The organism is Stenotrophomonas sp. G106K1 (assembly GCF_037969685.1).
Taxonomy (GTDB): domain Bacteria; phylum Pseudomonadota; class Gammaproteobacteria; order Xanthomonadales; family Xanthomonadaceae; genus Stenotrophomonas; species Stenotrophomonas lactitubi.
Map to the genome: position 1 here is coordinate 1 of NZ_JBBPFR010000018.1, position 82,098 is coordinate 82,098.

At 67.6% G+C, this 82,098-nt stretch carries 65 protein-coding genes; 24 read left to right on the top strand and 41 right to left on the bottom strand.

All coding sequences use genetic code 11. The features are described 5' to 3' along the window. Positions 1 to 24: 24 nt before the first annotated feature. Positions 25 to 1,974, bottom strand: a complete 1,950-nt coding sequence (locus tag WKB25_RS15270) for a M56 family metallopeptidase (RefSeq protein ID WP_340571608.1) — start codon at positions 1,972 to 1,974, stop codon at positions 25 to 27. 3 nt (positions 1,975 to 1,977) lie between these two features. Beyond that, entirely contained in the window at positions 1,978 to 2,364 is a 387-nt protein-coding gene (locus tag WKB25_RS15275; RefSeq protein WP_025876036.1) for a BlaI/MecI/CopY family transcriptional regulator, read from the bottom strand. A gap of 229 nt (positions 2,365 to 2,593) precedes the next feature. On the opposite strand from WKB25_RS15275, the gene WKB25_RS15280 reads away from it, so the two are divergent. Then, positions 2,594 to 3,679 carry a serine hydrolase domain-containing protein gene (locus tag WKB25_RS15280; RefSeq protein WP_340571678.1) on the top strand — a complete coding sequence of 362 codons (1,086 nt, stop codon included), beginning with the start codon at positions 2,594 to 2,596 and terminating at the stop codon, positions 3,677 to 3,679. 39 nt (positions 3,680 to 3,718) lie between these two features. Here the strand turns inward: WKB25_RS15280 and WKB25_RS15285 are convergent, their stop codons facing one another. The 3 genes from WKB25_RS15285 to WKB25_RS15295 form a co-directional block, all read right to left on the bottom strand. After that, positions 3,719 to 4,525, bottom strand: a complete 807-nt coding sequence (locus WKB25_RS15285) for a hypothetical protein (protein ID WP_340571611.1) — start codon at positions 4,523 to 4,525, stop codon at positions 3,719 to 3,721. Between the two features lie 3 nt (positions 4,526 to 4,528). After that, on the bottom strand, positions 4,529 to 5,950 hold the full coding sequence (locus WKB25_RS15290; RefSeq protein ID WP_340571613.1) for an XVIPCD domain-containing protein: 1,422 nt from the start codon (positions 5,948 to 5,950) through the stop codon (positions 4,529 to 4,531). A gap of 123 nt (positions 5,951 to 6,073) precedes the next feature. Continuing rightward, positions 6,074 to 7,201, bottom strand: a complete 1,128-nt coding sequence (locus WKB25_RS15295; RefSeq protein ID WP_340571615.1) for an SDR family oxidoreductase — start codon at positions 7,199 to 7,201, stop codon at positions 6,074 to 6,076. Between the two features lie 217 nt (positions 7,202 to 7,418). Here WKB25_RS15295 and WKB25_RS15300 point away from each other — a divergent pair, with 217 nt between their 5' ends. After that, positions 7,419 to 7,727: a hypothetical protein gene (locus WKB25_RS15300; protein ID WP_340571616.1), complete on the top strand. Its 309-nt coding sequence runs from the start codon at positions 7,419 to 7,421 to the stop codon at positions 7,725 to 7,727. Here WKB25_RS15300 and WKB25_RS15305 read toward each other — a convergent pair. Then, positions 7,715 to 8,776 (bottom strand): DNA topoisomerase IB, encoded by a 1,062-nt coding sequence (locus tag WKB25_RS15305; protein WP_340571617.1) that lies wholly within the window; start codon positions 8,774 to 8,776, stop codon positions 7,715 to 7,717. The two genes, WKB25_RS15300 and WKB25_RS15305, sit on opposite strands and share 13 nt — an antisense overlap. Before the next feature lie 116 nt (positions 8,777 to 8,892). On the opposite strand from WKB25_RS15305, the gene WKB25_RS15310 reads away from it, so the two are divergent. The 3 genes from WKB25_RS15310 (at position 8,893) to WKB25_RS15320 (ending at position 15,568) form a co-directional block, all read left to right on the top strand. Next, positions 8,893 to 9,282 (top strand): I78 family peptidase inhibitor, encoded by a 390-nt coding sequence (locus WKB25_RS15310; RefSeq protein WP_100554325.1) that lies wholly within the window; start codon positions 8,893 to 8,895, stop codon positions 9,280 to 9,282. Between the two features lie 357 nt (positions 9,283 to 9,639). Beyond that, positions 9,640 to 14,094 (top strand): glutamate synthase large subunit, encoded by a 4,455-nt coding sequence (gene gltB, locus WKB25_RS15315; RefSeq protein ID WP_340571622.1) that lies wholly within the window; start codon positions 9,640 to 9,642, stop codon positions 14,092 to 14,094. A gap of 28 nt (positions 14,095 to 14,122) precedes the next feature. Then, positions 14,123 to 15,568, top strand: coding sequence for an FAD-dependent oxidoreductase (locus WKB25_RS15320; protein ID WP_099819476.1), 1,446 nt, complete (start codon positions 14,123 to 14,125; stop codon positions 15,566 to 15,568). Here the strand turns inward: WKB25_RS15320 and WKB25_RS15325 are convergent. Continuing rightward, positions 15,554 to 17,992, bottom strand: a complete 2,439-nt coding sequence (locus tag WKB25_RS15325; protein ID WP_340571626.1) for a response regulator — start codon at positions 17,990 to 17,992, stop codon at positions 15,554 to 15,556. The two genes, WKB25_RS15320 and WKB25_RS15325, sit on opposite strands and share 15 nt — an antisense overlap. Before the next feature lie 148 nt (positions 17,993 to 18,140). Here WKB25_RS15325 and WKB25_RS15330 point away from each other — a divergent pair, with 148 nt between their 5' ends. After that, a complete protein-coding gene (locus WKB25_RS15330) occupies positions 18,141 to 19,010 on the top strand; it encodes a methylglyoxal synthase (RefSeq protein ID WP_340571629.1) in 870 nt (289 codons plus the stop codon). Between the two features lie 448 nt (positions 19,011 to 19,458). On the opposite strand, the gene WKB25_RS15335 is transcribed toward WKB25_RS15330, so the two are convergent. The 3 genes from WKB25_RS15335 to ttcA are packed head-to-tail and all read right to left on the bottom strand — an operon-like array spanning position 19,459 to position 22,136. Further along, positions 19,459 to 20,238: a SprT family zinc-dependent metalloprotease gene (locus WKB25_RS15335; protein ID WP_340571631.1), complete on the bottom strand. Its 780-nt coding sequence runs from the start codon at positions 20,236 to 20,238 to the stop codon at positions 19,459 to 19,461. Positions 20,239 to 20,297: 59 nt separating this feature from the next. Then, positions 20,298 to 21,203: a recombination-associated protein RdgC gene (locus WKB25_RS15340; RefSeq protein ID WP_340571632.1), complete on the bottom strand. Its 906-nt coding sequence runs from the start codon at positions 21,201 to 21,203 to the stop codon at positions 20,298 to 20,300. A 36-nt stretch (positions 21,204 to 21,239) separates the two neighbouring features. Further along, complete coding sequence (ttcA, locus tag WKB25_RS15345) at positions 21,240 to 22,136, bottom strand: tRNA 2-thiocytidine(32) synthetase TtcA (RefSeq protein WP_340571633.1); 897 nt, start codon at positions 22,134 to 22,136, stop codon at positions 21,240 to 21,242. 90 nt (positions 22,137 to 22,226) lie between these two features. On the opposite strand from ttcA, the gene WKB25_RS15350 reads away from it, so the two are divergent. Next, a complete protein-coding gene (locus tag WKB25_RS15350; RefSeq protein WP_032978412.1) occupies positions 22,227 to 22,430 on the top strand; it encodes a YdcH family protein in 204 nt (67 codons plus the stop codon). A gap of 214 nt (positions 22,431 to 22,644) precedes the next feature. Here WKB25_RS15350 and WKB25_RS15355 read toward each other — a convergent pair whose 3' ends face one another. From WKB25_RS15355 to WKB25_RS15380, 6 genes are all read right to left on the bottom strand, one after another. Further along, on the bottom strand, positions 22,645 to 23,001 hold the full coding sequence (locus WKB25_RS15355) for a hypothetical protein (RefSeq protein WP_340571634.1): 357 nt from the start codon (positions 22,999 to 23,001) through the stop codon (positions 22,645 to 22,647). Continuing rightward, positions 22,998 to 25,634, bottom strand: coding sequence for a glycerol-3-phosphate 1-O-acyltransferase PlsB (plsB, locus tag WKB25_RS15360; RefSeq protein ID WP_340571635.1), 2,637 nt, complete (start codon positions 25,632 to 25,634; stop codon positions 22,998 to 23,000). Before plsB ends, WKB25_RS15355 begins: the two co-directional genes overlap by 4 nt. Beyond that, the gene (locus tag WKB25_RS15365; protein WP_340571636.1) at positions 25,634 to 26,587 is read right to left on the bottom strand and encodes a hypothetical protein; all 954 of its coding nucleotides are present in this window, start codon (positions 26,585 to 26,587) and stop codon (positions 25,634 to 25,636) included. The genes plsB and WKB25_RS15365 overlap by 1 nt, the downstream gene beginning before the upstream one ends. Before the next feature lie 316 nt (positions 26,588 to 26,903). Beyond that, positions 26,904 to 27,728 carry a serine protease gene (locus WKB25_RS15370; RefSeq protein WP_340571638.1) on the bottom strand — a complete coding sequence of 275 codons (825 nt, stop codon included), beginning with the start codon at positions 27,726 to 27,728 and terminating at the stop codon, positions 26,904 to 26,906. A gap of 219 nt (positions 27,729 to 27,947) precedes the next feature. Next, positions 27,948 to 28,673 (bottom strand): orotidine-5'-phosphate decarboxylase, encoded by a 726-nt coding sequence (pyrF, locus tag WKB25_RS15375; protein WP_340571639.1) that lies wholly within the window; start codon positions 28,671 to 28,673, stop codon positions 27,948 to 27,950. Continuing rightward, positions 28,670 to 29,590, bottom strand: coding sequence for a 5'-nucleotidase, lipoprotein e(P4) family (locus WKB25_RS15380; RefSeq protein WP_340571640.1), 921 nt, complete (start codon positions 29,588 to 29,590; stop codon positions 28,670 to 28,672). The genes pyrF and WKB25_RS15380 overlap by 4 nt, the downstream gene beginning before the upstream one ends. 100 nt (positions 29,591 to 29,690) lie before the next feature. On the opposite strand from WKB25_RS15380, the gene WKB25_RS15385 reads away from it, so the two are divergent. Beyond that, positions 29,691 to 30,344 (top strand): DUF480 domain-containing protein, encoded by a 654-nt coding sequence (locus WKB25_RS15385; protein ID WP_100554314.1) that lies wholly within the window; start codon positions 29,691 to 29,693, stop codon positions 30,342 to 30,344. 73 nt (positions 30,345 to 30,417) lie between these two features. Here the strand turns inward: WKB25_RS15385 and WKB25_RS15390 are convergent, their stop codons facing one another. Then, positions 30,418 to 30,942, bottom strand: coding sequence for a GNAT family N-acetyltransferase (locus WKB25_RS15390; RefSeq protein ID WP_340571641.1), 525 nt, complete (start codon positions 30,940 to 30,942; stop codon positions 30,418 to 30,420). Positions 30,943 to 31,206: 264 nt separating this feature from the next. Then, positions 31,207 to 33,183, bottom strand: a complete 1,977-nt coding sequence (locus WKB25_RS15395; protein ID WP_340571642.1) for a UvrD-helicase domain-containing protein — start codon at positions 33,181 to 33,183, stop codon at positions 31,207 to 31,209. Between the two features lie 102 nt (positions 33,184 to 33,285). On the opposite strand from WKB25_RS15395, the gene WKB25_RS15400 reads away from it, so the two are divergent. Further along, a complete protein-coding gene (locus tag WKB25_RS15400) occupies positions 33,286 to 33,906 on the top strand; it encodes a thymidine kinase (protein WP_099819678.1) in 621 nt (206 codons plus the stop codon). Between the two features lie 98 nt (positions 33,907 to 34,004). After that, the gene (locus WKB25_RS15405) at positions 34,005 to 34,709 is read left to right on the top strand and encodes a sel1 repeat family protein (protein ID WP_340571643.1); all 705 of its coding nucleotides are present in this window, start codon (positions 34,005 to 34,007) and stop codon (positions 34,707 to 34,709) included. A gap of 37 nt (positions 34,710 to 34,746) precedes the next feature. Here WKB25_RS15405 and WKB25_RS15410 read toward each other — a convergent pair whose 3' ends face one another. From WKB25_RS15410 to WKB25_RS15435, 6 genes are all read right to left on the bottom strand, one after another. Further along, complete coding sequence (locus WKB25_RS15410; RefSeq protein ID WP_340571644.1) at positions 34,747 to 36,351, bottom strand: glucan biosynthesis protein D; 1,605 nt, start codon at positions 36,349 to 36,351, stop codon at positions 34,747 to 34,749. Positions 36,352 to 36,399: 48 nt separating this feature from the next. Then, positions 36,400 to 38,865, bottom strand: a complete 2,466-nt coding sequence (locus WKB25_RS15415; RefSeq protein ID WP_340571646.1) for a serine/threonine-protein kinase — start codon at positions 38,863 to 38,865, stop codon at positions 36,400 to 36,402. Between the two features lie 18 nt (positions 38,866 to 38,883). Beyond that, positions 38,884 to 39,450, bottom strand: coding sequence for an ECF-type sigma factor (locus WKB25_RS15420; protein WP_099819461.1), 567 nt, complete (start codon positions 39,448 to 39,450; stop codon positions 38,884 to 38,886). Between the two features lie 69 nt (positions 39,451 to 39,519). Then, positions 39,520 to 40,332 carry a bifunctional DNA-formamidopyrimidine glycosylase/DNA-(apurinic or apyrimidinic site) lyase gene (gene mutM / locus WKB25_RS15425; RefSeq protein WP_340571647.1) on the bottom strand — a complete coding sequence of 271 codons (813 nt, stop codon included), beginning with the start codon at positions 40,330 to 40,332 and terminating at the stop codon, positions 39,520 to 39,522. Positions 40,333 to 40,351: 19 nt separating this feature from the next. After that, positions 40,352 to 40,687 (bottom strand): EF-hand domain-containing protein, encoded by a 336-nt coding sequence (locus WKB25_RS15430; protein ID WP_180164696.1) that lies wholly within the window; start codon positions 40,685 to 40,687, stop codon positions 40,352 to 40,354. Beyond that, positions 40,684 to 41,886: a fatty acid desaturase gene (locus WKB25_RS15435; protein ID WP_340571648.1), complete on the bottom strand. Its 1,203-nt coding sequence runs from the start codon at positions 41,884 to 41,886 to the stop codon at positions 40,684 to 40,686. Before WKB25_RS15435 ends, WKB25_RS15430 begins: the two co-directional genes overlap by 4 nt. Positions 41,887 to 42,101: 215 nt before the next feature. On the opposite strand from WKB25_RS15435, the gene WKB25_RS15440 reads away from it, so the two are divergent. Beyond that, on the top strand, positions 42,102 to 42,860 hold the full coding sequence (locus tag WKB25_RS15440; RefSeq protein WP_238379500.1) for an ATP-binding cassette domain-containing protein: 759 nt from the start codon (positions 42,102 to 42,104) through the stop codon (positions 42,858 to 42,860). A 46-nt stretch (positions 42,861 to 42,906) separates the two neighbouring features. Here WKB25_RS15440 and WKB25_RS15445 read toward each other — a convergent pair whose 3' ends face one another. Beyond that, complete coding sequence (locus tag WKB25_RS15445) at positions 42,907 to 44,106, bottom strand: DUF4785 domain-containing protein (protein ID WP_340571649.1); 1,200 nt, start codon at positions 44,104 to 44,106, stop codon at positions 42,907 to 42,909. Positions 44,107 to 44,117: 11 nt separating this feature from the next. After that, complete coding sequence (locus WKB25_RS15450; RefSeq protein WP_340571651.1) at positions 44,118 to 45,002, bottom strand: hypothetical protein; 885 nt, start codon at positions 45,000 to 45,002, stop codon at positions 44,118 to 44,120. A gap of 233 nt (positions 45,003 to 45,235) precedes the next feature. Between WKB25_RS15450 and WKB25_RS15455 the strand changes: the two genes are divergently transcribed. Continuing rightward, complete coding sequence (locus tag WKB25_RS15455; protein WP_340571652.1) at positions 45,236 to 46,075, top strand: phosphatase PAP2 family protein; 840 nt, start codon at positions 45,236 to 45,238, stop codon at positions 46,073 to 46,075. A 90-nt stretch (positions 46,076 to 46,165) separates the two neighbouring features. Here the strand turns inward: WKB25_RS15455 and WKB25_RS15460 are convergent, their stop codons facing one another. Next, positions 46,166 to 48,436, bottom strand: coding sequence for a TonB-dependent receptor (locus WKB25_RS15460; protein WP_100554305.1), 2,271 nt, complete (start codon positions 48,434 to 48,436; stop codon positions 46,166 to 46,168). Positions 48,437 to 48,595: 159 nt separating this feature from the next. On the opposite strand from WKB25_RS15460, the gene WKB25_RS15465 reads away from it, so the two are divergent. Next, the gene (locus WKB25_RS15465) at positions 48,596 to 49,600 is read left to right on the top strand and encodes a TIGR00266 family protein (RefSeq protein WP_340571653.1); all 1,005 of its coding nucleotides are present in this window, start codon (positions 48,596 to 48,598) and stop codon (positions 49,598 to 49,600) included. Positions 49,601 to 49,811: 211 nt separating this feature from the next. Then, positions 49,812 to 50,804 carry a patatin-like phospholipase family protein gene (locus tag WKB25_RS15470; protein WP_100554303.1) on the top strand — a complete coding sequence of 331 codons (993 nt, stop codon included), beginning with the start codon at positions 49,812 to 49,814 and terminating at the stop codon, positions 50,802 to 50,804. Between the two features lie 27 nt (positions 50,805 to 50,831). Here the strand turns inward: WKB25_RS15470 and WKB25_RS15475 are convergent, their stop codons facing one another. Both WKB25_RS15475 and WKB25_RS15480 read right to left on the bottom strand, forming a co-directional pair. Then, a complete protein-coding gene (locus WKB25_RS15475; RefSeq protein WP_340571654.1) occupies positions 50,832 to 52,835 on the bottom strand; it encodes a hypothetical protein in 2,004 nt (667 codons plus the stop codon). A 103-nt stretch (positions 52,836 to 52,938) separates the two neighbouring features. Further along, the gene (locus tag WKB25_RS15480) at positions 52,939 to 53,421 is read right to left on the bottom strand and encodes an Lrp/AsnC family transcriptional regulator (protein WP_025875473.1); all 483 of its coding nucleotides are present in this window, start codon (positions 53,419 to 53,421) and stop codon (positions 52,939 to 52,941) included. A gap of 125 nt (positions 53,422 to 53,546) precedes the next feature. Between WKB25_RS15480 and phhA the strand changes: the two genes are divergently transcribed. Together phhA and WKB25_RS15490 are read left to right on the top strand one after the other, a co-directional pair. After that, a complete protein-coding gene (phhA, locus tag WKB25_RS15485) occupies positions 53,547 to 54,440 on the top strand; it encodes a phenylalanine 4-monooxygenase (protein ID WP_340571655.1) in 894 nt (297 codons plus the stop codon). Between the two features lie 91 nt (positions 54,441 to 54,531). Beyond that, a complete protein-coding gene (locus WKB25_RS15490) occupies positions 54,532 to 55,182 on the top strand; it encodes a DUF4375 domain-containing protein (protein WP_340571656.1) in 651 nt (216 codons plus the stop codon). Positions 55,183 to 55,262: 80 nt separating this feature from the next. Here the strand turns inward: WKB25_RS15490 and WKB25_RS15495 are convergent, their stop codons facing one another. From WKB25_RS15495 to WKB25_RS15535, 9 genes are all read right to left on the bottom strand, one after another. Continuing rightward, the gene (locus WKB25_RS15495; protein WP_340571657.1) at positions 55,263 to 56,360 is read right to left on the bottom strand and encodes a GDSL-type esterase/lipase family protein; all 1,098 of its coding nucleotides are present in this window, start codon (positions 56,358 to 56,360) and stop codon (positions 55,263 to 55,265) included. Between the two features lie 92 nt (positions 56,361 to 56,452). Beyond that, entirely contained in the window at positions 56,453 to 57,208 is a 756-nt protein-coding gene (gene kduD / locus WKB25_RS15500) for a 2-dehydro-3-deoxy-D-gluconate 5-dehydrogenase KduD (protein ID WP_340571658.1), read from the bottom strand. A 52-nt stretch (positions 57,209 to 57,260) separates the two neighbouring features. After that, positions 57,261 to 58,109, bottom strand: a complete 849-nt coding sequence (gene kduI, locus WKB25_RS15505; RefSeq protein ID WP_340571659.1) for a 5-dehydro-4-deoxy-D-glucuronate isomerase — start codon at positions 58,107 to 58,109, stop codon at positions 57,261 to 57,263. Positions 58,110 to 58,339: 230 nt separating this feature from the next. Continuing rightward, on the bottom strand, positions 58,340 to 59,398 hold the full coding sequence (locus WKB25_RS15510) for a LacI family DNA-binding transcriptional regulator (protein WP_093820319.1): 1,059 nt from the start codon (positions 59,396 to 59,398) through the stop codon (positions 58,340 to 58,342). 38 nt (positions 59,399 to 59,436) lie between these two features. Further along, complete coding sequence (locus WKB25_RS15515) at positions 59,437 to 61,026, bottom strand: family 43 glycosylhydrolase (RefSeq protein ID WP_340571660.1); 1,590 nt, start codon at positions 61,024 to 61,026, stop codon at positions 59,437 to 59,439. A 17-nt stretch (positions 61,027 to 61,043) separates the two neighbouring features. Continuing rightward, positions 61,044 to 62,327: a TRAP transporter large permease gene (locus WKB25_RS15520; protein WP_340571661.1), complete on the bottom strand. Its 1,284-nt coding sequence runs from the start codon at positions 62,325 to 62,327 to the stop codon at positions 61,044 to 61,046. Between the two features lie 3 nt (positions 62,328 to 62,330). Next, positions 62,331 to 62,861, bottom strand: a complete 531-nt coding sequence (locus tag WKB25_RS15525; RefSeq protein WP_340571663.1) for a TRAP transporter small permease — start codon at positions 62,859 to 62,861, stop codon at positions 62,331 to 62,333. A gap of 10 nt (positions 62,862 to 62,871) precedes the next feature. Beyond that, on the bottom strand, positions 62,872 to 63,876 hold the full coding sequence (locus WKB25_RS15530; RefSeq protein WP_340571664.1) for a TRAP transporter substrate-binding protein: 1,005 nt from the start codon (positions 63,874 to 63,876) through the stop codon (positions 62,872 to 62,874). A 39-nt stretch (positions 63,877 to 63,915) separates the two neighbouring features. Beyond that, the gene (locus WKB25_RS15535) at positions 63,916 to 64,725 is read right to left on the bottom strand and encodes a 2-keto-4-pentenoate hydratase (protein WP_340571679.1); all 810 of its coding nucleotides are present in this window, start codon (positions 64,723 to 64,725) and stop codon (positions 63,916 to 63,918) included. A gap of 175 nt (positions 64,726 to 64,900) precedes the next feature. On the opposite strand from WKB25_RS15535, the gene WKB25_RS15540 reads away from it, so the two are divergent. Genes WKB25_RS15540 through WKB25_RS15550 form a run of 3 tightly spaced genes read left to right on the top strand, consistent with a single transcriptional unit; the run spans position 64,901 to position 68,142 of the window. After that, positions 64,901 to 65,884: an alpha/beta hydrolase gene (locus WKB25_RS15540; protein WP_340571665.1), complete on the top strand. Its 984-nt coding sequence runs from the start codon at positions 64,901 to 64,903 to the stop codon at positions 65,882 to 65,884. Beyond that, a complete protein-coding gene (locus WKB25_RS15545; protein WP_340571666.1) occupies positions 65,881 to 67,503 on the top strand; it encodes a carboxylesterase family protein in 1,623 nt (540 codons plus the stop codon). Before WKB25_RS15540 ends, WKB25_RS15545 begins: the two co-directional genes overlap by 4 nt. Before the next feature lie 51 nt (positions 67,504 to 67,554). After that, positions 67,555 to 68,142: a cysteine dioxygenase family protein gene (locus WKB25_RS15550; RefSeq protein ID WP_340571668.1), complete on the top strand. Its 588-nt coding sequence runs from the start codon at positions 67,555 to 67,557 to the stop codon at positions 68,140 to 68,142. 13 nt (positions 68,143 to 68,155) lie between these two features. Here the strand turns inward: WKB25_RS15550 and WKB25_RS15555 are convergent, their stop codons facing one another. Both WKB25_RS15555 and WKB25_RS15560 read right to left on the bottom strand, forming a co-directional pair. After that, positions 68,156 to 71,959 carry a LamG-like jellyroll fold domain-containing protein gene (locus WKB25_RS15555; protein WP_340571670.1) on the bottom strand — a complete coding sequence of 1,268 codons (3,804 nt, stop codon included), beginning with the start codon at positions 71,957 to 71,959 and terminating at the stop codon, positions 68,156 to 68,158. A 136-nt stretch (positions 71,960 to 72,095) separates the two neighbouring features. After that, on the bottom strand, positions 72,096 to 74,858 hold the full coding sequence (locus WKB25_RS15560) for a TonB-dependent receptor (protein WP_340571671.1): 2,763 nt from the start codon (positions 74,856 to 74,858) through the stop codon (positions 72,096 to 72,098). 285 nt (positions 74,859 to 75,143) lie between these two features. On the opposite strand from WKB25_RS15560, the gene WKB25_RS15565 reads away from it, so the two are divergent. Beyond that, positions 75,144 to 76,163 carry a sugar kinase gene (locus WKB25_RS15565; RefSeq protein ID WP_340571672.1) on the top strand — a complete coding sequence of 340 codons (1,020 nt, stop codon included), beginning with the start codon at positions 75,144 to 75,146 and terminating at the stop codon, positions 76,161 to 76,163. Next, positions 76,150 to 76,788, top strand: a complete 639-nt coding sequence (eda, locus tag WKB25_RS15570) for a bifunctional 4-hydroxy-2-oxoglutarate aldolase/2-dehydro-3-deoxy-phosphogluconate aldolase (RefSeq protein WP_340571673.1) — start codon at positions 76,150 to 76,152, stop codon at positions 76,786 to 76,788. Before WKB25_RS15565 ends, eda begins: the two co-directional genes overlap by 14 nt. Before the next feature lie 51 nt (positions 76,789 to 76,839). On the opposite strand, the gene WKB25_RS15575 is transcribed toward eda, so the two are convergent. Beyond that, positions 76,840 to 78,690 (bottom strand): sigma-54-dependent Fis family transcriptional regulator, encoded by a 1,851-nt coding sequence (locus WKB25_RS15575; RefSeq protein WP_340571674.1) that lies wholly within the window; start codon positions 78,688 to 78,690, stop codon positions 76,840 to 76,842. A gap of 222 nt (positions 78,691 to 78,912) precedes the next feature. On the opposite strand from WKB25_RS15575, the gene adh reads away from it, so the two are divergent. The 3 genes from adh to WKB25_RS15590 all read left to right on the top strand — a co-directional run bounded on the left by adh (position 78,913) and on the right by WKB25_RS15590 (position 82,039). After that, a complete protein-coding gene (gene adh / locus WKB25_RS15580; RefSeq protein WP_100461717.1) occupies positions 78,913 to 80,442 on the top strand; it encodes an aldehyde dehydrogenase in 1,530 nt (509 codons plus the stop codon). Between the two features lie 74 nt (positions 80,443 to 80,516). Further along, on the top strand, positions 80,517 to 81,545 hold the full coding sequence (adhP, locus tag WKB25_RS15585; RefSeq protein WP_340571675.1) for an alcohol dehydrogenase AdhP: 1,029 nt from the start codon (positions 80,517 to 80,519) through the stop codon (positions 81,543 to 81,545). Between the two features lie 104 nt (positions 81,546 to 81,649). Continuing rightward, positions 81,650 to 82,039: a hypothetical protein gene (locus WKB25_RS15590; protein WP_340571677.1), complete on the top strand. Its 390-nt coding sequence runs from the start codon at positions 81,650 to 81,652 to the stop codon at positions 82,037 to 82,039. Positions 82,040 to 82,098: the final 59 nt, after the last annotated feature.

The window sequence follows — 82,098 nt, forward strand, 5'->3', positions numbered from 1 at the left end:
CGCCCACCGCCCGGCACTACCGGGTTACAGCTGCTCGGCCTTGCCACTGGCCAGCGCACGCGCGATTACCTGCTCTGCCTGCTTCGCGGCCTGCGCCTGCAGGCGTGCCTGGCGTTCGCCCAGTGCCGCCTGTTTGCTGCCCAGTGCCGCCTGCTGACTTCCCAGCGCGGCCTGCTGGCTGGCGAGACGGCTCATCTCGCGGCTGCGCTCGGACTGCAGCGCCTGGTTGCGGGCAACCTGTGACGCGCGCTGTGCTTCAGCCGCCGCCTGCCGCGCAATCGCCGCATCATCCACCGCGCCACGGGTAGCCCGTGCCGCTTCGGCTGCCGCTTCACGGTTGATGTCGCGATCGTTGAGCGCACTGCGCGCAGCGCGTGCGGCGGCCAGGGCGATCTCACGCGCCTCTTCGCCCTGCAGCCTGCCCAGCTCGCCCTGCTCGCGGCCGAGCTGGCCCTGCTGGCGACCCAACGCACTCTGCTGGCGGCCAAGTTCACTCTGCTGGCGGCCCAGATCGGCGGCGCCGGCGTAGGCACGCTGCAATGACTGGATCAGCATCGGATCACGTACCACGTAGCGCTTGTCACCCTGGCGGAACCACAGCGCCGGGCCGTCGCCAATCCGGCTGCGCGCCTGCATCACATCGTCCATGCCGGCATTGGCGAATGCTTGGCCATGATCGACCAGCACGAAGGCCTGCTGCGGCGGCGTGCCGAGATCGAGCTGGCCGTGGGTGACGATGGTCACTGCCGCGTCCACATCCACGTTGAGGTCAGCAGTCTCCTCAGGGCCGGCCGGCTCGGCAGGTTCCTCCACCTCGGCCTCGGCGGGGTCTGCCGCCTCGGCCCAGTCGGTCGGCTCTGCAGGTACCGCCGCGGCAGGCGGCGCTGCGGGAGCGGCTGGTGCTGCGGGCGGAGGCGGCGCAGGCACAGCGCGCGGCGGTGCCGGCGGCGCGGGCGGGACCGGCGCGGCCACCAGGCGCATCGGCGCCACACCTACCGCCAACACCACCAGGGTCAAGCAAACGGCCAGCAGGCGCGGGCACGCCTGGTGCGACTGCAGCGAGAGCAGGCGGCGCTTGAGACTGGTGGTGCTGGGCGCCGCGCTGGCCACGCCGAGGTGTGGCTGCGGTGCCACACCCAGCTGCAGCAACAGCCGGCCATAGGCGTGGCGGCTGGCACCATGCTGGCCGACCACGGCCGCATCCACCGCCTCCTCGCGGGCCTGGGCGTATTCGCGCACGGCCAGGCGCAGCAGCGGATGGAAGAAGAACAGGTGCTGGGCCAGGGCAGGCAGCAGCCCCCATTGCAGGTCACGACGCTGCAGGTGCTGCAGCTCGTGGGTCAGCGCCAGGTCCAGCGCATCGCCCTGCAGCGCGTTCATCCCCGCCGGAAGCAGCAGCACCGGACGGAACGGCCCGACCAGCTGCGGCGCGTCAACCTGGTCGCTCATCCACAGGCGTGGCGCGCGGCGCAGACCGTGCGCGTCCGCGGCCAGCTGCAGCGCCTGCACCAGTGCCTGGTCCTCGCACGGATACGACGCCGCCAGCAGCGCGCGGCAACGGCGCCATTCGCCGAAGGTGCGCAGGGCCATCAGCAGCACGCCGGACGCCCACAGCGCGGCCAGTGCAACGGCCCACCAAACCACCGGCGCGCTGCCGGTATCGCCCATCGGCACGTTCGCAAGCAGGTGCGCGGCGGCCTCCGGTGCCATCGGATACACCGCATCCGAGGCAAGATCCACAGTCGTCATGGCTACCGCATCGGGTGCGGGCAACCAGGCCAGCTGCAGCGGTTGGCTCCAGAACAGGCCGACCACGGCCTGCAGCGATACCAGCCACCACAAGCGGCAACGGGTGGCCGCCGACAGTGTCGGCAGCGCGCGGCACAGCACGTAGACCAGCGCCACCAGCAGCACGGTCTGCAGGCTGGTCCAGCCCAGCCGCTCCAGCATCGGAATCAACATCGAGGTATCCATGGCTCAGTCCTCCTGGCGACGCGATTGCAGTTCGGCCACCAGCGCTTCCAGTTCGGCCAGTTCGTTGTCGCTGACCTTCTGCCGCTGCGACAGGTACGCCACGAACGGCGAGACCGAGCCCTGCAGGGTGTTGTCGACGAACTGCGCAACGGCGCCCTGCAGCACGCTCTCCGGGCCACGGGTGGGCTGGTAGCGGTAGACACCCTGCTGCTGCCGGCGCTGCAGGTAACCCTTGGCGCGCAGGCGCTCCATCATCGTCAACACGGTGGACCGGGCCAGTCCGCGCGGTTCGCCATAGCCGCTGGCGACCTCCCCGACGCTGGCCGGTGCCTGCTCGTCCACATACTGCAGCAGGGCCAGTTCCTGGTCCCCGATGGTCTTGCCACGCATGACAACACTCCCTTGACTACACGTGTCGCTACTGTTGCCATGGCGACACCTGTAGTCAACCCCCCGGAAGTCATGGGCCGACGAACGGTAGGGCGCGCAGCCGGCTTAAACCTTTTCCGCCGGGCGCGCATCCGACCCATGGCCTGTCGCCTGCGGCAGTCGTCATCGCCGCCGATCTTTCTGCCCTCCGGGAACCCGCATGCTCCGCCAGACGCTACCAACCCTGCTCATGATCATCAGCCTGCTGCCCTTCGCCGCTGTTTCCGCCAACCAGGACCAGGCCAACGACCAGACCCGTCGTTTCATCCGCCAGACCATGCAGGAACAGCGCATCCCCGGCCTGCAGATCGCCGTGGTCAAGGATGGCCAGGTGGTGCAGTCGGAAACCTACGGCCTGGCCAACGTCGAGAACGGCGTGGTCGCTACCCGCAGCACGCGGTTCCCGCTCAACTCTGCCAGCAAATCCTTCACCGGCGTCGCTTTGGCGCAGCTGGCACAGGATGGGCGGGTGGATCTGAACGCGCCCGCCTCGCGCTATCTCGACGACCTGCCCGCGAGCTGGCAGGCGGTGCGCGTGCGCCAGCTGCTCGCCCACACCTCCGGCCTGCCCGACATCCTCGATGCAGACGGACTGCTGGGCGGTGGTTCTGAACAGGACGCATGGCAGGCAGTCCGCGCGCTGCCGGCAGAGGCCGTAGCGGGCGAGCGCTTCCAGTACAACCAGACCAACTACGTGCTGCTGGCGCGGATCATCGCGCGGCAATCCGGCATGCCCTACGAACGCTTTCTGGCAACACGCCAGTTCTCCACCGCGCGCATGCCGCGCACCACGTTCGGCGACAGCTACGACCTGATCCCGGACGCAGCGACGATGTACAGCTACCTGCCACGCGCCACCGATGCCAAGGATGCGACGCCACGGCTGTCGCACTGGTTCTACGACATGCCGCCCAGCCTGTGGGCCGGGGGCGGCATCCTCACCACGGCCGATGACACCGCGCGCTGGTTGGTTGCATTGCAGGAGGGTCGCCTGCTGGAACAACGCGCGGTGCAGCAGATGTGGACGGCCGAGCGCCTCAACGATGGCAGCGCCGGCGACTGGGCCGCCGGCTGGCCGGTGTTCAACACCGCGCCCGACCTGCAGGTGGGTGGCATGGGCGGCGCGCGCTCGGCTTTCATCGTCTATCCCGAGCGCGACCTCGCTGTTGTCGTGCTGACCAACCTGGTCGGCGCCAACCCGCAGCAGTTCATCCCGCGTATTGCCGGTTTCTATTCGCGCGCAGATGCACAAGCCACAGCCACAAAGCAGCACTGATGCCGATCAACGGAAGAATCCGGCTACGAGCCGGACTGCCTAGCGCCCCGACACGAATGGATCACCCTTGCAGGGCAGGAGCTGGCTGTCGTCGCATGGCCACAGATCCGCCGCAAGTGTCTGCCTTACCGTGAAATGGTCGTTGTCCCAGACGAGGAAGCCACCATGGACGAAGTTGCCATGGTCGAACGTGCGTGCATCCTTGGCGAGAGGTCGTTCCGGATCCGCCTCTGCAATCCAGCGCACTACCGGCACCTTGTCCAGTTGCTGGATGAGTGCAAACAGATCGCCTGCCCCGCCATGGGTGTACGCGGCCATCGCCGCAGCATCCGGCATGCTTTTCTGCGCCAGGAGCGTAGCCGTTACATCGCGTGGTGCCATGTCACCCTCCGCAACAAGAGCGCGCATGCCAGTGGTCGTCACCGGGCAGTTCTTCAACTGCACCAGATAGCCGGTGATACCCCCCCTGCCCGCAAACGAACGTATCCAGTAGTGATACCGGGGCCCGCTGCTGTCGGTGACCATGAAGTCTTCGCGGCCATCGCGACCTGGGATGCGGATGACCTGTGCGTTGGTCGGATCGCCCACGTTGCACTCGAGATCTTCCAGTATCCGTTTGGCCTCGGCTGGCATCGCGGCATATGTTCCACCCGCATGGGCGCTGCCAGCGGCGTCCGGCAACGTGGGCAGGCCACGGTCAACATGCGCCGGTTGCGCGATAGCAGGGGCTACCGACCCCACTGATCCGGACATCAAGGGTATTTCGTTGTCCTGTGCCGGCACACAGGCACTACAACCCAACAGAAGTACCAAGGCCACATACGCCTTCAATCGTGGATCAAACATGGCTTAGCGCCCTCCCATTGCCGTAGCCTCGGTCTGCAAAGGCGCGCTCTGGGCGGTCGACTGCGCGGCCAGCTGAACCGACTGTTGCTGGAGGCGCTGCAGACTGGTATCGACCGAGGTTTCTCGCACCTCCGCCGCGTTGACGCCAACGCGAATCGCGGCGAGGTCGCCGGGAGTTCCCTGCACCAGAAACAGCGTCTCGCCAGCGGTACGACTGCCGGTAGCGTTGCTGGCCACCACCTGGTCCACGCGAGTCAAGCCAGCAGCCTTGGCCTCATGCAGCATGACCAGACTGTACTGATCCGCTTGCTCTGCATAATGCCCTCCCATGCCCTGCAGGCGCTCGCTGATCTGCTGCTGCAAGGGATGGTCGCGATGCCGAGGCAGGCGCGGATCGTCACCCCGATCGACTCGAACGTCATGTCCCAGTTCCTGCCCACGGCCGGGTGCCACCGAAGTCAGTACGTACTGCCACCTATTCTGCCCAGGGGTGCCGCGCACGGTCGATACGAAGTCATCGTATTCTCCGCCACCAATGGTCTGGCAACCCGCAGAATCCGTGTTCGCACGACTTCCCCGGTGAATCTTGAACGTGTCATTGAGATCCTGAACCCCTTGGGTATCGCGGGCATCGAACCAGCCGTCCCCATTGCTGTCGCGCTCGACACGAGCAGCACCGGCTGTGATCGCCGCCTGCGAAGGACGCAATGCAAACTCATCGGGATGGCCATGGCGCGGATGCGTGGTCGCTCGCATCTCGGTGGTGCCCTCGGCCAGCCGGCCAAGGTCCTTCACCCGATCACCATTGACATCCTCACCCTCGGTTTTGGTCCGCGACGCCACATTCTCGAAGCCGGGACTACGAGGTGTCGTCTTGGCATGGCCGTCGTACTGCGCCGTCGGCTCAGTGGTGGCCTGGTTGAATTCACGCGCATGCCGGCTGCCTTCAGCATCCTTCCACAGCACCACGATGCGATCATCATAGACCCCACGCCCACGTGCTTCAGTGGTGCGGTTCTCGTCGCGCAGACCGAGGATGACCCGATCCTGTGTTGTCATCGCATCGCGCGCGGGAGCGTCACCACGCAGTGCAATGATGCTGCCGTAGACATCATACTGCTGTGCCTGGCTCATCCCTGCCGTTTCAGACGCAGCCGGCATGCGTGGCGGCCGCGCGGCTTCGCGCAGTCGATCAAGCATTGGATTCACCACAGCGGCATCCGCAGCGACAACGCCGCCAGCCCGACGCAGCGCCTCCAGTTCAGGCGCAGCACGAGCCGATATGTAGCGGTCCAACGACTCTTGAACAACTGGATCCTGGCCGCTGCGAAGGCGCTCGAGCCGGGCAGCAGCTTCTCGCGCATCGCGTTGCTGTAACAGGGTCACCACTTCGTTGGCGGCGGCATTGATATCCATCTCGGGCATGACTCAGTCCTTGAACAGCGCATTTGATGTGCAGCCTACTTCAGTACGCCAAGCACATTGTTGACGGAGCGCACACGACCCGTCGGGCGCTGTTGATCCAAGCCGGAGGCGTCGCTCTCTCCCTCAACCCCGCGGCCCACCCATCACCGGCAGGATCACCCCGCTGATGTAGCTGGCACACGCCGGTGAGGCCAGGAACACATACGCTGGCGACAGCTCTTCCGGCTGTGCCGGCCGGCCCATGTCGCTGTCCTTGCCGAACTCGGCGACCTCCTTTGCCTGCTTGTCGGCGGGATTCAACGGAGTCCACACCGGGCCCGGCGCCACGCAGTTGACGCGGATGCCGCGCGGCAGCAGCTGGCTGGCCAACGCCTTGGTGAACGCATGGATGGCGCCCTTGGTGGCCGAGTAATCGATCAGTGCCTTGCTGCCGAACAGGCCGGTTTCCGAACCGGTGTTGATGATGCTGGCGCCCTCGCCCAGGTGCGGCAGCACCGCGCGCGCCATCTGGATGTAGCCGCCGATGTTGGTCTGCAGCGTTTCCTGCAGGTGCGCGTCTTCCAGGTCTTCCAGACGCTCGCAATGCAGCTGGAACGCCGCGTTGTTGACCAGGATATCGATACCGCCGAAGGCCTTGGCCACCTGTTTCACGGCCTTTTCGCAGAACCGCGGGTCGCGCACGTCACCGGCGATCACCACGCAGCGGCCGCCCTCCTTCTCCACGTGCTGGCGGGTCAGCTCGGCGTCCTCGGCTTCGTCCAGATGCAGCACGGCAACATCGGCGCCTTCGCGGGCGAACAGCACCGCCACCGCGCGGCCGATGCCGGAATCGCCACCGGTGATGATCGCGCGCATCCCCTGCAGCTTGCCGCTGCCGACGTAGTCCGGTGCCAGGAAGCGCGGCGCCAGTTCCAGTGCGTGCTCATGGCCGGGCTTGGCCAGATGCTGCGCCGGCATCGTCTCTGGCTGTTGGCGCGGTCCAGCCTGGGTGGCGGACTTCTTGGTCGCCTTTTTCGTTGCCTTCTTCGCCGCGCGTACGTCCTTCGCTTTTTCTTGGTCCTGCAGGCGTCGTTGCCGCGCTGCGACACGTGCCGCGCGGGGATCGGAAGCGGCGGCCTTGCGGGTGGCGGTCTTCACCACGCGCGGGCGCTCGGACGTGGTGGCTTCGGCGGCGGCTGGGGCGGCCTGGGTGCCTTTGCGTACCTTCGGCGATGCCTTGCGGCGGGCGGGGGTCTTCCTGGTGGTGGCCATGCAGGTCTCCTCGGGGGGGATTGGGGTTGCCGGCCAGCGGCCGGCACTACCGGGGCGCGTGCGCCGCAGTACCGGGGGCGGCGTGCGCCGCTCGTGCAGTGTCTCCACGCAGGCTGTTGGCGGCAGTGAGCGCACCGTGTCCATCGCGTGCACGGCATTCATTCCGCCACCACGCGTGTCGTCGCACCCTGCAGGCCACAACACGAGGAACGTCCCCATGAAACATGCCATTGCCACCGTCGCCGTCTGCTTCGCTCTCGCCGCCTGCAGCAGCAGCCCCGTCGCCCAGATCCAGCCGATCGACGGGGTGATTTCCGGCCAGTGCCATTCGGACATGGTGCGCGGTGCGGTCGGCCTGGCGGCATCGGACGCCACCGTCGAGCGCGCCCGCGTCGACAGCGACAGCCTGCACGTGCAGGTGCTGCGTCACGACGGTCCGCGCGTGCCGCCGGCCAGCGAAGGCGGTGAGCGCCTGACCATCGAAAAGGGCCGCACCAACAACATCACCGCGATCTACTGCGGCTGAGTTGCCTTGCGGCTGAGCCGCCGGGCCCGGCGCAGGACCTTCAGTGTCGCCTGTTCCCACTGGCGCGGGCCGCGCAGGCCCGCCAGTGCGGTCAGCTCTCCGCGTTCCCAGCCGGCAAACACGCAGGGATCGATGTAGGCCTTGCGGCACACCGCAGGGGTGTTGCCCAGCCGCGCGGCCACCTGGCACACCACCTCGCGTTGCGCCTTGGCCAGGGCGCGCTGGCTGGGCGGTTCGGGCAGCTCGGTGGCGGCAAAGGCCTGCACTGCCGCCATCGTACCGCCCCAGGTGCGGAAGTCCTTGGCGGTGAAATCCTCGCCCATCACCTCGCGCAGGTAGTCGTTCACCGCGCCCGAATCCACCGGCTGCACCTCGCCCGCGTCGTCTCGATACTGGAACAGGGCCTGCCCCGGCAGCTGCTGCACGCCGCGCACCAGCGCGCCCAGCCGACGGTCGCCCACCGTCACCTCATGCAGCTGGCCGGACTTGCCGCGGAAGCGCATGCGCACCCGCCCCCCCCGAAGCAGGTCCAGGTGACGGTTGCGCAGCGTTGTCAGGCCGTACGACTTGTTCTCCTGCGCATAGGTCTCGTTGCCCACGCGCACCAGCGTGTCTGCCAGCAGCGCCACCACCACCGCAAGCACCTTCTCACGGGGAAAGCCACTGCGCTTGAGGTCGCGCCCCAGGCGCCGTCGCAGCGCAGGCAACGCTTCCCCGAAGGCGATGATGCGGTCGAACTTGCCTGCATCACGCACCGCCGCCCAGTCGGCGTGGTAGCGGTACTGCTTGCGCCCGCGCGCGTCGCGGCCGGTGGCCTGCAGATGGCCGTTTGCATGGGCGCAGATCCACACCGCGGTATAGGCCGGGGGCACGGCCAGCGAGCGGATGCGCTGCAGCGTGGTGGCATCGCGTATGGCATGACCGTCGGCATCGCGATAGGAGAAGCCTTTGCCGGCGCGGACACGGCTGAAACCGGGCTGTGTGTCATCGACGTAGCGCAAGCCGGCGGCGCGCGCGGCCTGGCGTTCGGGTGTAGGGGTGGCGGGCATGCCGTCAGTCTGCCGATCGGCGCGGCGTGGCCACGTCAATAACGCAAGACAAACACGTGAGGGCAGGTTCGCCGCTATGCTCGGCCTTTCACCGTCCCTTCCCTTCCGGAGTCATGATGTCGTTCCCGATCCGCGCCCGTTCCCTCTCCGCCCTGCTGCTGCCGGCCGTGCTGGCCCTGACCGCCTGCCAGGCGCCGTCGCTGGATGAGCAGGACTCGGCCACCGCCCACGCACAGCAGGCCGCCGAAGCTGCCAAGGCGCCGGCCGATGAAGCCGGCAAGGCCACCGAAGCACCGCCGGTTGGCAACTGCGACGCCAGCCAGGTGCAGAGCCTGGTCGGCCAGGCCTATACCGAAGCACTGGGCAAGCAGGCCCAGGAAGATGCAGCGGCCAAGCAGATCCGCGTCCTGCATCCCAATGACGTCACCACGATGGAGTTCGTGGGCGACCGCCTGAACATCGAGGTGGACGCAAAGGACGTGGTCAGCGGCGTCCGCTGCGGCTGACCCATCCCGCGCCGGCATGCGTTTGCCGGCGCTTTGGTTGCGCCTGCAACCGTGTATTGCGGCGTTGCAGCAACCTGTGATCTAGTCGAGGCATCCGGTGGCCTCACGATGCGCTCCAGGAAGAGCACGGCGTGTGCGTCAGGGTGAGTGTGAAGACCCTTGGCGTGCGGCCAGACAAGGCGCGCGCCGCAGCGCAGGCGAGTGCCTGCGCAAGGTGAGCAACGCCGTATGGGCGTGCGCCAAGCGGCTTCCCGACGGGCCGCGCCATGCGCGGCACACTCCACCATGACGTACAGGGCGTGCTCTACAGGGCGGGCAGGAGTGTCCCCGTTCATTTCAATCTGCATCGAGGTAGAGATGGCCCCCCGCAACCGCCAAGGGCTTTACGACCCGCGCTCCGAGCGCGATGCCTGTGGATTTGGCATGGTCGCCCAGCTCGACGACCAGCCTTCGCGCCTGCTGGTCGATACCGCCATCGCTGCGCTTTCGCGCATGACCCACCGTGGTGGTGTCGCCGCCGACGGCCTCACCGGTGATGGCTGCGGCCTGTTGCTGCGCCGCCCCGATGCCTTCCTGAAACTGCTGGCCAGCGAAGCGGGCATCGCCGTCGGCGCGCGCTTCACTGCCGGCCTGGTGTTCCTGCCACACGATGCCGACGCCGCACAGGCCTGCCGCGCACAGCTGCAGCAGCAGATCGAGGCGGTCGGCTGCAAGGTTGCCGGCTGGCGCGAGGTACCGACCGACGACAGCGTCTGTGGGCAACTGGCGCGCGATACCCTGCCGCGCATCGAACAGGTGTTCGTCGATGCCGGCGTCGGCCAGGATGACGCCGGCTTCGGCCTGGCCCTGTTCCTGGCCCGTCGCCGCAGCGAACAGCTGTTGCGCACGCATGCCGACTACTACGTCACCACGCTCAGCCCCAACGCCATCAGCTACAAGGGCATGGTGCTGCCGGACAAGCTCAGCCGTTTCTTCCCGGACCTGCAGCGTCGCGAACTGGCCTCCAGCGCCATCGTGTTCCACCAGCGCTTCTCCACCAATACGCTGCCGCGCTGGCCGCTGGCGCACCCGTTCCGGATGCTCGCCCACAACGGCGAGATCAACACCATCGAAGGCAACCGGCGCTGGGCGCAGGCGCGCAGCAAGGTGTGGAAGACGCCCCGTTTCGACATCGGCGAATTCGACCCGGTCATCTCCATGCACGGCTCGGATTCGCAGAGCCTGGACAACATGCTGGAACTGATGGTGTCCGCTGGCATGGAACTGATCCAGGCACTGCGTATCCTGGTGCCGCCGGCCACCCAGTCGCTGGAATTCAAGGACCCGGACCTGGCTGCGTTCTACGAATTCCACGGCCTCAACAGTGAACCGTGGGACGGCCCGGCCGGCATCGTCGCCTGCGACAGCCGCTACGCCGTGTGCACCCTCGACCGCAACGGCCTGCGCCCGGCGCGCTGGATGCTGACTGCCGATCGCCACTTCCTGGTCGCTTCCGAAGCAGGCGTCTGGGAAGTACCGACCGAGCGCGTGGTGCGCAAGGGCAAGCTCGGTCCGGGCGAGATGATCGCCATCGACCTCAAGCGCGGCGACCTGCTCGATTCGGAAGCCATCGACCGCATCAACCGCGGCCGTGCACCGTACAAGCAGTGGCTGCAGCAGGGCGTCACCTACCTGCAGACCGAACTGATCGACCCCTCGCTGGTGGAAGAGCCGTTCGACGAAAGCACCCTGCGCAGTTACCACAAGCTGTACCAGCTCAGCAGCGAGGAAGTGGAGCAGGTGCTGCGGCCGCTGGCCGAGACCGAACAGGAAGCCACCGGCTCGATGGGTGATGACACGCCGATGGCCGTGCTCAGCCAGCGCAGCCGTCCGCTGTACGACTACTTCCGCCAGGCATTCGCGCAGGTCACCAACCCGCCGATCGATCCGCTGCGCGAAGACTGCGCGATGTCCCTGTCCACCCAGCTCGGCAAGGAGACCAACATCTTCCATGCCGGCCCGGAGACGGTGAACCACGTCATCCTCAATTCGCCGGTGCTGAGCCAGCGCAAGCTGCGCCAGCTGCTGAAGATGGACCAGTACGTGCAGGCCAACCGCCTGCTCGACCTGTCCTACAGCGAAGCGGAAGGCCTGCGTGCGGGCATCGAACGCATCTGCGCCGAAGCCGAACAGGCTGCGCGCGACGGCATGGTGATGCTGCTGCTGTCCGACCGCTACCCGGTGGCCGGGCGGCCGATGGTGCATGCCCTGCTGGCCACCAGTGCGGTCCACCACCACCTGTCACGGCTGGGCCTGCGCTGCGACGTCAACCTGATCGTCGAGACCGGCACCGCGCGCGACGCGCACCACATGGCCTGCCTGCTCGGCTTCGGTGCCACGGCGGTGTACCCGTACCTGGCCTACCAGACCCTGTTCGACCTGGGTCGTCGCGGCATCCTCAAGCTCAGCAAGGGCGGCGAGCAGTCGCAGATCGGCCGCCGCTACCGCAAGGGAATCTACAAGGGCCTGTCGAAGATCATCTCGAAGATGGGCATCTGCACCGTGGCCAGCTATCGCGGTGCGCAGCTGTTCGAGATCATCGGCCTGGAGCCGGAGGTCGTCGACCTGTGCTTCCCCGATACCGCCTCGCGCATCGGTGGCGCCGGTTTCGCGCGGCTGGATGCCGATGCGCGTGAACTGTGCGCGCAGGCCTGGGATGCGCAGCAGGGCGTGGATGTCGGCGGCCTGCTGAAGTACGTGCACGGCGGCGAGTACCACATGTACAACCCGGACGTGGTGACCACCCTGCAGCGCGCGGCGCGCAGCGGTGACCCGCGTGCGTGGCAGCAGTACTGCGATGCCGTGCATGCACGCCCGCCCTCGGCGTTGCGCGACCTGCTGCAGCTGGTGCCGGCGGCGACGCCGACGCCATTGGACGACGTCGAACCGGCCAGCGAGCTGTTCCCCCGCTTCGATACCGCAGCGATCAGCCTCGGTGCGCTCTCGCCCGAGGCACATGAGGCGTTGGCGATCGCGATGAATCGCCTCGGTGGCCGCAGCAATTCCGGCGAAGGTGGCGAAGACCCGGCGCGCTATGGCACCGACAAGCGCAGCAAGATCAAGCAGGTGGCCTCCGGCCGCTTCGGCGTCACCGCCGAATACCTGGTCAATGCCGAAGTGCTGCAGATCAAGGTCGCGCAGGGCGCCAAGCCCGGCGAAGGCGGCCAGCTGCCCGGGCACAAGGTCAATGAACTGATCGCCCGACTGCGCTATGCCAAGCCCGGCATCGGCCTGATCTCGCCGCCGCCGCACCACGACATCTACTCCATCGAAGACCTGGCGCAGCTGATCTACGACCTCAAGCAGGTCAACCCGACCGCACTGGTGTCGGTGAAGCTGGTCAGCCATGCCGGTGTAGGCACGATCGCTGCCGGCGTGGTCAAGGCCGGTGCCGACCTCATCACCATTTCCGGCCACGACGGCGGTACCGGTGCGTCGCCGGTCAGTTCGATCCGCTATGCCGGCGTGCCGTGGGAACTGGGCATCGCCGAGGCGCACCAGGCGCTGGTGGCCAACGACCTGCGCGGGCGCACCCTGCTGCAGACCGACGGCGGCCTGAAGACCGGCCTGGACGTGGTCAAGGCGGCGCTGCTGGGCGCGGACAGCTTCGGCTTCGGCACCGCACCGATGATCGTGCTGGGCTGCAAGTACCTGCGCATCTGCCACCTCAACAACTGCGCCACCGGCGTGGCCACCCAGGACGAGCGCCTGCGCGAGAACCACTTCACCGGCCAACCCGAGCGCGTGGAGAACTTCTTCCGCCTGCTGGCCGAGGAAGTCCGCGGCTGGCTGTCGGTGCTGGGCGCACGCTCGCTGCAGGAGATCGTCGGCCGTACCGACCTGCTGCGCCAGCTTGAGGTCTCGCCACGCGAGGACGTGCGCGTGGATCTGTCGCGGCTGCTGGCCGACGCCAGCTACCCGGGCAGCCACTGCGCCGCACAGCGCCTGTACGAATCGCCGGACAGCCTGGCCACGCAGATGGATGGCCTGCTGGCCGAAGCCATCGAGCACAAGCGTGGCGGCGAACACCGCTTCCTGATCCACAACACCGACCGCAGCATCGGCACCCGCCTGGCCGGCGCCGTGGCGCGCGCGCACGGCAACCAGGGCATGGCCGAATCGCCGCTGGAACTTCGCTTCCGTGGCAGCGCCGGGCAGAGCTTCGGTGCCTTCAACGTCGGCGGCCTGCACCTGGAAGTGGAAGGTGAAGCCAACGACTACGTCGGCAAGGGCATGGCCGGTGGCCGCCTGGTGGTGCGTCCGCCGCGTGGCGCACGCTTCGAAGCACGCAGCACCGCGATCATCGGCAACACCTGCCTGTACGGTGCAACCGGTGGCGAGCTGTTCGCCGCCGGCCGCGCCGGTGAACGTTTCGCCGTGCGCAACTCCGGCGCACTGGCGGTGGTGGAAGGCGCAGGCGATCACTGCTGCGAATACATGACCGACGGCGTGGTGCTGGTGCTGGGCAAGGTCGGCCTCAACTTCGGTGCCGGCTTCACCGGTGGCCTGGCCTACGTGCTGGACGTGGACCGCGATTTCGTCGACCGCTACAACCACGAGCTGATCGACATCCACCGCGTGTCCGCCGAAGGTTTCGAGAACTACCGCCAGCATCTGCACCGTCTGATCGGCCGTCATCGCGAGCTGACCGGCAGCATCTGGGCGCAGCAGATCATGGACGAATTCCGCGATTACATCGGCAAGTTCTGGCTGGTCAAACCCAAGGCCGCCAGCATCGAGTCGCTGACCGAAACCCTGCGCCGCGCCGCGTGAGCGCGCGCACCGCACTGCCGAGACGATCATGAGCCGCAAGCACGCCTTCCAGTTCCTCGACCTGCCCCGCACCATGCCGCAGCGCATCCCGGTCGAACTGCGCACCTCCGGCGACTGGGGCGAGCTGTACGGAAAGTTCGGCAAGGAAGATGCGCAGTACCAGGCCGGCCGTTGCCTGGACTGCGGCAACCCCTACTGCAGCTGGAAGTGCCCGGTGCACAACGCCATCCCGCAATGGCTGCAGCTGGTGCAGGAGAACCGCATCCATGAAGCGGCCACGCTGTGCCACAGCACCAACCCGCTGCCGGAAGTGTGCGGCCGGGTGTGCCCGCAGGACCGTCTGTGCGAAGGCAGCTGCACGCTGGAGGAGTTTGGCGCGGTCACCATCGGCGCGGTGGAGAAGTACATCGTCGACACGGCGCTGGCCACCGGCTGGCGGCCGGACATGACGGCGGTGCAGCCCACCGGCCACACGGTGGCCGTGATCGGTGCCGGCCCGGCAGGCCTGGCCTGTGCCGATCGCCTGGCGCATGCCGGCATCACCGCGGTGGTCTACGACCGCTACGAGCAGGTCGGTGGCCTGCTGCAGTTCGGCATCCCCAGTTTCAAGCTGGACAAGGACGTGATCCGCCGCCGCCGCGACGTGCTCGAAGGCATGGGCGTGCAGTTCCGCCTCGGCGTTGAGATCGGCCGCGACATCAGCCTGCAGCAGCTGCTGGACACCCACGATGCGGTGTTCGTCGGTACCGGCGCCTACCGCTACACCGATGGTGGCCTCGACGGCCAGGACCTGAAGGGCGTGCTGCCGGCGCTGCCGTTCCTGGTGCAGAACAGCCGCATCGTCGGCGGCGATGATCCGCAGGGCCGGCCGATCGCCGGCTGGGAAGACCAGATCGCCTTGCCCGACCTCAATGGCAAGCGCGTGGTGGTCCTCGGTGGTGGCGACACCGGCATGGACTGCGTGCGCAGTGCCGTGCGGCTGGGCGCAGCCAAGGTCACCTGCGCCTACCGCCGCGACGAGGCCAACATGCCGGGCAGTGCGCGCGAAGTGGCCAATGCACGCGAGGAAGGCGTGCGCTTCCTGTTCAACCGCCAGCCGCTGTCGATCGAAGCCGGTGCCGACGACGAAGTGATCGGGGTTACCGTCATCGAGACGCGCTTGGGCGAGCCCGATGCCAACGGCCGCCAGAACGCGGTGCAGATCGAGGGCAGCGAGTCGCTGCTGGAAGCGGACGTGGTGATCATCGCGTTCGGCTTCTCGCCCAGCGTGCCATCTTGGCTGGCCGAGCACGGCGTGGAGGGCCAGGCCAACGGCCGCATCCTCGCCGGAGGCAAGGGCAAGCTGCCCTTCCAGACCGCCCATCCGCGTCTGTTCGCCGGTGGCGACGCGGTGCGTGGTGCCGACCTGGTGGTGACCGCGGTGGCCGAAGGCCGCGACGCCGCCGCCAGCATCGTCCGGCTACTGGCGCACTGACGGACCCACCGAAGGCATCAGCACTGCGGCCAGCGTGGCATGTAGTGCGTCGCGCTCGACCGGCTTTGCGATAAAGCGATCCACGCCGGCGTCGAGGCAGGCCTGGCGGGTACTGTCGAGCACACTGGCCGTCAGGGCGATGATGGGTACCCGCGCTGCGTCGGCCCGTGGATCGGCGCGGATCGCGCGGGCCAAGGCAAAGCCGTCCATGCCCGGCATGTGGCAATCGGTGATGACCAGCGCGAAGCGTTGTGCCTGCCAGGCCTGCCAGGCCTGCTCACCATCGGCCGTGGCATGCACCTGCAGGCCCAGTTCCTGCAGCCGCTGGACCAGCAGTTGCAGGTTGGTGGGATGGTCTTCGGCAACGAGGACCCGCACCGGCGGCAACGCGGGCAGGCCAGCGGCATCATCACGAGGCTCCGCCAAGGGCGCCTCGCAGGCCGGCAGGTACAGGTCCAGCCACACCGTGGTGCCCGCTCCCGGCGTGCTGCACAGGTGCAGTTGCCCGCCTATCGACGCCGCCAGCTCCCGGCAGATCGCCAGGCCCAGGCCGCTGCCACCGAAGCGCCGGGTGGTGGATGCATCGGCCTGGGTAAACGCTGCGAACACCGCCCGCTGGCGCTCGCGGCTGATACCCACGCCGGTGTCGGTCACCTGCAGCCGCAGTTGCTGGCCGTGCTCGCGCTGCTGCAGCACCCGCACCTGCAGGTCCACCCCGCCCTGCAGGGTGAATTTCAGCGCATTGCCCGCCAGGTTGAACAGGATCTGGCGCAGGCGCAGCGCATCGGCCAACGACCCACGCTGCAGCGCGGGATCCACCTCGCAGCGCAGATACAGCCCCTTGCTTGCCGCCACCGGTACCAGCAGACGCTGCACCGCCCGCAGCAGCTCGGCCAGGTCGGTGGGCAGGCACTGCGGTGGCTGTGGGCCGGATTGCAGGCGTTGGCTGTGCAGCACGTCATCGAGGATCTGTCGCAGCATCTGTGCTGCATCATCGATGGTCGCCAGTACCTGGCGCTGGCGCGCATCCAGTGCGCCGCTGCCCAGGCACTCCAGCATCCCCAACAGCGTGCTCATCGGCGTGCGGATCTCGTGGCTCATGGTGGCCAGGAAATGGGTCTTCGCGGCGGCATCCTGCTCCGCGTCACGCCGGGCATCGTCCAACGCCTCCGTACGTGCGCGTGCCTCGGTGACATCCATCCAGTATCCGCTCCATTCCACGCCGCTGTCGCTGCAGGCAATCGGTCGCCCGTGCGAACGTACCCAGCGCCAGCCGTTGGGGCCGCGCGTGCGGAAGGTGATGTCGATGGGCCCACGCACCAGTGCGGCGGCATCAACGCAGGCCAGCACCGAGCGGCGGTCCTGCGGATGGACCGCTGCGAGCAGGCTGCCATGGTCGACCCGCGCGGTATCCACGCTGATCCCGAACAGCGCGTGCACATCGCCGGCAATGTGGGGAACGCTGTACACGCCGGTGCTGCTGCGCCGCGCCCGGTACACCACCGCCGGCAGGTTGGCGGTGACGTCCTGCAGGCGCTGTTCCAGCGCCTGCCTGCGCAGGCCTTCACGGTGCAGCCGCCAGTAGCCGAATGCATACATCAGGCCCATTGTCAGCAGCACCAGCAGCACAGCGATCGACCCGCGCAGGGGCGACACTGGCGTGCGGCTGCGACGAGGGGACGTCACGATCCAGTTTGCCCGCAGGGCCTCGCGCTGCTCCTGTGTCATGCCTGCCTGCAGCTGGTTGAAGCGGGCCACCAGATGCGCGCACGCCGGCAGCGCGGCCAATACCAGTGCGTCGCTGAAGCCGGCCGGCGCTGCAACGTCCAGTGCGCCGCCCGGCTGATTGCGCAGCGTGGCTTCCACGTCCACCAGGTTGCCCACCACCGCATCGACCTGGCCGCTGATCAGCAGTTGCAGTGCCGTGTCCAATGTCGCCACCTGCAGCAGCGGTACCGCCGCGCCCGACTCCTCCAGCATCCTGGCAAGCGGCACGATGTCGAGGCTGGCCACGCCGCGACCGTGCAGCCCATCCAGGCCGATGATCGGCAGCGCGTCGGGGCGTCGCACGATCACCTGCGGCACCTGCAGGTAGGGCACGCTGGCCATCCAGCCTTTCGGCTTCTGCGCGCGCGGCCAGCCGAGCACGGCCTGGGTCCCGGCAGGCAGCGCGCCGGCGGCCAGCGCCGTCGCCGCGACCGGCGTGGCGCGCAGCGTGGGGTACTGCTCCTGCAGCAGCGCCAGGTAGACCGCCACCAGGCCGTGTGGCTGGTCGTTCTGACTGGACGACAACGGTGCACGATCGGCGGGGTAGGCAAGCAGGATGGGACCTTCGCACTGCCCGGCCCAGGCCGGCGCCGACAACAACGACAGGGCGACGATGCGGGCCAGGGCGCCAGCGACATTCACGGTGGACATCCTCATGTCGCATGCAGGGGCATGGCCGCATCGCGGTGCGACCTCCTGCCACGCTAGCGACGCCCTTCCCCGCAACAATGAGGAAATTTGCAAAACCCTCCGAAACCGCCAATAGCGACATACACTGCCGCTTCTACCGATCCCGGAGCTTTCGATGCGCATCGGCCTGGCCGCCAACCGTCTCCATCACCACGACGCGCGCGCGGCACTGTTCCGCTGGCTGCGCGCCAGCGAGCCAGGGCTGCGCGAACTGGGCGTGACGCTGTGTGCGGTCGGCCGTACCCATGACGCAATCCAGCGCAACGGTTTCCTTGCCGGTTACGACGGACTGCAGCGCTATCCGTACGGTCGCGAAGGCGGGTTGATGAAGCTGGTGGCCGAAGTGGTGGGCATGGGCGCCGAGCGTACGCTGGACGGTGCGGTCTATCTGATGGATCCGGTGGATCCTTCCTCGGTTTTCCCCGAGGCGACCGCGCTCAAGCGCCAGTGTGTAATCCACGGCAAGCCATTCATTTCCACCGTGGCCACCGCCCGCGACTGGATCGAGGTGGAGCGCGTCCATGCGGGCCTGGCCGCCGATGCCGGTGCCGACGACCTGCATGCGCTCGAAGGGCAGACGCTGGCGTTGATCGCCCACGATGCCATGAAGCCGGCGATGCTGGCGTTCGCCGATGAACACTTCGACGTGCTGGCGCGCTTCGGCGAACGCGTAGCCACCGGCACCACCGGCCAGCGCTTGAACGAGCTGGCCTGGAGCCGCGGCTGGCCCGCGGATACGGCGTGGGTGACGCGCTACCAGAGCGGCCCGATGGGCGGCGATGCGCAGATTGCCGACCGCGTGCTGGAAGGCCGTTGCCAGCGCGCGATCTTCTTCGAGGATCCGCATGTGGCGCGCCAGCACGAAGCCGACATCCAGCTGCTGGAGCGGGCGGTGACCACGGTGACCGATCAGGCGGTGTGCATCACCGCTCCGCGGGTGGCGGCGCGATGGGCGGAGGCGGCGGCCAAGCGCGCGCGCGGGTGAGGTTTTCGGCCAACGGCTGAGCCCCTCGTGGTGGCCGTTCAAATCAAAAGCTGTGCTTGGCCGGACGGGTGGGCCATGCAGGGGACGCTGCAAGTCCCCCTCCGGGGCCCGGCCCAGCCGCTGGCGGCTGTGCGTTCGGTCGCTTGCGAAGCAGTGCTTCGCAAGCAAAGCGCCCTCACCCTTGTAAGCTCGATGGCGCCATCCATGGCGCCAACGCCCCTGCATGACCCACCCGCCCGACCTCAGACAGTTTCCGTGCGCGTCCAGCCACGGAAGAGAAAAAGAAGATCAAGAGCAGCAGCGAATCGCGCGCTGTGCGCGCTTTTGTAGCCGCAGCCCATGCTCGGCTGCTCGATACCCTCTCTGGAGTGGAGCCCCTTCTGTTGAAGGGGCGCGCCGAAGGCGGGGGTAGAGGAGGAATGCGCGGGCAGCTGCTGTAGCGCGAGCGCTACAGCAGCTGCCGAAGCATTGCTTTCAATCTGCGCCCTTCCAGCTGGAAATAGTCGCGCTGCTCGCGCCAGTCGGGGAAGCGTTGTTCCACTTCGTGCCAGAACGCGGGCGAGTGGTTGGCCTGGATCAGGTGGCAGAGTTCGTGCACCAGCACGTATTCAAAGGCGGCGGGGCGGCCCAGTACCAGGGCCAGATCCAACGCCATGCTGCCGTCGGGGGCCAGCGAGCCCCATTGCGAGGACATCACCTTCAAGCGCAGGCGGCTGGGTGCGCGGGGCAGGCCGGGCAGGTACTTCGGCAACCAGCGACCGACATCGGCGCGGGTCTGTGCTTCGTAGAACTCGCGCAGCAGACGGCGCAAGGTCGCGTCGCCGCCACGGCTCGGCCATTGCACGCAGGCACCGTGTTCGTCGATTTCCAATCGTGCGTAACGGCCTTCCTGCCAGCGCAGCGGCAACAGTTCGCCGCGCAGCGGCAGCACACCTTCAACGCCGGGCTGCAACGCGGCGGGCAGGCCGTGTCCCTGGTAAACGCGCAGCTGCAGGCCCAGCCAGTCGCGATGCTGTTCGAGGAAACGCTCGCCCATCACCAGGCTGGCGCGCGGCGGCAGTGTCAATCGTGCACCACGCTCGTCGACGCTGAGCTTGATCCGGCGCGCGCGCGGATCGCGCACACGCAGTACCTCGATCTCGACATCTTCCAGGCGCAGGCGAACGGTGTCGCGCTGTACGGTGGCGGGAGGGACCGGCGAGATCAGGCGGCGCAGCAGACGGCTCATGGTCCCAGCATAGCGCCGTGCGGGGCCGCCGGATGACCGGCGGCCGACGGCCTGCCTGTTCAGTCAGCCTTGCTGAGCTTGAAGGCTTCTTCCAGCAGCAGGAACAGGCGGCGGATCTCCGCGCTCTGCAGGGCGAAGCGGGCGTCGAACTCGGCGCGGCGGCCGTCTTCGTCCGCATGCTCCAGCTGGTCCAGCGCGCCGTCCAGGAACTTCAGCTTGCGCACGATCAGGTCGTCGCCCAGCACGAAGGACAGGTTGTCCTCGAACACCAGGGCCAGCTTGGTCACCTGCTTGCCAGCGTCCAGGTGCTTGTCGATCTCGTCGCAGCGCAGTTCCTGGTGCTGGCACTTGACCACCGCGCCGCCTTCCACCGGGTCCTTCATCTCGCACTCCTCACCCAGGCTGAAGCCGGTGGGCAGGGGCTCGCCAGCGATCCAGCCGGTCAGGATCGAACGCGGCGCGACTTCGGCGTTCAGCGGCATTGCCGGGAAGCTGCCGAGCAGGCCACGGATGTCTGACATGAAGTATTCGCCGGTCTTGCGGCTGGAGGTGTCCACCACCACGTAGCCATGCAGCTGGTCGATGAAGGCGTCGTTGCGCGAGGACTTCACGAAGGCGCGCGGCAGCAGTTCATGCAGCAGGTCGTCCTTCATGCGCTTGCGCTCACGGCCACCGGGGCGGCGGCCTTCCTTCTCTTCGATCTCTTCCAGCTTGCGCTCGAGCAGGTCGTTGACCACCGCGCCGGGCAGGATCTTGTCCTCGCCACCGACGGTCAGCCACAGGTGTTCGGCAATGCGGTGCGAGAGAGCTTCCTTCTCTTCGCGGCCGAACGGTGAGATGAAACCACGCGAGTTCATTTCCAGCGCGCCGACCGGCTTGAGCAGGGCGTGCGGCAGCAGGGTGTCGACTTCGGAAAAATCAGTGGCGGTCGGGAAGCGGAAGAACGTCAGGTTGCGAAAGAACATGGAATTCCGGTGTCTGAAGAAGAAGGGCGCCCGACCTTAAACGGCAGGCGTCTCGGGAACTGCGTCGGACAGCCAGGCGTCGGCATGCGCCGCATCGCCACGGCGGCCCAGGGCCATGAAATCGAACAGGGCGGCATCGGCCAGCTGCGCAGGTCGCACGTCGGCCATTGCCCGGGCGATCTGTTCGATGCGCCCGGGATGGTCCTGGTCCCACTGCTGGAGCATCAGGCCGACCTGCCGACGCTGCAGGTTTTCCTGGCTGCCGCACAGGGTGCAGGGAATGATCGGGAAACGGCGGGCCTGCGCGTACTGCGCGATGTCGTGCTCGCGCACGTACGCCAGCGGGCGGATCACCACGTGCTGGCCATCGTCGCTGAGCAGCTTCGGTGGCATGGCGGCCAGCTTGGCGTGGTGGAACAGGTTCAGGAAGAACGTGGCCACCACGTCATCGCAATGATGGCCCAGCGCGATCTTGCTGAAGCCGTGCGCCTTGGCATGGTTGTACAGCGCACCACGGCGCAGGCGCGAGCACAGCGAACACTTCGTCCGGCCTTCCGGGATGACCCGGCTGACCACCGAATACGTGTCCTGCTCGATGATCTGGTACGGCACGCCCAGCCCGGCCAGGTACTCCGGCAGGACGTGCTCGGGGAACCCGGGCTGCTTCTGGTCCAGGTTCACCGCTACCAGTTCGAACGGCACCGGCGCCTTTTTCTGCAGCTGCAGCAGCAGGTCCAGCAGGGTGTAGCTGTCCTTGCCGCCGGACAGGCAGACCATGACCTTGTCGCCGGCTTCGATCATGCCGAAGTCGGCGATGGCCTGGCCGACCTGACGGCGCAGGTGCTTGCCCAGCTTGTCCGCCCCGTGCCCGGCCACGCGCGGATCGCGCGAAGCGCGCTGCGGGGGATCGGGCAGGGAGATCACGGCGGACATGCCTCCATTCTACCGGCTTGCGGCAGCCTGGACCCGGGGTCGGGATTCCCCTCTCCCGGCAGTCATCGTCGCTGTGTATGCTCGGAGACCGTGGACACCTACAACCCCGCCGAAATCGTCGAACACCTCGTCGCCCTGCGCGCCGAGCACCGGTCGCTGGATGAACAGATCGCGCGCATGGCCGCCAACGGCGAAGATGAGCTGGAGTTCAAGCGCCTGAAGCGGCGCAAGCTGCAGTTGAAGGACTGCATCACCAAACTGGAAAGCCTGCAGATTCCGGACGAACCGGCATAACCGGGTGGCCCATCCACGCATGGCGTGGATCTACTGCAGGCCCACGCCGCCCCGGAAGCACGATGACACGACCCGGCACCACATGGATCCACGCCATGCCGGAACATCCCGGTAGATCCACGCCATGCGTGGATGGCACGACCCGGCACCATATGGATCCACGCCATGCCGGGATGTCCCAGTAGATCCACGCCATGCGTGGATGGGGCCTGCATCAACGCGGCAGCACCAGCTCCACACTCCAGGCCGCCTCGCCGTCCACGGTCAGGTCGCAGCGGCGCACGTTGCCGGCACCGGTACAGCGCAGCCCCAGCGGATGGCCGTACCAGTCACCGGCAAGACCCTTGCGAGCGGCGGGTTCATCACCGCTGATACGCACCTCGCCGGCCAGCCAAAGACGGTAGTGCGCCGGTTGCCCGGCCTTCGCCTCCAGACACAGGCGCACCGGCGCATCGGCCAGTCGCCCCGGCAGGGTGTCCTCCACACAGGCCTCTGCAGCCTGCACCGACGCAGCCGCAAGGCCTGCGGCCGCGACCATCGCGGCCAGGCCCGACAGGCGCCGCAGGTTCAATCCTGCGGTGCCGGTTCGTCCGGGCGCGCTGCTTCCGGGCTGACCCGTTCGATGGTGTGGCGCAGTTCGCGGCCGAGGATGAATTTGGCATCCTTGGCCCAGGCATCCAGGCGCTCGTCGAACAGCAGCTTGCTGTTCTCGTCCGGCCACACCAGGCGCAGTTCGCGCAGCTTCTGGATGAACCCGCGGAACAGCGACTTGTCGAAGAACTCCGGCGCGGCCGGCGCATAGAGCAGGCTCAGGCGCTGCGCGGCCTGCTGGCACAGGCTTTCCAGTTCGGCCGCGCCGAGCGTACCCGGGCCGTTCTTCACCAGCACCGAAATGGCGATGTAATACCGCTCGAACGCCTGCTGCAGCGAATGGCCAATCGCACGCAGGCGGAACACTTCGTCGGTCTGCCCGGTGTTGCGCGCCAGGATGCCGCCGTCGTCTTCGTTGACGTTCTGCAGCAGGCCCTCACGCACGAACACGTCGATGGTCTGGTCGATGCGCTGGGCGAACTCGTCCTCGGTCCACGGCAGGAACAGTTCGGCCTGCAGGAACGGGTACACCGTGCGGCCCAGCTGCACCAGGCCGGTGCGGCTCATGCGGCGGTTGTTCTGGAAGCAGCAGGCCACCCACGACGACGCGGTGAACAGGTGCACCACGTTGTTGCGGAAATAGCTCAGCAGCACCGCGGTATCGCCGCTGACGCTGAGCACGTCGCCCAGCGGATGCTTGATGCGGGTGAGGACGTTGATCTCTTCGGCGTGGGCGATGATCCGCTCCGGCGAGTGCGGGGTCACCGTCACCCGGCCCGAATACGGCATCTCCACCAGCAGGGTCTTGCACAGCTCGATCTGCGCGATCAGGTCGGCCTCGCCCATCGCATGCTTGGGCGTGGACAGCAGGGCCAGCGCCAGCAGGTTGATCGGATTGACGTCGGCCGCGCCGTTGATGCGCACCTGGATGCGCTCGGCCAGGGTGTCGACGGTGGTCGACAGCCACGAGGGCTTCTCGTCCTCGGACACCGCCTCGCCACCCCACTCCGGAGCCTTCTCGGCCAGCACATCGTTCAGCGCGATGGGCTCGCCGAAGTTCACCACCACCTGGCCGTAGTTCTGCTTGAGCACCTTGGGGATGCCCCACAGCAGCTGCCAGATCGATTCCTTTTCCTTCGGCCGCCCGGACAGTTCATCCAGGTAGCTGCCGCCCTCCATCAGCTTCTCGTAGCCGATGTAGATGGGCTGGAACAGCACGGGCTTGCGCGGCTGGCGCAGGAACGCGCGCAGGGTCATCGAAATCATGCCGCCCTTGGGCTGCAGCAGCCGACCGGTACGCGAGCGCCCACCTTCGACGAAGTATTCGATGGAGTAGCCGCCTGCGACCAGCTGCGCGACGTATTCGCTGAGCACCGCCGAGTACAGCGCGTTGCCGCGGATCGAACGGCGGATGAAGAACGCACCGCCCTTGCGCAGCAGGGTGCCGACCACCGGCAGGTTCAGGTTGATGCCGGCCACGATGTGCGGCGGCACGATGCCACGGTCGTACAGCAGGTAGGACAGCAGCAGGTAGTCCATGTGGCTGCGGTGGCTGGGCACGTAGACCACTTCGTGGCCCGGTGCAGCAGCCTTGAACTTGTCCAGGTGGTGCACCAGCACGCCGGCGTAGATGCGGTTCCACACGTGGCTGAGCATGAAGCTGGCCGAGCGCACCACCGGGCTGGAATAGTCCGCGGCGATTTCCCAGGCGTAGGCGTGTGCCTTCTTCCAGGCATCGCTGGTTTTGCTGTTGTCGCGCTTGGCCTGGGAGGCGATCGCTTCGCGCACCGTCTCGGCGGCCAGCACCTGGTCCACCAGCAGGCGCCGGGTCGACAGGTCAGGACCGATCACCGACTCGCGGATGCGGCGGAAATGGGTACGCAGCACGCGCTGCAGCTTGCGCACCGTACGCTCGGGCTCCAAGCCCTCGTCGATGGTCGAGCGCAGCGAGATCGGCGGTGCGAAGCGGACGATGGTGTTGCGGCCGTTCAGCAGCAGGCCGAGCAGGCGGCGGAAACGGCCGACCAGCGCCCAGTTTTCCGAGAACAGCACGGCGAACCAGCCGCTCTGCTTGTCCGGGGCGCGGCCGACGAAGATCGATACCGGCACCAGGTGCACGTCCAGATCGTCGCGCACGCGATGGGCCTGCAGGACCTTGGCCAGGGAATCGGAATGGGTCTTGGCGCCGCGCTGCTCGGGAATCAGCGAGTTGCTGGAGCTGCGGCGCGACAGGGCCAGGTAGGCGCGCTTGCGGCCAGTGGGGTCACCGGCCAGCGGTACCAGCGGCGACGGCAGGCCAGCTTGGCGGCAGGCCTTGTCCAGGATCAGCGCGTTGGACAGGCCGTAGTCCTCCAGCACGTACATGACCGGGCGGCCATCGTTGTACTGGCCCGGGTCTTCCGGCTCGATCTTCAGCGACAGCCAGGGCTCCACCAGGCGCCCCAGCAAGCGCGCCCACAGTGGGCGGCGGCCAGCAGGACGCGCGTGCACGGGCGTCGCCGCCGGCGGCGTGCCGGCGTCGGTCGAGGGGGACACCGGCGCCGTGTCGGCGGGCGTCGGCTGGGATTCTTCGCCGGGGAACGGCAGCGGGTTCTGTTTCGACATCGACGTCATTATGGCTTAGCCGATGGCGTTGCCGCTTCCCCATCGGTTGCGGGGGCGGGCACAGGCTCCGGCGCGGCGGCGGCGCGGGCGGCATCGGCCTGGTGCAACAGGGCATCGGTATCGGCCAGGGTGCGGGTCAGGTACCAGTGGCCCTCGCGCCGGCTCAGCGGCACCTGCACGGTCATTGCGCGGCCGGCAAGCTCGTACTGCAGACGCACCAGGGCGTTGTCCCCTTCCACCGACAACAGCTCGCCGCGCACGCTGCGCAGCGCCTCGTCAACGCCCAGCCCGTAGCTGGCCAGCACAGCCTTGACCGTGTGGATGAACGGCGCCAGCTGCTCCAGGCTGCCTTCCATGCCCGCAGCCTGCAGGCCGGCGTCGTCCTGGAAACCGACCTTGGCGGCGGCACCGACGAGGGCGGCGATGCTGCTGCGGGCCCTGGCGCGGTCGCTGATGGGTGCGTCCTGGGCCCAGGACGCCAGGGTCTGCACCAGCTGGATGTAGTGCGCCTGCTGGCCAGGCGTGTAGCCCTTCTGGTGCCGCAGGTACTGCACGCCGAAGTTGCCCATCGACTGCGCGGCCTGGCGTACGGCGCGGGCCTGTCCGGCCAGCTGGCGGTCGAAACTGCGCTGCAGCTGCACGCTGGCGCCGGGCTCACGCAGTGCCGCCAGCATCGGCAGCAACTGGTCGCCGAGCGGCAGCCCCGTCAACGGCCACTGGCTGTGGCCGTCGGCCCAGGCCTGCTGCAGGCGCTGATACTGGCTGGGCGGCACCGACAGCTTTGCGTAGCCGACCAGATCGTCCTCGGCCAGCCGTTGCGCCATCGCCTGTACGGCGGCGACAGGCTCGGCCGGCGCGGCAGCCGGATCGCTGCCGGATTCACGGCACGCGGCGATGGCCAGCAGCAGCATGGCCGCCAGCCCCCATCCCCGCGCAGACCTTCCTCGCACTACAACGCTCATGCAATCGGACTCCCCGGACCGGTCCGCATCTTGCGGCCTGCGACGTGACAGCGGCAAGCCGGGGCGTCACGGTTTCCGCCATGGCCCGTACTGCATGGTGGCTCCATGCCGCGCGCCGACGAGCCTCCCCGCACCGGGCAGGCAAAAAAAAGAGCCCGGATCACAGGGATCGCAGACTCTTCAAACCGGCGCAAGGCCGGTGGACAGTGTTGTGGCGCATGTCCGGCCCGAAGACCGGATGGCGGCGATCCTACGCTGCCCGCAAAGTTAATGCAACACATGACAAAACATAATTCAACTTATTGATTTTATTGAATCAATCGCGTTGCCAGACCGCTTCTATGAAATCTACGGCATGTTTTTCGGCGATTCGGGCATAAACGCCGGGGTAGCCGGCCAGCGCGCAGCCTTCGCCCCAGCTGACGACACCGAACTGGGTCCAGCCCTCGCGCAGGCGCAGCAGCAGCGGACCACCGGAATCGCCCTGGCAGCTGTCGATCCCCTCGCGTCCGGCGCAGATGACCTTGCCGCGTGCCAGCTCACCCGCGTACGCCTGCTGGCACTCGGCGAAGGGCACGAACGGGGTCTGCACCGTCTGCAGCTGGGTGGGATAGAGGCGCCCGGCACCGATATCGGTGTCGCCCCAGCCGATCACCGTGAACTGCCTGCCGGGCTTCAGATAGCTGGCATCGGGCCGCAACCGCAGCGCCACCGGCTGCGCATCGGCCAACGGCGTATCCAGGTGGATCAGGGCGACGTCATGCTCCAGCGAATTGCCGCTGTTGAACGCCGGATGCATGTGGATGGCCGTGACGTTGGATGCGCGTGCCGACGGTTCAGTGGACAGCGCAGTAACGCCCCCCAGCACGGCCAGATCACCGGGGCGATCGCCGTCCACGCAGTGCGAGGCCGTCAGCACCCATGAGGGGGAAATCAGCGTGCCGCCACACCAGTGGCGACCGTGGTCACTGTCACCGAACGCCAGGCGCTGGATGCTGACCATGAACGGGTAGTCACCGGGCCTGGCGGCCTCGCCGCCGATGATGCGCGGCGCTTCGCGGGGCTGGGGTGCCGCCGCAGCGGGAAAGACGATGGCGGCGGCCAACAGGCTGCCGAACAGCAAAGAGGTGCTGCGATACATATCCGTGTATTCCTCTGTCGATGGTTGGAACCGGCACGGCCGCGGTCCGTGCTGGTGCATCGATTGATAGAGGTCGCTCCACCCGCGCAGCGCGATGTGGTGCACAGTTTCCCGGGCTGGGGTCGGGTGCGTCAGGGCAAAGGGCACAAATGCGAACGCCACCCCGCATTCGGTGGGATGGCGTTCGTGGTGCCGGCGTGACCGCCGTCGGAGCGGGGCTCAGCGCGCGGCCAGAGCCGTCGCGATTTCCTGCTGGATCGCCCGTGCTGCGGCCTGCGGATCGGACGCCAGGCGGATCGGACGACCGACCACGATGGCATCGGCGCCATCGGCGAAGGCCTGCGCCACGCCCACGGTGCGCTTCTGGTCATCGCCGACCGGGCCACCGGGGCGGATGCCCGGGCAGATGATCGAGAAACCGGTGCCGGTCGCGGCACGGATCGGACCCGCTTCCTGGCCGGAGGCGATCACGCCGTCGATGCCAGCAGCCTGTGCAGCCAGCGCGCGTTCGACCACAACCTCCACCGGCTCGCGGTCGATGCCCATCTGCGCCAGGTCCGGGCGGCCCATCGAGGTCAGCACGGTCACCGCCAGCAGGCGCATGTCGCCGCTGTTGGCGGCCGCGCAGGCCTCCATCATCGCCGGGTGCCAGCCGTGGATGGTGGCGTAGCTGACCGGCCACTGCGACAGGCGCTTGATCACCGCCGCGGCGGTGGCGGGGATATCGAAGAACTTCAGGTCGACGAACACCCGCTTGTCGCGGCGTGCCAGTTCGTCCAGTACCTGGAAGTACTCACCGGAGGCGAGCAGTTCCATGCCGATCTTGTAGAACGCCACGCTGTCGCCAAGGCGGTCGACCCACTCCAGCGCCTGCACGCGGTCAGGCACGTCCAGCGCAAAGATCAGACGCTCGTCGTCGCGCAGCGGCAGCGGGGCGCGGCTCATGGCGCGTAGTCCAGGGCGGCACGCTTGGCGTCATGGCGGGCCTGGCGCGACTGCGCGTAATCGTTGTTGAACTGCGCCGGCTCGAAGCCGCCGTAGGTCGGGTTCGGCAGCATCCACCAGCGCTCGCCGAACCAGTCGTGGTACTGCTGCAGCAGCGCGTCGCGGCCATCATTGGTGTTGGCGGTCACTTCCACGAAGTCACCCAGCTGGTCGCCGAACTGCATCAGCACGCGGTACTTCTGGCCAGCCAGGCGGCGGCGGCAGTTCTTCTCGCTGCCGGCCTGCTCGCAGCCTTCAACCACGGTGCCCAGACCGAGGAACACGCTGTCATCGGCCACCGGCAGGCCCTGCTCGCGCAGGTTGGCCAGGGTCGCGTCCTTCAGGTGTACGGCGCGGTTGGAGATGTACAGCAGGGTCACGCCCTTGGCGTTGGCGGCCTTGGCGAAGTCGACCACGCCGGGAATGGCCTTGGCCTTCTTTTCAGCGACCCACTGGTCCCAGCTGAGTTCGTCGTATTCCTTGCCATCACGCACCAGGCGCGCCTGGTAGGGCGAGTTGTCCAGCACGGTCTCATCCACGTCCAGCACCACGGCCGGCTTCAGGCCCTTGGCGTCGTTGCCGCGCTCTTCCGGCACCAGCGCATCCCAGTGGGCTTCCTTCAGCGCGACGTCCAGGTGGTCGGCGGCGGCGCGGTAGGTCTGCTCGGTGATCGCCTTGTATTCCTGCGCGCGCTGCATCCACAGCACGGCGTTGAGGTTGTCGTTGGCAGTCGCGTCAAGGGCGCCGTCGGCCTTGGCGGCCGCGGCCGGCGCTTGCGGGGTGGCGGCTTCGGCAGGCGCTTCCACGCGCTTGCAGGCGGACAGGCCCAGCACCGCAGTGGCGAGCAGGGTCAGGGACAAGGAAACGGGACGACGCATGGATTCACCGGCAATCAGATATACCGGCCCATTTTACCGGCAAAGGCGCCTCCGGGACGGCTATGCTTGGTGGTTGACCTGTTGTCTTCCGGAAGCCGCCATGACCGACCCTGCCCAGACCCCCGACGTTCCGCTGCTGGATGCCGTACAGGCGCGCCTGCTGGGCTGCCTGGTGGAGAAGGAAGCCACCACCCCGGACACCTACCCGCTGACGGTCAACGCCGCGCAATCGGCCGCCAACCAGAAGACCGCCCGCGAGCCGGTGATGAACGTGAGCGCCGGCAGCGTGGAGCATGCGCTGCGTCAGCTGGAGACGCTGGGCCTGGCCCGCCAGCACTTCTCCTCGCGCGCCGACCGCTACGAGCACCGCCTGCAGAGCGCGCTGGACCTGACCCGGCAGCAGACCGTGCTGCTGGCCCTGCTGCTGCTGCGCGGGCCGCAGACCCTGGGCGAACTGGTCACCCGTGCCGAGCGCCTGCACCGCTTCGCCGATGCCGACGAAGCCCGCCACGCCATCGAGCGCCTGCAGCAGCGTGCCCTGCTGGTGGTGCTGCCGCGCGCCAGCGGCCAGCGCGAAGACCGCTACATGCACCTGCTGTGCGGTGAGGTGGACGGCGCGGCGTTGGCAGCGAAGTACGCCAGCAGTGGCGGCGGTGCCGAGTCGGCCGACCCCGGCCTGGCTGAGCGCGTGGCCCAGCTGGAAGCGGCCGTGGCCGAGCTGCAGGCCCAGCTGGCCGAGCTGCGCGGCGGCTGAGGCGGTGGGTGCCGACCGTTGGTCGGCACGGTGGCACTCTGTGGTGCCGACCAACGGTCGGCACCCACCACGATCAAACCTCGGCCGCGCCGAGCGTGGCGTATAGGCGGCTGGGGCTGTCGATGCCCGGCAGCTGGATGACCCCGCGCTCGTGCATGCCCAGGCCCAGCAGCACCTTCGCCGAGGCGACGTTGTCCAGATCGGTGATGCCGTAGAGATCCTGCAGGCCCAGCGCCGTGCGTGCGTGATTGAACACCGCCCGCGCCGCCTCGCTGGCATAGCCCTGCCCCGCGAATTCCGACAGCACCGCGTAGCCGATATCCGGCGCTGGCAATCCCTCACGCCGCACCAGCCCGGCATTACCCAGCCACGCGCCATCGGACAGCCGCTCGATCGCATACATGCCGAAGCCATTCAACGCATAGCTGTGCAGCACCCGCAGGGCGATGTACTCGCGCGCCTGCTCTTCGTCGCGCACGTTGCGGTCACCGATGAAACGCACGAAACCCGGATCGTTGAGCAGCGCCAGCATCGGAGCCGCATCCCGGTCCGGTTCAATGGCCCGCAGCCGCAGGCGTTCGCTTTCAATCGGGTGCACGGACAAACCTCCAGCCAGAAGCCCCGATTGTGCCTCAGCCCCCGGCTGTTGCTTTTGATTTTCTTTTTATTTTCCGTGGCTGGCGCGCACGGAACCTGTCCAAGGCCGGGTAGATGGGTTGCGCAGGGGCGTGAGCCGCATGGATGCGGCGACCGAGCTTACAGGGACGTACTTGCAGCGTCCCCTGCGCAGCCCATCTACCCGGCCAAGCACACATGCACTGCGAACGGCGCCAGCCACGAGGGGCGGCGCCGTTGGAGCGCCTTAGTCGAACAATGCCTCGATCGCCGCCAACCCCGCCGTCGCCCGCTCCTTCTTCCGCGCCGCATCCGCCACCGGATCCGCGCCATCGCGCTGGATCTCCTCGGCCGGGATTTCCTCGAAGAAGCGGCTCGGCTTCAACCGCACATGCTCACCGAACTTGCGGGTCAGCTTGCTGTAGCTCATCCACAGCTGGATCTTCGCGCGAGTGATGCCCACGTACAGCAGGCGCCGCTCTTCCTGCAGGTTGCCCTCGTCCAGGCTGACCTGGTGCGGCAGCACGCCATCCTCGCAGCCGACGATGAACACGTACGGGAATTCCAGGCCCTTGGAGGCGTGCATGGTCATCATCCGCACCTGGTTGCCACCCTCGTCCTTGTCGCTGCGCGACAACAGCGCCAGCTGGCCGGCCAGATCGGCAGCGGTGGCGCCACGCGGGCCGCCCTCGAACCACTGCGCCAGTTCTTCGATGTTGTTGGCACGACGCTGGTAGCTGGCTTCTTCCTTGGCCTGCTGGCGCAGCTCGCTGAGCAGGCCCGATTCCTTGGCCACCTTGCGGATCATGTCGCCGGAGCTGATCTGCCGCGTCTGCGCGCGCAGGTCGCGCAGGATGTCGGTGAAGCGCGCCAGGCTGTTGGCCGCGCGCGGTGGCAGCTGCTGCAGCGCGCCGATCGCTTCGGCGGCCTGCGCCATCGGCATGTCCTTTTCCGAGGCCAGTTCGGCCAGCTTGGCCAGGGTGCCGGCGCCGACCTCGCGCTTGGGTGACTGCACCGCACGCAGGAACGCGGTGTCATCGTCCGGATTCACCAGCAGCCGTAGCCACGCCAGCGTGTCCTTCACTTCCTGGCGCTCCAGGAACATGGTGCCACCGGTCAGGTGATAGGGGATACGCAGCAGCTGCATCGCCTTTTCCAGCGGACGCGACTGGAAGTTGCCGCGGAACAGGATGCAGAAATCGCTCCACGGCACGTTGCGCGTCTGCGCCACGAACGCGATCTCGGCGGCGACTTTCTCGGCCTCGTGTTCGCTGTTGCGGCACTCCCACACACGGATGCGCTCGCCATCGGCCTGGTCGCTCCACAGCTTCTTCAGGTGTTCGTGCGGATTGTTGGCGATCAGCGCATTGGCCGCGCGCAGCACGCGGTTGGAACACCGGTAGTTCTGCTCCAGCTTGATGATTTCCAGCGCCGGGTAATCGCGCCCCATCTGCTGCAGGTTTTCCGGGTTGGCGCCACGCCAGGCGTAGATCGACTGGTCGTCATCGCCCACGCAGGTGAAGTTGCCCTTGTCACCGGCCAGCTGCTTGAGCAGGCGGTACTGGGCATCGTTGGTGTCCTGGCATTCGTCGACCAGCAGATAGCCGATGCGTTCGCGCCAGGCCAGCGCGATGTCCGGGTTCTCTTCCAGGATCTGCACCGGCAGCCGGATCAGGTCATCGAAATCGACGGCGTTGAACGCGCTCAGGCGCAACTGGTAGCGCTCGTAGATGCCGGCCGCTTCCTTTTCACGGTTGCTGCGCGCAGCGGCCATCGCCTGCTCCGGCGACAGTCCGGCGTTCTTGGCGCGCGACACCAGGTTCTTCATGTCCTCGATGTCGTCGGGCTTGGCGCCGTGCATCAGGTCCTTGATCTGCGCGGCCGCGTCATCGGCATCGAAGATCGAGAAGCCGCGCTTGAGCCCGACCGCGGCATGCTCGATCTGCAGGAACTTCAGGCCCAGCGCATGGAAGGTGCAGATGGTCACTTCATCGGCATCCTGCTCGCGCAGGCGCTTGGCCACGCGCTCGCGCATTTCCTTGGCCGACTTGTTGGTGAAGGTGATCGCGGCGATGCGCTTGGCCGGGTAGCGGCCACAGCCGATCAGATGGGCGATCTTTTCCACGATCACGCGCGTCTTGCCGCTGCCGGCGCCGGCGAGCACCAGCAGCGGTCCTTCGATGTGGAGGACGGCGGCAGCTTGGGGGGGATTGAGACCGTGCATTGGGGTGGGATTGTAGCGGGCGTTGATGGCGGCCACAGCCGCCGGCCGGTGGGCTTGCTGAACGGCTTCGGCCGGTGCCGGGTGGCGTCGTACAATCGGCCGATGGCCAAGCTCTATTTCTACTATTCGGCGATGAACGCCGGCAAGACCACCACCCTGCTGCAGAGCGCGCACAACTACCGCGAGCGCGGCATGCGCGTGGCGATCCTGACCCCGCGCCTGGACGACCGTGCCGGTGCTGGCGTGGTCGCCTCGCGGATCGGCCTGCGCGCCGACGGCATGGCCTTCGAACGCGACACCGACCTGCAGCAGTGGGTCACGCAGGATCTGCAGGCCAACGGGCCGCTGGGCTGCGTGCTGGTGGACGAGGCGCAGTTCCTCAGCCGCAGCCAGGTCTGGCAGCTCAGCGAAGTGGTCGACCAGCTGCGCATCCCGGTGCTGTGCTATGGCCTGCGCACCGATTTCCGCGGCGAGTTGTTCGAGGGCAGTCAATACCTGCTGGCCTGGGCCGACGAGATGCAGGAGATCAAGACGATCTGCCACAGCGGCAAGAAGGCGACCATGACCGTGCGCGTGGACGAACACGGCCATGCCGTGCAGGACGGCCCGCAGGTGGAGATCGGCGGCAACGAGCGCTACGTGTCGGTAAGCCGCGCCGAGTTCAAGAAGATCACCCGTGGCGAGGGCCGGATCGATCCGGCGCAGGCGCCGCTGCCGTTGTAGTGCATGGCCCTTCACCGGCCATGACGTCCTGCGGTTTACAAGACCGCGTGGTCGGACCTAGGCTGCGGCACTACCTGCTGCCGAACTGGATGTCCGTCATGCGCCCCGCCCTGCTGTTGCTTCCCGTATTGTTCCTGCCCCTGTTCGCCACTGCGGCCGAGCGTCCGTCCGGCGAAGAGGACGCGGCCGTGATCGGTGCTGGTTTCATGGACAGCCATCCGGACATGATGTATCGGCAGTGGGGCGTCAACGCCCTGCGCCGCAACGACGTCAACGGCGCGATGGACAACTTCCGGCTGGCCGCACGCTATGCCGACAAGCCCGCGCAGGGCTACCTGGGGGAGATGTACTGGTATGGCGTCGAACAGCCACGCGATCCGGTCATGGCCTATGCGTGGATGGACGTCGCCGCCGAACGTGGCTACCCGCTGTTCGTGGACCTGCGCAACGAGTACTGGGCGACCCTGCCGCTGGAACAGCACGATGCCGCACGGGCGCAGGCGAGCGCGCTGCGCGCCGAATATGGCGACGAGGTCGCGCGCCCGCGCATGGCCGAAGTACTGAGGAAGGGACGACGCGAGATGACCGGCAGCCGCGTAGGCTCGATGTCCAACAATGTGGACATCGTGTACATGGACGGCGGCATAGCCCGCACGATCAAGGCCGACCGCCTGTATGACCCCAAGTACTGGGATCCGAAGCAGTACGAGCGCTGGCAGGACGAAACCTGGATGAAGATCCGCCGTGGCACGGTGGAAGTGGGTGTGCCTACGCAATCGCACGCCACCGACGCCAAGCCATGAATCGAGGGTGCCGGCGCTTGGCCGGCACCGCTCTACTTCAGTACAGCGTGCGCTCCGGCGCACCGGCCGGTGGCGGGGTGTACTGGTACAGCCAGGTTTCGGTCAGGGTCTTGCCGCCGCTGCGCAGGTACAGACGGATGTCGATCTGCTCGGTGCTGCCCTCCGGCGGCACCAGGTCGAACATCGCGCGGTAGCCCTTGATCTCGCGCAACGGCCGCGCCGAGACGATCTCCACCCGGCCACGGCTGGTTTCGACAACCGCTTCGACGTCAGCCTTGTCGATCAGGCTGGCCAGTTCGCCGCCGTCGAAGTCCACCGCGAAACGCCACGAGAAGTACTCCCGCTTCTTGCCGATCACCCCGCCCAGGCCGGTACGGCTGGCCACGCAGTGGGCCAGCGGCGTATGCGCCGGCGGCTGTGCGCCCCAGTACAGCCGGTAGCCAACCAGCAGTTCCTGGCCTGGCTGCGGCTTTTCCTTCGGGTTCCAGAAGGCCACGATGTTGTCGAAGGTTTCATCGACGGTGGGAATCTCCACCAGCTGCACCGAGCCCTCGCCCCATTCGCCCTTCGGCTCCACCCACAGGCACGGACGCTTCTCGTAGAACACGCCGTCGTCCTGGTAGTGATCGAAGTTGCGGTCACGCTGCAGCAGGCCGAAGCCACGCGGATTGCGGTCGACGAACATGTTGAAGCGCAGGTTGCGCGGGTTCAGCAGCGGCCGCCAGATCCATTCGCCAGCGCCGGTCCACAGCGACAGGCCATCGGTATCGTGAATCTCCGGGCGCCAGTCCCAGCCCATGCGGCGGTCGTTCTCGCCCACCTGGTACATGCTGGTGCAGGGGGCGATGCCCAGCCGCTCGATGGTCTTGCGCGGATATAACGCGCTGTCGATGTCCATCAGCAGCACATCGCCGTTGGTGACGGCGAAACGGTAGGCACCGGCCACGCTGGGCGAATCCAGCAACGCGTAGACGATGATGGTGTCCGAGTCGGCCGCAGGCTGTTCCAGATAATAGGCGATGAAGTCCGGGAATTCCTCGGGCTTGCCCATGCCGGTGTCGATGGCCAGGCCGCGCGCGGACTGGCCGTACTGGCCTTCCTTGCCCACTGCGCGGAAATAGCTCGCACCGAGGAACGCAGCGAAATCGCGGTCGGTATCCTTGCGCGTGTTCAGTCGGAACCCGGCAAAGCCGAGGTCGGCCGGCAGCTCACCATTCTTCAACCCGCTCTTGCCGTAGTTGAACGCGGCGCCGTCATAGGCCAGTTCCTGCGCCTTGCCGTCGACCACGTCGTACATGCGCACAGGCGAATGGAAGTACAGGCCCAGGTGGAAGAACTTGGCCTGGAATTTTCCCGGCTGGTCGGCCCACAGGGCATGGTCCTGGCGGTAGCCGATCGACTGGTACTGATCCCAGTCCAGCGCTTCCAGCTTGCCTGGCAGCACCCGCTTGTGGCTCTTGTACGGCGCCTGCGCCAGCGCGCGCGCCTGGCCCTTCAGGGTGGCGAAATCGAACGGCTGCGGCTGGCCAAGCCGGCGCAGCCCAAGCTGGCCACTCTTGCTGGCCGCACAGGCCGGCAGTGACGGCAGGCCGAAGGCGGCCAAGGCCAGGGAGGCATTGCGGATGAAGTCGCGTCGTTGCATGCAGGCGCGGGAGCAAAGGGAAGGTCGGCCATCATAGGCAGACAAACGTTAACGGGCAGCGGTGGACTCGATACCCTGTTCAGCCTGCGCCAATGCCGCCAGGCGGGCATCGAGCTCGTGCAGGGCCGGCGCCTGTGGCCCACGCTGGGCCAGCAGCAGCTGTCGTGCCTCGGCCAGCACGCTGCGGGCCTGTGCGGTCTGGCCGGCCTCCTGCAGGGCCTGCCCCTGCGCCAGCAGTGCCTGCGGCAGCAAGGCGACGTGGTCAGGCTGGCGCCAGATCGCCACTGCACGGGCGTAGTGCGCCGCCGCTGCCGAGGGGTCGTCGCTGGCGCTGGCCCATTTCCCCAAGGCGAATTCGCCGTAGCCGATCTCACGATGATCCGGGCCCAGGGCGCCGAGCAGCTGTGCCTGCACCTGCCGCAGTTCCTGGCCGGCCAGCGCGTGCTGGCCACGCTGCAGGGCCAGCAGCGCGCGTGCGCGGCGTACCACCAGCGCCTCCGGGTGGCGCGGGCCCCATGCATCCTGTGCTGCCTGCCAGGCCAGCTCCAGCTCGGCCGCTGCCGCCTTGGTGTCGCCCTGGCGGGCCAGCACATCGCCCAGTTGCCGGTGCAGGCTGATCACCTGCGGGCTGCTGGCGTCGGCGCGTTGGCCGAGCAGGGCCAGCGCCTGCCGGTACCCGGCCAGCGCGGCCGGCAGGCGCCCAGCGGTGGCGTCAAGCGCGGCCAGGTCGGCCAGTGATTCCGCACGCCCGAAGCGCTCGACCATCCCTTGGTGGCGCAGCGCCAGCGCCTGCTGGAACGAACGTCGCGCCGCATCGGCGTCACCCAGCTGGGCCTGGCACCGCCCCAGCTGGCTGTGGAATTCGGCCACGGCCGCCGGCAAGGCCGCCGCCTGGCTGGCCGCCAGCGGTTGCAGCGGCTGCAGGTGCGCCAGGCACTCGCGCCCGCGGCCGAGCATGCGCAGTGCGCGCCCCCGCTGGGTAACCGCCTCGATCTGCAGCGCTGGCGGTACCTCGCCCACCGCCTGCAGCAGCCGGCGCTGCTGGTCCAGGGTCTGCAGCGCCAGCTGGTAGTCGCCCAGGCCGATGCGCAGGCGGCCGATCACCCCTTGCAGCTCAGCCAGCGCCAGCGGCTGGTCAGCCAGTTCGGCTTCGCCCCGTTGCTGGCCGGTGGCCAGCAGCTGCGGCACGTCGAAATGACCGTGACGCTGGCTGGCCGCCTTGTCGAACAGGCCGACGGTGAAATCCTGCATGGCCTGCGCACGGGCCATTTCCTCGCGCGTCTGGCGCAACTGCCACAGGGCGAAGGACGTGGTCCCCAGCAGGGCGAGCGCGGCCAGCCCGGTCAGCGCCACGCCCCAGCGATGGCGGCCCACGTACTTGCGCACCCGGTAGCCCACCCCCGGCGGTCGCGCCTGGATCGGCTGTCCCTGCAGGTAACGGCGCAGGTCACCGGCCAGCGCCTCGGCCGAGCTGTAGCGCTGCTGCGGGTCTTTCTGCAGAGCCTTTTCCAGCAGCACGTCCAGATCGCCACGCAGTCGCCTGGCCTGCCGCAGCAGTGCCCGTCTCGGTGCTCCCGGCTCTGCAGCCCGCCGTTGCAGCAGCGCCGAGGCACGCGGTGCCTGCACATCCAGGATCGAGCGCTCCCATTCCGCATCGCTATGCCGGCGCAGGCGATAGGGCTTGTGCCCGGTGACCACCTCGAACAGCACCACGCCCAACGAATAGACATCGGTCAGGGTCGTCACCACCTCGCCACGCACCTGCTCCGGCGCGGCGTAGTGCAGGGTGAAAGCCCGGACCTCGGTAGCCGGATGGCCCGCGTTCGGGTCGTCGTGGTCGAGCAGCTTGGCGATGCCGAAGTCGAGCAGTTTCACCGTGCCATCGGCGCGCACCAGGATGTTGGAGGGCTTGAGGTCGCGGTGCACCACCAGGTTGGCATGCGCATGGCTGACCACCGCGCAGACCTGCAGCATCAGCTGCAGCCGTGTTTCCAGCGGCGGTTGCAGACGCCGGCAGTAGTCGCTGATCGGCTCGCCTTCCACGTAGTCCAGCGCGAGGTACGGCTGCCCGTGCTGGTCCACCCCGGCGTCCAGCAGTTGTGCCAGGTGCGGGTGCTGCAGGCGGGCCAGGATCTGCCGCTCGCGGCCGAAGCGCTGGCGCAGGCCCGGGTCGGCCACGCCACTGCGCAGCAGCTTCAGCGCAACCTGGCGCTGATACAGGCCATCGCAGCGCTCGGCCAGCCAGACCTCGCCCATGCCACCTTCGCCGAGCGGGTGCAGCAACCTATAGGGACCGACCTCGCTCCCAGCGCGGCCCGGCGGTGTGGCGGTCCACAGCGGCTGGGCCATGAACTCGTGGCTGTCGGCCTCCTGCTGCAGCAGGTGTTCCAACTCGCGTGCCAGCGCGGGATCCTGCGCGCTCAAGCGCTGCAGGCGCAGCTGGCGGGCGGCAGGTGCCAGCTCCAGCAGCTGGTCCAGCCAGGACGACAATTGCTGCCAGCGGGCGGTATCCATGATGTGGGTGGCGGCGACTCAGTCGCTGCGCATCGCGGCCAGCAGGAACAGCCGTGCTTTCTGCCAGTCACGGCGGATGCTGCGTTCCGAGCGCTGGCTAAGCTCGGCGATCTCCAGCTCCGACAGCCCGGCGAAATAGCGCAGTTCCACCACCTTGGCCAGGTGCGCATCGACGGCCTGCAGGCGTTCCAACGCCACGTCCAGGGCCAGCAGATCCTCGTCCAGGCGAATGCCGCTGCTGCTGTTCTCGGGAATCTCGGCTACCCGCTTGAGGTCGCCACCGCGCTTGCGCGCCAAGCGGTTGCGCGCGTAATCGACGACCACGCTGCGCATCGACGATGCGGCGTAGGCGAAGAAGTGCGAACGGTCCTCGAAGCGCGCCGCACCGCGGCTGCCCAACAGCTTCAGGTAGGACTCGTGGACCAGCGACGTCGCATCCAGGGTGCGCCCCTGCTGCCCGGCCAACTGCCGCCGGGCCATGCTGTGCAGCTCCTGGTACAGGGTGGTCAGCACGCGGTCGAGCGCGGCACGGTCGCCGCCGCGCGCAGCATCCAGCCACACAGTGATGTCCGGGCCTTCGTCCATCGCCAACGCTCCCCCGCAGCGGATGTCGGCTGGACTATAGCGCTGTGCGTGTGCAGCGCATGAAGACGTTCAGCGCTGGCAGCGGCTGCACCACACGCTTGCGCGCTGGCCGATCATGGCGTGCTTGAGCAGGCGGCCGCAGCCGGGGCACGGCAGGCCATCGCGGCCATAGACAAGCAGCTCCTGCTCGAAGTAACCCGGCGCGCCGTCGGGGCTGATGAAATCGCGCAGGGTGGTGCCGCCACGGGTGATGGCGTAGTCCAGCGTTTCCTTCACTGCCGTGGCCAGCCGCCGGTAGCGCTCGCGGGTGACCTTGCCGGCCTCGCGCAGCGGGCTGATGCCCGCCTTGTACAGGCTCTCGGCAGCGTAGATGTTGCCCACGCCGACCACCACTGCCTGGTCCATCAGGAAGGTCTTCACCGGCGCGCTGCGGCCGCGGCTGCGGGCAAACAGGTAGTCGCCGTCGAAGGTGTCGTCCAGCGGCTCCGGGCCCAGCCCCTGCAGCAGCGGATGGATTTCGCCGGCCGGCTGCCAGAGCAGGCTGCCGAAGCGGCGCGGGTCGTTGAAGCGCAGCAGGCGTCCGTTGTCCAGACTGATGTCCACATGGTCATGTGCCCGCAACGGGGTGTCGCCGGGCAGCACGCGCAGGCTACCGGACATGCCCAGGTGCAGCACGGCGCTGCCGATGGCGGTATCCAGCAGCAGGTACTTGGCACGGCGGCGCACGTCTTCGATGCGCTGGCCGGGCAGCAGCTCGGCCACTTCCGGCGGGATCGGCCAGCGCAGATCGGCACGGCGCAGGATCACCCCGTGCACGCGGCGGCCCTGCAGGTGCGGCGCCAGGCCGCGGCGGGTGGTTTCTACTTCGGGCAGTTCGGGCATGGGACGATTCTATGCCCGCTCAGCGTGGTGGTGCAGCCAGTTCGCGCGCATCCAGGAACCCATCGCCGTTGGCGTCCTGCTTGTGGAAGCGCTGCACGATCGTCTGCCGCTGCTGTTCGCGGCTGATGGCCCTGCCCTTGCCGCCGGGCAGCTCATCGGCGCTCAGCACGCCATCGCCGTTGCGATCCATGCGATCGAAGGCGTACAGCATCCACTGCAGGTACTCGGCTTCACTGACCTTGCCATCGCCGTCGCTGTCCATGCGCTGCAGGTAGCTGGCGGTGTCGCTGACCTGGGCCTGCACGGCAGGCGCCCACACTGCGACCAGCAACAACACCGTCAGCGCAGCCTTCATCCGCCCACCAGGGTGTAACCCTTCAGTCGCGCGGCATAGGCCTGCAGCGCGGCAATGCCGCTTTCCTCGGCCTCGCGGCACCAGGCCTGCAATTGGCGCAGACGCTCGGCGGCATCGTGGCCACGCGCTTCCAGCAGCGTTGCCAGGCGCGCGCGATATTCCACCAGGGTACGGATACGCGGGCGCTGGGCGACCCATTCGCTGAGCTGCGCGCGGCTGTCCGGCTGCAACCAGCGGCCGTCGTTGACCAGGCCACGGCGCAGCCTGCGCGGCAGCAACCGGCGCAGCTTGGCACCGGCGTGTCGTGCTTCCTCGCGCAATGCCGGCATGAACACATTGCGCTGGTAGTCGGTCATCGCCTGGAAGCGATGCGACAACAGGGCTTTCAGGGTGTCAGCGTCGGGAACGGCGATGTTCGGGCGCACGTCCATGGCCGGCGCCACCCGCAATACCTTGGCCAGGCGCAGGGCCTGCAGCAGGCGGATCGCGCTCCAGCCGATGTCGAACTCCCAGCGTCGCATCGCAAAGCGCGCCGAGCTGGGGAACGCATGGTGGTTGTTGTGCAGTTCCTCGCCGCCAATCCAGAACGCCCATGGGGTGAGGTTGGTGGAGGTGTCGGCCGACTCGTAGTTGCGGTAGCCCCACCAGTGGCCCAGGCCATTGACCACGCCGGCGGCCCAGAACGGAATCCACGCCATCTGGATCGCCCACAGGGCGATGCCCGGCAGGCCGAACAGCACCGTGTTGATCGCAAACAGCAGCACCGGGCCGAACGTGGCATACGGGGTATACAGGCGACGCTCGATGGCGTCGTCCGGCGTGCCGCGACCATATTGTTCGATGTCCTCGCGCATGCCGCGTGCTTCGCGGTAGAGCTCCACGCCGCGCCAGAACACCTGGCCGATGCCACGGGTGACCGGGCTGTGCGGGTCGTCCTCGGTTTCCACCTTGGCGTGGTGCTTGCGATGGATCGCCACCCACTCCTTGGTGATCATCGAGGTGGTCAGCCAGGTCCAGAAGCGGAAGAAATGCGCGACCACCGGATGGAAGTCCACGCCCCGGTGCGCCTGGCTGCGATGCAGGTAGAGGGTGACCGAGAAGATCGTGAGCTGGGTGAAGACCAGCAGCACCAGGGCCAGCTGCCACCAACCCAGGCCCAGCACGCCACCGGTCAGCAGGGACATCAGGGCATCAGGCATGGCGGCTCTCCGGAGCGACACAGGTATGGAAGACATCATGGGCGCTTGCGTTGCAAACTGCACCCTGCACCGCTGGATTGGCAGCGCCATTCCGTGGCTTCGTTCACAGTTGGGGACCCGTGTTGTCGAGCCTTGATCCGCGCATCCGCGCCGTAGACCCTGCCCCATCCGCCGGGGACCTGCCGCCCTTGATCGAACTGGACCGCGCCAGCGTGATGCGCGGCCAGGTGAAGGTCCTGCACGGGCTGAGCCTGCGCATCGCGCAGGGCCAGCACACCGCCCTGCTCGGCCCCAATGGCTGTGGCAAGTCCACCTTCATCAAGCTGATCACCCGCGAGCTGTATCCGCTGGCGCAGGCCGACGGCACGGTGGCGGTGAAGGTGCTGGGGCAGAACCGCTGGCAGGTCGACCGGCTGCGTTCGCAGCTGGGCATCGTCACCGGCGACCTCAGCAGCAACCTGGCCGACATGCCGGGGCTGACGGTGGAGCAGGCGGTACTGTCGGGGTTCTTCGCCAGCTACATGGTGCCGGCCTTCCGCGAGGTCACTGCCGACATGCGCGTGCGGGTGGGCGAGACCCTGGCGATGACCGGTGCGTCGGGCCTGCGTGAGCGTGCCTACGCCGAACTGTCGGCCGGCGAGACCCGCCGCGTGCTGATCGCCCGTGCGCTGGTCAACCGGCCGCAGGCGCTGCTGCTGGATGAACCCTCCACCGGGCTGGACCTGGTGGCCCGCCAGCAGTTGATCGCCACCATGCGCGTGCTGGCCCAGCAGGGCATCACCCTGGTGCTGGTCACCCATCACATCGAGGAAGTGATTCCCGAGATCGAGCGGGTGGTGCTGCTGCGCGACGGCCGCGTGGTGGCCGATGGCGCGCGCGCCGAACTGTTGCGCGACGAGCCGCTGTCGGCCGTATTCGGCGGCGCGATCACGGTGGTGGAACAGGAGGGACGGCTGACCGCCTACGCGGGGTGACAGCGCCTCCGTGGCGGGCCGGACATCCGGCCCGCCACGCCCTGCTTCAGAACCGCAACGCCAGCGCGCGCGACTCGATCGGTGCCATCCGGCTCTGGTCCTGCAGCTGCAGGTTGCGCAGTTCGTACGGTGCACCGAAGCCTGCAGGCAACGCGGCTTGGTCGAACGGCAGCACCAGCGCGCCGCGGCCCGGGCCATCGAACCACGCGGCGGCGTGGGCCTGCGCCACCGGCTGCAACTGGCCGTTGGCTGCGGTGGCATACAGCGTGCCGCGCGCCTCGTAGCGGCCGGCGGCGGCCACCTGCAGCGGCAGGCTGACCTGGCGGCTGGCCGGATCGGGCATGGCCTGGCCGACGAAGCGGGCAGTCGGCCTGGCCACCGCGAAGGCGACCTTGCCATCGCGCAGCACGCCGTCGGCCTGGGCGAACACCTGCAGCTCCCACAGGCCCTGGGCGTTGCTGGCCTCGGCCGGAATCCTTACCTGTGCGCGCAGGCTGCCATCGGTGGTGCGCAGCAGCCGCTGCGGCCAGCTGCGGCCATCGGGTGCGACCAGCAGCGCTTCACCGCCGAGGCTGCCCCGTCGTGCGCGCAGCGTCGCCGCGCTGGCCCCGTCTTCCAGCAGACGCGCCTGCAGCTGCACGCTGCCGCCGGCCAGCACCTGTGCTTGGCTGGCCTGCACTTCCAACCGCAGCGGGCTGTTGGGCTCCAGCACCTGCACCACGTAGCGGCCCTGCGCCTGCGCGCTCTGCAGGCGGTAAGCACCGGCTGCGCTGGTGGCACCGGTGCGCAGCATGCTGCTGCCATCGCTGACCGGCATGCCCGCATCCTGCAGCTGGCGTGCGTCGACACTGCGCGCAACGCTGCTGCGCCCCGCCGGATCACGCACCTGCAGCGCGCTGGCCGGCAGCGCGCGGGCGCCCGGCGCCGGGCTGAGCTGGATCACCGCATCCGCTGCGCTCAGCGGCAGTTCCAGGCCGCGCTGCAGCTCGGCACCGTCGACCTGCTGCCAGTAGCTGCGGCTGATGGCGGCCTGGGGGCCGGGGGCCTGCAGTGGCTGCGCCGGGTCCAGCGCCCAGGCGAAGGCCAGCGGCGCGTGCTCGCTTTCATCGGCCGGCAGCGGCGCGGCAACCAGGCCGGCGGGAATCTGGTCGCCGGCGGCAACGCGCAGCGGCTGCGCGGCCTGCGCCGATGCGGTGGAAAGGACCGCCAGCACGGCGGTAGCCAGCAAGGTGGAATGGATCTTCATGGTCATCTCCCTCACTGGGTCAGGTCGTTGCGCAGGATGCTGCCGAGGCCGAAGCACTCGCGGCGGCTCTGGTTGTGGCTGAGCGGCTCGGCGCCCTGGGTGCGCGCCTTGTCGGTGAACCACAGGGTGCCGGCTGCCTTCTGGCTGCTGCATTCCAGGAAACCGTCCGAGCACGACGACAGCCAGTTCTGGGTGAACTCCAGGCCAACATTGGCGGAGTAGCCGCCGCAGTAGCTGTTGCTGTCCCACACCGCCGATTCGACATCGCTGCCGACCACCGCGCGGAACGGCTTGGGCAGGGCCGGGCGGCCGGCGGTGCCGTACAGGTTCTGCGCGTTGTAGGTGGCCATGTGTCCCACCTGCTGCATGCGCACAGCATCGCTCTTGTAGCCCAGCAGCCAACCCAGTGAGGTTTCGAAGGTATTGCCGTTGAGCACGGCGTCGGCCAGCGGCGTACCTGCCGACGAGGGCGCCAGCGCAGTGACCTTGCGCACCCGGTTGATGATCTTCGGGTAGCGGCTGTCGTAGGTGGGGTTGGACAGGATCCAGCGCATCACGTTGCCGCCGTTGGAGTGGGTGATCACCACCAGCTGGGTGATGCCACGGCTGTCGATGAAGCCGGTGAGCTGGTTGGCCAGGCAGCCGGCCGCTTCCGGCTTCCACATGTACTGGGTGAAGTCGCAGTTGATGACCACGTAGTTGCTGCTGTTCGGCAGGCCCTGGCGGACGGTGTCGATGATCGCCGGCTGCCAGTAGTCCTGCGTGGCATTGGTCTGCGCGCCGGTGCCATGCACGAAGGCCACGCCGTAGACATCGGCGGCCTGCGCCGGGGCGATCGCCAGCCCCAGGACCAGGCCCAGGACGGTACTTGTACTTCCTGTTGCGGTGCTGCGCATCGCTTCTCTCCCTTTCAGCGGATCCCCCCGGCCCGGCTGTGACCTGATGCTCATGGCGGCAGCGCGTGAAAGTCCGTGCGCTGCGCCCGGATTCAGGAGATTGCCGACACTTGATGACTGTTTTCATCGCCCAGCGGCTGACCATGCCGGGTCTGGCCATATGACCGATGGACGCTGCGGCCGACAATCGAGGCTGCGATCATGGCCGGCGAGTTCCCAGCCCGAGTCTGCCCATGTCGTCGATCCTCCCCCCTGCCCGTCCGTTGCTCGGCCTGGCCATCGCGCTGTCGCTGGCCGGCTGTGCCGCCACCGCCAGCAAGCCGACCGCCGTCGAAGCCAACATCACCACCAAGGCCGTGGGCTACCTGGACAAGAGCGCAGTGCCGGCCAGCATCGATCTGGTGCCGGCGCCACCGGCCGCCGGCTCGGCCGCCTTCGCGCTGGATGAGCAGGTCAGCCGCGAGGCACGCGCGCTGCGCGGCAGCCCGCGCTTCGCCCAGGCCGGTATCGATGCCGAACTGGGCTTCCCGCAAGGTGCCAACCACTTTTCCTGCGCCGCCGACATCGACGTCGATGCAGTGAAGACCCCGGCCCTGTACCGCCTGCTGGAGCGCAGCCGCATCGACGCCAGTGCTGCCACCAAGGCCGCCAAGAACATGTACAAGCGCCCGCGTCCGTTCATGGTCAACGGCGAGCCGACCTGCTCGCCGAAGGATGAGGAGGGGCTGCGCAGCAACGGTTCCTATCCGTCCGGCCACACCTCGATCGGCTGGGCATGGGCATTGATCCTGTCGGAGATCGCACCGGACCGCGCCGACGCCATCCAGGCACGTGGCCGCAACTACGGCGAGAGCCGCCTGGTGTGCAACGTGCACTGGCAGAGTGACATCCTCGAAGGCCGCTTCATGGGCGCGGCTGCCGTCGCCCGCCTGCATGACAACGCCGCGTTCAACAAGGACCTGCTGGCTGCGCGCAAGGAAATCGCTGCCGCGCGCAAGGCCGGCCTGCATTCCAGCCGTGACTGCGCCACCGAGAACGCGGTGCTGAAGGTGCGCCCGCAGAGCGCGCTGTAAGCGCGCGCCGGGCAATGCCCGGTGGACGCGGAGAACAGAAGGGCCGGCATTGCGCCGGCCCTTCTTCATTGCATTACCGCAGCAACTGCATCAGAACTTCGCGGTGAACTCCACGCCCCAGGTACGCGGCTCATTGAGGAAGCCGGTCAGGTTGTTGAAGTCGATCGCGCCGACCACGCGGGTCTGGTTGGTCAGGTTGCGGCCGAACACGGCCACGTCGTACTGGCCGTAATCCCAGTTGTAGCCCAGGCGCAGGCCACCTTCCAGCGAGCTGCGGCCACGGAACTCCGGCGACTCGTAGATGAAGAAGTTGACCGCGCTGCGGTAGGCCCAGTCGGTGTAGGCATACAGCTCGCTGCCATCGCTGAGCGGGAAGCCCACGCGCAGGGTCGCGTTGTGGATCCACTTCGGCGCCTGCGGCAGCGGATTGCCGTTGACCAGGGCGTAGGTGCCGCCATTGATGATGGTGGTCGGGTCGGTGATGGTGCAGCCGCCGCCACAGACCGCCACCGCCAGGTTCTTGTCCTTGATCTCGGTGTCGTTGTAGCTGCTGCCGAAGGTCAGCAGCACGTTGTCGGCCAGGTAGGCTTCCAGGTCCAGCTCGACGCCCTGGCCGATGGTCTTGTCGGCGTTGAGCAGGGTGGCGGTGTTGTTGGTGCCACCCACGGCGATCAGCTGCTGGCCGTCCACGTCGTAGCGGAACACGCTGAAGCCCAGGCGTGCGCGACGCTCGAACAGGTCGGCCTTGATGCCGGCTTCGTACGAAATCACCTTCTCCGAATCGGCCTGCGACAGGCCCGGCGCGAACGCCAGGCGACCCTGGATCGACGGTGCACGGAAGCCCTTGGCCACGCGCGCATAGGCATTGACGTTGTCGGTCAGCTTGTACACGCCGCTGACATCCCAGCTGACGTCGTTGACGTCGGTGTTGGCCAGGTACGGGCCACTGACCGGGGTACCGAACGGCACGGCCTGCAGCACGCTGGCGCTGAAGTCCTTCTTGTCCTGCGTGTAGCGCACGCCGGCACGCAGCTTGAAGCGGTCGGTGACGTCGAAGTCGCCCGACGCGAACACCGCCCACGCCTTGTTGCGCTGCTGCTGCACCACGTGGCCGGTCTGCGGATTGCCCGGGGTCAGCGAGTCGTAGTTGAAGTTGTTGATGGTGACGTCTTCATCGAAGTAGAAGACGCCGGCCTGCCAGTCGAAACGGCCCCATTCGTTGGATTCCACGCGGAATTCCTGGGTCCACTGACGGTGGTGCGGCAGGCCGTCGGCCGACTCGGACGAGAACGGAATCAGGCCCGGGCCGGAGTTGCCCGCGCCGAGGAACGCCGCGCCGTAGCCACCGTCGATATCGCCACGGTTGAGCGATTCGGCGGTCTCGTAGCCGGTGATCGAATGCAGGGTCACCGAACCGAGGTTCCACTGCAGGCGCGCGCTGCCGCCCCAGGTTTCCAGGTCGGAGAAGTTGACGCCGTCATTGGCGACCTTGTCGCGGTCGAAGTTCTCGACCAGCGCGTTGCCACCCTTCTCGATGATGTTGGCGCGGAACAGGCGGGCGGTGCCGTTGAGCTTGCGCTTGTGCAGGTTGAACAGCGCTTCGAAATCATCGCCTTCGTACAGGAACTGCACGCGGCCGGCGGCTTCGTCATAGCCTTCGAAGCCGCTGTTGGGCGCACCGGCACGGGTGTTGTCGACCCAGTCGTCACGGCGCTGGTAGATGGCCGACACGCGTGCGGACCAACGGTCGGTCAGCGGACCGCCGTAGGCACCCTGCACGTTCCAGCTGTTGTAGGTGCCATAGCCCACGCGCACGTAGCCATCGGCATCCTGCGACGGACGCGCCGAATCGAACTTGACCACGCCGGCCGGGGTGTTGCGCCCGAACAGGGTGCCCTGCGGGCCGCGCAGCACTTCCACACCGGCCAGGTCGAACAGCGGGAAGCCCTTCAGCAGCGGGCTTTCCTGCACCACATCGTCGTACACCAGCGAGACCGGCTGCGAAGCGTTGAGATCGAAATCGGTGTTGCCCAGGCCGCGGATGTAGAAACGCGGGAAGGCACGGCCGTAGGAGGACTCGATGTTGAGGCTCGGCACGCGCGCAGCAAGGAAGCGGATGTCATCGCCCGCCGAACCGAGCACGTCGAGCTTTTCGCCCTGGATCGCGCTGATCGCAACCGGTACGTCCTTGGCGTTCTCGACGCGACGCTGTGCAGTCACCTGCAGCGCATCGAGGGCGACCGGATCCTTGGCGGCGGGGGTTTCCTGGGCGGCTGCTACCAGCGGCAGCAGGGCGGAAAGAGCGACAACGAGCGGGCGCGCGACCGGAGAGCGGCCACGGGAAGTACGGGTCGGAGACATGGCGGTAGGCTGTGTTTGGAGGGGTGGTAAAACGGCGCTACCAGATAATTGTTGCAATACAGCACCTCCCTCGCAAATGCCGATCGTTCATGGCCGCCTCGCGCGCCGCCGGAAGCTGCCGCTAGACTCGGGGTTTTCCCCCGCAACGGACCTGCTGCGATGACCCAGTGGTACTTCCATGCTCCCGGCCAGGCCGACCGTGTCGGTCCGTTCGACGAGGAGGCCGCGCGCCGCTTCGCCCAGGCCAATCCGCGCGCGCTGGCCTGGTGCCAGGGCATGACAGGGTGGACACCGGTGTCCGAAATCGTCGCCCTGCAGCAGGCCGGTGCCGCCACGGCAGTTCCGCCGCCGATGCCCGCAGCCATGCCCGCAACCGCAACTGCGTCAACCGGCAGCCGTGCCGACCGCATCGACTTCCGCATCGTCGGCCATGAAATGCAGTTCGTGGAAATCGAACTGGACCCCGGCGAAGGTGCGGTGGCCGAGGCCGGCGCGCTGATGTTCAAGGACGCTTCGGTGCAGATGGATACCGTCTTCGGCGGTGGCGCACGCGGTGGCCAGGGCAGCGGTTTCATGGACAAGGTGATGGCCGCCGGCAAGCGCGTGCTGACCGGTGAGAGCCTGTTTGCCACCGTCTACACGCAGACCGGCCAGGGCCGCGGCAAGGTCGCCTTCGCCGCGCCCTATCCCGGCACCGTGCTGGCGATGAAGCTGGACCAGCATGGCGGGCGCCTGATCTGCCAGAAGGACAGCTTCCTGGCCGGCGCGCGCGGCGTGCAGATCGGCGTGCAATTCCAGCGCAGGATCATGACCGGTCTGTTCGGCGGCGAGGGCTTCATCATGCAGAAGCTGGAGGGCGACGGCTGGGTGTTCATCCATGCCGGCGGCTGCGTGGTCGAGCGTGAGCTGGCCGCCGGCGAACGCCTGGATGTCGATACCGGCTGCATCGTCGCCTACCACCCCTCGGTGGACATGGACGTGCGCCGGGTCAAAGGCATCCGAAGCGTGCTGTTCGGTGGCGAGGGCGTGTTCCTGGCCACCCTGACCGGGCCGGGCAAGGTCTGGCTGCAGTCGCTGCCGTTCTCGCGCCTGGCCGGCCGCATGTGGATGGCGGCGCCGCAGGGCGGCGGCAAGAGCCGCGGCGAGAGTTCGCTGCTGGGCTGAGTGGACCGACGGGCGGACGGCGCGCCGGTTCTGACCGCAGGATATCGGTAGGTGCCGACCTTGGTCGGCACTGGATTGTGCAAGCGCCGGCCAAGGTCGGCATCTACCGCCCGCATTTCATGAATGGGGAGCCGACCCACCCTGCCCGCCCTGCCACGCCTTCGGTATGCTGGCGCCCTTTCCTGAATCCGGCGCCGCGAGCGCACTGCCGATGAGCCTGTTCCGCCCCCGTGTGCTGCTGTCCGTCGCCCTGCTCGGCCTGTTGGCCGGCTGCGGTGGCGAAGAGGTCCGCCCCACCCCGCCCGCGCAGCCCACCCTGGTGCCGCAGGCCAAGCCGGTGAAGATCGGCATCGCGCTCGGCGGCGGCGCGGCCAAGGGCTTTGCGCATATCGGCGTGATCAAGATGCTCGAAGCCAACGGCTTCGAACCGGTGGTGGTGTCCGGCACCAGTGCCGGCAGCGTGGTCGGCGCCCTGTATGCCAGCGGCATGGACGCTTTCCAGATGCAGAGCAAGGCGGTGGCGCTGGATGAAGCCAGCATCCGCGACGTACGCCTGTTCTCCGGTGGCCTGGTGCAGGGCCAGAAGCTGCAGGACTACGTCAACGAACAGGTGGCCAACCGCCCGGCCGAGCGCCTGAAGAAGCCATTCGCTGCCGTCGCCACCCAGCTGGAAACCGGCGAGCGCTCGATCTTCGTGCGCGGCAATGTCGGTCAGGCGGTGCGCGCGTCGAGCAGCATCCCCGGCGTGTTCGAGCCGGTGAAGATCGGCGGCCGCAACTACATCGACGGCGGCGTGGTCAGCCCTGTGCCGGTGGACGCCGCGCGCCAGCTCGGCGCTGAGTTCGTGATCGCCGTGGACATCTCCAGCAAGGCCAGCGGCAAGGCGCCGACCGGCATGCTCGGCATCGTCAACCAGTCGATCTCGATCATGGGCCAGCGCCTGGGCGAGCAGGAACTGGCACGCGCGGACATCGTGATCCGGCCGAAGGTGCTGGACATCGGTGCTGCCGACTTCAGCCAGCGTGGCACCGCCATCCTGGAAGGCGAGAAGGCCGCGATGGCGGCGATGCCGCAGATCCGCGCCAAGATCCAGCAGCTGCAGAAGGCCCGCGCCGCCGCATTGGCACCGGCACCGGTAGCTGCGCCGAAGTGCGACGAACCTTCGCGCCTGGGTAAACTGATGGGCCGCAAGGAAAAGTGCTGACGCGCGGGGCTTGAACGGCCGCTGCGGTCAGCGCCGCGGTGGTGGGTAACCACTGGCCAGGCGTCGCTGCCGGCGCCGCTCATCCACCGCCCGGTCATGCCGCTGTGCGCTCAGCTGCAACTGCTCCATCGCGTCCCCCGGCAGCCACAGCTGTTGCTGGGCACGGGTGATCGCCACATAGGCGGCGCGCACCGGGCTGTGCAGCGCGCGCGCATCATGGCCGCTGTCGAAGCAGCACGGCGCCATGGACACCGTGGCGAACTGCAGGTTCTTGGCGTGCTGGGCCAGGCACAGCACGACGCTGGCCTCGTCCGCATCGACCAGTTGCCCGAGCAGGCGCTGCAACGCCGCAGCATCGAAGCCACCGGCAAACAGCGCGGGGATGTCCGCCTGTCCACGCTTGGCACAGACCTGCACGAAGCTTTCCCAGCGTTGTCCGGGGCCGCCAGCGGCGGCGCTGCGCCAGGCGTCGATCGGGCCGTCCACCTCTTTCAACAGCGCCTGCCGCGACGCCGGATGCAGATGCACGCGCGCACCGCGCGCAACCAGCGCGTTGGCTTCCAGCAGCATCCGCCACAGGCTGCCGTACAAGCGGGCGCCGGTGCTGGGCACCACCGACCAGTCGTCATAACGGCGCAGGCCGGTGGCGCGGTCGCTGGCCCCCATGAACGGTGCCGGCTCGCCGAGATCGTCCAGTGCCAGCGACTGGTTGACCAGCGCATCGACCTGGCGCCCCTGGCGCACCGACTGGTGCATCTCCAGCGTTTTCGCCGATGACCAGCGCTGCACGCGTCCGCTCAACCGCTGATGCGGATCGCCCAGGCTGACCACGCCGGGCGCGTGGGTGGCCAGCAGCTGTTTCCACGCCGGGCTGAGATCGTGTGCCTCATCGACCAGCACCATGCCCAGCGACACCGGCAGCGGCACGCCACGCAGCGCCAGCCATTTGCCGATATGCCCGGCATCCAGCCGCAGGCAACCGCCCTTCTGCACCACCGCATCGAACATGCAGCGCCAGACGAATTCCGCCGCCGCGATGAACGGCGTGGCTTCCAGCTGCGCTGCGCCCAGCGAGCGCTGGAAGTGCCAGGCCTGCAGGTTCGGCGCTGACGACGCGCACCAGCGGTTGATGGCGTCCAGGGCGATCATCAAGACCTGGTCCGGCCGGCGCGCGCCGATGGCCGGCAGGCCGAGCCGTGCGGCCGCCTCGCGCAAGGTCAGCGTGCTCTGCCGGTACGTCGGTACGAAGCCGCCGGTCAGGCCGTTGGCGGCGGCATGGCGGGCAATCGTGTTGGCGAACTCGATCTGGGTCAGCAGGCGCGTGCGTGCGTCGGCCGGCAGCCGCGCGCGGAATGCCTCGACCTGGCCACGCGTGGGCGCCACGTAGGTGTAGCGGCCCGGGCGAGCCTGCAGCAGCGCCAGCACCAGATGGCCCTTGCCGGTGCCGGCATAGGCCTGCAGGTCGATCAATTCATCGGGATTGGCCGCGATCGCACGCAGCACGCGTGCCTGTTCGGAAGTGAACAGGCCGTTGTGCTGGGTCGCGTGCGTCGTCTGTTCGTCATCGCCGGCGTCTTCGTCATCGCCTTCGGCCAGCGATGTCGCTGGGAAATGGATCGTGTGCTCTTCCAGGGTAATCCGGCAGGCCGCCTGGAAGTCCGCGCCGGGATAGGCGTGCGGCGACACGGCCAGCACCGCCTCCATCACTTCGTCCGGTGCCAGCAGCACGTCCTGCGCGGCCAGCACGCCCAGCCACGCTTCCAGCGCCCGCGCATCCTGTCCAGCGCTGGCCGCCAACTGCGCCTGCGCAGCAGGGCCATCATCCGCGGCGAACAACGCACAGGCATCGTGCAGCACGCGCTGCAGCTGGGCGGCCGGTTGCTTCTGCTGGCGGCACAACATGGCCACCAGCAGGCCGGCCTGCTCCAGCGGTGTGTCCGGCGGCGTGCCGTCGGTCAGGTGCCGCAGCAGGCTCTGCTCGCGCAGTGGAAGGAACACCAGGGAAGACGTCGAGGATGGGGTATCAGACATGCCGGAGCCAGAAGGAATCACTGCGCTGCCTGCGTGTTGACGGCCGCCGCGGGGCACGATGCTCGGCCAGTGCGCGCGCGCCGTCAAACATCACGGCACACGCTCATTCAAGCTGCGACAACGGCAATGCCTGGAAACCCTTGACAGTGCGCAGCACGAAGCTGGAATTGGCGTCGGCCACGCCACCGGCGTTGAGCAGCCTGTCCAGCAGGAAGCGCGAGAAGTGCTCCAGATCGCGCACATAGACATGCAGCAGGTAGTCCATGTCGCCGGTCAGGGCGTGGCAGGCCACCACTTCATCCCAGGCCTGCACGCTGTCGACGAAGTGCCCGATCGCGGCCTGGTCGTGCTTTTCCAGCTGCACGCGCACGAAGGCCTGCAGCCCCAGCCCGAGCCGGCGCGGCTCCAGGCGCGCGCCGTAGCCGACGATCACCCCTTCGCTTTCCAGACGCTGCAGGCGACGCAGGCAGGCCGACGGCGACAGGTTCACCCGTGTCGCCAGCTCGGCGTTGGTGGCGCGACCATCACGCTGGATTTCGGCCAGCAGACGTATATCCGTGCGATCGAACTGGACTTCTCCGGCCATTGTTGCCCCGCAACATGGTGAGTACGCAATGATATTGCGCCAAGGCGGCTGATCCGCGCAACTTTTGCAACCCTGTTGCGCGCCCCCTGCCCTAGCATCAACGGTATCCCGTCAAGGAGTCTTCCATGGACCTCGCCCAGCCCCGCCGCGTCGAACACCAGCAGACCGACAAGGGCTACGTGCCGGTGTACACCACCGCGCTCGTCGAGCAGCCGTGGGACACCTACACCGCCGACGACCACGCCACCTGGAGCACGCTGTACCAGCGCCAGCGCGAGCTGCTGGTCGGCCGCGCCTGCCAGGAATTCCTGGATGCACAGGACGAGATGGGCATGAGCGCGCACATGATTCCGCGCTTCGACCAGCTCAACGAAGTGCTCGGTGCGGCCACCGGCTGGACCCTGGTGGGCGTGGAAGGCCTGCTGCCGGAGCTGGATTTCTTCGATCACCTGGCCAACCGCCGTTTCCCGGTCACCTGGTGGATCCGCCGTCCCGACCAGATCGACTACATCGCCGAACCGGATCTGTTCCACGACCTGTTCGGTCACGTGCCGCTGCTGATGAACCCGGTGTTCGCCAACTACATGGAGGCCTACGGCCGTGGTGGCGTCAAAGCGCACGCGATCGGCCCGGAGGCGCTGCAGAACCTGACCCGCCTGTACTGGTACACGGTGGAGTTTGGCCTGATCGACACGCCCGACGGCATGCGCATCTACGGTGCCGGCATCGTCTCGTCGAAGGGCGAATCGCTGTACTCGCTGGAGTCGGCCGCACCAAACCGCATTGGTTTCGACCTGCAGCGGATCATGCGCACGCGCTACCGCATCGACACCTTCCAGAAGACCTACTTTGTCATCGACAGCTTCGAACAGCTGATGCAGGCGACATCGCCGGACTTCACCCCGATCTACGCCGCACTGGCCGACCAGGCGCACCTGCCGGCGGGCGATGTGCAGGGCGAGGACCGCGTGTTCCAGGCCGGTACGGGCGAAGGCTGGGCTGATGGTGGGGATGTGTGAGTAGGCAGCAGAGGTCCGGCTGAACTTCAAAAGCATCTGCAGCTTTTGAAGTTTAAGGGGCCTGGTTCAGGCCTCCGGTATCCTGCAGGCCATGACCGATGTGTTTACCGACCTGCGGGTTACCGACGTTGCCTTCAACGAAGACTTCGTCCTGTTGACCCTGGCCGATGGCCGCCACACCCGACAGCCATTGCGCTGGGCGCCTGCGCTGTTTGAAGCCACGGCCGAACAACGTGCGCAGTGGGTCACCACCGCCGACGGACTGGGCGTGAACTGGCCGGCACTGCTGCCGGCGCAGGAGCGCGGCGTGGTCGATGTTCCGAACCAGGTGTGGGATGACCGCTATGAAGCCGCCCTCGCCCGCCTGCAATCGCATGCCTGGTCGCTCGATGCGCTGTCTGACGAAGACCAGCAGCTGGTCGCGCTGTGGCGCATGGAAGCAGACATCAACAACGGCGGCTTCATGCAGTTCCTGTGCAACTGGGGCGACCCCACCTGCCAGCTGGCGCTGCGCGCATTGCAGGCGATGGGCGCAACACAGACGCACGCGATCCTGGCGGGCATGCGCGGGCTGCTGGATCGTCTGGAAGACGACCCGGCGATCGAGGAACTGACCGACCTGTACGGCGCGATGAGCGAAGACGAGCAGCAGGCGCTGGAGGCGTTCGAGGACGCCTACTACGCCCGCCCGGAAGACCTTGCGCGATTGGGCCTGAAGCATTTCGGCGCGGAACCGTTGTAGAGCCAAGCCGAGCATGGGCTCGGCTCTACAGATCAGCGCAGACCCGTGTAGAGCCGAGCCCACGCTCGGCTGCTTTTCAACTACCGCGGATACACCAGCAGCACCACCAGATCCTCATCACCTACCTGCTGCAGCGCATGGCTGCTGCCCTTGCGCGTCAGCAGCGCATGCCCAGCACGCACGTCGTACTGCTTTCCATCCAGCACATAGCTGCCCTGCCCGCTGACGATGTAATAGATCTCATCCTTGTGCTGCGGGTGCAGGCCGATGCCCGCGCCCTTGTGCAGCACGCGCTTGCGCAGCACGAACGGCAGGCCCTGCGCATCAGCGAAGAACGGATACGCCGTGGTCGGCCCGGCGCCGCCGTGCGGGCCCGCTTGCGCGCGCGCCAGCGTGTCTTCGTGCACCACCTGCGAGCGTCGCGCAGGATCGCCGCCCTGCCCTGCACCCATCACATCGCAGTCGATGTCGCGTACCAGCGCCGGTTGCAGCGTCGGTAACACCTGCACCGCCTCGCGCAGCACCAGGCACGCCACCGCAGTGGCACCGGCCGCGCTGAAGTGCGTGCCATCGGCCTTGTTCTGCTCCGGCACGAACAGGAAGTACGGGCGTGCGCCCTGCTCGCCCAGCGCGCGGATCCATCGTGTGCTGCGGTCGTTGAGGTCGATCAGCGCGACGTGTTCGCGTGCGGCCAGCTGCTGCATCGCCAGCGTGTAGCGTGCGTGCGTATCCAGCAGCGAACCGAAGTCGTACAGCAGCCGCGCCACCGGCGTGACCAGCACCGGTGTGGCGCCCTTGTCACGCGCCACCTGCACGTAACGCATCAGCAGCTGTGGATAGTCGCTGTCCGGGTCGGTGTAGCGCGTGGGATCTTCAAACTTCGCGTCGTTGTGGCCGAACTGGATCAGCAACACATCGCCACGACGTAGTTCGGCGGCAATCGCATCCAGGCGCCCTTCGTCGATGAAGCTGCGTGTGCTGCGCCCGCCCTTGGCATGGTTGCGCACTTCGATCCGTGCCGGGTCCAGATAGCTCTGCAGCATCTGGCCCCAACCGGCCTGCGGCACGCGATCGGGGCCGTATTCGGCAGCGGTGGAATCGCCGGCAATGAACAGCCGCACCGGCGCCGCATGCGCGGCGGTGCTCGACAGCAACAGCAGCAACAACAGCCTTCGCATCGCCAGCCCCCTGTAGAGCCGAGCCACGCTCGGCTGTTTTTTGATCAGAGCGCGACAGCCGAGCATGGCTCGGCTCTACAGACCGGTGTGCTTCAGCGCGCCAGCCAGCCACCATCGACCGGCAGCACCGCGCCGTTGATGTAGTCCGACGCCGACGAGGCCAGGAACACCGCCGCACCGGCCAGATCTTCCGGGTTGCCCCAGCGACCGGCCGGAATGCGCTCGAGGATCGCCTTGTTGCGGTCTGCATCGGCGCGCAGCGCGGCGGTATTGTCAGTAGCCATGTAGCCCGGTGCGATGGCGTTGATGTTCACGCCCTTGCCGGCCCATTCGTTGGCCAGCAGGCGGGTGATGCCGGCGATGCCGCTCTTGCTGGCGGTGTACGACGGCACGCGGACGCCGCCCTGGAAGGACAGCATCGAGGCGATGTTGATGATCTTGCCGCTGCCCTGTTCGATGAAATGGCGGCCGGCGGCCTGCGAGATGAAGAAGGCGGACTTGATGTTGACGTTCATCACGTCGTCCCAGTCCTGCTCGCTGAAGTCCACCGCATCGGCGCGGCGGATCAGGCCGGCGTTGTTGACCAGGATGTCCAACCTGCCGAGACCTTCGAGCGTTTCGCGCACCACGCGCTCGACCGGCTCGATGCTGATCAGGTTGGCTTCGATGGCCAGGCAGCGGCGGCCCAGCGCGGTGATCTTCTCGATGGTTTCGGTGGGCGGGGCGATGCCGGCCACCGCGACATCGGCGCCAGCGGCAGCCAGTGCCACCGCGATGCCCTGGCCCAGGCCGGTGTTGCCACCGGTTACCAGAGCGACTTTTCCTTCCAGGCTGAAGGGATTGGTCATTGCGTATGCGTTCCTTGGTAGAGGCGTGCGTGATGCAGGCAGATGGCGGCGCTTACTTGAGCTGGCAGATGTCCAGCACGTGCATGTCGGTGTAATCCAGGTTCTCGCCACCCATCGCCCAGATGAAGGCGTAGTTGCTGGTGCCGGCCCCCATGTGGATCGACCACGGCGGCGACACCACCGCTTCGTTGTTCTGGATGACGATGTGGCGCTGTGCGTCCGGCTCGCCCATGAAGTGGTAGACGCGGTCGCTGTCACCCAGGTCGAAGTAGAAATAGACCTCGCTGCGGCGGTCATGCAGGTGCGGCGGCATGGTGTTCCACACGCTGCCCGGCTTGAGCACGGTCAGGCCCAGCAGCAGCTGCGAGGACTGGCAGGTGGCCGGCACGATGTACTGGTAGATGGTGCGTTCGTTGCTGGTTTCCAGCGCGCCACGCTCCAGCGCCACCGCGTCCTTGATCGACAGCTGCTTGGTTTCAAAGCGCGCATGGGCCGGGGTCGAGGCCAGGTAGAACTGCGCCGGGTTGGCGGCATCCTGCGAAGCGAAAACGACGTCCTTGCTGCCCATCGCCACGTACAGGCCATCCTTCGGCCCCAGCGTGTACACGGTGCCGTCAACGGTGACCGTACCGGTGCCGCTGCCGACGTTGATGATGCCCAGTTCGCGGCGCTCCAGGAACGGATGGCCGGCGGCCGAGGCCGGTTCGGTCTGCGCGGGCAGGGCCAGAGGGCCACTGACCGGCGCGGCGCCGCCCAGCACGAAGCGCTCGTAGTGGGTGTACTTCAGGGTCACCGCATCGGCGTTGAACAGGCCATCGAGCAGGTACAGCTCGCGCAGCTGATCGTTGCTGGCGCCCTTGATGGCATCGGGATGGGTGGCGTAGTGGGTCTTGCAGTACATGGCTTCTCCAGAGCAGGGGGCGGGCCGATGGTTCGGCCCCGGCACGGTTCACGGTCGATTCTAGCCAGACAGGAAACCGGTGTCATTTTGCGCCGCACGATATCGGTCAGACGGCATCGGCGGGGTGGAGCAGGTGGAGTGTCACGACCAACGGTCGTGACCTACCGGATTGAGGCCTTCTGGACGCGTCGCAAGCAAGCTGGCGACCTACAGGACTGATTCCTTCGGAATCAGTCCTCCGGCGGTTGGCAGGAATCGCGCACGATCAGGTGCGGACGCACGCTGGCGATCTGCAGCGCTGGCTGCCCTTCGGGCTGGATCAGCATCGCCGCGGCGGTGCGGCCGGTATCGCGGGTATGCCGGCGCACCGAGGTCAGCGACGGCCACAGGCGCGAGGCCAGCGGGCTGTCATCGTAGCCGACGATGGACAGCTGGCGCGGAATGTTGATGCCCGCGCGCAGTGCAACCTTGTAGATACCGGCGGCCATTTCATCGTTGCCGGTGAAGATGGCGGTCGGCCGGCGCTTGCCCAGCAGCAGTTTCTCGGCGGCGGCCACACCGGATTCGAAGGTGTAGCCGGCCTCGATGATGCGATCCTTCGGCAGCTCGATGCCACGCTGCGACAGCGCCTCGATGAAGCCGGCGGTGCGTTCGTGCGCCGAGCGGTACGCACTCGGGCCGGTCACCAGGGCGATATCGCGGTGGCCCAGCGAAAGCAGGTAGTCGGCCGCTTCGGCGGCACCATCGCGGTCATGGGTGACCACCATCTGCGAGGTTTCATCCAGTGGCAGCGCCGCCACGCGGGTGAAGCGGCAGCCGATCTCGTCCAGCATGTCCGCCAGCGCCTGGTCTTCGGACGCACGCGGCACCAGGATCACCCCGTGCAGCTTCTGCTGCTGGGCGAAGCGGCGCACGCCGTCGATGTAACCCGGGCTGCGGCTGTCGCAGGGGTGCACCACCAGCTCGAAGCTGGAGCCGCGCAGCGCATCCAGTGCGCCGTACTGCATGTCCACGATGTACTGCGCGGTGGGGTTGTCGTAGACCATGCCGATCAGGAACGAGCGGCGGAAGGCCAGGCCACGGGCCAGCGGGTCGGGGCTGTAGCCGACCTCGCGCATCAACGCTTCCACCTTGTCGCGCGTGTCCTTGCGCACCAGCGGCGAGTTGTTGATGATCCTTGAAACCGTTTTCTTGGATACACCCGACAGTCGCGCGATGTCATTGATCGTGGCTGCCTTGCCCTTTGCCAATGCCGGCGTAGCGGCATCGTTCTTGTTGCGCACTGACATGTAGTGAACCCGATAAGCCTGGGGATTCCAGCGCGCGCTCAGTCCAGCGCGCGATAGCGGAAGCTGCGGAAGGTTACCGCACCGTTGCCGGCCGCATACAGCGCCGGTTTCAGTGCCAGGAACTTGCCGGCCACATTGTGATGGTAACCGGACACTTCCATCTGAACCGGATACTTCTGCCAGCGCTGGCCATCGGCACTGGAGTGGATGGTGACGATGTGGCGGTTGTTGGTCACCCGCAGCCAGAGCCGGCCGCCCTTGGCACTGGCCGCCAGCCGGCTGGGGCGTTCCTCGCCGTAACGGTGCATGACGAACTGCTCGCCATTGCTGCCCACGCCCACGTACAGGCGGTCGCTGTAGAACAGCAGGGCACCGCCGACCGCGCCGGGGGCGATCTCCATCTGCACCTCGAACTGGTAGGCCGGGTCGCCGGCGATGGTGGTCAGCGGCGAGGCATCGCGCGGCGTGCTGCCCTTGCCCTGCAGCACCAGCCCGTCGCCGCTGAAGCGCAGGCGCCGGTATTCATCCAACGCCGGGTTGAAGAATGCCCACTGCGAGCCGAGCGAGCGGCCGTTGAAGGCATCGGACAGGGCCATCCCGTGCGGCGTCAGCGCGCTGCCCGAAGGCTTGCGCAGCGGTTGCCCGAGGTCACCCCCCCTGGCCACGAACCAGCCATCGGCGGTCCACTCGATCGGCTCCAGCAGCGCCTGCCGGCCCAGCGTCCAGAAGCCGTTCTCGTAGCCGTGGTACATCATCCACCAGCGGCCGTCGGTGCCTTCGATCACCGTGGCGTGGCCGCGCGACCACCACGGTTCGGCCGCCGACTGCGTGCGCATGATCGGGTTGTTCGGCGCGTTCACCCACGGGCCGTGGATCGAGCGCGAGCGCGCGGTGATCACCATGTGCCCGGTCGGCGGGCCGGCGGTGCCGCCCACCGCAGTGGTCATGTAGTACCAGCCATCGCGGAAATGGATCTTCGGCCCTTCCTGCGCATAGGCCTCCACGTCCCAGCTTTCCGGGTAGCGCCAGCCGTCGTACACGTGCTTCGGCGTACCCACCACGCTCAGGCCATCATCGGCCAGCTGCACATAGTCGCCGCCGCTGAGGAACAGGTAGCGCTTGCCGTCTTCACCCACCGCGTGGCCGGGGTCGATGTAGCCGCCCAGGCCGATGTCGATCGGTGCGCTCCAGGGGCCCGTGATGTCATCGGCCCAGACCACGAAGTTGCTGCGGTGCTCACCGGTGCGCGCCGGGAAGTAGATGAAGTAGCGGCCCTGGTGCTTGACGATGTCCGGTGCCCAGATCGCCCCAACGTTCTGCGTGATCGCATGGCCGAGCGGCTGCCAGTTGACCAGGTCGCGCGAGTGCCAGATCGGCAGGCCGGGGTAGGCGTCGAACGATGACAGGGTGAGGTAGTAGTCCTCGCCGTCCTTCAGCACCGACGGATCGGGCCTGTCGCCGGCCAGCACCGGATTCAGGAAGGTGCCATTGCCGAGGTCAGCCTGGCGCTGCTGCTCGATGCCGCGCTTCCACTGCGCGGGCGCGGGATCGGCAGCCAGTGCGGGCAGCGCAGCCAGCAACAGGCTGAGCAGGGCAGTTGCAGCGGCGCGGTGCAGGGTCGGTGTCATGGGAGCGCCTCCGCTCATCAGGCGCGCAGCGCGGCGGGCAGCCACAGCGACAGCGACGGGAAGAAGGTGACGACCAGCAGCACGCCCAGCGCGACAAACCAGAATGGCCAGATGGTGCGCATGCTCTGGCCGACGCTGATCTTGCCGATGGCGGTGCCGATGAACAGCACCGAGCCCACCGGCGGGGTGACCAGGCCGAGGCCACCGGTCAGCACCAGCACCAGGCCGAAGTGGATCGGGTCGATGCCATAGGCCTTGGCCACCGGCAGGAAGATCGGCGTGCAGATCAGGATCATCGGTGCCAGATCCATGAAGGTACCCAGCAGCAACAGCATCACCACGATCATCAGCAGCACCATGAACTGGCTGTGCGCGAACGACTGCAGGAAGTCCACCGCCGCCGCAGGCACCTGCAGGTAGGCCAGCAACCAGCCGAACACCGCCGCGGTGGCGATCACGAACAGGATCACGCCGGTGCTGCGTGCGGCATGGATCACGGTGTCGAAGAACTCGCGCCAGCGCAGTTGCCGGTACAGCACGGTGGTGACCAGCAGGGCGTAGACCACGGCGATCGCCGCGCTTTCCACCGCAGTGAAGATGCCGGCGCGGATACCGACGAAGATCAGCGCGACCAGGCCGAGGCCGGGCAGGGCGGAGACGATGCGCAGCAGTACCGCGCGCCAGCCCGGGAACACTTCCACGCCATAGCCACGGCGGCGCGCGACCACGTAGCCGGTGATCATCAACGCCAGGGTCATCAGCAGCGCCGGCACGATGCCGGCGGCGAACAGGTCAGCGATCGACAGGCCACCACCGGCGGCGGCCGAGAACAGGATCAGGTTGTGCGACGGCGGCACCAGCAGCGCCACCAGCGCAGCGGTGATGCTGACGTTCACCGCGAAATCGCGGTCGTAGCCGCGCTTGACCATCTGCGGAATCATCGTGCCACCCACGGCCGACACATCGGCGATGGCCGAGCCGGACACACCACCGAAGAACAGCGAGGACAGGATCGAGACCTGGCCCAGGCCACCGCGCATGCGCCCCACCAGCGATGAGGCCAGGGCGATCAGGCGTTCGGAGATGCCGCCGCGCATCATGATCTCGCCAGCGAAGATGAACAGTGGAATGGCGATCAGCGAGGCCGAGCCGGTGCCAGCGGAGATCTGCTGGACCAGCACGATGCTGGGGATGTCCAGGTAGAGCAGGGTGGCCAACGCAGCGGCGGCCAACGCGTAGGCCACCGGCACGCCCAACAGCAGCAGTGCGGCGAAAACAGCGAACAGGATGGTGATACCCATGGATCAACGATCTCCTTCAGCGTCGACGGCATCGGCTGCCGTGGCATGCAGCGCCTTCCATGCACGGTTCAGTGCGAACAACAGCATCAGCGCACCGCCCACGGCCAGCGGCAGGTAGTTGATGCTCTGCGGCAGGTTGGCGCCTGCGGTCTTGATGTCCATGCCATCGAGCAGCAGGTCGGCCGACCAGAACGCGATGAAACCGCCCAGCACGGCTACCACCAGCTGGATGAACACATCCACCGCCCGGCGCAGGCCGGCGCCCATGTGGGCGTGCAGCAGGAAGAAGCCGAAGTGGCGGTTGGTGTGCACGCCGCAGGCCGCGCCCAGGCTCATCGCCGTGGCCAGCAGCAGCAGCGTCACCGGCTCGGTCCAGCTGGGCGAATCGTTGATCACGTAGCGGGCGAACACCTGCCAGCCCTGCACCACCACCAGGCCCAGCAGCGCAGCCACGGCGATGTAGATGGCGATGTCGGCGATGCGGTCCAGCAGGCGCTGGCCGGGGCCGGCGGCGGGAATCGTCGTCTCGGTCATGGCAGTGTCCTCAGGCGGCAGCGCGGATGCGGGCGACCAGTGCGGCCAGCACGGGTTGCTGCAGGTACTGCTGCAGCAGCGGCTGGGCGGCGGCGCGGAACGCGGGAAGATCCACTTCGTTGGCTTTCACGCCAGAGGCCAGCACCGCGCGGCGCGCGGCATCTTCGGAGGCATCCCACTGCGCGCGCATCACCTTCACCGAGGCGCGTGCGGTCTCCAGCAACAGTTGGCGGTCAGCCGGCTGCAGGCGCTCGAAGCTGGCGCGCGACATCAGCAGCACGTCCGGCGCATACGAGTGATCGCTCTGCGACCAGTAATGCGCCGCCTCGAAATGCCGGCTGGAATGGAAGCTGCGCATGTTGTTCTCGGCACCGTCGATCATGTGCGTCTCCATGCCGGAGAACGTATCGCCCAGCGACATCGGCGTCGGGTTGGCGCCGAGCAGGCGCATCAGCTGGATGAAGATGTCCGAGGACGCCACGCGCAGTTTCAGCCCGTGCAGATCACTGGGCTGCACGATTGGATGCTTGGTGTTGTAGAAGGAGCGCGCGCCGGAATCGTAGATCGCCAGGCCGACCAGGTCGCGGCTCTCGAAACCCCGCAGCACCGCCTCGGCGATGCCGCCATCGAGTGCGGCGCGCTGGTGCGCCACCGACTCGAACACATACGGCAGGCACAGTGCCTGGGTGAGCGGGAATGCATTGTTCAGCGCACCGGCATACACGCGGGTGATGTCGATGGCACCGAAACGGGCCATGTCGATCGCTTCCGATTCGCGACCGAGCTGGCCGGAATGGTATTGCCGCAGGCGCAGGCGGCCGTTGCTTTCACGCTGCAGCGTTTCGCCGATCCACTTCACCGCGGTCACGGTGGGGTAGTCGGCCACATGCACATCAGTGGCGGTCAGCAGCTGGCCACCATCGATGGCGTCGGCCGGTCCGCGGCCACAGGCCGCGAGCATCGGGGTGGCCAGCGCAGCAGCGCCGCCGGCCAGGAAGTGTCGTCGTGTGATCATCTGCGCCCTCCCGCGCGTGTTCACCGGATCGTGCGGCGGTTACCCGGCCGGCACGGCCCTGCAGGCAATCTCGCCGATGCCGGCAAACCGCACCAGCGCCGTCTGTCCTGCGGTGATGTCATGGATGCCGGTGGCGTTGCCAGTGGCGATCAGGTCGCCGCGCCGCAGCGGCCGACCGCGCAATGCCGAACGGGACAGCGCGAACGCGTATGCCGCGCGAAGGCCGCCGGGCAGGCGGGTCGCTCCGCCAGTGCCGACCACCTCGCCCTCGATCAGGGTTTCGGCGCGCAGGTCGGTCTCGTCGCGGGCGGTCCAGTCGGCGATCTCCGGCCCCAGCACCAGGCCGTTGTTGTTGCCGAAGTCGGACACCACCACGCGCGGGCCGAGTTCGTTGATCGTCGCCAGCGGGCTGCTGGCCACTTCCACGCCGATGTACAGGCGCGCCGGCAGCGCTTCAGCCTGCTCGGGCGTCCAGTGCAGCTGTGCGGCCGGAGCGTCCTCCAACAGCTCCAGCACGTACTCCGCCTCGACCGCGCCGAAGCCGCCGACGAACACCGGAATGTCCACTGTTCCACCGGTAGCATTCTTCAGCTGACGCGAGAAAACCGGGCCCAGCAGGCGATCGTCGCCGGAAGCGTCGCGGCGCTCGGCGGCGATGTAGCCGACCTTCCAGCCCACCACATGGTCATCCCAGCTGGCGATAGCCAGATCCTGCACCTGATAGGCAGCCACCAGGTCAGGCGGGACAAGGCCCGGGAAGCCGGACAGGGCTTGGCCGGCGCGGCGCGCGGTGGTGAAGGCGTGGGCGATCGCGGCCGCATCGTCCGGCGGCGGCGTCTGCCCATGTATGCCGTGTTCGTTGCTCAAGAACGGTCTCCCTCTGGCGTTGTTGCACTGCCCATCGACAGCGTCTGCAGGAGGTGTATATGGTAAACCGGTGTCATCGTGCAAGCCGCAGCGCATCACGAGCGCTTGCCGGTGACCTCGGCCACTCTGTTGCATCCCCGTCGGAGCCCTTTCCACCATGCGTTTTTCCCGTGTGCTGCTGTTGCTGTCAGGCCTGCTGCTGGCCATCCCTGCACTCGCCGCCGATGCGCCGCTGCGCGCGGCCGAGCGGTTGGGCCGGGAGCTTGCTGGAGAACAGATACCGCTGTGGCCGGCCGGGCAGGTGCCCGGTGAAACGGGCACTGCGCGGCCGGCGCGCGTGGTCGAGCGCAGCGATGATCCGGCCCACCCCGACCGCTTCATCGACCAGGTCGATGCGCCCTACCTGCTGGTGCATGCGCCCGCCCATGGCAACGGCCGCGCCCTGCTGGTGATTCCCGGTGGCGGCTACCAGCGCGTGGTGATCGACAAGGAGGACAGCGCGCTGGTGCCGGAGTGGGTGAACCGCGCCGGCTACACCCTGTTCGTGCTGCGCTACCGCCTGCCGCAGGCCGGCCGCGACCGCCAGGCAGCACTGGCAGACGCGCAGCGCGCACTGCGCGTGGTGCGCGACCAGGCCGCACGGCGCAGGCTGGATGCCGACAGCGTGTCGGTGATGGGCTTCTCCGCCGGTGGCCACGTCGCCGCACGGCTGGCCACCGGCTTCGATGCGCCGGTCTACCCGCCACGCGATGCCATCGATCGCCTCAGCGCGCGTCCCGCCCGCGCGGTGCTGGTGTATCCAGTGATCGACATGGGCGCGCATGCACACAGCGGCTCACGCGGACGCCTGCTGGGTGAGCAGCCCGATGCGGCGCTGGCCGCGCAGTATTCGATGCAGCAGCACGTACGCGCGGACATGCCGCCGACGCTGCTGATCCATGCCAACGACGATCGGGTGGTCAACGTGCACAACAGCGAGGTGATGGCACAGGCGCTGGCCAAGGCGGGTGTCGAACACGAGCTGCACCTGTTCGCCCATGGCGGCCATGGCTTCGGCATGCGCATGCCGCCCGATTCAACGCTGGCCGTGTGGCCGCTGCTGGCACAACGCTGGCTGCTGGCGGCGGAGACCGCGCCTTGAACAGCGGGACGACCGACCTGCAGCGCCGCCGTTTCCTGCGCGACAGTGCACGCTGGGCGCTGGCCACGGCCACCCTCGCAGCGCTTCCTGCATCCGCGCTGCCTGGGCCACGTGCTGACACACAGGTGGTGGCACGCCTGCGTGGCGGCCGCGTGCGTGGCCAGCGCGAGCACGGCGTGCACGTGTTCCGTGGCCTGCGTTATGGCGCTGACACCTCCGCCTACCGTTTCCAGCCGCCGCGGCGCGAGACGGGCTGGCGTGGTATCGCCGACGCCCTGGAATACGCCGCCTCTGCGCCACAGACCGGGGCGGACGGACCGGGCAGCGAAGATTGCCTGTTCCTCAACGTATGGACGCCAGCACTGGGCGACGGCGGCAAGCGGCCGATCCTGGTCTACATCCATGGCGGTGGCTTCAACAACGGTTCCGGCAGCGACCCGCTGTACGACGGTAGCGCGCTGTGCCGACGCGGCGACGTGGTGGTGGTCACCGTCAATCATCGCCTGAACACCTTCGGCTACCTGTACCTGGGCGCTCTGGGCGACCCGCGTTATGCGGCCTCCGGCAACGTCGGCCAGCTCGATCTGGTGCAGGCGCTGCAGTGGGTGCGCGAGCACGCTGCGGTGTTCGGTGGCGATGCCGGCAACATCACCGTGTTCGGGCAGTCCGGTGGCGGTGCCAAGATCGCCACGCTGATGGCGATGCCCGCGGCGAAGGGCCTGTTCCAGCGCGCGTGGACGATGAGCGGGCAGCAGGTGACGGCGGCCGGTCCGCGTGCGGCGGCGCAACGCGCTTCGATTGCGATGGACGCCGTGGGCGCGCGCGACCTGCAGGCGTTGCTGCGGCTGCCGGCGACCGACCTGCTGGCCGCCACCCGCGCACGCGATCCCTCGCGGGTGGAAAGCAGCGCGCTGTATTTCGGCCCGGTGCTGGATGAGGTGGTGCTGCCGGTACATCCGTTCTGGCCACAGGCACCGGCGCAGTCCGCGTCGATTCCGATGGTGATCGGCAACACCCGCGACGAGACGCGCGCCTTCCTTGGCAACGATCCCGCCAACTTCACGCTGACCTGGGAGAGTCTGCCGGCGCAGCTGCAGAAGCAGCAGTTCGTCGATCTTCTGCCCTCGGTGGTGATCGCAGAGTATCGACGCCTGTACCCGCACTACACGCCATCAGAGGTGCTCTTTGCCGCCACCACGGCCGGCCGTTCCTGGCGCGGTGCGGTGGAAGAGCTGGAAGCACGCGCCCGGCAGACAACCGGTGCCGCACCGACCTGGGCCTACCAGCTCGATTGGCCGTCACCGGTGGAAGAGGGACGTCTGCGCGCGTTCCACACGCTGGATATTCCGCTGGTGTTCGACAACGCTGGCCTACACGGTGCCCGCACCGGCGGTGGTGAAGATGCCATTGCACTGGCGGCGACGATGAGCGATGCCCTGATTGCGTTTGCGCACAACGGCGACCCGAATCACGCAGGAATGTCGCAATGGGACCCGTATTCATTGCCACAACGGCAGACGATGCTGTTCGATCGGCACAGCCGCGTGGTTGACGATCCACGCGCGGGAGAGCGTGCGCTCTATGCGAAAGTGCCCTTCGTGCAGCGCGGAACGCAGTGATGACACCGCAATGCAAACATTCTGTTAACCCGCCTCGGCTAGAGTCGGTTCATGGAAGCGATGTTCACGCCACCGCCGTTCGCCGGACGCGAACGCTTGATTGCAGGGATCGACGGCGCCGTCTGCCTGGTTGATCCGCAGGCGATCACCGATGCGCTGCAGCGCGTGCTGCGCGAGGCCATCGTCGATCCGCTGATCGAGCTGCCACCCTGCGTACGCCGTCCGGTGGATGGCCATTACGCACGCCGTGAACTGCACCGCAGCCCTACCCTGGGCTACAGCGTGATCGCGATGTGCTGGGGCCCGGGGCAGGGCACGCCACTGCACGACCACGATGCGATGTGGTGCGTGGAGGGCGTCTGGCAGGGCGAGCTGATCGTGACCCCGTATGCGCTGCTGGAACAGCGTGGCGAGCGCCACCGCTTCGCCGCGCAGGACACGCTGTACGGTCACCGCGGCAGCGCCGGCAGCCTGATCCCACCGTACGAGTACCACACGCTGCGCAACGCCAGCGACGAGGACATTGCGGTGTCACTGCATGTGTATCAGGGCGTGATGGAGCGCAGTGCGGTATTCAATCCGCTGGACGACGGCTGGTACCAGCGCCAGGTGAAGGTGATGGAGACCGAGGCGTCCTGACCGCAATCAGGCGTCACCGCGGCACATCCACCACATTGTTGAGCCGCGTCACTTCCTCACCGCCATCGACCAGCGCAATGCGCACGCGCAGCCCACTTCGATCGCCGGCCGGCAACGGCAACGACACCACTGCGGTCTTCGGCAGCAGGTCGCTCGGTGCGGCCATCGCCGGTACTTCGGTGCGTGCGATCTCGCGGCCCCGCGCATCTTCCAGCACCACCACGCCCACGCCGCTGGCCACATGCCCAAGGCCGTGCACCGTCACGTGTACCTGGCGCCCGTCCATCCGCACATCACCACGGCCCACGCCCAGATCCGGACGCGTTTCCACCGGCGTCCCCGCATACCCGCGCTCGAACTCGAATATTTCGGTGCGGCCGGGTTGGAACTGCATCGGTACCGAAGCACTCGTTTCCAGCTGCACCACGCGCTCGCGCGGCGTACCGTCGATGCGGCCATCGCCGTCGGCATCCACACCACTGCGCACGCGCCAGGTACCGCTGCCCACGTTCCAACCCGTCATGTCAGCAGCGATCACGCGCGAACCGAGGTTATGGCTGGTGACCGTGAAGCGCTCGCGTGAGGGCGCATGCACCAGCAGTGCCACCTGTTCCGCGGCACCCTCGCGATCGAAGCGCCAGCTGACGGTGTGACCGGGCCAGCTCTGGTTGCGCTTCAAGGCGATCCCACCCAGCCGCGCACGCTGCAGGAACTCGCTCGGCGCTTCCACCCGGTCGGACCACCAGTGGCCCTCGGTGTTCATGTACGCGCGTTGTGCCTTGGCCTGCAGGCCGTCGGCATGCAGTGCGTCGATATACTTCCGTTCCTCGCTGGCCTGCCATGCCATCAGGCTGGCGAAGCCGGTTTTTCCGGCATCGGCGTCGGCGGTCAGCAGCGGGTACCAGTCCTGCTGACGGCCCAGCGCTTCCACGTAGTTCTCGCCCAGGTTGGCCAGCGCGCCGGGCCCGCCGCGGGCCACGCGGTAGTCGAGGGCCTGCAGGTACTTCGCATCGCCGGTCCAGCGCCATGCCGCCCAGAATGTGTGCATGGTGTCGCCGCTGCCGGAACCATTGTTGAGTTCGCCGCCACGGGTCTCGCCGGTCGCCCAGTTGATCTCGTTGGGCAGGGTGAAGCGGCCCTTGTCGTCGCTGCCGGCATGGGCCAGATAGCCATCGGCCAGGCCGATCACCAGCCGGCGACCGGTCGGGTCGGCGTTGTACTGGCCCAGCAGGAACGCCGGATGCAGCACCGGGAACGAATACGGCTTCTGCCACTGCCAGTTCGGTTCGCGGTAGACCTTGTTGCCACCGAACCAGTTGCTGGAAAACAGCAGATGACCCTGTGGGTTGCGCAGGATGATGCGCTCGTCGAACGCCTTCACCGTTTCCATCAGTCGTTCCAGGGTCAGTGGATCGCCCCAGTTGAGGTAGAGCATCGCGCTGTTGGTGTTGATCCCTTCCTCGTAGGCATGCAGCTCGTCGGTCTCGATGGTGCTCAGGCCATTGCTGAACATGCCATTGCGGTACACCGCGTCGGACAATGCGGTCAGCGAGGCATTCAGGCGGTCCGGCTGCACGCCCATCAGGGCCAGCCCCGGCCATTGCTGGGTCAGGTCGGAATCGTCGGAGATGCCGCCTCCGAAATCGCCGTAGGCCACCTGGCGCTGATCGATCCACCAGTCGACGAACCGCCGCACCTGGGCCAGGTCCTGCACCTGGTGGAACGCCCACGCCGGTACGCCCTTGGGCACCTCCGGCGCGGTGTACGGCGGTCGCCCCTGGCTGTTGTAGCTGATGTAGTTCCAGTACAACCGGCCCAGCTCGTGGTCCGGGTCCACCCGCAGCAGATCGCTCAGGTCCGCGTATACGCGCGCGTAAAGGCGCTGGCGCTTGGAGGTGGTGTGTTCCTCCACCAGGAAGCCCCAGTTGTCGCGCACCTGGTTGAAGCGGTCGGCCACATGCTCCTTGATCGCCTCGGCGCGTGGCTTGAACACCAGACGCACCTGCGCACCATCCAGCGACGCCGCATCGAAGCCGGGCGCAGCCGAGGCGATGCTCAGCCACAGGCTGTCGGGCGTCAGGATGCGGTCGCGCAGGTCCAGCCACAGCGTGCGCTTCTGCCCGGGCTGCACCGAGACCGAAACATCGATCATGTCGCGCGCCGGCCAGATCGGATCCTTGATGCGGATGTTCAGCGGGATCAGCCCATCGTGCGTGGCCGGCTGGTCCAGCGCGGGGATATCGATGGCCACGCCGTCCAGGCCGTCATGCATGTTTTCCCAGCTGTAGGCCCAGCTGCGGATCAACGGCTGGTTGGCCGGCGCATCACCCACGCCGGAGGGAATCAGCACGTGCACGATCGGCTTCGGCTGGGCCGGCAGCGTGTCGGCGCTGCGGCGCCGCGAGCCTGCGCCCTTCGGCAGCGCCATCACCGTGCTGCGTTCGGCCAGCGGATAGCGGCCGTCGATGTAGCGGCGCAGCGTGTCCAGGTTGGTGTAGTCGGGTAGCGCCTGGCTGTCGATGACATAGGTCTGTTTGACCGTGCCATCGGGCTCGGCGCCTTCGCTCACGCCATACGCCCAGATCTCCTGGATCGGCGTTTCCTGTTCGACGTTGCTGAAACGCAGCACTCCCCCGGTCTGTGCCGGAATGTCGTCGACGCTGCGCACCACGCCTTGGGGACGCGTTGCCAGCACCTGTGTGGCATGCGCCGCATCGCGGCCATGGGCCAATGTGCCGAACGCCGCACCGCGGATCTCCACGCGGTTGACGGTTTCGCCGGCCGGAACGGTGAGGTCCAGGTGCTGGCCGCTTTCCACATAGGTGTTCCAGTCCGGCAACTGGAAGTAGTCGTTGCGGCCGGGCAGGCGCGAGCGGTTGTAGACGCCGGGCCAGGTGGTCTCGGCGACGCCGTCGGTGGCCTTCCACATCCATGCCTTCAGATCACGGGCATCGGCAAACTCGATCTTGCGGATGCGCGTGCTGGCTGCGGTCAGTGCCGGTGGCGCTGCGCCGTCCCAACCGAAGCGATGGCGCCAGGCGCGGTCATCGCTGGCGCCGGCAACGGCGCTGGTGACGGCCTTGCCACGCGCGAGCGCACTGACCGCCGCAGCATCGAGCATGCGGTCGTACACGCGGATGTGCTGGAAATCGCTGCCGCGCAGGAAGTTGTAGCGGCTCTGCACCTGGTAGGGCGCCATCACCCGTCCGGCCAGGCCAAGCTGGTCCAGCGCCGCGTCGTAGTCACCCGTGGCCTGTGCGCGCGCCACCTCGCGGCCATCGACGAACAGGCGTACGCCCTGGTCTTCGTCCCAGGCAAAGGCCAGGTGCAGCCACTGGTCCGGACGTGGTGGCGTGTCCATGCGGAACGACACGCGCGTGCGGGCGAGGTTGGCATCGGTGACGAACGCATCGAAGCCATGCCCGTTCCAGTCGATGCGCAGCCAGGCCATGTCCCAGCTGCTGTGGTCGGCGTAGCCGACGCGGAAGATCACGAACGGTGCTTCACCCACCGCGTAGCGCGCGCGCCAGTCGAAGGCGAGGGTGCCGCGCTGGGCGAGGATGTTGCCGGGCGCATCCCAGGCAAGCACGCCGTCGTCCTGCCATTGGATCGCCTTGCCGCGTGCTCCGTCGTCGACGATGTCGACCTTGTCGCGGAAGTTCGGCACCGGCTCACCCTGCGCCACCACGGCCTCAAGACCCTTGCCGGCATCGACGTGGAACAGCAGCGTGGGTGCATCGGTAGCGGCCATCGCGGGGCCGGCAGCCAGGGCCACCGCCAGCAGCAGGCAGCGGGACAGGGTCGAGCGGTGCGGCATCAGGCGTTTCCTTTCAACGGGCGACGGCCGGCGAGGGCCGCCGGACCGTAGCAAGGCCACGCCGCGACGGCACCTTGCGGCGCAGCAGCGGTCGTGGCGAACGACGGCGTGCCGGGTGGCACGCCGCCGGCGTTGCTCAGAACTTGTAGCGCAGCCCCAGCAGGTACTGGCGGCCGGTCTCGGTGTACTGCAGCGGCAGGCGACCGGTCAGCGGCGAGTACACCCACTCGTCGGACGCCTCGTTGGTCAGGTTGATGCCTTCCAGGCTCAGTTCCAGCTGGTCGCTGATCTTGTAGCGGATGGACGCATCGAACACCGTGGTACCGGTCATGCCGTGGTAGCCATCGAGGTTGAAGCCGGTTTCCTGGCCCGGTGCCTGGGTCAGGTAGTCATCGCGGTTGGTGGCCGAGATGCGCCCGGCGAACTTCTCGCCTTCATAGAACAGCGTGGCGTTCCACGACGACTTCGACAGGCCGGTCAGGTCGGTCTTCATCACCGGCTGCCCGGCCGCGTTGATGTACTGGATCTTCGATTCCACCCAGGTGTAGTTCAACTGCACGCCCAGGTTCGCCCACTTGCCCGGCAGGAAGGTGAAGGGCTGGGTGTAGTTGGCCTCCACGCCGTGCAGTTCGCCGCCGGGGGTGTTGACCGGCTTGCTGTAGGTGAAGTCATCGCTGGCCGAGGCGCCGGTGCCGACCAGCAGCGAGGCCGGCAGGCCGCTGTCGCTGTACGGGCGCACTTCGCGGGTGGTCTGCACGAAGCTCTCGATGTCCTTGTAGAACAGGCCGATGCCGGCCATCGCGCCTTCGGCGAAGTACCACTCGAAGCCGAGGTCGACATTGGTCGCGCGGATCGGATCCAGTACCGGGTTGCCACTGGAGATGGTGCGTGCACCACCGGCCACGGCCACCGTCGCGCCCGGCGTCAGGCTGCCCAGTCCCGGACGGCTCATCACCTTGGCCGCACCCAGCCGGATCAGGAAGTCCGGGGTGACTTCAGCCACCAGGTTGAACGAGGGCAGGGTGTCGTCGTAGGTGCGGCTGACCGTGGTTTCGACGGTGCCGTTGGCCAGCGTCGACTGCCCGGTGGACGACTGCTTGGTGCGCACGTAGCGCACGCCGAAGTTGCCCGACAGCGGCAGCGAGCCCAGTTCGGTGGAGAACTCACCCATCAGGTAGGCGCCACGGTCCTTCTCTTCAACGCTGCGCACGTTGTTGGCACGCGGGGCAACGGCGAAGGTGCCGCTGTTGCTGTAGATGTCCAGCTGTTCGGCGATCGCATCCAGGTCCGGCACGACCCAGTTCGACGGACTGCCGCTGATGCCCTTCAGTCCGGCCTGTTCGGTCAGGTCCGCCGGCACGATCCTGTTGCCGCCGGCGAAGTTGGGCACGGCCAGTTCGCTGGCGCGGCGCAGTTCGACGGTCTTGAACGTGTAGTCCTTGGCCAGCACACCGCCCTTCAGTCGGAAGCCTGGGCTGATGTTCCAGTTGAAGTCGATCTGGCCGGTGTCGAAGTCGTTGTCCACGTACTGCGGACGCAGGCGGATCTCGGCCAGTTCCCAGCCGTTGGGATTGGTCGGGTCGATGCCGTAGTTGAGCACCGGCGCACGGCTGTTGCCGCGGTAGTCGTAGCTGTAGCCCTTGACGTCGTACTTGTCCATGATGACGGTGGTCTGCACCGGGTTCTCGTGCTTGGAGCGCGAGATGCCGAGCTTGCCGGACAGGGTGAAGTCATCGCCGAAGCGGTGCTGGCCGTTCAGCGCGATCTGCTTGAACTCGGTGCTCCACTCGTCGTGGCGGTTCTCGGTGCGGATGTCGACGTTGTCGAATTCGCCGTAGAGCAGTGCGTTGTCGCGGATCTCGCCGTTCTTGACAATGGTAGTCGGCTTGCCGGCCAGGCGCGCGTTGGCATTGGCGCCACGGCTGAACGAGATCGCTTCGATGTAGTGCTCGTCGCGCGTCGCATCGATCTTCGAGTACAGCGCATCCAGCGAGATCTCGGTGGCGTCGTTCGGCTTCCACTGCAACGAACCGGTTACGCCGAGCCGCTTCTGTTCGTGTTCCATCTGCACGTAGCGCGGGAAGCGCGGATGGAACACGTTGGCGCCACGCGCGGCGGCGAACGGCGAGGACGCGGCGAAGTTGCCGTTGCTCGGGCCGTTGGCCCAGCGGCCGGTGTTGGAACCTTCCTCCAGCGCCTGGCGCTCGGAATAGGCAACCGACAGCAAGGCGCCGAAGGTGCCATCGGCGAAGGTGTTGGAGACCAGCGCGGCGATGCGCGGGTCGGCCTTCTCGGCCATCGCGTTGTAGCTGGCCTGGCCGCTGGCGGCAAAAGTGAAGCCGTCATAGTCGAACGGGCGCGCGGTGCGCAGATCGACGGTAGCGCCCAGCGAGCCTTCCTCTACATCGGCCGAGGCGGTCTTGCGCACCAGCAGCTGCGAGAACAGGTCCGAGGCGAACACGTTGAAGTCGAAGCCACGGCCGCGGTTGGTGCCGCCGCTCTGGTCACCGGCGCCGACCGTGGTCAGCGCTTCCATTCCATTGATGCGCACGCGGGTGAATTCCGGGCCGAGGCCACGCACCGAGATGTTGCGGCCTTCGCCGGCCTCGCGGGTGATGACCACGCCCGGGATGCGCTGCAGCGACTCGGCCAGGTTCAGGTCGGGGAACTTGCCGATGTCCTCGGCAACGATGGCATCGACCACGCCGGCTTCGCCGCGCTTGATGTCCAGCGCCTTCTCCACGCTGGCGCGGTAGCCGGTGACGGTGACCGTATCCAGGTCGGTGGCGTTCGGGTTGGCGCTCTGCTGCTGCGCGCCGGCGTTGCCTGCCAAGGCCAGTGCGACGGCCATCGCGAGCAAGGTAACCGGTGTCTTTTTTTCATGGTTCCGAGAATGCATGCCTTTCCCCTCTCCCAAAGGTCTGGTATCGCGGCTGTTTCAGCGTGATGACACCGCTGGTCAGGCCGGACGTTAGCAGCACGTTCCCGATCCGGCATCTTGCACCGCAACAGATCTGAAATGTCTCCAAGATGCTTGCAGGACAATGCTTCCAACAGTTTGGTAGGCTTAGGGCAAGGCCGGGCGAGATTGTAATGACACCGCTAGCCAAATCCACGCCCCACGCGTGGTCCACAACCACGCCGCCCAGTGTCACATGCGGGCGGCACGCGTGAAGGAGCAGAAATGGGTCGTATCGTGTGTTTCGGGGAATTGCTGCTGCGCCTGGGCGCACCCGGTCGCGAGCTGCTGCTGCAGTCGCCGCAGCTGCAGGTGCACGTCGGCGGCGCCGAGGCGAACGTGGCTGTCTCGCTGTCCCGCTTTGGACATGACGTGGCCATGGTCAGCACCGTCGCCGGCAACGCGCTCGGCGCGCATGCGCTGGCCGAACTGCGCCGGCATGGCGTCGATACGCGCAGCGTGCGCGAGGATGCCGACGGTCGCATGGGCCTGTATTTCCTGACCACCGGCGCGGTGCAACGAGCCAGTGAAGTGGTCTATGACCGCGCCGATTCCGCATTCGCCAACAGCAGCGCCGCCGACTACGACTGGCCTGCGCTGCTGCAGGGCGCGCAGTGGCTGCACCTGTCCGGGGTCAGCCCGGCGCTGGGCCCGGACGTGGCCCAGGCCACGCTGGCTGCAGCGCGCGCCGCCCGTGCGCTGGGCGTGCGCGTGTCCTTCGATGGCAACTTCCGGCCGAAGCTGTGGCAGCGTTGGGGCGGTGATGCGCAGGCGATCCTGCACGAACTGTTCGCGCAGGCCGACATCGTCTTTGCCGACTACCGCGATATCGAAGTCATCCTCGGCCAGCGTTTTGAACAGGCCGACGTGGTCGCGCGCGTGGAAGCGGCAGCAGCAGCGGCATTCGACGCATTCCCGCAGCTGCAGTGGCTGGCCTGCACCCAGCGGCAGACGCTGAGCGTGGACCATCATGCGCTGGGCGCACTGCTGCTGGGCCGCGATGGCACCCGCGCACAGGCACCGGTGCGCCAGCTGCAGGGCATCGTCGACCGCATCGGCGGCGGTGATGCCTTCGCGGCAGGCATCCTGCATGGCATCCTGTCCGCCTTCGATGCCGACGCCACCGTGCGCTTCGGCCTGGCTGCCGGGGGCCTGAAGCACTCCATTCCCGGCGATTTCAATCCCGTCAGCGAAGCTGATGTGTTGGCCCTGATGGGCGAGGAGCGATTCGATGTCCGGCGCTGATCCACGCGTTCGTGCGGTACTGAAACTGGCACCGGTGATTCCGGTGTTCACCCCCGATGACATCGACGATGCGGTGCAGGTCGCGCAGGCACTGTTCCGTGGTGGCCTGCCGGTGATCGAGGTGACCCTGCGCACGCCACGCGCGCTGGAGGCCATCAAGGCAATGGTCGAAGCGGTACCGGATGCGGTGATCGGTGCCGGCACCGTGCTCGATGCTGCACAGATGCAGGCGGTGAAGGAAGCCGGCGGCCGCTTCGCGGTGTCGCCCGGGGCGACGCCACGGCTGTACGCCGCCGCGCGCGATGCCGATCTGCCCTACCTGCCGGGTGTGGCCACCGGCTCGGAGCTGATCGTCGGCCTGGAACATGGCCTGGATACCTTCAAGTTCTTCCCCGCAGTGCAGGCCGGGGGTGCCGCGATGCTGTCGGCGTGGCACGGCCCGTTCTCTGATGTCCGCTTCTGCCCGACCGGCGGCATCAGCGCGCAGACCGCCAGCCAGTTCCTGCACCTGCCCAACGTGCTGTGCGTGGGCGGCTCCTGGCTGACCACCGCCGCGCTGATGCAGACCCGCGACTGGGACAGCGTCGAGCGACTGGCGCGCGAAGCCGCAGTGCTGGCGGGCTGATCCCTCGGCCCCTGCTGGAGCCGGGCACAGGCCCGGCGCCAGCGGATCCCCTCAGGCGCGTGGCGTACCCAGCCGCCGGTACAGGGTGCTGCGGTTGATCCCCAGCCGCTTGGCGGCCGCGCTGACGTTACCCTGGCACTCGGCCAGCGCCTGGCGCATGGCCGCCTCGGCGATTTCTTCCAGCGCACCGCTGGCAGGCAGTGCTGGCGCGGTCACCGTGCCAGCACGCAGGTTCGCCGGCAGCAGCTGCGGATCCACTGCTTGACCCGGCTCAGCCAGGGCGGCCAGCGTACGCAGGCAGGCGCTCAGCTGGCGCAGGTTGCCGGGCCAGGCATGGGCCACCAGTGCCGCGCGCGTCTGCGCAGACAACACATGGCCCTGTCCCAGCTGCTGCCACAGGGCATCCACCACGGCACCGCGATCAGGATGCTGCCGCAGCGGTGCCAGGGTCACCACGTGGTCGGCGATGCGGTAATACAGATCCGCACGGAAGCGGCCTGCGTCCACCGCCTGCGGCAGCTCACAGTGGCTGGCGCAGACCAGCGCGAAATCCAGTTTCACCGGCTTGCCACCGCCCAGCGGTGACAGCTCGCGCTCCTGCAGCACACGCAGCAGACGCGGTTGCAGCGTCAGCGGCATGTCGCCGATCTCATCGAGGAACAACGTGCCGCCCTCTGCCTGCCGCAGCAGGCCTGGGCTGCCCTGGCGGCGTGCACCGGTAAAGGCACCGTCCTCGTAGCCGAACAGTTCTGCTTCGATCAGGCCTTCCGGCAACGCCGCGCAGTTCACCGCGACGAAGGGCTTACCGGCACGCGTGCTGCGTGCGTGCAGTTCACGCGCGAAGACTTCCTTGCCGGTGCCGGTCTCGCCCTGCAGCAGCACCGGCAACCCGGCCTGCAGCACACGCCCGGCGGTGGCCAGCTGCTGTTGCTGCACGGCATCGAACAGTGGACCCTGCGCATGGGCCGGCGCCTGCGCGGTCGCCACCGACGTGGCCACACTGCGTCGCGACGCGCGTGCTTCGCGCACGCCGTACAGGCGACGACCCTGGCGATCAAGCAGCACGCCGTCATCGGCCAGCCGCGAGAGCGGTTGTTCGAACAGTGCTTCGTACGGCGTACGGCCGATGTCCTGCCGATCGAGCCCGAACAGTGACAGGCCGGCACGATTGGCCGCGACCAGGCGACCGCCGCGGAAGCCGAGTACGCCCTCGCGCGCACTGCCGAGCAGCGCAGGTTGATGATGCAGGCGCAGCAGCTCGCAGTCGGCCAGGCCGTCGGCAAAACCACGATGCTCGATCTGTGCCACTGCCTGCCGCACCAGCGCCAGTGCATGCAGATGCGGCAACCGCGCATCGCCCGAAACATCGAGCACACCCAGGCACTGCCCGTAGGGATCGAGGATCGGCACCGCCGAACAGGTGAGGATGCCGTGCGGGGCGAAGTAGTGTTCACCGCCACGCACCTGCAGCGCATGTCCGTCCACCAGCGCGGTGCCGATCGCGTTGGTGCCGACCGTGCCTTCATCCCAGCGCATGCCCGGCATCAGCGCAACACGACCGGCCTTGTCGAGGAAACCAGTGCTGCCTTCGGCGTCGAGGATCCAGCCGTCTTCATCGGTCAGCAGCACGATGCTGCCGCTGTGGGTCATTTCCGCCGCCAACCCATCCAGCTCCGGGCGCGCCTGTCGCCACAGGCGCTCGCGGCGCTGGCGCAGTTCGCGCAGGCGGTGGTCGGTCAGTGGTTCGGCGGCCGGCTGCGCATCCACCAGCAGGCCGTGCCGCTGGCAGCGTTGCCAGGAATGCAGGATCGCCTCGGGCACCGCGCCGACCGGGGCCGCGCCGCGCTCGAAGAAACTGCGCCGGGCACTGCCCAGGCGGGGATCGGGAGCAAGCGGGGACACCGACAGCCTCCTGTGTCGCACATTGCGACAGTTGTTGCGGGACCTGTCCCGATTAACAGCACACCCCGCGTCGGCCTGCAACGGCCGCGCTTGCTGCGCCGCCGCAGGGCGCGTGACAGGATGACCGATGGCCGGGCGATGAGCGCGTGATGCAGCGCAGCAGGCCAGAGTTGGCATCGTCTTTGCGCCTGTGGATGCACCATGCCCATCACAGGAGCCGCCATGAACGCTGTACCGTCCACCCGCCCGCATGCCACCGATCCGCGCTCCCTGTTCAAGCCGCGCTATGGCAACTACATCGGTGGCGAATGGATCGCCCCGCGCAGCGGCCAGTACTTCGACAACATCTCGCCGGTGAACGGCCAGGTGTTCACTGAAGTGGCCCGCTCCAACGCCGAGGATATCGACGCCGCACTCGATGCCGCGCACGCCGCCAAGGACGCCTGGGGCCGCACATCGGCCGCACACCGTGCGCTGCTGCTCAATCGCATCGCCGATCGCATCGAGCAGAACCTGGAACTGCTGGCCCACGCCGAGACCTGGGACAACGGCAAGCCGATCCGCGAGACGCTCAACGCCGACGTGCCGCTGATGGCCGACCACTTCCGCTACTTCGCCGGTTGCCTGCGCGCGCAGGAAGGCAGCCTGTCGCAGATCGACGACGACACCGTGGCCTACCATTTCCACGAACCGCTGGGCGTGGTCGGGCAGATCATTCCGTGGAACTTCCCGCTGCTGATGGCGGCCTGGAAACTTGCGCCGGCACTGGCCGCCGGCAACTGCGTGGTGCTCAAACCGGCTGAGCAGACGCCGGCGTCGATCCTGGTGCTGATGGAAGTGATCGGCGACCTGCTGCCACCGGGTGTGCTCAACGTGGTCAACGGCTTCGGCCTGGAGGCGGGCAAGCCGCTGGCCAGCAGCCCGCGCATCGCCAAGATCGCCTTCACCGGCGAGACCTCCACCGGCCGCCTGATCATGCAGTACGCCAGCCAGAACCTGATTCCGGTGACGCTGGAACTGGGCGGCAAATCGCCGAACCTGTTCTTCGCCGACGTGATGGCCGAGGACGATGATTTCCTCGACAAGGCCGTGGAAGGCTTCGTCATGTTTGCCTTCAACCAGGGCGAGGTCTGCACCTGCCCGTCGCGCGCGCTGGTGCAGGAATCGATCTACGAACGTTTCATGGAACGCGTGCTCGAACGCGTGGCAGCAATCCGGCAGGGCAATCCGCTGGACCCGAACACCATGGTGGGGGCGCAGGCATCGGGCGAACAGCTGGAGAAGATCCTGTCCTACATCGCCATCGGCCGCGAGGAAGGCGCCGAGGTGCTGATTGGTGGCGACAAGGCCGCGCTCGGTGGCGACCTGGCCGGCGGCTTCTATGTGCAGCCGACCGTGTTCAAGGGTCACAACGGCATGCGTGTGTTCCAGGAGGAGATCTTCGGGCCGGTGGTGTCGGTGACCACGTTCAAGACCGAGGAAGAAGCGCTGCAGATCGCCAACGACACCCTGTACGGGCTGGGTGCCGGCGTCTGGAGCCGCGATGCCGCGCGCCTGTACCGGGTGGGCCGCGCGATACAGGCCGGGCGGGTATGGACCAACTGCTATCACGCCTACCCGGCACACGCCGCGTTCGGCGGCTACAAACAGTCCGGCATCGGCCGCGAGAACCACCGGATGATGCTCGACCACTACCAGCAGACCAAGAACCTGCTGGTCAGCTATGCACCGAAGAAGCTCGGCTTCTTCTGAGGATTGATCGGGATCAAGGCGCGGGCATGGGGCCGGCGCCATCCTGTCTGCAAGCGCACTACGGAGAAGCACGCATGAACAGAACCATGAAGGCCGCCGTTGTCCGTGAGTTCGGCAAGCCGCTGGTCATCGAAGAAGTCGTGGTACCGCGCCCGGGGGCGGGCGAGGTCCTGGTCAAGATCGAGGCCTGTGGCGTCTGCCACACCGACCTGCACGCCGCCGAGGGCGACTGGCCGGTGAAACCGAACCCGCCGTTCATCCCCGGCCACGAGGGCGTGGGGCACGTCGTGGCCGTGGGAGGCGGGGTAGGGCACATCAAGGAAGGTGACAGGGTCGGCATCCCCTGGTTGTACTCGGCGTGTGGCCATTGCGAACACTGCCTGGGGGGCTGGGAAACGCTGTGCGAAACGCAGCGCAATACCGGCTACTCGGTCAACGGCGGCTTCGCCGAGTACGCACTGGCCGATGCCAACTATGTCGGCCTGCTTCCGAAGGAAGTGGGCTTTGTCGAGATCGCGCCGGTGCTGTGCGCGGGCGTCACGGTGTACAAGGGCCTGAAGGTCACCGACACCAAGCCCGGTGACTGGGTGGCGATCTCCGGCATCGGCGGCCTCGGCCACATGGCCGTGCAGTACGCCCGCGCGATGGGCCTGAACGTCGCCGCGGTGGACGTGGACGATGCCAAGCTGGCCCTGGCCAGGCGCCTGGGCGCGCAGGTCACCGTCAACGCGCGCACCACCGATCCGGCCGCATTCCTGAAGAAGGAGATCGGCGGCGCACATGGTGCACTGGTCACCGCGGTTTCGCCGAAGGCGTTTGAACAGGCGCTGGGGATGGTGCGGCGCGGCGGCACGGTCTCGCTCAATGGTCTGCCACCGGGCAACTTCCCGCTGGATATCTTCGGCATGGTGCTCAACGGTGTCACCGTGCGCGGCTCGATCGTCGGCACCCGCCTGGACCTGCAGGAATCGCTGCAGTTCGCCGCCGAAGGCAAGGTCGCGGCGACGGTCAGCACCGACCGCCTGGAGAACGTCAACGATGTGTTCGCGCGCATGCACGCCGGCACCATCGAAGGCCGCGTGGTGATCGACTTCGCTGCCTGACCCCCTGTGCATGGCCGCCGTGCCCGTTTCCCTCTCCCACGGGCACGGCGGCGATGCCGATCCACCGGCAGCGCCGGGCAGCCTGGCGGCCGTACAATGCGCGCATGCCCGCCACGCGCAAGACCATCTCTCTCTCCCTGCTTGCCCTGATCGGCGCGTTGCTCGCGCTGACCCTGGTCAGCAGTGCGGCAGGCTGGCTGCCATCGCTGCTGGGCCTGACGCCGGGAAGTGAAGCGCAGCTCGGCTGGGACCTGGCGTTCACCGTGCTCGGCGGCATTGCTGCCATTGCCTTTGCCACCTACTACGCTCCGTGCTGGCCGCGCGCGCATGGCAGCTCGATCTGGTCGTTGCTGGTACTCGGCGCGGGCTATGGTCTGTGGGTGGTGGGGGGCGATTTCCCACAGTGGTTCGTCATCGGCCTGCTGGTTTCGCTGCCGGTACAGTTGCTGGTCGGCTGGTGGTTCGGTCGTCGCGCGTCGCGCGATCCGTGCTGACCGCATACAGGTAGTGCCGGCCGCTGGCCGGCAACCTCAGCCATCCTGCAGTTGCCGGC

What these genes read in the sequence shown, in the direction of transcription:
- WKB25_RS15270 (WP_340571608.1), bottom strand. Translation starts at nt 1,974, where the DNA reads ATGGATACCTCGATGTTGATTCCGATGCTGGAGCGGCTGGGCTGGACC.
- WKB25_RS15275 (WP_025876036.1), bottom strand. Translation starts at nt 2,364, where the DNA reads ATGCGTGGCAAGACCATCGGGGACCAGGAACTGGCCCTGCTGCAGTAT.
- WKB25_RS15280 (WP_340571678.1), top strand. Translation starts at nt 2,594, where the DNA reads ATGATCATCAGCCTGCTGCCCTTCGCCGCTGTTTCCGCCAACCAGGAC.
- WKB25_RS15285 (WP_340571611.1), bottom strand. Translation starts at nt 4,525, where the DNA reads ATGTTTGATCCACGATTGAAGGCGTATGTGGCCTTGGTACTTCTGTTG.
- WKB25_RS15290 (WP_340571613.1), bottom strand. Translation starts at nt 5,950, where the DNA reads ATGCCCGAGATGGATATCAATGCCGCCGCCAACGAAGTGGTGACCCTG.
- WKB25_RS15295 (WP_340571615.1), bottom strand. Translation starts at nt 7,201, where the DNA reads ATGGCCACCACCAGGAAGACCCCCGCCCGCCGCAAGGCATCGCCGAAG.
- WKB25_RS15300 (WP_340571616.1), top strand. Translation starts at nt 7,419, where the DNA reads ATGAAACATGCCATTGCCACCGTCGCCGTCTGCTTCGCTCTCGCCGCC.
- WKB25_RS15305 (WP_340571617.1), bottom strand. Translation starts at nt 8,776, where the DNA reads ATGCCCGCCACCCCTACACCCGAACGCCAGGCCGCGCGCGCCGCCGGC.
- WKB25_RS15310 (WP_100554325.1), top strand. Translation starts at nt 8,893, where the DNA reads ATGTCGTTCCCGATCCGCGCCCGTTCCCTCTCCGCCCTGCTGCTGCCG.
- gltB (WP_340571622.1), top strand. Translation starts at nt 9,640, where the DNA reads ATGGCCCCCCGCAACCGCCAAGGGCTTTACGACCCGCGCTCCGAGCGC.
- WKB25_RS15320 (WP_099819476.1), top strand. Translation starts at nt 14,123, where the DNA reads ATGAGCCGCAAGCACGCCTTCCAGTTCCTCGACCTGCCCCGCACCATG.
- WKB25_RS15325 (WP_340571626.1), bottom strand. Translation starts at nt 17,992, where the DNA reads ATGAGGATGTCCACCGTGAATGTCGCTGGCGCCCTGGCCCGCATCGTC.
- WKB25_RS15330 (WP_340571629.1), top strand. Translation starts at nt 18,141, where the DNA reads ATGCGCATCGGCCTGGCCGCCAACCGTCTCCATCACCACGACGCGCGC.
- WKB25_RS15335 (WP_340571631.1), bottom strand. Translation starts at nt 20,238, where the DNA reads ATGAGCCGTCTGCTGCGCCGCCTGATCTCGCCGGTCCCTCCCGCCACC.
- WKB25_RS15340 (WP_340571632.1), bottom strand. Translation starts at nt 21,203, where the DNA reads ATGTTCTTTCGCAACCTGACGTTCTTCCGCTTCCCGACCGCCACTGAT.
- ttcA (WP_340571633.1), bottom strand. Translation starts at nt 22,136, where the DNA reads ATGTCCGCCGTGATCTCCCTGCCCGATCCCCCGCAGCGCGCTTCGCGC.
- plsB (WP_340571635.1), bottom strand. Translation starts at nt 25,634, where the DNA reads ATGACGTCGATGTCGAAACAGAACCCGCTGCCGTTCCCCGGCGAAGAA.
- WKB25_RS15365 (WP_340571636.1), bottom strand. Translation starts at nt 26,587, where the DNA reads ATGAGCGTTGTAGTGCGAGGAAGGTCTGCGCGGGGATGGGGGCTGGCG.
- WKB25_RS15370 (WP_340571638.1), bottom strand. Translation starts at nt 27,728, where the DNA reads ATGTATCGCAGCACCTCTTTGCTGTTCGGCAGCCTGTTGGCCGCCGCC.
- pyrF (WP_340571639.1), bottom strand. Translation starts at nt 28,673, where the DNA reads ATGAGCCGCGCCCCGCTGCCGCTGCGCGACGACGAGCGTCTGATCTTT.
- WKB25_RS15380 (WP_340571640.1), bottom strand. Translation starts at nt 29,590, where the DNA reads ATGCGTCGTCCCGTTTCCTTGTCCCTGACCCTGCTCGCCACTGCGGTG.
- WKB25_RS15385 (WP_100554314.1), top strand. Translation starts at nt 29,691, where the DNA reads ATGACCGACCCTGCCCAGACCCCCGACGTTCCGCTGCTGGATGCCGTA.
- WKB25_RS15395 (WP_340571642.1), bottom strand. Translation starts at nt 33,183, where the DNA reads ATGCACGGTCTCAATCCCCCCCAAGCTGCCGCCGTCCTCCACATCGAA.
- WKB25_RS15400 (WP_099819678.1), top strand. Translation starts at nt 33,286, where the DNA reads ATGGCCAAGCTCTATTTCTACTATTCGGCGATGAACGCCGGCAAGACC.
- WKB25_RS15405 (WP_340571643.1), top strand. Translation starts at nt 34,005, where the DNA reads ATGCGCCCCGCCCTGCTGTTGCTTCCCGTATTGTTCCTGCCCCTGTTC.
- WKB25_RS15410 (WP_340571644.1), bottom strand. Translation starts at nt 36,351, where the DNA reads ATGCAACGACGCGACTTCATCCGCAATGCCTCCCTGGCCTTGGCCGCC.
- WKB25_RS15415 (WP_340571646.1), bottom strand. Translation starts at nt 38,865, where the DNA reads ATGGATACCGCCCGCTGGCAGCAATTGTCGTCCTGGCTGGACCAGCTG.
- WKB25_RS15420 (WP_099819461.1), bottom strand. Translation starts at nt 39,450, where the DNA reads ATGGACGAAGGCCCGGACATCACTGTGTGGCTGGATGCTGCGCGCGGC.
- mutM (WP_340571647.1), bottom strand. Translation starts at nt 40,332, where the DNA reads ATGCCCGAACTGCCCGAAGTAGAAACCACCCGCCGCGGCCTGGCGCCG.
- WKB25_RS15430 (WP_180164696.1), bottom strand. Translation starts at nt 40,687, where the DNA reads ATGAAGGCTGCGCTGACGGTGTTGTTGCTGGTCGCAGTGTGGGCGCCT.
- WKB25_RS15435 (WP_340571648.1), bottom strand. Translation starts at nt 41,886, where the DNA reads ATGCCTGATGCCCTGATGTCCCTGCTGACCGGTGGCGTGCTGGGCCTG.
- WKB25_RS15440 (WP_238379500.1), top strand. Translation starts at nt 42,102, where the DNA reads ATGCGCGGCCAGGTGAAGGTCCTGCACGGGCTGAGCCTGCGCATCGCG.
- WKB25_RS15445 (WP_340571649.1), bottom strand. Translation starts at nt 44,106, where the DNA reads ATGAAGATCCATTCCACCTTGCTGGCTACCGCCGTGCTGGCGGTCCTT.
- WKB25_RS15450 (WP_340571651.1), bottom strand. Translation starts at nt 45,002, where the DNA reads ATGCGCAGCACCGCAACAGGAAGTACAAGTACCGTCCTGGGCCTGGTC.
- WKB25_RS15455 (WP_340571652.1), top strand. Translation starts at nt 45,236, where the DNA reads ATGTCGTCGATCCTCCCCCCTGCCCGTCCGTTGCTCGGCCTGGCCATC.
- WKB25_RS15460 (WP_100554305.1), bottom strand. Translation starts at nt 48,436, where the DNA reads ATGTCTCCGACCCGTACTTCCCGTGGCCGCTCTCCGGTCGCGCGCCCG.
- WKB25_RS15465 (WP_340571653.1), top strand. Translation starts at nt 48,596, where the DNA reads ATGACCCAGTGGTACTTCCATGCTCCCGGCCAGGCCGACCGTGTCGGT.
- WKB25_RS15470 (WP_100554303.1), top strand. Translation starts at nt 49,812, where the DNA reads ATGAGCCTGTTCCGCCCCCGTGTGCTGCTGTCCGTCGCCCTGCTCGGC.
- WKB25_RS15475 (WP_340571654.1), bottom strand. Translation starts at nt 52,835, where the DNA reads ATGTCTGATACCCCATCCTCGACGTCTTCCCTGGTGTTCCTTCCACTG.
- WKB25_RS15480 (WP_025875473.1), bottom strand. Translation starts at nt 53,421, where the DNA reads ATGGCCGGAGAAGTCCAGTTCGATCGCACGGATATACGTCTGCTGGCC.
- phhA (WP_340571655.1), top strand. Translation starts at nt 53,547, where the DNA reads ATGGACCTCGCCCAGCCCCGCCGCGTCGAACACCAGCAGACCGACAAG.
- WKB25_RS15490 (WP_340571656.1), top strand. Translation starts at nt 54,532, where the DNA reads ATGACCGATGTGTTTACCGACCTGCGGGTTACCGACGTTGCCTTCAAC.
- WKB25_RS15495 (WP_340571657.1), bottom strand. Translation starts at nt 56,360, where the DNA reads ATGCGAAGGCTGTTGTTGCTGCTGTTGCTGTCGAGCACCGCCGCGCAT.
- kduD (WP_340571658.1), bottom strand. Translation starts at nt 57,208, where the DNA reads ATGACCAATCCCTTCAGCCTGGAAGGAAAAGTCGCTCTGGTAACCGGT.
- kduI (WP_340571659.1), bottom strand. Translation starts at nt 58,109, where the DNA reads ATGTACTGCAAGACCCACTACGCCACCCATCCCGATGCCATCAAGGGC.
- WKB25_RS15510 (WP_093820319.1), bottom strand. Translation starts at nt 59,398, where the DNA reads ATGTCAGTGCGCAACAAGAACGATGCCGCTACGCCGGCATTGGCAAAG.
- WKB25_RS15515 (WP_340571660.1), bottom strand. Translation starts at nt 61,026, where the DNA reads ATGACACCGACCCTGCACCGCGCCGCTGCAACTGCCCTGCTCAGCCTG.
- WKB25_RS15520 (WP_340571661.1), bottom strand. Translation starts at nt 62,327, where the DNA reads ATGGGTATCACCATCCTGTTCGCTGTTTTCGCCGCACTGCTGCTGTTG.
- WKB25_RS15525 (WP_340571663.1), bottom strand. Translation starts at nt 62,861, where the DNA reads ATGACCGAGACGACGATTCCCGCCGCCGGCCCCGGCCAGCGCCTGCTG.
- WKB25_RS15530 (WP_340571664.1), bottom strand. Translation starts at nt 63,876, where the DNA reads ATGATCACACGACGACACTTCCTGGCCGGCGGCGCTGCTGCGCTGGCC.
- WKB25_RS15540 (WP_340571665.1), top strand. Translation starts at nt 64,901, where the DNA reads ATGCGTTTTTCCCGTGTGCTGCTGTTGCTGTCAGGCCTGCTGCTGGCC.
- WKB25_RS15550 (WP_340571668.1), top strand. Translation starts at nt 67,555, where the DNA reads ATGGAAGCGATGTTCACGCCACCGCCGTTCGCCGGACGCGAACGCTTG.
- WKB25_RS15555 (WP_340571670.1), bottom strand. Translation starts at nt 71,959, where the DNA reads ATGCCGCACCGCTCGACCCTGTCCCGCTGCCTGCTGCTGGCGGTGGCC.
- WKB25_RS15560 (WP_340571671.1), bottom strand. Translation starts at nt 74,858, where the DNA reads ATGCATTCTCGGAACCATGAAAAAAAGACACCGGTTACCTTGCTCGCG.
- WKB25_RS15565 (WP_340571672.1), top strand. Translation starts at nt 75,144, where the DNA reads ATGGGTCGTATCGTGTGTTTCGGGGAATTGCTGCTGCGCCTGGGCGCA.
- eda (WP_340571673.1), top strand. Translation starts at nt 76,150, where the DNA reads ATGTCCGGCGCTGATCCACGCGTTCGTGCGGTACTGAAACTGGCACCG.
- adh (WP_100461717.1), top strand. Translation starts at nt 78,913, where the DNA reads ATGAACGCTGTACCGTCCACCCGCCCGCATGCCACCGATCCGCGCTCC.
- adhP (WP_340571675.1), top strand. Translation starts at nt 80,517, where the DNA reads ATGAACAGAACCATGAAGGCCGCCGTTGTCCGTGAGTTCGGCAAGCCG.
- WKB25_RS15590 (WP_340571677.1), top strand. Translation starts at nt 81,650, where the DNA reads ATGCCCGCCACGCGCAAGACCATCTCTCTCTCCCTGCTTGCCCTGATC.